This is a genomic window from Pseudomonas sp. Pse1 (genome assembly GCF_024519635.1).
In the GTDB taxonomy this organism is placed as follows: domain Bacteria; phylum Pseudomonadota; class Gammaproteobacteria; order Pseudomonadales; family Pseudomonadaceae; genus Aquipseudomonas.
The window spans coordinates 346,029-461,371 of record NZ_JALJRO010000003.1 but is presented as its reverse complement, the minus strand read 5'-3'; the positions used below and the strand labels follow the sequence as shown (position 1 = coordinate 461,371).

107 protein-coding genes, 1 tRNA gene and 2 pseudogenes (2 of these 110 cut by a window edge) are annotated in these 115,343 nt (G+C 60.2%); 52 read left to right on the top strand and 58 right to left on the bottom strand.

What is annotated here, in order from left to right:
• Both NR126_RS07205 and NR126_RS07200 read left to right on the top strand, forming a co-directional pair.
• A protein-coding gene (locus tag NR126_RS07205) for an alpha/beta hydrolase (RefSeq protein WP_256829952.1) crosses the window boundary here: on the top strand, positions 1-13 show its 3' end. 932 nt of this gene lie to the left of the window's left edge; the window shows 13 of its 945 coding nt (coding positions 933-945); its start codon lies off the left edge, out of view; the stop codon is at positions 11-13.
• 40 nt (positions 14-53) lie between these two features.
• A complete protein-coding gene (locus NR126_RS07200; RefSeq protein WP_018926458.1) occupies positions 54-524 on the top strand; it encodes a MaoC family dehydratase in 471 nt (156 codons plus the stop codon).
• Between the two features lie 23 nt (positions 525-547).
• Here the strand turns inward: NR126_RS07200 and NR126_RS07195 are convergent, their stop codons facing one another.
• From NR126_RS07195 to NR126_RS07185, 3 genes are read right to left on the bottom strand one after another with little or no spacing between them, the layout of a single operon-like run.
• Positions 548-1,411, bottom strand: coding sequence for an HlyD family secretion protein (locus NR126_RS07195; protein ID WP_027619878.1), 864 nt, complete (start codon positions 1,409-1,411; stop codon positions 548-550).
• 10 nt (positions 1,412-1,421) lie between these two features.
• On the bottom strand, positions 1,422-1,628 hold the full coding sequence (locus tag NR126_RS07190; protein WP_027619877.1) for a DUF1656 domain-containing protein: 207 nt from the start codon (positions 1,626-1,628) through the stop codon (positions 1,422-1,424).
• Positions 1,615-3,603 carry an FUSC family protein gene (locus NR126_RS07185; protein WP_256829951.1) on the bottom strand — a complete coding sequence of 663 codons (1,989 nt, stop codon included), beginning with the start codon at positions 3,601-3,603 and terminating at the stop codon, positions 1,615-1,617. Before NR126_RS07185 ends, NR126_RS07190 begins: the two co-directional genes overlap by 14 nt.
• Positions 3,604-3,963: 360 nt before the next feature.
• Here NR126_RS07185 and NR126_RS07180 point away from each other — a divergent pair, with 360 nt between their 5' ends.
• The 3 genes from NR126_RS07180 to NR126_RS07170 are packed head-to-tail and all read left to right on the top strand — an operon-like array spanning position 3,964 to position 8,728.
• Positions 3,964-6,294: a type VI secretion system Vgr family protein gene (locus NR126_RS07180; protein WP_256829950.1), complete on the top strand. Its 2,331-nt coding sequence runs from the start codon at positions 3,964-3,966 to the stop codon at positions 6,292-6,294.
• 3 nt (positions 6,295-6,297) lie between these two features.
• Positions 6,298-7,629: a VRR-NUC domain-containing protein gene (locus NR126_RS07175; RefSeq protein WP_256829949.1), complete on the top strand. Its 1,332-nt coding sequence runs from the start codon at positions 6,298-6,300 to the stop codon at positions 7,627-7,629.
• Positions 7,622-8,728: a type VI immunity family protein gene (locus NR126_RS07170; RefSeq protein ID WP_256829948.1), complete on the top strand. Its 1,107-nt coding sequence runs from the start codon at positions 7,622-7,624 to the stop codon at positions 8,726-8,728. Before NR126_RS07175 ends, NR126_RS07170 begins: the two co-directional genes overlap by 8 nt.
• A gap of 200 nt (positions 8,729-8,928) precedes the next feature.
• Here NR126_RS07170 and NR126_RS07165 read toward each other — a convergent pair whose 3' ends face one another.
• Entirely contained in the window at positions 8,929-9,396 is a 468-nt protein-coding gene (locus NR126_RS07165) for a PA2169 family four-helix-bundle protein (protein ID WP_105753859.1), read from the bottom strand.
• Between the two features lie 204 nt (positions 9,397-9,600).
• Here NR126_RS07165 and NR126_RS07160 point away from each other — a divergent pair, with 204 nt between their 5' ends.
• Both NR126_RS07160 and NR126_RS07155 read left to right on the top strand, forming a co-directional pair.
• Entirely contained in the window at positions 9,601-9,837 is a 237-nt protein-coding gene (locus NR126_RS07160; RefSeq protein ID WP_027619874.1) for a DUF3820 family protein, read from the top strand.
• Positions 9,838-9,861: 24 nt separating this feature from the next.
• Entirely contained in the window at positions 9,862-11,043 is a 1,182-nt protein-coding gene (locus NR126_RS07155) for an aminotransferase class V-fold PLP-dependent enzyme (RefSeq protein WP_256829947.1), read from the top strand.
• Between the two features lie 88 nt (positions 11,044-11,131).
• Here the strand turns inward: NR126_RS07155 and NR126_RS07150 are convergent, their stop codons facing one another.
• From NR126_RS07150 to zwf, 3 genes are read right to left on the bottom strand one after another with little or no spacing between them, the layout of a single operon-like run.
• Positions 11,132-11,797: a bifunctional 4-hydroxy-2-oxoglutarate aldolase/2-dehydro-3-deoxy-phosphogluconate aldolase gene (locus NR126_RS07150; protein ID WP_027619872.1), complete on the bottom strand. Its 666-nt coding sequence runs from the start codon at positions 11,795-11,797 to the stop codon at positions 11,132-11,134.
• 17 nt (positions 11,798-11,814) lie between these two features.
• Positions 11,815-12,528: a 6-phosphogluconolactonase gene (gene pgl, locus NR126_RS07145; protein ID WP_027619871.1), complete on the bottom strand. Its 714-nt coding sequence runs from the start codon at positions 12,526-12,528 to the stop codon at positions 11,815-11,817.
• Positions 12,515-13,984: a glucose-6-phosphate dehydrogenase gene (zwf, locus tag NR126_RS07140; protein ID WP_027619870.1), complete on the bottom strand. Its 1,470-nt coding sequence runs from the start codon at positions 13,982-13,984 to the stop codon at positions 12,515-12,517. Before zwf ends, pgl begins: the two co-directional genes overlap by 14 nt.
• A 227-nt stretch (positions 13,985-14,211) precedes the next feature.
• Here zwf and NR126_RS07135 point away from each other — a divergent pair, with 227 nt between their 5' ends.
• Entirely contained in the window at positions 14,212-15,072 is an 861-nt protein-coding gene (locus tag NR126_RS07135; protein ID WP_177327272.1) for a MurR/RpiR family transcriptional regulator, read from the top strand.
• Positions 15,073-15,222: 150 nt separating this feature from the next.
• On the opposite strand, the gene NR126_RS07130 is transcribed toward NR126_RS07135, so the two are convergent.
• The 11 genes from NR126_RS07130 to edd form a co-directional block, all read right to left on the bottom strand.
• Positions 15,223-16,077 (bottom strand): D-hexose-6-phosphate mutarotase, encoded by an 855-nt coding sequence (locus NR126_RS07130; RefSeq protein WP_105753861.1) that lies wholly within the window; start codon positions 16,075-16,077, stop codon positions 15,223-15,225.
• Positions 16,078-16,196: 119 nt separating this feature from the next.
• Complete coding sequence (locus tag NR126_RS07125; RefSeq protein WP_256829946.1) at positions 16,197-17,543, bottom strand: carbohydrate porin; 1,347 nt, start codon at positions 17,541-17,543, stop codon at positions 16,197-16,199.
• 151 nt (positions 17,544-17,694) lie between these two features.
• Entirely contained in the window at positions 17,695-18,855 is a 1,161-nt protein-coding gene (locus NR126_RS07120; RefSeq protein WP_256829945.1) for an ABC transporter ATP-binding protein, read from the bottom strand.
• A gap of 3 nt (positions 18,856-18,858) precedes the next feature.
• Positions 18,859-19,704, bottom strand: coding sequence for a carbohydrate ABC transporter permease (locus tag NR126_RS07115; RefSeq protein ID WP_027619865.1), 846 nt, complete (start codon positions 19,702-19,704; stop codon positions 18,859-18,861).
• Complete coding sequence (locus NR126_RS07110) at positions 19,697-20,605, bottom strand: carbohydrate ABC transporter permease (protein WP_027619864.1); 909 nt, start codon at positions 20,603-20,605, stop codon at positions 19,697-19,699. Before NR126_RS07110 ends, NR126_RS07115 begins: the two co-directional genes overlap by 8 nt.
• Positions 20,606-20,755: 150 nt before the next feature.
• Entirely contained in the window at positions 20,756-22,048 is a 1,293-nt protein-coding gene (locus tag NR126_RS07105) for an ABC transporter substrate-binding protein (protein ID WP_027619863.1), read from the bottom strand.
• A gap of 116 nt (positions 22,049-22,164) precedes the next feature.
• Entirely contained in the window at positions 22,165-23,388 is a 1,224-nt protein-coding gene (locus tag NR126_RS07100) for an AGE family epimerase/isomerase (protein WP_256829944.1), read from the bottom strand.
• Between the two features lie 106 nt (positions 23,389-23,494).
• Positions 23,495-24,922, bottom strand: coding sequence for an ATP-binding protein (locus tag NR126_RS07095; protein ID WP_372825979.1), 1,428 nt, complete (start codon positions 24,920-24,922; stop codon positions 23,495-23,497).
• A 31-nt stretch (positions 24,923-24,953) separates the two neighbouring features.
• The gene (locus NR126_RS07090) at positions 24,954-25,685 is read right to left on the bottom strand and encodes a response regulator (RefSeq protein WP_027619860.1); all 732 of its coding nucleotides are present in this window, start codon (positions 25,683-25,685) and stop codon (positions 24,954-24,956) included.
• Positions 25,686-25,852: 167 nt separating this feature from the next.
• Positions 25,853-26,803, bottom strand: a complete 951-nt coding sequence (locus NR126_RS07085) for a glucokinase (RefSeq protein ID WP_027619859.1) — start codon at positions 26,801-26,803, stop codon at positions 25,853-25,855.
• On the bottom strand, positions 26,800-28,626 hold the full coding sequence (edd, locus tag NR126_RS07080; protein WP_027619858.1) for a phosphogluconate dehydratase: 1,827 nt from the start codon (positions 28,624-28,626) through the stop codon (positions 26,800-26,802). The genes NR126_RS07085 and edd overlap by 4 nt, the downstream gene beginning before the upstream one ends.
• Positions 28,627-28,848: 222 nt before the next feature.
• On the opposite strand from edd, the gene gap reads away from it, so the two are divergent.
• The 9 genes and pseudogenes from gap (at position 28,849) to NR126_RS28960 (ending at position 38,441) form a co-directional block, all read left to right on the top strand.
• Positions 28,849-29,850, top strand: a complete 1,002-nt coding sequence (gene gap / locus NR126_RS07075; protein ID WP_027619857.1) for a type I glyceraldehyde-3-phosphate dehydrogenase — start codon at positions 28,849-28,851, stop codon at positions 29,848-29,850.
• A gap of 149 nt (positions 29,851-29,999) precedes the next feature.
• Entirely contained in the window at positions 30,000-30,464 is a 465-nt protein-coding gene (locus NR126_RS07070) for a methylglyoxal synthase (protein WP_027619856.1), read from the top strand.
• Positions 30,465-30,542: 78 nt separating this feature from the next.
• Positions 30,543-31,061: an RNA polymerase sigma factor gene (locus NR126_RS07065; RefSeq protein WP_027619855.1), complete on the top strand. Its 519-nt coding sequence runs from the start codon at positions 30,543-30,545 to the stop codon at positions 31,059-31,061.
• Between the two features lie 117 nt (positions 31,062-31,178).
• On the top strand, positions 31,179-32,150 hold the full coding sequence (locus tag NR126_RS07060; RefSeq protein ID WP_256829942.1) for a FecR domain-containing protein: 972 nt from the start codon (positions 31,179-31,181) through the stop codon (positions 32,148-32,150).
• Positions 32,151-32,270: 120 nt separating this feature from the next.
• A complete protein-coding gene (locus NR126_RS07055; protein ID WP_027619853.1) occupies positions 32,271-34,856 on the top strand; it encodes a TonB-dependent receptor in 2,586 nt (861 codons plus the stop codon).
• A gap of 178 nt (positions 34,857-35,034) precedes the next feature.
• Positions 35,035-35,643 (top strand): biliverdin-producing heme oxygenase, encoded by a 609-nt coding sequence (locus tag NR126_RS07050; RefSeq protein ID WP_027619852.1) that lies wholly within the window; start codon positions 35,035-35,037, stop codon positions 35,641-35,643.
• An 87-nt stretch (positions 35,644-35,730) separates the two neighbouring features.
• Positions 35,731-36,126: a YbaN family protein gene (locus NR126_RS07045; protein ID WP_027619851.1), complete on the top strand. Its 396-nt coding sequence runs from the start codon at positions 35,731-35,733 to the stop codon at positions 36,124-36,126.
• Positions 36,127-36,236: 110 nt separating this feature from the next.
• Positions 36,237-37,535: pseudogene (locus NR126_RS28965) on the top strand (chemotaxis protein); the annotation flags it as partial.
• A 150-nt stretch (positions 37,536-37,685) separates the two neighbouring features.
• Positions 37,686-38,441, top strand: a complete 756-nt coding sequence (locus NR126_RS28960) for a methyl-accepting chemotaxis protein (protein WP_372825977.1) — start codon at positions 37,686-37,688, stop codon at positions 38,439-38,441.
• A gap of 9 nt (positions 38,442-38,450) precedes the next feature.
• On the opposite strand, the gene NR126_RS07035 is transcribed toward NR126_RS28960, so the two are convergent.
• Both NR126_RS07035 and arcD (NR126_RS07030) read right to left on the bottom strand, forming a co-directional pair.
• Positions 38,451-39,320, bottom strand: a complete 870-nt coding sequence (locus tag NR126_RS07035; RefSeq protein WP_105753868.1) for a DNA-3-methyladenine glycosylase — start codon at positions 39,318-39,320, stop codon at positions 38,451-38,453.
• Positions 39,317-40,744 (bottom strand): arginine-ornithine antiporter, encoded by a 1,428-nt coding sequence (arcD, locus tag NR126_RS07030; protein ID WP_027619848.1) that lies wholly within the window; start codon positions 40,742-40,744, stop codon positions 39,317-39,319. Before arcD (NR126_RS07030) ends, NR126_RS07035 begins: the two co-directional genes overlap by 4 nt.
• Before the next feature lie 431 nt (positions 40,745-41,175).
• Between arcD (NR126_RS07030) and arcD (NR126_RS07025) the strand changes: the two genes are divergently transcribed.
• From arcD (NR126_RS07025) to NR126_RS06970, 12 genes are all read left to right on the top strand, one after another.
• Positions 41,176-42,603 carry an arginine-ornithine antiporter gene (arcD, locus tag NR126_RS07025; RefSeq protein WP_027619847.1) on the top strand — a complete coding sequence of 476 codons (1,428 nt, stop codon included), beginning with the start codon at positions 41,176-41,178 and terminating at the stop codon, positions 42,601-42,603.
• A gap of 37 nt (positions 42,604-42,640) precedes the next feature.
• Positions 42,641-43,897: an arginine deiminase gene (gene arcA / locus NR126_RS07020; RefSeq protein ID WP_256829940.1), complete on the top strand. Its 1,257-nt coding sequence runs from the start codon at positions 42,641-42,643 to the stop codon at positions 43,895-43,897.
• 68 nt (positions 43,898-43,965) lie between these two features.
• Positions 43,966-44,976 (top strand): ornithine carbamoyltransferase, encoded by a 1,011-nt coding sequence (locus NR126_RS07015; protein WP_027619845.1) that lies wholly within the window; start codon positions 43,966-43,968, stop codon positions 44,974-44,976.
• A gap of 149 nt (positions 44,977-45,125) precedes the next feature.
• Entirely contained in the window at positions 45,126-46,055 is a 930-nt protein-coding gene (arcC, locus tag NR126_RS07010) for a carbamate kinase (RefSeq protein WP_027619844.1), read from the top strand.
• 59 nt (positions 46,056-46,114) lie between these two features.
• Complete coding sequence (locus tag NR126_RS07005) at positions 46,115-46,477, top strand: DUF5064 family protein (RefSeq protein WP_027619843.1); 363 nt, start codon at positions 46,115-46,117, stop codon at positions 46,475-46,477.
• 193 nt (positions 46,478-46,670) lie between these two features.
• Positions 46,671-48,179 carry a sigma-54-dependent transcriptional regulator gene (locus NR126_RS07000; RefSeq protein ID WP_027619842.1) on the top strand — a complete coding sequence of 503 codons (1,509 nt, stop codon included), beginning with the start codon at positions 46,671-46,673 and terminating at the stop codon, positions 48,177-48,179.
• 358 nt (positions 48,180-48,537) lie between these two features.
• Positions 48,538-48,921 (top strand): glycine cleavage system protein GcvH, encoded by a 384-nt coding sequence (gene gcvH / locus NR126_RS06995; RefSeq protein WP_027619841.1) that lies wholly within the window; start codon positions 48,538-48,540, stop codon positions 48,919-48,921.
• A gap of 11 nt (positions 48,922-48,932) precedes the next feature.
• Positions 48,933-51,785, top strand: coding sequence for an aminomethyl-transferring glycine dehydrogenase (gene gcvP / locus NR126_RS06990; protein WP_256829939.1), 2,853 nt, complete (start codon positions 48,933-48,935; stop codon positions 51,783-51,785).
• 149 nt (positions 51,786-51,934) lie between these two features.
• A complete protein-coding gene (locus tag NR126_RS06985; RefSeq protein ID WP_027619839.1) occupies positions 51,935-53,311 on the top strand; it encodes an L-serine ammonia-lyase in 1,377 nt (458 codons plus the stop codon).
• 38 nt (positions 53,312-53,349) lie between these two features.
• Positions 53,350-54,474 (top strand): glycine cleavage system aminomethyltransferase GcvT, encoded by a 1,125-nt coding sequence (gene gcvT / locus NR126_RS06980; RefSeq protein WP_027619838.1) that lies wholly within the window; start codon positions 53,350-53,352, stop codon positions 54,472-54,474.
• A gap of 389 nt (positions 54,475-54,863) precedes the next feature.
• Positions 54,864-55,076, top strand: a complete 213-nt coding sequence (locus NR126_RS06975; protein WP_007977299.1) for a cold-shock protein — start codon at positions 54,864-54,866, stop codon at positions 55,074-55,076.
• Between the two features lie 96 nt (positions 55,077-55,172).
• On the top strand, positions 55,173-55,661 hold the full coding sequence (locus tag NR126_RS06970; RefSeq protein ID WP_027619837.1) for an RDD family protein: 489 nt from the start codon (positions 55,173-55,175) through the stop codon (positions 55,659-55,661).
• Between the two features lie 46 nt (positions 55,662-55,707).
• Here NR126_RS06970 and nadA read toward each other — a convergent pair whose 3' ends face one another.
• The 19 genes from nadA to NR126_RS06875 form a co-directional block, all read right to left on the bottom strand.
• Entirely contained in the window at positions 55,708-56,766 is a 1,059-nt protein-coding gene (nadA, locus tag NR126_RS06965; protein ID WP_027619836.1) for a quinolinate synthase NadA, read from the bottom strand.
• Between the two features lie 273 nt (positions 56,767-57,039).
• Positions 57,040-57,115 (bottom strand) — tRNA-Lys (locus NR126_RS06960).
• A 63-nt stretch (positions 57,116-57,178) separates the two neighbouring features.
• Positions 57,179-57,871: a 7-cyano-7-deazaguanine synthase QueC gene (gene queC, locus NR126_RS06955; RefSeq protein ID WP_027619835.1), complete on the bottom strand. Its 693-nt coding sequence runs from the start codon at positions 57,869-57,871 to the stop codon at positions 57,179-57,181.
• Position 57,872: 1 nt separating this feature from the next.
• A complete protein-coding gene (gene queE, locus NR126_RS06950) occupies positions 57,873-58,520 on the bottom strand; it encodes a 7-carboxy-7-deazaguanine synthase QueE (protein ID WP_027619834.1) in 648 nt (215 codons plus the stop codon).
• 167 nt (positions 58,521-58,687) lie between these two features.
• On the bottom strand, positions 58,688-59,509 hold the full coding sequence (gene ybgF, locus NR126_RS06945) for a tol-pal system protein YbgF (RefSeq protein WP_256829938.1): 822 nt from the start codon (positions 59,507-59,509) through the stop codon (positions 58,688-58,690).
• Positions 59,510-59,515: 6 nt separating this feature from the next.
• Positions 59,516-60,013 (bottom strand): peptidoglycan-associated lipoprotein Pal, encoded by a 498-nt coding sequence (gene pal, locus NR126_RS06940; RefSeq protein WP_003178634.1) that lies wholly within the window; start codon positions 60,011-60,013, stop codon positions 59,516-59,518.
• Positions 60,014-60,065: 52 nt separating this feature from the next.
• Entirely contained in the window at positions 60,066-61,346 is a 1,281-nt protein-coding gene (tolB, locus tag NR126_RS06935; protein ID WP_256829937.1) for a Tol-Pal system beta propeller repeat protein TolB, read from the bottom strand.
• Between the two features lie 17 nt (positions 61,347-61,363).
• Positions 61,364-62,443: a cell envelope integrity protein TolA gene (tolA, locus tag NR126_RS06930; protein WP_027619831.1), complete on the bottom strand. Its 1,080-nt coding sequence runs from the start codon at positions 62,441-62,443 to the stop codon at positions 61,364-61,366.
• The gene (tolR, locus tag NR126_RS06925) at positions 62,443-62,895 is read right to left on the bottom strand and encodes a protein TolR (RefSeq protein ID WP_162530237.1); all 453 of its coding nucleotides are present in this window, start codon (positions 62,893-62,895) and stop codon (positions 62,443-62,445) included. The genes tolA and tolR overlap by 1 nt, the downstream gene beginning before the upstream one ends.
• 23 nt (positions 62,896-62,918) lie before the next feature.
• Complete coding sequence (gene tolQ / locus NR126_RS06920) at positions 62,919-63,614, bottom strand: protein TolQ (protein WP_027619829.1); 696 nt, start codon at positions 63,612-63,614, stop codon at positions 62,919-62,921.
• Positions 63,604-64,071, bottom strand: coding sequence for a tol-pal system-associated acyl-CoA thioesterase (ybgC, locus tag NR126_RS06915; protein WP_027619828.1), 468 nt, complete (start codon positions 64,069-64,071; stop codon positions 63,604-63,606). Before ybgC ends, tolQ begins: the two co-directional genes overlap by 11 nt.
• A gap of 137 nt (positions 64,072-64,208) precedes the next feature.
• The gene (ruvB, locus tag NR126_RS06910; protein ID WP_027619827.1) at positions 64,209-65,270 is read right to left on the bottom strand and encodes a Holliday junction branch migration DNA helicase RuvB; all 1,062 of its coding nucleotides are present in this window, start codon (positions 65,268-65,270) and stop codon (positions 64,209-64,211) included.
• Complete coding sequence (ruvA, locus tag NR126_RS06905) at positions 65,271-65,882, bottom strand: Holliday junction branch migration protein RuvA (protein WP_105753871.1); 612 nt, start codon at positions 65,880-65,882, stop codon at positions 65,271-65,273.
• 105 nt (positions 65,883-65,987) lie between these two features.
• On the bottom strand, positions 65,988-66,512 hold the full coding sequence (gene ruvC / locus NR126_RS06900; RefSeq protein ID WP_027619825.1) for a crossover junction endodeoxyribonuclease RuvC: 525 nt from the start codon (positions 66,510-66,512) through the stop codon (positions 65,988-65,990).
• A 155-nt stretch (positions 66,513-66,667) separates the two neighbouring features.
• Complete coding sequence (locus NR126_RS06895; protein ID WP_027619824.1) at positions 66,668-67,414, bottom strand: YebC/PmpR family DNA-binding transcriptional regulator; 747 nt, start codon at positions 67,412-67,414, stop codon at positions 66,668-66,670.
• Positions 67,415-67,528: 114 nt separating this feature from the next.
• Positions 67,529-69,304 carry an aspartate--tRNA ligase gene (aspS, locus tag NR126_RS06890; protein WP_256829936.1) on the bottom strand — a complete coding sequence of 592 codons (1,776 nt, stop codon included), beginning with the start codon at positions 69,302-69,304 and terminating at the stop codon, positions 67,529-67,531.
• Between the two features lie 107 nt (positions 69,305-69,411).
• A complete protein-coding gene (locus NR126_RS06885; protein ID WP_007977333.1) occupies positions 69,412-69,633 on the bottom strand; it encodes an FmdB family zinc ribbon protein in 222 nt (73 codons plus the stop codon).
• A gap of 145 nt (positions 69,634-69,778) precedes the next feature.
• Positions 69,779-70,114, bottom strand: coding sequence for a ribbon-helix-helix domain-containing protein (locus NR126_RS06880; protein WP_027619822.1), 336 nt, complete (start codon positions 70,112-70,114; stop codon positions 69,779-69,781).
• Between the two features lie 293 nt (positions 70,115-70,407).
• Entirely contained in the window at positions 70,408-70,881 is a 474-nt protein-coding gene (locus NR126_RS06875) for a Dps family protein (RefSeq protein ID WP_027619821.1), read from the bottom strand.
• 369 nt (positions 70,882-71,250) lie between these two features.
• Between NR126_RS06875 and NR126_RS28745 the strand changes: the two genes are divergently transcribed.
• Positions 71,251-71,856 carry a cold-shock protein gene (locus NR126_RS28745; protein ID WP_027619820.1) on the top strand — a complete coding sequence of 202 codons (606 nt, stop codon included), beginning with the start codon at positions 71,251-71,253 and terminating at the stop codon, positions 71,854-71,856.
• Positions 71,857-71,930: 74 nt separating this feature from the next.
• Here the strand turns inward: NR126_RS28745 and NR126_RS06865 are convergent, their stop codons facing one another.
• Positions 71,931-72,137, bottom strand: a complete 207-nt coding sequence (locus NR126_RS06865; protein ID WP_027619819.1) for a SlyX family protein — start codon at positions 72,135-72,137, stop codon at positions 71,931-71,933.
• A 3-nt stretch (positions 72,138-72,140) separates the two neighbouring features.
• Positions 72,141-72,566 (bottom strand): HIT domain-containing protein, encoded by a 426-nt coding sequence (locus NR126_RS06860; RefSeq protein WP_027619818.1) that lies wholly within the window; start codon positions 72,564-72,566, stop codon positions 72,141-72,143.
• 854 nt (positions 72,567-73,420) lie between these two features.
• Between NR126_RS06860 and NR126_RS06855 the strand changes: the two genes are divergently transcribed.
• A complete protein-coding gene (locus tag NR126_RS06855; RefSeq protein WP_027619816.1) occupies positions 73,421-74,719 on the top strand; it encodes an OprD family porin in 1,299 nt (432 codons plus the stop codon).
• Positions 74,720-74,945: 226 nt separating this feature from the next.
• On the opposite strand, the gene NR126_RS06850 is transcribed toward NR126_RS06855, so the two are convergent.
• Both NR126_RS06850 and NR126_RS06845 read right to left on the bottom strand, forming a co-directional pair.
• The gene (locus tag NR126_RS06850; RefSeq protein WP_027619815.1) at positions 74,946-75,782 is read right to left on the bottom strand and encodes a mechanosensitive ion channel family protein; all 837 of its coding nucleotides are present in this window, start codon (positions 75,780-75,782) and stop codon (positions 74,946-74,948) included.
• A 135-nt stretch (positions 75,783-75,917) separates the two neighbouring features.
• Positions 75,918-76,403, bottom strand: a complete 486-nt coding sequence (locus NR126_RS06845; RefSeq protein WP_027619814.1) for a YajQ family cyclic di-GMP-binding protein — start codon at positions 76,401-76,403, stop codon at positions 75,918-75,920.
• Positions 76,404-76,546: 143 nt separating this feature from the next.
• On the opposite strand from NR126_RS06845, the gene NR126_RS06840 reads away from it, so the two are divergent.
• From NR126_RS06840 to NR126_RS06830, 3 genes are read left to right on the top strand one after another with little or no spacing between them, the layout of a single operon-like run.
• Positions 76,547-77,464: a putative 2-dehydropantoate 2-reductase gene (locus NR126_RS06840; RefSeq protein WP_027619813.1), complete on the top strand. Its 918-nt coding sequence runs from the start codon at positions 76,547-76,549 to the stop codon at positions 77,462-77,464.
• A 45-nt stretch (positions 77,465-77,509) separates the two neighbouring features.
• A complete protein-coding gene (locus NR126_RS06835) occupies positions 77,510-79,546 on the top strand; it encodes an ATP-binding protein (protein WP_027619812.1) in 2,037 nt (678 codons plus the stop codon).
• Between the two features lie 2 nt (positions 79,547-79,548).
• Entirely contained in the window at positions 79,549-80,130 is a 582-nt protein-coding gene (locus NR126_RS06830; protein WP_027619811.1) for a cob(I)yrinic acid a,c-diamide adenosyltransferase, read from the top strand.
• Between the two features lie 34 nt (positions 80,131-80,164).
• Here the strand turns inward: NR126_RS06830 and NR126_RS06825 are convergent, their stop codons facing one another.
• The 4 genes from NR126_RS06825 to secA form a co-directional block, all read right to left on the bottom strand.
• Positions 80,165-81,109 carry a Nudix family hydrolase gene (locus tag NR126_RS06825; RefSeq protein WP_256829935.1) on the bottom strand — a complete coding sequence of 315 codons (945 nt, stop codon included), beginning with the start codon at positions 81,107-81,109 and terminating at the stop codon, positions 80,165-80,167.
• Positions 81,106-81,738: a glutathione S-transferase family protein gene (locus NR126_RS06820; RefSeq protein WP_027619809.1), complete on the bottom strand. Its 633-nt coding sequence runs from the start codon at positions 81,736-81,738 to the stop codon at positions 81,106-81,108. The genes NR126_RS06825 and NR126_RS06820 overlap by 4 nt, the downstream gene beginning before the upstream one ends.
• A gap of 114 nt (positions 81,739-81,852) precedes the next feature.
• Positions 81,853-83,070 (bottom strand): bifunctional glutamate N-acetyltransferase/amino-acid acetyltransferase ArgJ, encoded by a 1,218-nt coding sequence (gene argJ / locus NR126_RS06815; protein ID WP_027619808.1) that lies wholly within the window; start codon positions 83,068-83,070, stop codon positions 81,853-81,855.
• Between the two features lie 138 nt (positions 83,071-83,208).
• Positions 83,209-85,944, bottom strand: coding sequence for a preprotein translocase subunit SecA (gene secA, locus NR126_RS06810; RefSeq protein WP_027619807.1), 2,736 nt, complete (start codon positions 85,942-85,944; stop codon positions 83,209-83,211).
• Between the two features lie 306 nt (positions 85,945-86,250).
• Here secA and NR126_RS06805 point away from each other — a divergent pair, with 306 nt between their 5' ends.
• Positions 86,251-86,706, top strand: a complete 456-nt coding sequence (locus tag NR126_RS06805; protein WP_027619806.1) for a DUF721 domain-containing protein — start codon at positions 86,251-86,253, stop codon at positions 86,704-86,706.
• Positions 86,707-86,710: 4 nt separating this feature from the next.
• On the opposite strand, the gene NR126_RS06800 is transcribed toward NR126_RS06805, so the two are convergent.
• A complete protein-coding gene (locus NR126_RS06800; protein WP_105753933.1) occupies positions 86,711-88,198 on the bottom strand; it encodes a helicase HerA-like domain-containing protein in 1,488 nt (495 codons plus the stop codon).
• A gap of 189 nt (positions 88,199-88,387) precedes the next feature.
• On the opposite strand from NR126_RS06800, the pseudogene NR126_RS28955 reads away from it, so the two are divergent.
• Both NR126_RS28955 and NR126_RS28950 read left to right on the top strand, forming a co-directional pair.
• Positions 88,388-89,419, top strand: a pseudogene (locus NR126_RS28955) (cache domain-containing protein); the annotation flags it as partial.
• A 93-nt stretch (positions 89,420-89,512) separates the two neighbouring features.
• Entirely contained in the window at positions 89,513-90,277 is a 765-nt protein-coding gene (locus NR126_RS28950; RefSeq protein WP_371321459.1) for a methyl-accepting chemotaxis protein, read from the top strand.
• Here the strand turns inward: NR126_RS28950 and NR126_RS06790 are convergent.
• Both NR126_RS06790 and purU read right to left on the bottom strand, forming a co-directional pair.
• Positions 90,274-90,459 carry a hypothetical protein gene (locus tag NR126_RS06790; protein WP_027619803.1) on the bottom strand — a complete coding sequence of 62 codons (186 nt, stop codon included), beginning with the start codon at positions 90,457-90,459 and terminating at the stop codon, positions 90,274-90,276. The two genes, NR126_RS28950 and NR126_RS06790, sit on opposite strands and share 4 nt — an antisense overlap.
• 72 nt (positions 90,460-90,531) lie before the next feature.
• Entirely contained in the window at positions 90,532-91,380 is an 849-nt protein-coding gene (purU, locus tag NR126_RS06785; protein ID WP_027619802.1) for a formyltetrahydrofolate deformylase, read from the bottom strand.
• 351 nt (positions 91,381-91,731) lie between these two features.
• On the opposite strand from purU, the gene mvaT reads away from it, so the two are divergent.
• Positions 91,732-92,106: a histone-like nucleoid-structuring protein MvaT gene (gene mvaT / locus NR126_RS06780; protein ID WP_027619801.1), complete on the top strand. Its 375-nt coding sequence runs from the start codon at positions 91,732-91,734 to the stop codon at positions 92,104-92,106.
• Between the two features lie 98 nt (positions 92,107-92,204).
• Here the strand turns inward: mvaT and sbcB are convergent, their stop codons facing one another.
• Positions 92,205-93,632, bottom strand: coding sequence for an exodeoxyribonuclease I (gene sbcB / locus NR126_RS06775; RefSeq protein WP_105753876.1), 1,428 nt, complete (start codon positions 93,630-93,632; stop codon positions 92,205-92,207).
• 183 nt (positions 93,633-93,815) lie between these two features.
• On the opposite strand from sbcB, the gene NR126_RS06770 reads away from it, so the two are divergent.
• Genes NR126_RS06770 through NR126_RS06745 form a run of 6 tightly spaced genes read left to right on the top strand, consistent with a single transcriptional unit; the run spans position 93,816 to position 100,543 of the window.
• Positions 93,816-94,541, top strand: a complete 726-nt coding sequence (locus tag NR126_RS06770) for an RDD family protein (RefSeq protein WP_256829934.1) — start codon at positions 93,816-93,818, stop codon at positions 94,539-94,541.
• Positions 94,538-95,518 (top strand): stage II sporulation protein M, encoded by a 981-nt coding sequence (locus tag NR126_RS06765; protein WP_027619798.1) that lies wholly within the window; start codon positions 94,538-94,540, stop codon positions 95,516-95,518. The genes NR126_RS06770 and NR126_RS06765 overlap by 4 nt, the downstream gene beginning before the upstream one ends.
• Positions 95,505-97,040, top strand: a complete 1,536-nt coding sequence (locus NR126_RS06760) for a DUF4129 domain-containing protein (RefSeq protein WP_256829933.1) — start codon at positions 95,505-95,507, stop codon at positions 97,038-97,040. The genes NR126_RS06765 and NR126_RS06760 overlap by 14 nt, the downstream gene beginning before the upstream one ends.
• Complete coding sequence (locus NR126_RS06755; protein ID WP_256829932.1) at positions 97,037-98,197, top strand: DUF4350 domain-containing protein; 1,161 nt, start codon at positions 97,037-97,039, stop codon at positions 98,195-98,197. Before NR126_RS06760 ends, NR126_RS06755 begins: the two co-directional genes overlap by 4 nt.
• Positions 98,194-99,195, top strand: coding sequence for a MoxR family ATPase (locus tag NR126_RS06750; RefSeq protein WP_256829931.1), 1,002 nt, complete (start codon positions 98,194-98,196; stop codon positions 99,193-99,195). Before NR126_RS06755 ends, NR126_RS06750 begins: the two co-directional genes overlap by 4 nt.
• A 16-nt stretch (positions 99,196-99,211) precedes the next feature.
• Positions 99,212-100,543: a DUF58 domain-containing protein gene (locus NR126_RS06745; protein WP_256829930.1), complete on the top strand. Its 1,332-nt coding sequence runs from the start codon at positions 99,212-99,214 to the stop codon at positions 100,541-100,543.
• Between the two features lie 11 nt (positions 100,544-100,554).
• Here NR126_RS06745 and NR126_RS06740 read toward each other — a convergent pair whose 3' ends face one another.
• The gene (locus NR126_RS06740; protein WP_027619793.1) at positions 100,555-100,914 is read right to left on the bottom strand and encodes a PilZ domain-containing protein; all 360 of its coding nucleotides are present in this window, start codon (positions 100,912-100,914) and stop codon (positions 100,555-100,557) included.
• 232 nt (positions 100,915-101,146) lie between these two features.
• The gene (locus tag NR126_RS06735) at positions 101,147-101,518 is read right to left on the bottom strand and encodes a tetratricopeptide repeat protein (protein ID WP_256829929.1); all 372 of its coding nucleotides are present in this window, start codon (positions 101,516-101,518) and stop codon (positions 101,147-101,149) included.
• A 156-nt stretch (positions 101,519-101,674) separates the two neighbouring features.
• Between NR126_RS06735 and pyk the strand changes: the two genes are divergently transcribed.
• Positions 101,675-103,126 carry a pyruvate kinase gene (pyk, locus tag NR126_RS06730; RefSeq protein ID WP_027619791.1) on the top strand — a complete coding sequence of 484 codons (1,452 nt, stop codon included), beginning with the start codon at positions 101,675-101,677 and terminating at the stop codon, positions 103,124-103,126.
• Between the two features lie 110 nt (positions 103,127-103,236).
• On the opposite strand, the gene NR126_RS06725 is transcribed toward pyk, so the two are convergent.
• Genes NR126_RS06725 through NR126_RS06715 form a run of 3 tightly spaced genes read right to left on the bottom strand, consistent with a single transcriptional unit; the run spans position 103,237 to position 106,049 of the window.
• Positions 103,237-103,986: an enoyl-CoA hydratase gene (locus tag NR126_RS06725; protein ID WP_027619790.1), complete on the bottom strand. Its 750-nt coding sequence runs from the start codon at positions 103,984-103,986 to the stop codon at positions 103,237-103,239.
• Between the two features lie 28 nt (positions 103,987-104,014).
• Positions 104,015-104,950, bottom strand: a complete 936-nt coding sequence (locus NR126_RS06720; protein ID WP_105753884.1) for an iron-sulfur-binding ferredoxin reductase — start codon at positions 104,948-104,950, stop codon at positions 104,015-104,017.
• A complete protein-coding gene (locus tag NR126_RS06715) occupies positions 104,943-106,049 on the bottom strand; it encodes a diguanylate cyclase (RefSeq protein ID WP_027619788.1) in 1,107 nt (368 codons plus the stop codon). The genes NR126_RS06720 and NR126_RS06715 overlap by 8 nt, the downstream gene beginning before the upstream one ends.
• Before the next feature lie 313 nt (positions 106,050-106,362).
• Here NR126_RS06715 and NR126_RS06710 point away from each other — a divergent pair, with 313 nt between their 5' ends.
• From NR126_RS06710 to NR126_RS06685, 6 genes are all read left to right on the top strand, one after another.
• A complete protein-coding gene (locus tag NR126_RS06710) occupies positions 106,363-107,886 on the top strand; it encodes a fumarate hydratase (protein WP_027619787.1) in 1,524 nt (507 codons plus the stop codon).
• Positions 107,887-108,063: 177 nt separating this feature from the next.
• Positions 108,064-109,830: an ATP-binding protein gene (locus tag NR126_RS06705; protein WP_256829928.1), complete on the top strand. Its 1,767-nt coding sequence runs from the start codon at positions 108,064-108,066 to the stop codon at positions 109,828-109,830.
• The gene (locus NR126_RS06700) at positions 109,824-111,152 is read left to right on the top strand and encodes a sigma-54 dependent transcriptional regulator (protein WP_256829927.1); all 1,329 of its coding nucleotides are present in this window, start codon (positions 109,824-109,826) and stop codon (positions 111,150-111,152) included. Before NR126_RS06705 ends, NR126_RS06700 begins: the two co-directional genes overlap by 7 nt.
• Before the next feature lie 171 nt (positions 111,153-111,323).
• The gene (locus NR126_RS06695) at positions 111,324-112,649 is read left to right on the top strand and encodes an MFS transporter (protein WP_027619784.1); all 1,326 of its coding nucleotides are present in this window, start codon (positions 111,324-111,326) and stop codon (positions 112,647-112,649) included.
• 315 nt (positions 112,650-112,964) lie between these two features.
• Positions 112,965-113,375 (top strand): heme utilization protein, encoded by a 411-nt coding sequence (locus NR126_RS06690; RefSeq protein ID WP_256829926.1) that lies wholly within the window; start codon positions 112,965-112,967, stop codon positions 113,373-113,375.
• Positions 113,376-113,501: 126 nt separating this feature from the next.
• The gene (locus NR126_RS06685) at positions 113,502-114,134 is read left to right on the top strand and encodes a flavin reductase family protein (protein WP_256829925.1); all 633 of its coding nucleotides are present in this window, start codon (positions 113,502-113,504) and stop codon (positions 114,132-114,134) included.
• A gap of 9 nt (positions 114,135-114,143) precedes the next feature.
• Here NR126_RS06685 and NR126_RS06680 read toward each other — a convergent pair whose 3' ends face one another.
• Both NR126_RS06680 and NR126_RS06675 read right to left on the bottom strand, forming a co-directional pair.
• Entirely contained in the window at positions 114,144-114,407 is a 264-nt protein-coding gene (locus NR126_RS06680) for a hypothetical protein (protein WP_033866292.1), read from the bottom strand.
• Positions 114,408-114,416: 9 nt separating this feature from the next.
• Positions 114,417-114,782 carry a putative quinol monooxygenase gene (locus NR126_RS06675; RefSeq protein WP_027619781.1) on the bottom strand — a complete coding sequence of 122 codons (366 nt, stop codon included), beginning with the start codon at positions 114,780-114,782 and terminating at the stop codon, positions 114,417-114,419.
• Positions 114,783-115,115: 333 nt separating this feature from the next.
• On the opposite strand from NR126_RS06675, the gene NR126_RS06670 reads away from it, so the two are divergent.
• A protein-coding gene (locus NR126_RS06670) for an AraC family transcriptional regulator (protein WP_027619780.1) crosses the window boundary here: on the top strand, positions 115,116-115,343 show its 5' portion. Its footprint extends 702 nt past the window's final position; the window shows 228 of its 930 coding nt (coding positions 1-228); the start codon lies at positions 115,116-115,118; its stop codon lies beyond the right edge, outside the window.

Below are 115,343 nucleotides of genomic sequence, written 5' to 3'. Positions count from 1 at the left end.
CAGAACCGAATGAGCCTCGGCTCTTTCACTTAACTCGTCACAGGATTCAACCCATGACCCAGGTTACCAACACGCCGTACGAAGCCCTCGAAGTCGGCCAGACCGCCAGCTACAGCAAAACCGTGGAAGAGCGCGACATCCAGCTGTTCGCGGCAATGTCCGGCGACCACAACCCGGTGCACCTGGACGCCGAGTTTGCCGCCGCCAGCATGTTCAAGGAGCGTATCGCCCACGGCATGTTCAGCGGTGCCTTGATCAGCGCCGCCGTAGCGTGCGAGTTGCCTGGGCCCGGCACTATCTACATTGGCCAGACGATGAGCTTCCAGAAGCCGGTGAAAATCGGCGACACCCTGACCGTGCGCCTGGAAATCCTCGAAAAAATGCCGAAATTCCGCGTGCGCATCGCTACCCGCGTATTCAACCAGCGCGATGAATTGGTGGTTGATGGCGAGGCGGAAATCCTCGCCCCGCGCAAACAGCAGACCGTGACCCTGCCAACCCTGCCGGCCATCAGCATCGGCTGATCAGCCGGTCATGCGGCCCGTGCCTATCGGGCCGCTTCCTGCACTTGCACGCTGGCGGTCATCCCTGAACTGAGGTTGACCCCTTCAGGCAACCGGTCGAACTTGATCCGCACCGGAATCCGTTGCGCCAGGCGCACCCAGTTGAACGTCGGCTCGACCTGAGCCAGCAACTGGCCGTCCGGCGTGCTGTTGCGATCATTGATCCCGCGACTGATGCTCTCGACCTGCCCCGGGATCGCTTCCCCCGCACTCATCAGCCAGACTTTGACCGGATCGCCGACCTTGATTCGCGGCAGTTTGGTTTCCTCGAAATACGCCTGCACATAGAACGTCGAGTCATCGACCAGCGCCATCACAGGCTGCCCGGCGTTCACGTAGTTGCCCTGGGCCAGGCGCAGATTGGTCACGTGCCCGCTGCGTGGCGCATGCACCTGGCTGCGGGCCAGATTGATCTCGGCGATCTTGGCGTCGGCCTCGGCCTGGCGCAATTCACCTCGGGCAATGCCGGCGTTGATCTGCGCGTTCTCGCGCAACTCGGCGCTGATCGCCTGTGGGCCGAGGGCGGCGCGGCGACTGGCTTCATGTTCACGCAGGCTGAGTTGTTGCTGGCGGGTCTGCACCACGGCGCGAGCTTTTTCCAAAGCGGCCTGGTAGCGCTCGCGGTCGATGCTCAGCAACAGATCACCGGCCTTGACCGGCTGGTTGTCGACCGCCTTAAGCTCCTCCACCCAGCCGGACACGTCGGGGGCGATGACCACCACGTCGGCGCGAATCCGTGCATCGCGGGTCCAGGGGGTGAGCATGTAGTACTGCCACAAGTGCATGCCGGCAAAAATCGCCACGGCCACCAGGCACAGGGTTACCGCGACACGTACGGAGGTACGCATAGTCAACTCCTTATAAAGGCCCAAGTCCCAGAGTAATCAGGGTCAGGACACAGACATACAGGGCACAATCGAACAGGGCCTCATGCCAGATCCAGCGACCGACCGGGGTCAGGCGCAGCAATAATCGCAGGCCGGCGGTCAGCACCAGGGCCAGCAATACATAAATCAGAAAAGGACTGAGCAACACCCCGCCCAGCGCCCACTCACGCAACCCCATGACTGCCCTCCTGTTGCTGGCACCAGGCGCGCCAGCTGCGTTGCAACTGCAGCACGGCCCCCTGGGAAAGTTTCAGCGCATCACTCTGTGGAAATGCCTGCAGGCTTTGCAGAAAACCGGCTGTAGGCGCCTCCAGAATATCCCCACGATCAGCCGCCGGGCCCTGGCGCAAGGCCGATTCCAGATGTTCGAGATAGTCGCGTTGCTGGGTGCTGACCGGCACTTGGGCCACCGCCAGGCTCAAACGCAAATGCAGCAACTCATCACCGATATCCAGGCCCAGTACACCGTCATCCCAACGACTGCGAGCCTGTTGCGGCAGCTCCGGATAATGCCGCGCCAGCTGTAGCAAGCGATCCGCCATGCGCCCACCGAACCAGCTTTCCGCGCCGCGCAAATTACGTCGAGTCAGACGCGCCAGGTCGTCGAGGGTGGCCGCCAGCAAGCGTCGGCCATGCCAGGCCGGATTGCGCAGGATCAGCAAGTGGAACGCCAACACGGCGGCGCCGACACCGATCATCATCGCCTGGGCACTGTTGAGAAACACGGCGACATCGAACGCCATCTGGTTCAGCGGCGCCACCAGCACGATGAAGTGCAGGCAAAACGAAGTGGCGGTCGCACCGATCTGCGGTTTGGCCATACCCAGCGCACCGAAGAACAGCGGCACGCCCAGGGCCATGCCCAGCAGGGCGAAGCTGCTCCATTGCGGCAACAGGATTTCGCCGACCACAAAGGCCACCGGGATCGCCAGGAAGATCCCGCGCATAAAACTCATGCCGATCTGCGCGCCGTTCTCTCGGCTGGCAAACAGGCTGCAGACCACGCAAGTCAGCAACATGGCGCCTGCTGCCGCGGGCCAGGCGGTGGCCATCCAGAAACTGGCGACGGTCAGAAATGCCAGGGCACTGCGCGCGCCAAATACCAGGGCCAGGGAGAGGTCGCGGTGCGGTGTCAGGGTGGCGGGCGCTTCGATGGGCTCACGACCTTGCTGGACCGCATCCAGCGCCGCCGCAGCCGCCAACGCGGAGTCGAGTAACAGGGTGAAGCGCGCCAGGCAGTAACTCTGCGCGGCACTGATAGAGGTTTCGTGCGAGGCGGCGAGCACGCGCGGACGCAAGCGCTGCATGGCGCCGGTATCGGCGCTCTCCAGCACTTGCTGCACCTGTTCCATCCACGGCTGCAACTGATCGGCTTCGCGCTCGTCGAGCTGACGCCACTGACGGCGGACCGAGCGCGAGATGCGCAACAGCATCAACAGTTTCTGGCTCAAGCCGCTGATCGCCCGCGCCCGCTGCCGCCCCAGGGCTCCCTCGAACCAGGCGTGCTCGCGCTGGGCGTCGACGGCGACAATCCGCCCAAGGATTTCCAGCAGGCCCTTGCGCGCCTGACGGTCGCCGACCAAGGTGGCCCGCGCCGTCTGCAGGCCGCTGAGCCAGGCCGCCTGCGCCTGACTCGCCAATTGTTGCTCGACCCGCAGCGGCCAGATCAAGGCGCTACTGGCGGTGGCGCAGAGAATGCCCAGGGAGATTTCCGTGCAACGCGCCACCGCCTGATCGAACACGGTCAGCGGGTGACTCAAGGCCGGCAGCGCGATAATCGCCACGGTGTAGCCGGCCAGCACAAAGGAATAGGACCAGGCGCTGCGCAGCAGGGTCGAGCTGGCGGTACACAACCCCAGCCACAAGGCCAGGGCGAACAAAAACAGCCAGGGCGTCTGCGCGAACAGGCCGACGAAGACCACCGCCATCACGGTTCCCACTACCGTGCCCAGCAACCGCGCCATGCCCTTGTGCACCACCATCCCCGACAACGGCTGGGCGACGATAAAGGCGGTCATCAAGGCCCACGCCGGCTGTTCCAGGCCCCAACGCAACGCCAACCATAACGCCAACCCACCGCCCAGCACGGTCTTGAGCGCGAACTGCAGGGCGCGACGATCGGGAGCCAACAAGGCTTGAAGAGTAATGGGCACAAAAACAACTCTGGGAGGGAATAAAACAACCATAGTCGTGATCGCTGACGAACGACGACGAGCAAATTATTAGCTAGCTATCTATATTCGTCCAGCGCTAATTCCAATGCCACTCCTCCAAAGCTTTTAAAGCTGGCCGCGATGGGCAGGCGATAGCGATTGCACCATCCCCCCTGCAAACACAGTCAATTCTGACAGCGGATTACTCCAGCATTGTAGGACCGCTCTTGATTTCACCCACCCTATAGATGAACCAAACCTTGAGTGCCTAGAGTTGAGCCCGAATTGAAATGGCGGATGGCGCCCTGACGCCCCTCCTCCTTTTCTTCGCGCGAAAAACTCGAACAACAAGGAGGTTCCATGCCCCGCCAAAGCGACCTGCGTTTCACCTTCACACCGCTGCGGGGCGATGCCTTCGACGTGGTCTCGTTCACCCTCGATGAAGGCCTGTCCCACCCCTTCAAGCTCACCCTTGAGCTGGCCAGTCACAACGCCGCCATCGACTTCAATCGCGTGCTCGACCTGGCGGGGCTGTTCACGATTTGGCGGGGCGACACGCCGGTTCGGCATGTCCACGGTCTGGTCAGTCTGTTCACCCAAGGCGACACCGGTTTTCGCCGCACCCGCTACAGTGCCATCGTCGAACCGACCCTGGCGCGCTTCGACCTGCGCTCCAACTGGCGAATTTTCCAGAGCCTGACCGTACCCGAGATCATCACCCGCGTACTCGCCGACCACCAGTTGACCGACATCCGCAGCGAAATCTGTTTCGACCACCAGCCCCGCGAATACTGCGTGCAGGCCGGCGAAACCGACCTCGATTTCATCGCCCGCCTCGCCGCCGAAGAAGGCCTGCTCTACAGCTTCGAACACCGCATCGACGGCCACACCTTGATCCTCACCGACCGCGTCGGCGGCCTCGGCACCATCGGCACCCACACCGATTGCCCGGTGATCTACCAGCCAATGGCCGGCGGCGATTCTATGGAACCGGCACTAACCCGCTTCCACTACACCGAACAAGTGCGCACCGCCGCGCAGGTGCAGCGCGATTACCGCTTTACCCATCCGCGCTACAACCAACAGCACACCGCCACCGGCAATCAGGACCTGAACCACCAGCACAAGGACTACGAGCGCTACGACTACCCCGGCCGCTACAAGCGCGACATCGCCGGCAAACCCTTCACCAAAACCCGCCTGACCGCCCTGCGCAACGACGCCAAATTGGCCCACCTGAGCGGCGACGATGCGCGTCTGCAACCGGGCCTGGCCTTCGACCTCAACGAGCACCCGCGCGAAGACTTCAACGACCGCTGGCGCACCATCGCCGTCAAGCACCAAGGCAAACAATACACCAGCCTCGAAGAAGAAGCCTTCGGCAGCGACAGCAGCACTTCCTATGAAATGTCCGCCAGCGCCATACGCTGGACCTCCGACTGGAAAGCCCCACTACGCGCCAAACCCTGCATCGACGGCCCACAGATCGCCAGCGTAGTCGGTCCGCCAGGCGAAGAGATTTATTGCGATGAATGGGGCCGGGTCAAAGTGCAGTTCCCTTGGGATCGCACGGACAAAAACAACGACCAGAGTTCCTGCTGGATTCGCGTAGCGCAAGGCTGGGCCGGCGCAACCTGGGGCGCCATGGCCATCCCACGGGTCGGCCAGGAACTGATCATCAGCTACCTCGATGGCGACCCCGACCAACCCATCGCCACCGGCCGCGCCTACCGCGAGACCAACCTACCGCCCTACGAACTGCCCAAGCACAAGACGCGGATGACCATCAAAAGCCGGACCCATAAGGGCAGTGGATTTAATGAACTGCGGTTTGAGGATGAGTTGGGGCAGCAGGAGGTTTTCATCCATGCCGAAAAGGACAAGAACGTCCACGTCAAACATGACAACACAACGTTTGTGGGGAATGACCGCAGTGAGAAGGTTGAGCGAGATGAAAAAATAGAGATTGGTCATGATCGCGCAGAAAACGTTGCCAATGACGAGACGGTAAACATTGGCCGTGATCAGCGCCATGCCGTTGCCAGGGATCGATTTCACTACATCGGTCATGATCATGAAATCACCATCGACAACAACCGCATCGAATGTGTGGGCAACGAGCGTCACGATAAAACCGGAACTAACCATCACATCCAAACCGGTGGAAACGTTGACCACAAAGTACAGAGTGATTATCGGCTTTCAGCGGGTCGGTCCATCGAACAAAAAACCACTTGCTTCGAGGTCAAGGCAGGACAACGCATTGTCCTCAAGGCTCCCGGCGGGACTCTCATCCTTGACGAGAGCGGCATCACCCTTGACGGCCTATTGATCAATATCAAAGGTCTGGTTGAGTCGGCGAATGGTGCCAACGCCAATAACAGTTGGTGGGGTCAAGGCAGCCCTCAAACAGGCAACTTACAGGAGTTTTTTATCCTGCGTGAAGCCGACACCGGTGAGCCGTTACCTGATCATCCTTATGAAATCGTTCGCGGCAGTGGCCACATTCTTCGCGCTAGAACCGACGCGCAAGGCAAAACCCAAATCGTCAATTCAAGCGATGCCGAAACGCTGGTGATTCAAGCGCTGGCTGATGAAAAGGATCTTGTGAAACTCAGTGCCGGCTACTGGGATGACTACGGCGTCATGGACATTGACTTCACCCGCACTCCAACTCCAGACGAGAACTAAACCATGAGTGAGCCAGCAAAACAGCGAACCGCAAGTCGAGCGCCGGGCGGCAAGTTGCGCAGCGTGACGAAACCCACGGCCAGCGGTGTGGTACTGCCGGTTACCGATCCTCTCGACTTATGGTACCTGTGTGAAAAAGCCTCATACGCTAAGTTGACCCCCTATAAGAGGGCAAAAGACGGCCATCCCATGTACCAACGCACCGTCTCTCAGTTAGTACGTTGCGATAACGAAGCGTTCAGATATCACTTCCCTTATTGCGGTGAAGTGGGATTTGACATGAGCAAAAGCCCACCCCAACCGATCATGAGCAAACGCGAACCTCATCGCCCCAGCAGCTTCCCACTGTCTCAATACCAGCAATTGCGCAACCGCCACTTCGAAAAACTGGCAAGTATGCGAGTGGAAACCGATCTGCTGAGCAAGACAGACCTTGAACACATGCTCTCACCCACGCCATCCACCAAGGATGGTGCACTGTGGGTGGATGGACAAAAAACTCCTCGTGGGTTGTTGCGTATACCTGATGTACTTCGCCTCAGAGCATTTGGCAATCCAGGTAAGCCGCAGTACAGCCAGGGTAATTTGGTGTCGGTGATTGAGATGAAGTTTCCGGGGGATAGGCTAGCGCCTGCGCAACAAAAAGCATATCAGGATATCGCGGGAGACTATCGGAAGCTGAGGCTACTTGAGACTAAAAATTGCGACTCAAGTGATAAGCAAAAGTGGCGCGAATGGGTCCGCTCCTCGGAAAGTGAGCCGGTATACAAACCGGTTGGACAAGTCCTCAGTTTGGCGTCCCGAGCCTCAGCGCTCAGGCATAAACTTTTGGTAGGTAACATAGATGCCGAGCATGCAGCGGCCCGACTCAGGCTGCAAACCCAGTTTGTGGACCCCGGTATGCCAGTGATGACTGCAGCACCGGATGACAGAGCGATACAGGCGCAAAATCGGCGCGCTGTTGCCAGCATTGAAATGACACTGGCAGCCCCCTTTGTCGCGATCGGCGCGGCAATGGCTTCCATGGCCGCAGCACCCAGTTTTGCCACTGCCGAAGCGACTGCTCTGGTCGCTAATGCCGGCGGGCATACGATTCGTTTCGAGCCTTTCATCGCTGCCGTCAAACGCGTACTGGCAGGTGGCGCATTAGGGACCGGCGCCGCCATGCCTGCCTTTGCTCAATCCAACACCGCATTTGTCCACTCAACGCTATCCGCCGAAGAGCAGGAAACCCGAGCTCGTTGGGCCGATTGGAACAAACTCCAGCAGCACCAACAGACCACCGTCCAGAACTATGTGTTCTGGGACGATGTACCGGAGACAAGCCATGAATGAAGAACAGTTTTTCAACGACTTCGATGTTAATCGCTGGGACTTCACCATTATCGATGAGCAAGATGAAGACCATCCGGTCTTACAAATCGGGTTAGTAGCAACTTTTTACCTGGTTGATGGTTACTTGCCAGTTCGCAGACAGCATATTGCGGAAGCCTTTGAGCTTTATTGCAAGCACTTCGGTGAAAAATTGGTATGGGGCTACACGGGTGGCGAGGAAATGATTGAAAAATCGTTCAGTGAACACGCCATGCTCGACTGCATCGCCTATATAAAATCTGATGGTTACGATGAGCCTGCAGCCATTATGTGGTCCTCTCTAACTGGCTTTGAGCACGTTGGCTCCTACATGTTCGAGGTGTACTCTCCTGCTGGATGGTACGAGAATGTCCATGGTTCCATGACAACAGTAAGACTCTACCTTCCAGTTGATGAACTGAAAGGCGCAAGGAAACAACATTTTGAAAGCCTGATTTTTTCGCTGTGCAATATTTTACGTCCACTGCACGGTGCTGCGGGGCTAGGTATTCAGCACAGCTACGAATGGGAAAATTACCAGCATGTTGAATACGAACTCATACAAGAGTACCGGGGTGTAGACCTATGTATTCCCAGTGGCAATAAAAAATGGCGCACCGGCTACACCAACCTCAACTGGTACACCTACCTGGCTCACCACTGGGTCAGCAAGTTAGGCACAACCGAGGATCTACTTACCCAACTTGATGACGTACGCATAGGCGTCCTACCTTACGAGTGGGGCACGATTTTTCGTGCCGGAAACTGGCCAGCTTTAGGCAAAGCCACTATCGATCCACGTCCGGAGTTGTATGTGATGGTCAATGAAGTACTCAAACCATTGCGCGTCAACAATATCGGCTCACTGCATTACGGCTCGATTGCCGGTGAAATACGGCTCAACGAGCGTACCAGCAACCAATGGATGCGCCGCTTCGACCTCCCCAAAGGCAGCCCAAAGCCCAAGCCTTCACCGTTCTTCCGCCGTATATCGGTGGAGGAACAGCAGCGGTTAGATGCCAGCAAGCAGATGTTTGATGCATTTCTCAACCGAAACTCTGGCGACAAATCCAATAGCTGATCGAGTCATGCCGAGTCCCATTACTCGGAATATGCAACGTTGGAATATCGTCTGATATAGCCCTGTAGCAACCCCGTGACCAAACTATCCGTACCAACCACCTCCCACTCATAGAAACCAAAAAGTCCGAAACAACCGTAGTTTCCGCAAAGAACAAAAAAACGCCAGGCAAGCTGGCGTTTTTGACAGGCTTTTGACCCTTACGAGCGGGCACGCGCCTGATTGCGCAAGGCTTTGACCTGGTCGTGATTGCGTTGCACACCGTGGTACTGGCGCTCAACCAGATCACGAATGCCCATCAGATTATGTTTGTTGATTTTCTCGATGGCTTCACGATAGGCCTTCAGCGCATGGTCTTCACCACGCTCGGCTTCGTTGAGCACCGCCTCTTCGTCTTTGCCAGTGATCATCGACTTGAGGTCGACCCAGCGGCGGTGCAGATCACCGCTGACGCTGGTGGAGGTTTCCGGATCACCGCCCAGTTGGCGCACGGCGCTTTGCAGTTCGGCAGCGGCGGTGGCACAGTCGGCCGAGCGCTTGACGAACAGCGCCTTGAGTTCTGGATGCTTGATATCTTCAGCACAGGTCTTGAACCCTTCCTGGCCGTCCTTGCTGGTTTCGATCAGGTCGTTGAGGACGGAGATGGCTTCTTTATTCATGTCGGTCATTTTTTAATTCCTTCCAGGTTGTGGGAACGTGGAGAGAACATTGCAGCTCGTGTGCCAGCTTTCTAATCGTCTATTTTTCCTTTAATTTCAAACAGTTATATTTGATTGCGAAAACTGTATCCTCGTTATTTGCATGATCTGTCAATTGGCCTGCATGCAGAATGCCTGTATTTTCCATAGGGTCAGATTAAAGAAGACCCCTCGATGAATCCCGAGAAGCTCGAACTGCTGGTCACCCGCGAAATGCCCTTTGGCAAATACAAGGGCCGGATCATCGCCGACCTGCCCGGCCCCTACCTGAACTGGTTCGCCCGCGAGGGTTTTCCTCACGGTGAGCTGGGCGGTTTACTGGCACTGATGCAGGAAATCGACCACAACGGCTTGTCCGACTTGCTGGACCCGCTACGGGCCAAACACGGCAAGCCCAAGCCCCGCCACTGAACGTTGCCCAAGAGCGAATCACCCATGCCCGACAACACCCTACGTGCCCGTGATGAAGCTTTCTGGCAAACCTTTGCTGACCGCTACGATGTCCAGCCCGGCCCGATCAATCTGGAAAACGGTTACTTCGGGCGCATGTCGCGCACGGTCATCGACGAATACCAACGCAACATCGAGTTGATCAACCGCAGCAACTCGGTGTACGTGCGCCAGCGCTTCGAGCAGATCGACAGCGTCAGGATCCGCGAGCAATTGGCCGATCTGCTGAAGGTGCCTGCCGAGGCTGTCGCCTTCACTCGCTGTGCGTCGGACGGCCTGCAATCGCTGATTCGCAACTACAACGGCCTGCAGCCGGGCGATCAGGTGCTGCTGTGTGATCTGGACTACGACACGGTCAAGGGCGCCATGCGCTGGTTGGGCCAGCACCGTGGCGTCGAAGTGATCGAAATCCAGCACGACCATCCCGCCAGCTTCGACAGCCTGCTGGCGAGTTATCGCGCCGCCTTCGAACAGCACCCGCGTCTCAAACTGATGGCGCTGACTCACGTCACCCACCGCACCGGTTTGGTGATGCCGGTCCAGGCAATTGCCGCGCTGGCTCGCGAGTACGGGGTCGAGGTGATCCTGGATGGCGCCCACGCCTTGGGCCAGATCGAATTCAACCTGCAAGACCTGGGCATTGTGTTTGCCGGCTATAACCTGCACAAATGGATCGGCGCGCCGCTGACCCTGGGCTTTATCTACATTGCCCCCCAACGCCTGGCCGAGATTGATCCGGACATGGGCGAGTTCCACTTCCCGGTCACCGACATCCGCTCGCGCACGCCCTACAGCACCCAGAACATCCCGGCCCTGCTGACCTTGCCGCTGGTGCTGGAAGAACATTGGGCAATGGGCGGAGCGGCAGCCAAGGGCGCGCGTCTCAACTACTTGCGCAACCTTTGGGTCAGCGCCGTGCGCAATGTGCCAGGTATTGAGGTCACGACCCCGGACGATCCGCGCCTGTACTGCGCAATCACCTCCATGCGCTTCACCCGGCATGCCAATCAGCAGACCATGGTCGATCGCCTGCTCAGCGACTACAACCTGTTCACCGTGACCCGCAGTGGCGCGGCCTGTGGTCCGTGCATTCGGATTACTCCGGGGCTGACCAGCACTGCACAGGACATGCAGCGCGTGGCACAGGCGTTGATCGAACTGAGCTGAGCGGACTTTTCTTCAGGCAAAAAAAAGGCGCACCGACCAAGTGCGCCGAAAAGCCGTAGAACACACAACGAAGTGTCTGGTGAAGCAATCAGTCGAGCAGTGCCAGCGCCTCGGCGGTGCACTCCTGGATACGCGCCCAGTCGCCGTTCTTGATCCACTCCGGATCGAGCATCCAGCTACCACCGACGCACATCACGTTTTTCAACGCCATATAGCTCTTGATGTTGGCCGGGCCGACGCCGCCAGTCGGGCAGAATTTCACTTCGCCGAACGGGCCGCCCAGCGCCTTGATCGCCGCCACGCCGCCACTGACTTCGGCCGGGAACAACTTGAAGCGGCGATAGCCCAGGGCATAACCCTCCATGATCCCGGAAGCGTTGCTGATACCTGGCAACAGTGGGATCGGGCTGGCAACGCTGGCCTCCAGCAGCTCACGGGTGATACCCGGCGTCACGATAAATTGCGAACCGGCAGCTTCGGCGGCTGCCAGGGTGGTGCGATCAAGCACCGTACCGGCACCGGTCATCAACTCCGGGCGCTGCTCGCGCAGGATCTGGATCGCCTTGAGGCCGTGCTCCGAACGCAGGGTCACTTCCAGCGCCGTCAGGCCACCGGCAGCCAGGGCATCCGCCAGCGGCAGAACGTCCTGCTCGCGGGCAATGGTAATCACCGGCAGAATCCGCGCCTTGGCGCAAAGGCTGTCAATCAGGGCAACTTTGTCCGCCATGGAAACGGTCGGGGATGGGTTTTTCATAGCGGCTGATCCTTGGCTCATGGGCACCAGTAAATCTCTAACGTGGGTTGCAGAAATGCACGAATCGGCATGGCGGCGACATCGTCACCGGACAGTGCAGCCTTCAGGGTGGTCAGCTTGGACTGACCGGAAATCGACAATGCGGTGTACCGTGCCGAAGCCAGCAACGCGCGACTCATGGTCAGGCGCTGATGCGGTACGGTTGGCGCCAGCATCGGCCAGCAACGGCGGCTGCCATCGGCCTGCAAGGCTTGCGCGAGGTTCGGGCTGTTGGGGAATAGCGACGCGGTATGGCCGTCGTCGCCCATGCCGAGAATCAGCACATCAATCCTCGGCAGTTCCGCCAGCAGGCGGTCAGCCTGTTCAGCGGCCTGTTCGAGGTTGGCGCTGGCGCTGTACAGGCTGAGGAACTGCGCACTGGCCGCAGGCCCCTGCAACAGGTAGCGCTTGAGCAGGCCGGCGTTGCTGTCGGCGTGCTCGACCGGGACCCAGCGTTCGTCAGCCAGGCTGACCACCACCTTCGACCACTCCAGCTTCTGCTTGGCCAGATGCTGGAAAAACGCCACCGGGCTGCGTCCGCCGGATACCACCAGGGTCGCACTGCCCTGGGTATCGATAGCGTCGCTCAGTTGTTTGGCAACGGCCAGGGCCAGTCCTTCAGCCAACAGCACCGGGCTTTTGTACGCATGTGCGCTGACGCCTTGCGGCAGCTGCAATTCAGATATCGCCATACCACGACCTCCCATCCCGCGTGATCAGTGCAATGGAGCTCATCGGCCCCCAGGACCCGGCCGCGTACGGCTTGGGCGCATCACCGGATTTTTTCCAGCCGGCGATCAACTGGTCGCACCACTTCCACGCGGCTTCGATTTCATCTTTACGGACAAACAGGTTCTGATTGCCGTGCATCACTTCCAGCAACAGCCGCTCATAGGCATCGGGAATCCGTGCGCTGCGATAGGTGTCGGAGAAATTCAGTTGCAGCGGTCCGCTGCGCAGTTGCATGCCCTTGTCCAGGCCCTGCTCCTTGGTCATCACGCGCAAGGAAATACCTTCGTCCGGCTGCAGGCGGATGATCAGTTTGTTGCTGATCTGCAAGCGCTGCTCGGGGGCAAAGATGTAGTGCGACGGTTCCTTGAAATGGATGACGATCTGCGACAGCTTGTCCGGCATGCGTTTGCCGGTACGCAGGTAAAACGGCACGCCAGCCCAGCGCCAGTTGCGAATATCGGCGCGCAGGGCGACGAAAGTTTCGGTGTCACTCTGGGTGTTGGAGTTTTCTTCTTCCAGATAACCCGGAACCGGCTTGCCAGCGCTGTAGCCGGCGATGTACTGGCCGCGTACCACTTGGGTGGTCAGGCCTTCCGGACTGATCGGCGCCAGGGCCTTGAGCACCTTGACCTTTTCGTCGCGGATGCTGTCAGCCGAGAGGTCCGCAGGCGGGTCCATGGCGATCAGGCAGAGCAGCTGCAACAGGTGGTTCTGGATCATGTCGCGAAGCTGCCCGGCCTTGTCGAAATAGCCCCAGCGCCCTTCGATCCCGACTTTTTCGGCGACAGTAATTTCCACATGGGAAATGTAATTCTGGTTCCACTGGGTCTCGAACAGGCTGTTGGCGAAACGCAGGGCGATCAGGTTCTGCACCGTCTCCTTGCCCAGGTAGTGGTCGATGCGATAGGTGCGGTTCTCCGGGAAGAAACGCGCCACGGCGTCGTTGACCTTGCGCGAGGATTCCAGGTCCGAACCAATGGGCTTTTCCAGCACCACCCGAGTGTTCTCGGCCAGGCCAACCTGCGCGAGGTTCTCGCAGATCGCGCCGTACACCGCTGCCGGTGTGGCGAAGTAGGCAATCATGCGCTGCGTGGTCCCGGCCAGTTCAGCCAGGGCCAGGTAATCGTCAGCCTTGAGGAAGTCGACGTGCAGGTACGTCAGGCGCGCCAGAAACCGCTCGACCACCCCCTCATCGATATCCTTGGGTTCGACAAAGCGCCGCAGTTCACGGGCGATGAACGCCAGATGATCCTCGGCGCTGCCCGGCTCACGGGCCAGTGCGATAATACGCGTGTCTTCATGCAGCAGATCGGCGCCATCCAGTTGGTACAAGGCAGGAAACAGCTTGCGCAACGCCAGATCGCCAAGGGCGCCGAACAGGGAAAAAGTGCACGGTTCAACCGTAATCGAGGGCATGATGTTTGTTCTTTTATCAAGTTAAGCTACAAATACCTTTTTTCAAGGCATCGCTCAAGGAAAAATGTAGTAATAACCACAACATTTTTCCAAAATACAGATTCCGAGTGGTGGTCAGTCGGAGCCATCAGTAGGATAGGCCACCGTTATGGGACCACTCAAAGTCTCAATTGGCCTAGCCAAGCCCCTATTTGCAACGCTGAACCAAGGAAATTTATATGGACCGCGTGCGAAATTTACTGGAACAGATCCAGAATCGCCTTGAGGACCTGAACAAGGCCGAACGCAAGGTCGCCGAAGTGATCCTGCTCAACCCACAGCAGGCCACCCGCTTCAGTATCGCCGCCCTCGCCCAGGCCGCATCGGTCAGCGAACCGACGGTCAACCGTTTCTGCCGCTCGTTCGGTGTCAGCGGCTACCCGGAACTCAAACTGCAACTGGCCCAGAGCCTGGCCAGCGGTGCCGCCTACGTCAGTCGCGCGGTGGAGGCCGATGACAATCCGCAGGCCTACACCCAGAAAATCTTTGGCAGCGCCATTGCATCCCTGGACAGCGCCTGCCAGGCCCTGGACCCGAACCTGATCAGCCGTGCCGTGGACTTGTTGATCCAGGCCCGGCAGATCCACTTCTTCGGCCTCGGCGCCTCAGCCCCGGTGGCTTTGGATGCCCAGCACAAGTTCTTCCGTTTCAACTTGGCCGTCACGGCCCATGCCGACGTGCTGATGCAACGAATGATTGCCTCGGTGGCCCATACCGGGGAGTTGTTCGTGATCATTTCCTACACCGGCCGTACTCGCGAACTGGTGGAAGTGGCGCGGATCGCCCGGGAGAACGGCGCCTCGGTGCTCGGCCTGACCGCCGAGAACTCGCCACTGGCCAAGGCCAGTACCCTGAGCCTGAACATCCCGCTGCCGGAAGACACCGACATCTACATGCCGATGACCTCGCGGATCATTCAGTTGACTGTGCTCGACGTGCTCGCCACCGGCATGACCTTGCGTCGCGGTGTCGACTTCCAGCCGCACCTGCGCAAGATCAAGGAAAGCCTGAATGCCAGCCGGTATCCGGTGGGGGATGAGTTCAATTAATCCAGGCTTTGGGCTGACTGGTCCGGCCCCTTCGCGACGGTGCGACGACTCGACAGGCTCGCTCCCACATTATTTTGTGTTCAACGCAAATCCCCTGTGGGAGCGGGCTTGCCCGCGATGAAGCCGGCAGCCACCCAACAAATCCCTGAACTACCCCCCCACCCGCGCCTGCAAACTCAAATGCGCCCGCTCTCCAGGCTTCAGGCACAGACTGTCGGTGCCGCCACTCGCCGCTTCGACACAGACGAATTCCGACACCTCATTCCAGCTCACCCCCAGCAGCGGCCGTGAGCCGGGATGCCAGACCACTGTGTCAGCCGTATCGCCGGTATCGATGTACAACGCCCGATCCCAGGCATGGTCCTTGAGCTGTAATTCGCCGTCATGCTGGAACACCCGCTGGCAACCGCCATCAACGCGCAACTCGCCCTCTTGCTGGCAATTTTCGCGCTTGAGCTGGTCGTAACCCTGAGCGCCTTCGAGCCCAGACAGCGCTACCTCACCGACATCACCAATACGCCAGTAAGCGTGCAAAGCATGGCTCAACTGGCACGGCAGGCTGTCCTGGTGCTCGGTGCTCAGGCGCAGGTCCATGCGCTCGCCCAGATGGGCATGCAGGTCCACCTGCCAGTCGCACAGCTGCAACTGCCAGTGCAGGCGCACACCCTCATCGTCGCTATGGCTGTTGATCAGTTTCCAGTCGAGCAGCCGCGCCCAGCCATGGGACGGCCAGGCATTTTCGCTGGGGTGACGGCCGTACCACGGCCAGCACACCGGCACGCCACCGCGAATGGCGCCAACCTGCGGCCACTTGGCCGCGCACCACAGCCAAGGCTTGTGCCCCGCCGGCTGAAAATGCAGCAGCTGCGCGCCCTGGCGGCTGAACACCGCTTGGCACAGCGGATGGTCGATCACCAGCACGTCGCGCTTCTGATAGCGCTCCCAGGCGAACACCGGGCGCTCGCGCATGGATTTGAAGAAACGTTGCAGCGGATGCTCTGGCATGTGCCAAGGTCCCGAATTCATTGTTGTCGTTGCGAGCTCATGTCCGGCACAAAAAAAAGCGGACAGCCACGGCCGTCCGCAAAAAATGCGCACATTGAGAGGAGCTTATCGCAACCGCGTCAGAACACCGACTGAATTTTCAGACCAGCGACCAGCGCGTTGTCGACTTCATCCACACCACCTGGATGAGTGATGTATTGCAGGTTGGGGCGCACGGTCAGCCAGTTGGTGACGTGGATGCCGTAGTTCAGCTCGTAGTTGTACTCGGTGCTGCGCAGCGGCGCGAACAACGGGTCGTTGTAGTTGCTGACACCGTTGGCGTCATTGGTCAGTTCGGCGTTTTTCTTCACATCATCGTTGACGTGGATCCGCGCGAAACCGATGCCAATGTCATCCTTTGGACGCGCATCGAACGGGCCTTTGTAGACGAACATCAACGACTGGTAGTTGTCCACGACGTTGGTGTCCTTGTCGTGGAAGGTCGCGTTGGCCGCGACGTTCAAGCCGCGCGAGGCATCGCCGTTGTGGCTGGTGAGTTGCTGCTGGGCAACGAACCAGTAGCCGTGCTTGCTGTTGTGTACGCGGTAGCCGTCGCCGGTGGTCGCGGCATCCTGGCCGTTGTCGTCTTCGCGCACGTCGTTGGCATCAGCGGTGCTCTTGTAGTAACCGACGCGGTATTCGCCTGGCAGGTTGTTGACCTTCGGCGACCAGACCAACTCCACCGGCAACACCGTGCCTGCAGTGCCACTGCCGCTCAGTTTGAAGCCGTTGCCGTGCTCGAGCTGGGACGGGTTCTGGTTGTACGCGCCGATCTGCGCATAGAACTCCGGCGTGATGTTGTACTTCACGCGAATGGCCGCCTGGCTGACCGGCCAGTTGTACCAGATGTTGGTCGCCCAGTTACCCACCTGGGAGCCGCAGAACGCCAGGTTCTGGAACTCGCAGGGGAAGGTGTTGAAGTCTTCGCCTTCGCCGAAGTAACCGGCCTTGACGTCCAGGGTGTTGTCGAGGAACTGATGCTGGATCCACAACTGGGTCAGGCGGACCATATGGCCGCGACCGTAGACTTCCTGAGACGAGCTGAGGGTCCCGGCGCGCGGGTCGCCGATACGGTCGTTGGAGATGTTTTCGCCGTTACGGTTGGTCAGCTGGATTTTGGCCTGGGTGTTGTCCCACCCAAACAGCTTCTCCAGGTCCAGCGCCGCGCCCAGGCCGAACTGGTCGGCATAACGCGCGGTCTTGTCGCCGTTGTATCCGCCATGCAGGTTGCCACCGACTTCACCGACATAGTCCATCTTGATGTCGATGCCCTGCTCGATCAGCTTGGTGCGCTCGCCGCCCCAGTCGCCGGTCATCCACTTCGAGTCGGCGCTGAAGGCGTCATCGGCCATCGCATTGCCGGCGAGCACCAGGGCTGCGGCGGCGGTGACCTGGCAGATCAAACGGGCGTTGTTCTTCGATTTCATCCCTACTTCCTCGTTTATTGTTATTGGATTGCGTAGCCCCTTGTAGGAACGAGCGCACGCTTGCGGCTTGCTCGCGAAGGTGTGTCAGCTGCATTGATGTCGACTGACACACCATCGCGAGCAGGCTCGCTCCTACAGTTGTTGAAGATTTTCAGCGGCCTTTGAATTGGGTGACGTTGGCGGCTCGGATTTCGGTTTGTGACACGCCGGCAACGCCCAATCGCTCCCCCGTCTTGGCATCGAACAGCAGCACCTTGGCCGGATCGAACTGCAGGTTCAGGGTCTCGCCCACCTGCGGTGCAACGTCTGGCGCAAGGCGGCAGCAGACTTTGGTGTCGTTCAAGTTGACGAACACCAGGGTGTCCGGACCGGTCGGTTCAGTGACCTGGACTTCGGCACGGATGCTCGGCAGGCCATTGGCTTCGGCGCTGGCCAGGACGATCTGCTCCGGACGCATGCCGAGGATCACTTCGCGGTCTTCCAGGCCGGCGTCCTGCATGCCCAGCGGCAGCTCGCAACGCGCCTGACCACTGTCCAGTAGCGCCAGCAGACGACCGTCCTTGCGCTGCAGACGCAGGGGGATGAAGTTCATCGGCGGCGAACCGATGAAGCTCGCCACGAACAGGTTGGCCGGGTCGTTGTAGATCTGTTTCGGCGTACCGAACTGCTGGATGATCCCGTCCTTCATCACCGCGACTTTGTCACCAAGGGTCATGGCCTCGATCTGGTCGTGGGTTACGTAGACAGTGGTGGTCTTCAGGCGTTGGTGCATCAGCTTCATTTCGGTGCGCATCTCGACCCGCAGCTTGGCGTCGAGGTTGGACAGCGGCTCGTCGAACAGATAAATCTTCGGCCGCCGCGCCAGTGCCCGGCCCATCGCCACGCGTTGCTGCTGGCCACCGGACAACTGGCCCGGCTTGCGGCTGAGCAGGTGTTCGATCTGCAGCAGCTTGGACACCCGCGCCACTTCCGCATCGATCTCGGCGGCGGGCATCTTGCGGATCTTCAAGCCGAAGGCAATGTTCTCGCGCACGCTCATGGTCGGGTACAGCGCATAGGACTGGAACACCATGGCGATGTCACGATCCTTGGGGCTCATGCCGCTGATGTCGGCGTCGTCCACCAGGATCGCCCCGCCACTGATGTTCTCGAGACCGGCGATGCAGTTCATCAGGGTCGATTTGCCGCACCCGGACGGGCCGACCAGGATCAGGAACTCACCGTCGTCGATCTTCAGCTCGATGTTTTTCAGGGTGTCCGGCAAGCCGGCGCCGTAGGTTTTGTTGACGTTACGTAATTCGAGAGTTGCCATGTTTCACCCCTTGACCGCGCCGGCCGTGAGCCCACGCAGGAAATACTTGCCAGCGAATATGTAGACCAGCAGTGTCGGCAGCCCGGCGATCATCGCGGCGGCCATATCAACGTTGTATTCCTTGGCCCCGGTGCTGGTGTTGACCAGGTTGTTCAGGGCCACGGTGATCGGTTGCGCATCGCCACTGGCGAACACCACGCCAAACAGGAAGTCGTTCCAGATCTGGGTGAATTGCCAGATCAGGCAGACCATCACGATCGGAATCGACATCGGCAGCAGGATCTTGCCGAAGATGGTGAAGAAGCCCGCGCCGTCCAGGCGTGCCGCCTTGACCAGGGCATCGGGGATGCTCACGTAGTAGTTGCGGAAGAACAGCGTGGTGAACGCCAGACCGTAGACGATGTGCACCAGCACCAGCCCGGTGGTGGTGTTGGCCAGGCCGAGTTTGCCGATGGTGAACGAGGCTGGCAGCAGCACGGTCTGGAACGGCAGGAAGCAGCCGAACAACAGCAGGCCGAAAAACAGCTGCGAACCACGGAAGCGCCACATCGACAGTACGTAACCGTTCATGGCGCCGATCAGGGTCGAGATCAGCACCGCTGGCACGGTGATTTTCACCGAGTTCCAGAAGTAGCCGCCGACCACGTCCCATGCCTTGATCCAGCCGATGCCGTCGATCACGGTGGGCCAACTCAGGAGGTTGCCGGTGCGGATATCTTCCGGCGACTTGAAGCTGGTCAGAAGCATCACCACCAGCGGCACCAGATACACCGCCGCAGCCAGCAGCAACGTGGCATAGATGGCAATGCGACTGAAGTTCAGGGTTGGTTTTGCCAGCGAGTTACTCATGACGCTTGCCCCGCAATTCGGAGTACAGGTACGGCACCAGAATCGCCAGGATCGCGCCGAGCATCATCATTGCGCTGGCCGAACCGATGCCCATCTGGCCACGGCTGAAGGTGAACGAATACATGAACATCGCCGGCAGGTCGGAGGAGTAGCCTGGGCCACCGGCGGTCATCGCCGCCACCAGGTCGAAGCTCTTGATCGCGATGTGCGCGAGGATCATGAAGGCGCTGAAGAACACCGGGCGCAGGCTCGGCAGGACGATCTTCAGGTAGATGGTCGGCAGGCTCGCACCGTCGACCTGGGCAGCACGGATGATCGATTGATCGACGCCACGCAGGCCGGCCAGGAACATCGCCATGACAAACCCCGAGGCTTGCCACACGGCGGCGATCACCAGGCAATAGACCACGCGATCCTGATCCACCAGCCAATCCAGGCGAAAGCCTTCCCAGCCCCAGTCGCGCAGCATCTTGTCCAGGCCCAGGCCGGGATTGAGCAGCCATTTCCAGGCGGTACCGGTGACGATCATCGACAGCGCCATCGGGTACAGATAGATGGTGCGGATGAAGCCTTCCTTGCGAATGCGCTGGTCCAGCAGCACCGCGAGGAATACGCCGAGCAGCAGGCTGATGCCGATGAACATGCCGCCAAAGAGCGCGAGGTTCTTGCTCGCGACCCACCAGCGATCATTGTCCATCAGGCGCATGTATTGCTGCAGGCCGACCCACTTGTAGCTCGGCATGAAGCTGGAGTTGGTGAAGGACAGGACGAATGTCCAGATGATGTAACCGTAGAAGCCAACCAGAACGATCAGCATGCTCGGCGCCAAAACCAGTTTCGGCAGCCAGCGTTGCAGTGCGTCGAACGGTGAGGCTTTGCTGAGAACCGCCACAGAGCTCATCGGGATAATCCAGGGTAAAAATTGAAGAGTCACCTGTAGGAGCGAGCCTGCTCGCGATAGCGGTGTATCAGTCGACATTTACATTGAATGTCAGTCGGCTATCGCGAGCAGGCTCGCTCCTACAGGGGGGGGGGGGCTCGGTGTCAGGGATTACTGGGCCGCTTTGACCGCCGACGCCAGTTGCGCGCTGGCCTTGGCCGGGTCGGCATCCTTGTCATTCATGAAGTTGGTCACGACGTCAAAGATCGCGCCCTGCACGGCCAGCGAAGTGGCCATGTTGTGCGCCATGCTTGGCTGCAGGCCGCCGGACTTGTCATCGGCCAGGAAGTCCTTGGCCGAGGCCTGGGCGCAAGCGTCGAAGCCCAGTGCATCCATCTCGTTGAGCATGTCGGTGCGCACCGGGATCGACCCCTTGTTCATGCTGAAGACTTTCTGGAAGTCCTTGCCCAAGGCGACCTTGGCCAGGTCCTGCTGGGCCGCGATATCGCCTTTGCGATCCGCTTTCAACTTGAACACCGCCAGCGAGTCGATGTTGTAGGTGAAGGCTTTTTCAGTGCCGGGGAATGGCACGCACTGGTAGTCCTTGCCAGCGACTTTGTGCGCGGCGGTCCACTCACTCTTCGCCCAGTCACCCATCATCTGCATGCCGGCCTTGCCGTTGATCACGTCAGCGGCGGCGATGTTCCAGTCACGCCCGGCACGATTGGGGTCCATGTAGCCGGTGAGTTTTTTCAGCTCGGTGAACGACTTGACCATCTCCGGGCCGGAGAGGGTTTTCTGATCGAGGTCGACCAGGGCTTTCTTGTAGCCGTCGGCGCCCATCACCGACAGCACCACGTCTTCAAACACGGTGCTGTCCTGCCATGGCTGGCCACCGTGGGCCAGGGGGATAAAGCCGGCGGCCTTGAGCTTGTCGGCGGCGGCGTAAAATTCTTCGAGGGTAGTCGGGGCCTTGTCGATCCCGGCCTTCTTGAATACTTCGGGGTTGATCCACAGCCAGTTGACCCGGTGAATGTTCACCGGCACGGCGACATAGTCACCTTCGAACTTCACGGTGTCGGAGACCTTTTTCGACAGCAGGCCATCCCAGTTTTCCGCCTTGGCCACGTCTTTCAGGGCGTCGGTGCTGAGCAGGCCAGTGCTACCCCATTCCTGAATGTCCGGGCCTTTGATCTGCGCCACGCCAGGTGGGTTACCGGCTACCGCACGGCTCTTGAGCACGGTCATGGCCGTTGCACCGCCACCACCGGCAACAGCGCCGTCCTTCCAGGTAAAGCCGTCTTTTTCGACCTGTGCCTTGAGCACATCCACCGCTGCTTTTTCACCGCCGGAGGTCCACCAATGCACGACTTCCACGGAACCTTTCGGGTCAGCGGCCAGGGCGTTGAGGGGGAACAGTGAGGCGAGAGAAATGACAGTGGCGAGGCGAGAAATCGCATTCATCTGAAGTACCTTTCTTGTTGTTATGCATGCAAGTCTGGTGCTTGCGCTGCAAACGAGTTTAAACAGGCTGATCCGTGGCGCAGGTAACGAAGCGACGGGGAAATGTCACCACATGGTTACACAACCCTTGAGTCAGAGCCTTGGGCCAATGCCGTGGCGAGGCTCGGTGCCAACGGCAAACGTGGGATCAGCACGGCCTGCCAGGCGTGATACAGGTCTGGCTTGCCGCCCCAGATCTGGCTGCTCGGGCGGTTATGCACATCGAGTTCGTGGTGCCAGCTGCCGTCGACGCGGTCGATCAGGTGACGCTCGCTGTAGTCCCATAAACGCCGATACCAGGTGGCGTATTCACCTTCCCCGGTGCGCTGCAGCAAGGCGCTGGCCGCGGCACTGGCCTCGCAGTGCACCCAATGCAGGCGCTGGCGCACCAGTGGACGCTGCTGCCAGTCGAGGGTGTAGACCAGGCCCGGCGCGCCATCGACTTGCCAGGCGTACCGGCAGTTATTGGCAAATAGCTGTCGGGCATCGCTGAGTAGCCAGTCGGGGGTGACCAGACCGGCCCGAATCCGCGCGGCTTCCAGGTGCAGCAACAGCCGCGCCCACTCGAAACCATGACCCGGCGTCGTGCCGAACGGGCGAAAACCGTCGGCCGGGTTGGCCTGGTTGTAGTCACGCAGCGGTCGCCAGTGCCGATCGAAATGTTCGATAACCAGGTGCTCATTGGCCGCGCCATGCTGGTGAATCACTCGCTCGACAATCCGCAGCGCACGCTCAAGCCAACGACTGTCGCCAGTGACGTCGGCCAAGGCGAGAAAGGCTTCGGTGGCGTGCATGTTGCTGTTGGCACCGCGATAGGCTTCTTCGACGCTCCAGTCGCGGTTGAAGGACTCGCGCAACGCGCCCTCCTCCTCGCTCCAGAAATACCTGTCGATGATGTCAATTGCCTCGCTGAGCAAGGCCTGAGCGCCTGGCCGCCGGGCGACGACCGCAGAACTCGCCGCCAGCGCGACAAAGGCGTGCAAGTAGGCGGCCTTGTCGCTGTCACCCGCGTCGGGCGAGGCGAACCAGCCACCGAAATCGGCGTCGCGCAGCGGTCCCATGAGCGCATCGATACCGTGATCCACCAGATGGGCAAATCCCGGCAAACCCTGGATGTGGGCCAGGGCGAAGCTGTGGGTCATGCGTGCGGTGTTCATGGTCTGGGCCGTGGCATCGGCAGGGAGCCGGCCCTTCTGATCGAGGTTGCCAAAGCCTGCGGGCAGGCGTGAGGCCTTGGCAAACGTCAGCAGGCGCAGGCCCTCATCGGCCAGCCATTGGTGATGGGCGGGAACGGGATTCATGGCGTACCTTTCTTGTTGTTATGACTGCAACGGAGTCTAAACAAGGGGTCAGGACGCGCAGGTAACGAAGGCGGTGGGTTATGTCACCGACTGGTGACAATCAGTATCAATCCACTGAGCGCGGCAACTGCAACGTCACCCGCAACCCGCCTTCGCGCAGGTTCTGCAGGCTGACCTCGCCGCCATGGCTGTGGGCGATGTTGCGCGCTATACCGAGCCCCAGGCCATAACCCTGCTGCTGTCCAGCCAAACGGAAATGCGGCTCGAACACTTGCTCCAGGCGTTGCTCGGGAACACCGGGACCTTCGTCATCGACGTGCAGGGTGAAGGCCCCATCGTCGTCTTCGATATGCAGATGGGCGTTCTGCCCATATTTGAGGGCGTTGTCGATCAGGTTGCCGATGCAGCGCTTGAGCGCCAGCGGTTTCCCCGGATAAGGCGCCAGCGCACGCCCCAGTTGAGTCACCCGGCCATTGCCGTTGGGCGCCAGGTAGGGCTCGACCAGGCAATCGAGCACCAGATTGAGATCCACCGGTTCGATGTTCTCGTGGATATCGGTGTCCTTGACGCATTGCAGGGCGCCCTTGACCAACAGTTCCAACTCATCCAGGTCGCGGCCGAACTTGTATTGCAGTTGCTCATCTTCCAGCAGTTCGACCCGCAGGCGCAGGCGGGTGATGGGGGTGCGCAGGTCATGGGAAATGGCGCTGAACAGCTGGCTGCGCTCGGTCAGGTAGCGGCTGATCCGTTCGCGCATGGCGTTAAACGCACGCCCTACTTCAACCACTTCGCTACCACCCCCCTCGGCCACCGGCCGCACATCAGCTCCCAGCGACATGTCACGCGCAGCCCGCGCCAGGCGCTTGAGCGGCCGGCTTTGCCAATGCACCAACACGCCAATGAACAACAGCAGGAAGCCGCTGGTGAGCAGGATGAACCACACCTGTTGCGCCGGCAGGCCCTGCTCTTCGAGGCTGGTGTAGGGCTCCGGCAGCAGCGAGGCGATGTATAGCCACTCGCCCTGGGCCAGCTTGATCTGGGTCACCAGCACCGGCGGGTTGACCGGTTCCAGGGTCAGGGCGTAGTGCGCCCAGGAGCGCGGCAATTCATCGAGCTTCAGCCCACCATTGAAAATCCGCAGGTCATCCGGGCTGACGAATTGCACGGAGATATCAGTGTCCGCTCCCAGGGATTTGCGCAGCACTTCATCCACCGCCGCCAGTACCGCCTGCTTGCGCGGGGTCGGCGGCAGCAGTTGCATGTCCAGCGGTTTGTCGTTGAGGGTCACCACGAAGCGAGTACCGCCCATGCTGCGCAACTGGTCGAGAACCAGCGGACGATAGGCCACCGGCAATGAGCGAAAGTAACTGACGCTGGCGGTCATCGAGTGAGCCAGGCTGCGCGCAGCGGTGACCAGGCCCTCCAGTTGCGTGGCACGCAGTTGCGAGACCCAGATCACGCTCGACAACGCTTGGGCAAACAGCACCGCCAGCAGAGTGAGCAGCAGCATCCGCCCAAGCAGCGAACGCGGCACGGGCACTCGACGCAGCAGGCGGCGCAGCACCTCAGTGGCCATTGCCGGCAACCACATTGGCCGCCAGTTGATAGCCGCTGCCGCGTACGGTACGGATCAGTCGCGCCGGTTTTTCGGTGTCGCGCAAACGCTGGCGCAAGCGGCTGACGGCCATGTCGACGATCCGATCAAGGGGCATCAATTCGCGACCGCGGGTGGCGTTGCCGATGGTGTCGCGGTCGAGGATTTGCTGCGGGTGATCGAGGAACAGTTTCAGCAGGGCAAAATCGGCGCCGGAAAGAATCACTTCTTCGCCGTCGGTGTGAAACAGCCGATGGCTGACCATGTCCAGCCGCCACTCATCGAAGGCCAGCACTTCTCCACCGGAGCGCTCCTGGCCGAACTGCGCACGACGCAACAGAGCCTTGATTCGCGCCTGCAGTTCACGAGGGCTGAAGGGTTTGCCGAGGTAATCGTCGGCGCCCAGTTCCAGGCCAATCACCCGGTCGGCTTCGTCGGAGCTGGCGGTGAGCATGATGATCGGCACATGCGCCTGGCGTGGATGCTGGCGCACCCAACGGCACAAACTGAAGCCGTCTTCGTCGGGCAGCATCACATCGAGGATCACCAGATCGCTCGGCGCCTCGTTCAGTGCCTGGCGAAAGCCGGCGCCATCGGGCGTGGTACGCACCTGGAAGCCGGCGCGGCTCAGGTAGGTTTCCAGCAACTCGCGGATTTCCTGGTCGTCATCGACCAACAAAATCGATTTGTTGACTGAGCTCACGGGCGGCGTCCTTGTTGTTGGAATTGGAGGCGGATTATGGCCGATTGGGTGTGGACCCTGGTTGTGCGAAATCTCCTGTTCGCTGGCAAGCCAGCTCCTACAGACGGTGCAATTTTGTGGGATCTGGCGCCCGCTTGCGGCTTGCCAGCGATGCAGGCGCCGTAGCCTCAGGATTGCTCCAACGCCACCCCAGCCCCCATCAGGCCGGAATACGGCGCTGTCACCAGCCACACCGGAATGCCTTTGAAATACTCGCTCATGCAGCCCTTGTCGGCAAAGCAACGAGCAAAACCGCTTTCCAGGAAGAAATCGGCAAACCGCGGGATCACTCCACCGACGATGTACACACCGCCGCGCGCGCCGGTGGTCAGCACGTTGTTGCCGGCGACACGGCCCAGCCAGCAGCAGAACTGTTCCAGCACTTCGAGGGCAATCGGATCACCCGCCAGGCCGGCAGCGGTGATTTCCTGCGGGGTATTGAGCACGGGTTCATGCCCGTCCACCGCGCAGATCGCCCGATAGACCCGAGGCAAGCCACCGCCACTGAGGGCAGTTTCGGCGCTGACGTGACCGATCTCGCTATGGATTTGCTGCCACAACTGGGTTTCTCGCGGGCTGCTCAACGGCAAGTCGACATGCCCACCTTCACCCGGTAACGCCGCCCAACGACCCTCGCCGCAATCGAGCAGGGTGCCAACGCCCAGCCCTGTGCCGGGACCGATCACTACCGCCGGACGCAACGGCTGTGGCGTGCCCTCGCAGACCACGCGAAACTCGCCCGGCTGCAGGCGAGTCATGCCGAGGGCCATCGCCGAAAAGTCGTTGACCAGCAACAATTGCTCGACCTGCAGGGTCTGGCAGAACGCTTGGCGACTCAGGCGCCAGTGATTATTGGTGAACTTGAATTCATCACCACTCACCGGGCCCGCGACCGACAGGCACACCGAGCCGATCGCCCCCGGCGCCAGGCCGAGGCCCTTCAAGTAGACGCCAATGGCGTCTTCCGGGCAGGCGAAGTCGGCGGTTGCCAGCACCTCGACCGAGGCCAATTGCTGGTCTTTCCACAACGCAAAACGTGCATTGGTCCCACCAATGTCACCGACCAGCGCTAGCTTCACTTAAGTGTCTCCAGGGCAGAGGTAAAGGCGCTGGCGCCCTGCTCTGCCGAGCTGAAAGCCATGCGCATGAAGCCGAACAGTTCACGTCCGCAGCCAATGCCGTTGTCCAGCAGGCCGGTGGCGGGGGTACGCGCGGCAAATTCATCGGCATCCACCAGCACCTGCAAGGTGCCTTCGACGCCATCGACGCGGATCATATCGCCCTCTTGCACGCGGGCCAAAGCACCGCCGACAAAAGCTTCCGGGCTGACGTGGATCGCCGCCGGGATTTTCCCCGAGGCACCGGACATGCGCCCGTCGGTGACCAACGCCACTTTGAAGCCGCGGTCCTGCAACACACCGAGGAACGGCGTCATCTTGTGCAGTTCCGGCATGCCGTTGGAGCGCGGGCCCTGGAAGCGCATCACCGCGACAAAATCTTTTTCCAGCAAGCCAGCCTGGAATGCATCGGCCAGGTCTTGTTGATCCTGGAACACCATGGCCGGTGCTTCGACCACCTGGTGCTCCGGCGCCACCGCCGAGACCTTCATCACGCCGCGCCCGAGGTTACCTTCCATCACCCGCAGGCCACCTTCCGGCGAGAATGCCCGAGCTACCGGACGCAGGATATTTTCGTCGAGGCTGTCGGTCGGGCCTTCGCGCCAGACCAGCTTGCCGTCTTCCAGGAAAGGCTCCTGGGTGTAGCGACTGAGGCCGTGACCGGCCACGGTGTTGACGTTTTCATGCAGCAGCCCGGCGCCGAGCAACTCGCGAATCAGGAACGACATGCCGCCCGCCGCCTGGAAGTGGTTGATGTCGGCTTTACCGTTCGGGTAGACGTGGCTGAGTGTCGGCACCACTTCGGAGAGGTCGGCCATGTCCTGCCAGGTCAGTTGGATCCCGGCGGCCATGGCAATCGCCGGCATGTGCAGGGTGTGGTTGGTCGAACCGCCGGTGGCGTGCAGGGCAACGATCGAGTTGACCAGCGCACGCTCGTCGACGATTTCGCCGATCGGCATGAAGTTGCCGCTTTGCTTGGTCATGCGGGTGATCTGGTACGCCGCTTCGCGGGTCAGGGCATCGCGCAAGGGTGTGTTCGGGTTGACAAACGAAGCGCCCGGCAAGTGCAGGCCCATGACTTCCATCAACAACTGGTTGGTGTTGGCAGTGCCGTAGAAGGTGCAAGTGCCAGGGCTGTGGTACGACTTCATCTCCGACTCCAGCAGCTCCTCGCGGCTGGCCTTGCCTTCGGCGTAACGTTGGCGCACGTCGGCTTTTTCCTTGTTGGAAATCCCCGAGACCATCGGCCCGCCCGGGACGAAGATGGTCGGCAGATGACCAAAACGCAGCGAGCCCATCATCAGGCCCGGCACGATCTTGTCGCAGATGCCGAGCATCATCGCCGCGTCGAACATGTTGTGGGACAGCGCCACGGCGGTCGACATCGCGATCACTTCGCGGCTGGCAATGCCCAGCTCCATGCCCGGCTCGCCCTGGGTCACGCCATCACACATCGCCGGGACGCCACCGGCGAACTGGCCGACCGAACCGATCTCGCGCAGGGCCTGTTTAATTTGTTCCGGGTAGGTCTCGTAAGGCTGATGCGCCGAGAGCATGTCGTTATATGACGAAACAATTGCCACGTTGGCAGCATTCATCATCCGCAGGTTCTGCTTGTCGTCCGCGCCGCATCCGGCCACGCCATGGGCGAAGTTGGCGCATTGCAGCTTGCCGCGCATCGGGCCATCACTGGCGGCGCCGCGAATCAATGCAAGGTAGGCCTCACGGGTAGCGCGGCTACGGGTGATAAGCCGTTCGGTGACCTCAAGTACGCGGGGATGCATGTGTAGAACTCCAGGCTAACGGATGTGGCGACCTGTTCGTGTCTATGCTGGTCAAGAGGCGGCTCAGCTGGCTTTTGCCGATTATTCCTGACCATTTGGACCAGTTGATTCAGGTCACTCGTTGTAGATTGAACAAAATATTGCCACCAAAAAGGCTTGTTTTCTATTTTTTTGCGAATAATCTTGTAATTCCAACAACAAAACGAAGGCGGCGCTGCTCAAATGACTCTTCGAATCGCAATCAATGGTTTTGGCCGCATCGGCCGCAACGTCCTTCGCGCACTGTATACCCAAGGCTATCGTCAGGATCTGCAGATCGTCGCCATCAATGATCTTGGCGACAGCTCGATGAACGCCCACCTGCTCAAGTACGACACCGTGCATGGCACTTTCGATGCCGACGTCCAGCACGATCAGGAAAGCTTGACGGTCAACGGTGACCGGATCGCGGTCAGCGCCATTCGCAACCCGGCTGACTTGCCATGGGCTGCAGAGAAAATCGACGTGGTGTTCGAATGCACCGGTCTGTTCACCGACCGCGCCAAAGCCGCCGCGCATATTAGCGCCGGCGCGCGCAAAGTCATCATCTCGGCACCGGCCAAGGGCGCCGATGCCACGGTGGTGTACGGGGTCAACCACGACATCCTGCGCCAGTCGCACCAGATCATTTCCAACGCGTCGTGCACCACCAATTGCCTGGCGCCGGTTGCCCAGGTGCTGCATCGCGAACTGGGTATCGAAAGCGGCCTGATGACCACCATCCACGCCTACACCAACGACCAGAACCTGACCGACGTCTACCACACCGACCCGTACCGCGCGCGCTCGGCCACGCAGAACATGATCCCGAGCAAGACCGGCGCCGCCGAAGCGGTGGGCCTGGTGCTGCCGGAACTGGCCGGCAAGTTGACCGGGATGGCCGTGCGCGTGCCGGTGATCAATGTGTCGCTGGTGGATCTGACCGTGCAACTGAAGCATGAAGCCAGCGCTGAGCAGGTCAATGCTCTGCTCAAGGAAGCCAGCCAGCACTCGAAGATCCTCGGCTACAACACCCTGCCGCTGGTTTCCAGTGACTTCAACCACAACCCGCTGTCGTCGATTTTCGACGCTAATCACACCAAGGTCAGCGGCAAGTTGCTTAAAGTACTCGCCTGGTACGACAACGAGTGGGGGTTCTCCAACCGCATGCTGGATAACTGCCTGGCGCTGTGTAACGCGGAGTAATTTGGCGTCTGCACTAGCGCCTTCGCTGCGATGCGGCGGCCCGACAAGCCAGCTCCTACAGGTTTCATATGCACCGCGACCCTGTAGGAGCCAGCTTGCTGGCGATTAGGCCGGTACAGTCATCACTGCAACCCCAGCGGAATCCCCCCATGATCGGCATCACCTTCACCGAAAAAACCATCCCCGCACGCAAGCGCATTGCCCTGGTCGCCCACGACCACTGCAAGGCCTTCCTGCTCGATTGGACCGAACGACAGAAACACCGCCTCAGCCAGCACGATCTGGTCGCCACCGGCACCACCGGCATGCTGCTGAGCAAACGCTTGGACCTGCCCGTTGAAAGCATGATCAGCGGCCCGCTGGGCGGCGACCAGCAGTTGGGCGCGCAAATCGCCGAGCAGCGCGTCGACCTGCTGATATTTTTCTGGGATCCCTTCGAACCCCAGCCACACGACCCGGACATCAAGGCGCTGCTGCGGGTCGCGGCGGTGTGGAACATTCCCGTGGCCTGCAATGAATGCAGCGCCGACTACCTGATCAGCAGCCCGTTGATCGACCAGCCACACAGCCACCGGATCCCCGACTATCCGGCCTATTTGCAAGGCCGCCGATAATTCCGACAGAAACTTGCGCTTGACCTTTCATACAGATGATAAGCATTATCATTCACTTGAAATGGAGCAGGTCCCACCGTGAGTCAAGCGCAGTTCAATCACGTCTTCCTCGCTCAGCGCGTGTCGCTGCTGCGCACTTTGGAGCGGATGGTCAATAACCACAGCACCGCCGAGGACCTGTTGCAGGAGACCTACCTGCGCGTGACTCGGGCCTTGAGCGAACGGCCGATCGACCATCTCGAACCCTTTGTTTTCCAGACCGCGCGCAACCTCGCGCTGGACCACCTGCGCGCCCGACGAATCCAGTCGCGCACCCTGCTCGAGGACGTGCCGCTGGACGTCGTGCAAAGCGTCGCAGCGCCGCTGAGCAGCGCCGAGGATGCCGCCCATGCCGAACAGATGCTCGAACGCTTGAACATCAGCCTGAATCAACTGACCCCGCGCCAGCAGCAGATTTTCATCCTCAATCGCCTGCACGGCCATAGCTATCTGGAGATCGCCGACAAACTCGATGTGTCCCTGAGCACTGTGCAAAAAGACTTGAAGTTGATCATGGCGATTTGTGTTGGGGTGGCTGATCGCCTCAACGCCGATTGATCCCGTCCGACAACTATTTGCGCGACTGCATCAGAGCCCGGGCTTTGTTACCCTAGGCGCAACCTGCATCACTTTTATCAGAAGCCAGCCGCGCGCAGACGTGGTCGAGGAACACCCGTGACGGACATCCCCAACTCCGACCCGCCTCCTTCGGCGCGGGATTCAGCCAGCAGCAGCGCGATGGACCAGGCGCTGGACTGGCTGATCGTGCTGGAATGTCCGAGCGCCGAACAAAGCCGCGACTTTCAGGCCTGGCTGACCGCCGATCCGCGCAACGGCGAAGCTTTCGCCAAGGCCCAAGCCATCTGGGATGGACCACAAGTCGCGCAGTGCGCACAGACCCTGGGCAGCCGCAAACCCAAGGTCAGCGTGCTGGGTCGCCTGCGCCCGCATTGGAAGCCCCTGGCCACCGCCGCCGTGCTGATTCTCGGCCTGTTCAGTTTCAGCAATCTGCCGATGCGCCTGCAGGCCGATCACCTGACCGTGGTTGGCGAACGCCAGCGCCTGCAACTCGAAGATGGTTCAAAAGTCCTGCTCAACACCAACTCGGCCTTCTCCAGCACCATCAACGAGCAAAAGCGCGTGGCCCGGCTGTATCAGGGCGAAGCCTTTTTCGAAGTGGCCGCCGAGCGCGGCCTGCCGCTGGAGATCGATGCCGGGCCGGTCACCGCCAGCGTGCGTGATACCTCGTTTGCCGTACGCTATCTCGACGGCATCGCCCAGGTCCGAGTGCAACGCGGCGACGTCGATTTGCGCAGCGCCCACAGCGATGCGCGTATCCGCTTGAGCGCCGGTGAAAGCATCCGCATCGGCCCTAACGGATTCGATCAACCGGCCCGTCTTGATCCGGCCATCGACCTGGCCTGGATCCAGGGTCGCCTGGTGTTCGAGAACTGCCCGCTGAGCCAGGTCCTGGCCGAATTGCGCCGCTACTATCCGGGCTGGATCATCAACAACAACGAACAGTTGGCCAACGTGTCGGTGACCGGCAATTACCGTCTCGACCAGCCACTGGACGTGGTGCGCTCACTGGCACACATCACCTCGGCCAAGCTCCAGGAGTACCCGGCGCTGGTGATTTTGAACTGAATGAGAATTATTTTTACTCGATAGCTATTCCCCGTACGTCTCGTTATAGCCAATGCAATTGATTCGCATCATTGATGCCAATCTGCACCTATAAGATTCGTGCGACACGGAGCGCTATCGATGTCCCCTCGCCTTACCCGCCGGTCCTCTTCACCTTCTCGCGTGCACCATTGCACGCTGTCCCTGCTGACTGCTGCCATCCTGATGGCCGGCGTGCAGGCCGCACCTGTGCTGGCCGCGACCCAGGCCCAGCCGCCAAGCCGCAACATGGGCGACTACCGCTTCGCGATTGCCCAGCAGCCGCTGGTGTCGGCCCTCAATGCCTTCACCGCCGTCACCGGCTGGCAGGTCGGCTTGCCGGCGGAACTCGGCGAAGGCGTGGCCTCGCCGGGTGTACATGGCGCACTGAGCCCGGAAAAAGCCCTGGATCGCCTGTTGGTGGGGACCAACCTGAGCTATCGCAAATTGGGCGCGAACAACATCGTCCTGGAAAAACGCGCGGCCGGCGGTACCCTGGCCCTGCAGCAAATGACCATCAGCGCCACGCGTCAGGAACAGAGCATCGACAGCGTGCCGGCCACGGTCAGCGCACAGACCCGCGAAGAGCTCGATCGCAACAACGTCAACAGCATCAAGGACCTGGTGCGCTATGAACCGGGCGTTTCGGTCGGTGGCACCGGTACACGCGGAGGCATCAGCGGCTACAACATCCGCGGGATTGACGGCGACCGGATTCTGACCCAGGTCGACGGCGTGGAAATCCCCAACGGCTTCTTCAACGGTCCGTACGCCAAGACCCAACGCAACTACGTCGACCCGGAAATCATCAAGCGCGTAGAAATTCTCCGCGGCCCGGCTTCGGCCCTTTACGGCAGCAGCGCCATCGGCGGTGCGGTGAGCTACTTCACTCTCGACCCGGATGACATCATCAAGCCCGGCCAGGACGTCGGTGCCCGCCTGAAAACCGGCTACAGCTCGGCCGATGACAGCTGGCTGAAATCCGCCACCGTCGCCGGCCGCGTCGAGCAGTTCGACGGTTTGCTGCACTTCAGCCAGCGCGACGGTCACGAGACCGAATCCTACGATCACTACAACGGCACTGGCCTGGATCGCACCGCCGCCAACCCGGAAGACGTGCGCACCACCAACGTACTGGCCAAGGCTGGCTGGGACTACGCCGACGACGCGCGCCTGGGCCTGACCTACGAGAAGTACAAGGACGACAACGACAGCAATCAGAAAAGCGCGGTCGGCGGCCCGTTCAACGGTGGCCAACCGCTGGGCATGTACCGCTCGCGCACCGGTAACGACACCATCAGCCGTGAGCGTTTCGGCCTGCAGCACACCTTCGCCCTCGACTCGCTGCTGGCCGACAACGTCAAGTGGAGCCTCAACCACCAGATCGCCAAGACCGACCAGAGCACCCTGGAAAACTACTTCCCGTTCACCCGCAACGTGATGCGCTCGCGGGAAACCCTGTACGAAGAAAAGCAGTGGGTGTTCGACGCGCAACTGGACAAGTCGTTTGTCATCGGTGAAACCGAGCACCTGCTGACCTACGGCACCAGCATCAAGCAGGAAAAGGTCACCGGTTCGCGCAGCGGCAGCGGTACTTGCCTGGCTGTGGGTCGCGGCTGCACCGCCATCGGTGCAATCAGCCCGTCCGACGTGCTGAAAAAATCCAGCGACTTCCCGGACCCGACCATCAACACCTATGCCTTGTTCGTGCAGGATTCGATCGCCTGGAACCAGTGGACCTTCATGCCGGGCCTGCGCTACGACTACACCGAACTCAAGCCGCACATCACCCAGGAATTCCTCAACACCGTCTCCCCTGATGGCCTGGGGACTGTCAGTGACGAGAACAAGAACTGGCACCGCGTCTCGCCCAACTTCGGCCTGACCTACGCCTTCAACGACAACTACAAATGGTACGGCAAGTACGCCGAAGGCTTCCGCACCCCGACGGCCAAGGCGTTGTACGGACGCTTCGAAAACACTAACCCTGGTTACAGCGTCGAGCCGAATCCGGACCTCGAGCCGGAAAAGAGCAAGAGCTACGAGACCGGCCTGCGCGGTAACTTCGAGTCGGGCAACTTCGATGTGGCGGTGTTCTATAACAAGTACCGCGATTTCATCAACGAAGACGCCGTCACCCCTGGCTACAACGAGCTGACGTTCCAGAGCAACAACATCAAGCACGCCACCATCAAGGGCTTTGAGGTCAAGGGTCGCTTGAACCTCGATACCTTCGGCGCGCCACAGGGCCTGTACACCCAGGGCGCGATTGCCTACGCCCACGGTGAAAACAACGACACTGGTGAGCCAATCAACGCAGTCAACCCGATGACCGGCGTGTTCGGCCTGGGCTATGACCAGGACCGCTACGGTGGCTTGCTCAGCTGGACCCTGGTGCAGAAGAAAAACCTGGTGGACGACAGCAACTTCTATTCGCCGGACGGCACCAGCGGCCAGTTCAAGACCCCAGGCTACGGCGTACTCGACCTCTCCGGTTTCTACAAAGTCACCGACGACGTCACCCTCAACGCCGGGATCTACAACCTGGGCGACAAGAAATACTGGCAGTGGGACAACGTGCGCGGCTACGACAGCGTGGGTGAAGCCGCGGTACTCAGCCCGGCCAACCTCGACCGCCTGACGGAGCCAGGCCGCAACTTTGCGATCAACCTGATCTGGGATATCTGATTGCACGGTGGGGGGGCCCAACTTTGCCCCCCCTCCCCTGTAGGAGCGAGCAGGCTCGCTCCTACACGGATTTGCAGCGCCGCATGCCCTGGGCAGGCACATCCCAATCAATTTTTACTCTACTGCCCCACTTGGTTCGTCTAGTTACCAAGCGCCTCTTTCTCTCAAGGACTTCTTCATGACCGCTGCCGACTCTACCCAACGCCCGAGCCTGCGTTCGCAACGCCTGAATCAGATCACCAACGAGCCGCATGCCAAGCTCGACGCGCTGGTCAAGGCCCATGCGCCCTTTGAAACCCAGGCCAACTTCGCCCGTTTCGTGGTGGCCCAGTACCTGTTCCAGTCGGAACTGGTCGCGCTGTACAACGATGCGGAACTGATCGCCATTGTCCCCGACCTCGCCGAGCGCTGCCGTGCCGAGGCCGCCAAGGCTGACCTGGCCGACCTCGACACCGAAGTGCCGGCGCCGGTCGCCGGTGCCGTGAGCAACCCGAGCAAAGCCGAAGCCCTGGGCTGGATCTTCGTTTCCGAAGGTTCGAAACTCGGTGCCGCGTTCTTGATCAAGCGCGCCGTGGGCCTGGGCCTGAGCGAAACTTTCGGTGCCCGTCACCTCGGTGAGCCGGCCGGTGGTCGCGCCGAAGGCTGGAAAAGCTTTATCAAGACCCTCGACGGCCTGACCTTCAGCGCTGAAGAAGAAGCAGCGGTGGAGAAAGGCGCCATCGATGCCTTCAACCGCTTCACCGTGCTGCTGGAACAGGCTTACGCCAGCGCGCCTGAGTTGGCTTGAGGCCCCTTCTGTTGGAGCGGGTTCGCCCGCTCCGGCAACAACCTGGCAAGCTCTCCCCTTCCGATCAAGCGCAGTCAGTCAACGCCCATGCCTCGCCTCGCCACCTCCAAACTTGCCCGCATTCTTTTTGCTCTCCTGGCTTACGTCAGCCTGGCAATCGGCCTCGTCGCGATCGTCATTCCCGGGTTGCCCACCACCGAGTTCATCCTGCTGGCCGCCTGGGCCGCAACCAAAAGCTCGCCGCGCCTGAGTGCCTGGCTGGAAAACCACCGGCTGTTTGGCCCGATCCTGAGCAACTGGCGCAATGGCCGAATCATTGCCCGCAGGGCCAAGGTCAGCGCTACCGCCAGCATGTTGCTGTGCGCGGGCTTGATGCTGGTAATGCTCGACCACGGCTGGCCCATTTACATGGCGATCGCCGGGATGAGCCTGGGTAATGCGTGGATCTGGTCGCGACCGGAATCGGTTCCCAGCCCATCCTGAACCGTTGCGATCCTGCCAAACTTGCAGGTATTAAGGACAACTCATCAACCGTTCATCGGTTGCCCCTCATGCCCTGCCTTTATAAGCCGATGTCTCGCACATGGCGCTGAATGGATTTGGCGAACCGGTCGCTCAAGACCCACCGCCAATCCGACACCCATTCGCGAGATCGCCCCATGTTCGACTCTCTTTCCATCCGCCTGAAAATCGTGCTGTTGTCTGGACTGTGCCTCTTGGGCGTGGTCGGGCTGATTGTCGGGATGAACATCTACCAGACCAACCAGAACGACGAGTTGGTCAGCAGTTCCAGCACGCGCATGCTCACCGCCAGCGTCGAGAACTTGCTGCAGGCCAAAGCCGCCGAGCAGGCGGTGCGGGTGCAGAAGACTTTTGGTGAAAGCCTGCTGGTGGTCACCGCCCTCGCCGACCAGGTTGCCGACCTGCGTACCATGGCCGCCAAACGCTCACTCGAGGCCGGCGTGTTGCGTGAAGAGTTGAACCAGAGCCTGAAAACCGCCTTCGAACGCAACCCCCGGGTACTGGGTATCTGGCTGGCCTACGAACCCAACGGCCTGGATGGCAAGGACAGCGAGTTCGTCAATGACGTCGCCCGTCGCTCCAACGAAGTTGGACGTTTCGCCAGCTACTGGAGCCGCGCCGCCGGCAGCGCAGAAAACACCATCATGACTGAAGAGGACATGACCAAGACCACCCTCAACCTCAGCGGCACGCCGTACAACAGCTGGTACACCTGCCCACGCGACAGCAAGCGTACCTGCCTGCTGGATCCCTACGCCGATACCGTCGGCGGCAAAGATATGCTGATGACCAGCATCGCGGTGCCACTGCTGGTCAATGGCAAGGCCATTGGCGTGGTGGGTATCGATATCTCCCTGGATGCCCTGCAAGCCGCCGCACTGAGCTCCCAACGCGAGTTGTTCGACGGTGCCGGGCACATGCTGATCGTCTCCGGCAGCGGCGTACTGGCCGGTTACAGCACTGACGCCAGCCAGTTGGGCAAGAACATCGTCGACACCCTCGGCAGCGACGGCAAGGACGTGCTGCAACTGCTCACTGGCGGCACGCCGAAAGTGTTGAAACAAGGTGAACTGATCCGCGCCGTGTACCCGGTCAACCCGGTGCCCGAGACCAAGGCCTGGGCCGTGGTCATCGACCTTCCGCAACAGGTTCTGCTGGCCGACTCGGCGAAACTCCAGACAGTGCTGGACGACGCGCGGAACAGCGGCACCCTCAAGACTCTGCTGGTGGCTATTGGCGCCGGCGTCCTTGGTCTGCTGCTGATGTGGCTTACGGCCTCGGGCGTGACCCGGCCGATCAACAGCGTGGCAAACATGCTCAAGGCGATTGCCAGCGGTGACGGTGACCTGACCCAGCGCCTGAACTACACCAAGCAAGATGAGTTGGGCGAACTGGTGAGCTGGTTCAACCGCTTCCTCGACAAGTTGCAACCGACCATCTCCCAGATCAAACAGAGCATCAGCGATGCCCGCGGCACCGCTGACCAGTCTTCGGCCATTGCCCGCCAGACCAGCGAAGGCATGCAGGTGCAGTTCCGCGAGATCGACCAGGTCGCCACTGCGTCCAACGAGATGAGCGCCACCGCCCACGACGTCGCCAACAGTGCCTCGAATGCCGCCAGCGCCGCCAAGGGCGCCGATCAGTCGGCCCGCGATGGCATGGCGATCATCGAGCGCAGCACCCGCGACATCAGCCAACTTGCCGAAGAAGTCAGCAAGGCGGTCACCGAGGTCGAAGCCCTGGCCGTCAACAGCGAGCAGATCGGCTCGGTGCTGGAAGTAATCCGCAGCATTGCCGAGCAGACCAACCTGCTGGCCCTGAACGCCGCCATCGAAGCCGCACGCGCCGGAGAAAGCGGTCGTGGCTTTGCGGTGGTAGCCGATGAGGTGCGCAACTTGGCCAAGCGCACCCAGGATTCGGTGGAAGAGATTCGTCTGGTGATCGAGCGGATTCAAACCGGCACCCGTGGCGTGGTCGCCACCATGCACTCGAGCCAGACCCAGGCCCACAGCAACGCCGGGCAGATCCAGCAGGCGGTACAGGCCCTGGGCAAGATCAGCGAAGCGGTCACGGTGATCAGCGACATGAACCTGCAGATCGCCAGCGCCGCCGAACAGCAGAGCGCGGTGGCCGAAGAGGTCAATCGCAACGTCTCGGCGATCCGCACCGTCACCGAAACCCTCACCGAGCAGGCCACCGAGTCGGCGCAGATCAGCAGTCAGCTCAATTCACTGGCGACCCAGCAGATGAAATTGATGGATCAGTTCCGGGTTTAAGCCACGGTATCAATCGGCGCGACTCAAGAAAGTCCAGAGCAGTTGCGCCCCATAGCCCCGGTAGGGGCGCCAGGGCTCGGCGCGGGCGAGTAACTCGACTGCCGTCACAGGCCGCTCCTCGAGGGCGGTCAGTGCGTTGAGTAGCCCGACATCCGCCACCGGAAGCGCATCCGCGTGGCGCATCTGCCTCAGCGCTATGTACTGCGCCGTCCACTCGCCCACGCCCCACAGCGCCAGCAATGGTGTGACGCTGGTACGCAAGTTGGGGCCAGGCTCAAAAATCTGTGGATTATCCAGCAGCGCCTGCGCCACCCCTGACAAGGTTCGGCCGCGGCTACGGGGCATGCCGAGGGTTGCCAGGTCGGCGTGTGCCAATACCGCAGCCTCGGGAAACAGGTGGCTCAAACCGGGCGCAGGTGATGCCACCCGAGCGCCATAGCGTTCAACCAATTTGCCCGCCAGTTTGATTGCCGCAACCACTGTGATCTGTTGTCCCAGTACCGCGCGTATCGCCAACTCAAGACCGTCCCAGGCGCCGGGCACCTTCACTCCCGGGCGCGCAGCAATTAACGGCGCCAACAGCGGATCCGCCGCCAGGTGCCGATGGATCGGCAGCAGATCGACGTCCAGGTCAAACATCCGCCGCACCCGGGCGACGACTTCAGGCACGAGCGCGGGTGTTACCTCAAACAGGGTCAACTCCAGCCAGTCACCCGCGCCCGCACTGACCGAGAATCTGCCGTGCTCGCCGTGCAGGCTGAAGTTGCGCGAGTACACACCGTCGTTGACCGTCTCCAGCCCGCTGATTGCTCGCGTTGCGAAAAAGCCGAGCATCGCCGGCCAGTCATAGGGTGGCTGATAGTCGAGCCGTAGTTTCACAAGCTGAGGAAACCGTCGTACAGCCCATAGGCCGCCACCAGTGCGCCCAGTACCACGCCGGCAAAAATGCCTTTTTCGATGTGGGTGAACAGCGGCTGCCCCTGCTCATGCTTGGCCTTGGCAAACAGGATCACCCCCGGCGCATACAGCAGCGCCGACAAAAGCAGGTATTTAACCCCGCCGGCATACAGCAACCACACCGCATAGACCAGGGCGATACCACCGATCAGCAGGTCCTTGCGGCGCTCGGCGGAGGCGTTCTCGTAGGTTTCACCGCGTCCGCTCAACAGCACTGCATAGGCCGCCGACCACAGGTACGGCACCAAAATCATCGAGGACGCGAGGTAGATCAGACTGGTGTAGGTACCGGCGGAAAACAGGGTGATTAGCAGGAAAATCTGGATCATTACGTTGGTCAGCCACAGGGCATTGACCGGTACATGATTGGCGTTCTCCTTTTTCAGGAACGCCGGCATGGTCTTGTCTCGCGCCGTGGCAAAGAGAATTTCGGCGCACAGCAGCGCCCACGACAGCAACGCACCCAGCAGCGAAATCGCCAGGCCGATACTGATCAGCAATGCGCCCCACGGTCCGACAATGTGCTCCAGCACCGCCGCCAGCGAAGGGTTCTGCAACTCGGCGAGCTCCGGCTGGCTCATGATCCCCAGGGACAACACGTTGACCAGCACCAGCAGCGCCAGTACCCCGATAAAACCGATGACCGTCGCCCGGCCCACATCCGAGCGCTTTTCGGCACGGGCGGAATAGACGCTGGCGCCTTCGATGCCGATGAACACGAACACCGTGACCAGCATCATGTTGCGCACCTGATCCATCACGCTGCCGAAATTCGGATTGCTGCGGCCCCAGATATCACGGGTGAAGATGTCGGCTTTGAACGCCACGGCGGCGATCACGATGAACATCACCAGCGGCACGATCTTCGCCACGGTGGTCAGCTGATTGATGAACGCGGCTTCCTTGATCCCGCGCATCACCAGGAAATGCACGCCCCACAGCAGAGCAGAGGCGCAGGCAATGGCAATTGGCGTGTTGCCTTGGCCGAAGACCGGGAAGAAGTAACCGAGGGTGCTGAACAGCAGGACGAAGTAGCCGACGTTTCCCAGCCAGGCGCTGATCCAGTAGCCCCAGGCCGAGGAAAAGCCCATGTAATCGCCGAAACCGGCCTTGGCATAGGCATAGACCCCGGAGTCCAGTTCGGGCTTGCGGTTGGCCAGGGTCTGGAACACAAAGGCCAGGGTCAGCATGCCTACCGCGGTGATGCCCCAGCCGATCAGTACGGCGCCGGCGTCGGCACGGGCGGCCATGTTCTGCGGCAAGGAGAAAATCCCCCCGCCGATCATCGAGCCGACGACCAGCGCGATCAATGCGTTAAGTCTCAGCTTTTGCGCCGGTTGCGACATCGTTACCTCTCACGTCAACTGATTGTCATAGAAAAAGAGCATAACAGTGTGCTCTTCAGTAAATATCAAGTTTGGCATTTCGTTTATCAGGTAACGCTAAAAATAAACCATTTTTTAGAATTTTCTCGTCTAAAACAACAGAAGACGGAGGTCATTTTCCGGCGACTTTGAAAAAGTTCAATCATCGCCTGAAATTGCCGTAAAAATTTGCACATTCCTGAAAACCAACTAATTTCTAATCCTTGAGCAATAGGATCCATTCCTGCTCAACATCCTACACGCCTCTAGAATAGGCACTCTTGGCCGTTACCGAAGCTTTAATTCGTCTATGACAAGCAATGGAATGTATCAATGGACTGATCTAGATCAGGTGTTCTAAGCGCAAGCAGATTTATTCTGAAGCCTCTCTTCTCCTGCAACGGAGTCATACAATGTCAGAAGCTCCCGGAAAACTACGACTAGGTGCCTTAGTCGCGCTGGTGGTCGGCTCGATGATTGGTGGCGGGATCTTCTCCCTGCCCCAAAACATGGCGGCAAGTGCCGATGTGGGTGCAGTTTTAATTGGTTGGGCAATCACCGCCGTGGGTATGTTGACCCTGGCTTTTGTGTTCCAGACCCTGGCCAACCGTAAACCGGATCTCGACGGCGGGGTGTACGCTTACGCCAAGGCCGGTTTCGGCGATTACATGGGTTTCTCTTCGGCCTGGGGCTATTGGATCAGTGCCTGGCTGGGCAACGTCGGCTACTTCGTCTTGCTGTTCAGCACCCTGGGTTACTTCTTCCCGATTTTCGGTGAGGGCAATACCGTCGCCGCCATCATCGGCGCCTCGGTGCTGCTGTGGGCCGTGCATTTCCTGGTCCTGCGCGGGATCAAGGAAGCCGCGTTCATTAACCTGGTGACCACGGTCGCCAAAGTTGTGCCGCTGCTGCTGTTTGTCCTGATCGCCTTGTTCGCCTTCAAACTGGACATCTTCACTGCTGACATCTGGGGCATCAAGAACCCTGATCTGGGCAGCGTGATGGATCAGGTGCGCAACATGATGCTGGTCACCGTGTGGGTGTTCATCGGTATCGAGGGGGCGAGCATCTTCTCGTCCCGTGCCGAAAAACGCTCGGACGTGGGTAAGGCCACCGTAATCGGCTTCATCACTGTGCTGCTGTTCCTGGTGCTGGTGAACGTGCTGTCGCTGGGCATCATGACTCAACCGGAACTGGCCAAACTGCAGAACCCTTCCATGGCAGCCGTGCTTGAGCACGTGGTGGGCCACTGGGGCGCGGTGCTGATCAGCGTCGGTCTGATCATCTCGCTGCTGGGTGCCTTGCTGTCGTGGGTGCTGCTGTGTGCGGAAATCATGTTCGCCGCCGCCAAGGACCACACCATGCCGGAGTTCCTGCGCAAGGAAAACGCCAACCACGTACCGGTCAATGCCCTGTGGCTGACCAACGCGATGGTGCAGATTTTCCTCGTCATCACTCTGTTCTCGGCCAGTACTTACCTGTCGCTGATCTACCTCGCCACCTCGATGATCCTGGTGCCTTACCTGTGGTCGGCGGCCTACGCCCTGCTCCTGGCAGTGCGCGGTGAGTCTTACGAGAACGCCATCGCCGAACGCAAGAAAGACCTGTTCATCGGCGCGATTGCCCTGATCTACGCGGTCTGGCTGATCTACGCCGGCGGCCTGAAATACCTGCTGCTGTCCGCCCTGCTGTATGCCCCTGGCGTGATTCTGTTCGCCAAGGCCAAGCGCGAGTTGGGCAAACCTGTCTTCACCAACGTCGAGAAGCTGATTTTTGCTGTAGTAGTCATAGGCGCCCTGTTTGCGGCCTATGGGCTCTATGACGGCTTCCTGACTCTGTAATACCCAAGTTTATTTTGTCATCTGGAGGATCACTGTAATGACCACGGAAAAAGTTAAGTACGGCGTCCATTCTGAAGCCGGAAAACTGCGTAAAGTCATGGTTTGCTCCCCGGGCCTGGCCCACCAGCGGCTGACCCCGAACAACTGCGACGAACTGCTGTTCGACGACGTGCTGTGGGTTGCCCAAGCCAAGCGCGACCACTTCGACTTCGTCACCAAGATGCGCGAGCGCGGCATCGACGTGCTGGAAATGCACAACCTGTTGACCGACATCGTTGCCATCCCTGAAGCACTGGACTGGATTCTCGACCACAAGGTCACCGCAGACTCGGTGGGCCTGGGCCTGATCAACGAAGTCAAATCCTGGCTGAAAAGCCTGGAGCCACGACACATCGCCGAATTCCTGATTGGCGGCGTGTCCGCCGATGATCTGCCGGACAGTTTCGGCGGCAAAACCATCCAGATGTTCCGCGACTTCCTCGGCCACTCCAGCTTCATCCTGCCGCCGCTGCCCAACACCCAGTTCACCCGCGACACCACCTGCTGGATCTATGGCGGCGTGACACTGAACCCGATGTACTGGCCGGCGCGACGTCAGGAAACCTTGCTGACCACCGCCATCTATAAATTCCACCCGCAGTTCACCAATGCCGAATTCGAGATCTGGTACGGCGACCCGGAAAAGGATCACGGCAGTTCGACCCTGGAAGGCGGCGACGTGATGCCAATCGGCAACGGTGTCGTGCTGATTGGCATGGGCGAACGCACCTCCCGCCAAGCCATTGGCCAACTGGCGCTGAACCTGTTCAAGAACAAAGCCGTCGAGAAAGTGATTGTCGCCGGCCTGCCAAAATCCCGCGCCGCCATGCACCTGGACACCGTGTTCAGCTTCTGCGATCGCGACCTGGTGACGATCTTCCCGGAAGTGGTAAACCAGATCGTTGCCTTCACCCTGCGTCCTGACGACAGCAAACACGGCGGCATTGATATCCGCCGCGAGGAAGGCACTTTCCTCGACGTGGTCGCCAAGGCCCTCAACCTCAAGGCCCTGCGCGTGGTGGAAACCGGTGGCAACAGCTTCGCCGCCGAACGCGAGCAGTGGGACGACGGCAACAACGTGGTGGCGGTAGAGCCAGGCGTGGTGATCGGTTACGACCGCAACACTTACACCAATACCCTGCTGCGCAAGGCCGGGGTCGAGGTCATCACCATCAGCGCCGGCGAGCTTGGCCGTGGTCGTGGCGGCGGTCACTGCATGACCTGCCCAATCGTCCGCGACCCAATCGACTACTAACCAATTAACCCTGGCCGCCACTTATCCAGTGCGGCCAGGGGGATAACCGAAATCCAAGGAGATCCAAAATGGCTTTTAACATTCACAACCGCAATCTGCTGAGCCTGGAACACCACACCCCTCGCGAATTGCGTTATCTGCTCGATCTGTCCCGCGACCTGAAACGCGCCAAGTACACCGGTACCGAGCAGCAGCACCTCAAAGGCAACAACATCGCGCTGATCTTCGAAAAAACCTCGACCCGCACCCGCTGTGCGTTCGAAGTGGCAGCTTATGACCAGGGCGCGAACGTCACCTACATCGACCCGAACTCGTCGCAGATCGGCCATAAAGAAAGCATGAAGGACACCGCCCGCGTTCTGGGGCGCATGTACGACGCCATCGAGTACCGTGGCTTCAAGCAGGAAATCGTTGAAGAACTGGCCAAGTTCGCCGGTGTTCCCGTGTTCAACGGCCTGACCGACGAATACCACCCAACGCAAATGATCGCCGACGTGCTGACCATGCGTGAGCACGCCGACAAGCCGATCCACGAAATCAGCTACGTCTACCTGGGCGACGCCCGCAACAACATGGGTAACTCGCTGCTGCTGATCGGCGCCAAGCTGGGCATGGACGTGCGTATCTGCGCACCGAAAGCCCTGTGGCCGCATGACGATCTGGTGGAACGTTGCAACAAGTACGCCGAAGAAAGCGGCGCGCGCATCACCCTGACCGAAGACCCGAAAGCCGCGGTCAAGGGCGTGGACTTCATCCACACCGACGTCTGGGTATCGATGGGTGAGCCGGTTGAAGCCTGGGCCGAGCGTATCCAGCAACTGCTGCCGTACCAGGTCAACGCCGAGCTGATGAAAGCCACCGGCAACCCACGCACCAAGTTCATGCACTGCCTGCCGGCGTTCCACAACAGCGACACCAAGGTCGGCAAACAGATCGCCGAGCAGTATCCACATCTGTCCAACGGCATCGAAGTGACTGACGACGTGTTCGAGTCCCCTGCCTGCATCGCCTTCGAGCAAGCGGAAAACCGCATGCACACCATCAAGGCGATCCTGGTGTCGACCCTGGCCGACCTGTAAGCCTTCGCTCCCCCTGTAGGAGCGAGCCTGCTCGCGATAGCGCCGTACCGGTCGACAACAATATCGACTGCCAGGCCCCCATCGCGAGCAGGCTCGCTCCTACAAATGACCGGATCGACTGTACATTCCCTTTCAGAAGGACCAGCACCATGCGTATCGTCGTAGCTCTGGGCGGTAACGCCCTTCTTCGTCGTGGCGAGCCCATGACCGCGGACAATCAACGCGCCAACATCCGCATCGCCACCGAACAAATCGCCAAGATTCATCCGGGCAACCAACTGGTTATCGCCCACGGCAACGGCCCGCAAGTCGGCCTGCTGTCATTACAGGCGGCCGCCTACACCTCAGTCGCCGCTTACCCGCTGGACGTGCTCGGCGCAGAAACCGAAGGCATGATCGGCTACATCATCGAACAGGAATTGGGCAACCTGCTGGACTTCGAAGTGCCTTTCGCCACCCTCCTGACCCAGGTTGAAGTGGACGCCAAAGACCCGGCATTCCAGAACCCGACCAAACCGATCGGCCCGGTCTACTCCAAGGCCGAAGCCGAAGCCCTGGCCGCGGAAAAAGGCTGGGCAATTGCCCCCGATGGCGACAAGTTCCGCCGCGTGGTCGCCAGCCCGAAACCCAAGCGCATCTTTGAGATCCGTCCGATCAAATGGCTGCTGGACAAGGGCAGCATCGTGATCTGCGCCGGCGGTGGCGGCATCCCGACCATGTATGACGAAAACGGCAAGCTCAAAGGCATTGAAGCGGTGATTGACAAGGACCTGTGCTCGGCGTTGCTGGCGGAGCAACTGGAGGGGGATCTGCTGGTCATCGCCACCGACGTCAACGCGGCCTACATCGATTATGGCAAGCCGACCCAGAAAGCTATCGGCCAGGCTCACCCCGACGAAATGGAAAAACTCGGCTTTGCCGCCGGTTCCATGGGCCCGAAAGTCCAGGCTGCCTGCGACTTCGCGCGCAACACTGGCAAAGTCGCGGTGATCGGTTCACTCTCGGATATCGAAGCGATCGTCCAGGGCAAGGCCGGTACCCGCATCAGCACCGCCAAGCCTGGCATCACCTACCTATAATGTAAAAAGGGGCAGGCCAGGCGCCTGCCCCGACATCATGCCTTGAGAAGGAGACGCCTATGGCCCAGTTCGAACCTGGTCACCTGCACATCGAACGACATGCACTGAACGATAAGGATGTCAGCTACGACATCAAGCTTGAATACAAGGTTGAACAGGATCCGAGTAAAGGCAAAGGCATGCTGTTCAGAATGCATGGCTCGATTCAGGGCAAACCTGTTGATGAACCCTTCTTCCTACCCAAGGAAGAGGCGTATAACTTCGCCAGCAACGTGACAAAGATTGCCGAGAAATATGGCATTCCCAAGTCAATGAGTAGCATCGGCTCCGTTCATAAGCACTACGACCTGATGTTCGAGGACGTGCGCGTGCAACTGAACATGAAGTCCGGTGAACCGGTCGACCTGAAAAGTTTCGAGTAACCAGATCCCACTGTAGGAGCGAGCCTGCTCGCGAAAGCGATCCCACATTCAACTTCGATGTTGTCTGACACACCGCTTTCGCGAGCAGGCTCGTTCCCACATTGGAACCCTCAACACCACCAACCGATTTCACCTTACCCCCGCACCAAGGCATACTTGCCACCCTCCGCACCGTAGACCCTGAAACCGCCCCATGCGTATCCACGTCAGCTTCATCGACCGCGTCGGCATCACCCAGGAGGTCCTGGCCTTGCTCGGTGGGCGCAATCTCAATCTGGATGCGGTGGAAATGGTTCCACCGAACGTCTACATCGACGCCCCGACCTTGAGTCCACAGGTGCTCGAAGAACTGCGCGATGCGCTGTTCAATGTGCAGGGCGTGCAAGCGGTGACCGTGGTCGACATCCTTCCCGGGCAACGCCGGCACCTGCAACTCGACGCCCTGTTGGCGGCGATGACCGACCCGGTGCTGGCTCTGGACAGTGCGGGTACGATTCTGTTGGCCAACCCGGCCCTGATCGCCCTTTACGGTCGCGAGCCAGCCGGGGAAAACGTCGGCGCATTGTTTGCCGATCCGGCCCTGCTAGGCACCCTGCTCGAACATGGCTTTCGTCTGCCGCTGCGCGAGATCACCGTCAACGGCCAGACCCTGCTGCTGGACGCGACGCCGATCACCGATGCCGGCGCCCTGCTGACCCTCTATCAAGCCAACCGGATCGGCGAGCAACTGTCGGCCCTGCACCACGATCACGCCGAAGGCTTCGATGCGTTGCTCGGCGAATCCCCCGTCATTCGTACCCTCAAGGCCCGGGCCCAACGAGTCGCAGCGCTGGATGCACCCTTGCTGATCCAGGGCGAAACCGGCACTGGCAAGGAACTGGTGGCGCGCGCTTGCCATGCCAACAGTAGCCGCCACAGTGCGCCCTTTCTGGCGTTGAACTGCGCGGCATTGCCGGAAAACCTCGCCGAAAGCGAACTGTTCGGCTATGCCCCCGGCGCCTTCACCGGCGCCCAGCGCGGCGGTAAACCGGGGCTGATGGAACTGGCCAACCAGGGTACGGTGTTTCTCGATGAGATCGGCGAGATGTCGCCCTACCTGCAGGCCAAGCTCCTGCGCTTTCTCAATGACGGCAGCTTTCGCCGGGTGGGCGGCGATCGCGAAGTCAAGGTCAATGTGCGGATCCTCAGCGCGACCCACCGTGATCTGGAAAAAATGGTCAGCGAAGGGACCTTCCGCGAAGACCTGTTCTATCGCCTGAACGTGCTCAACGTCGAAGTGCCGCCACTGCGCGACCGTGGCCAGGACATCCTGCTGCTGGCGCGTTACTTCATGCAGCAGGCCTGCGCACAAATCCAGCGTCCGGTCTGCCGCCTGGCCCCCGGCACCTACCCGGCCCTGCTGGGCAATCGCTGGCCGGGCAACGTGCGGCAACTGCAGAACGTGATCTTCCGCGCCGCCGCCATCTGCGAGAGCAGCCTGGTGGACATCGGCGACCTGGACATCGCCGGCACCTCGGTCGCCCGCCAAAGCGACAGCGAAGTCGACAGCCTGGAACAGGCGATGGAAGACTTCGAACGCTCGCTGCTGGAAAAACTCTACGTCAGCTACCCCTCGACCCGCCAACTGGCCAGCCGCCTGCAAACCTCGCACACGGCGATCGCCCATCGTTTGCGCAAGTACGGTATTCCAAATAAGCCTTGATCCCTGTAGGAGCAGCCCGGCCGGCTCCTACAGGGTCTGCGATAGTCACAAAATCATCGCCAAAAACGACCTCCACCTGTACTGAAAGCGCTACAGCGGAACGATATCGCTACACCCTCCTTCCAGCGCCTCCACGCAAGGCTTTGATCCCCATAGGCTTTTTTCTCCGCACCGGACTGTAGCGATTTCGCTACACCTGCTTATCTCGCCGCAACCGAAATAACTCGCAAGCACTTGTTTTGTAACGACTTTTCAAGATTGGCAACGTTTTTGCTTTGTAACCCCTCATTAATCAAGGGCATTACGCCCACGCTTTCCACCGCGTCCACCAGACGAGTCTGGCCCCTGAGGAGTTTCCATGAGCGAGTTGCGTTTTACTGAAGATCACGAATGGCTGCGCACCGAAGCCGACGGCAGTGTCACTGTCGGCATCACCGCCTTCGCGCAGAACGCCCTGGGCGACGTGGTGTTCGTGCAACTGCCTGAATTGCAGGCTTACGACAAGGGCGCGGAAGCCGCCACCGTGGAATCGGTCAAGGCCGCCAGCGGCGTGTACATGCCCCTGGACGGCGAAGTGCTGGCAACCAACCCGGCGCTGGAGGACAGCCCGGAACTGGTCAACGAAGACCCGCTGGGCGAAGGCTGGTTTTTCCGCTTTCAGCCTGCCGATGCATCAGCCGTCGCCAAGTTGCTGGATCAGGACGCCTATGACCGTCTGATCAAAGCCAACGCGCAAGCTTGAGGAGCACCGACATGACTGAAGTCAACCTGAGCACCGCCAACGAATTCATCGCCCGTCACATCGGCCCGCGTGCCGGCGACGAGCAAGCCATGCTCAACAGCCTCGGTTTCGACTCCCTGGAAGCCCTGAGCGCCAGCGTCATCCCCGACAGCATCAAGGGCACCAGCGTACTGGGTCTTGAAGACGGTCTGAGCGAAGCCCAGGCCCTGGCCGCGATCAAGGCCATCGCCGGCAAGAACCAGCTGTTCAAGACCTACATCGGCCAGGGCTACTACAACTGCCACACACCATCGCCGATCCTGCGCAACCTCCTGGAAAACCCGGCCTGGTACACCGCCTACACCCCGTACCAGCCAGAAATTTCCCAGGGCCGCCTGGAAGCGCTGCTGAATTTCCAGACCCTGATCAGCGACCTGTCCGGCCTGCCGATCGCCAACGCCTCGTTGCTCGACGAAGCCACCGCTGCTGCCGAAGCCATGACCTTCTGCAAACGCCTGAGCAAGAACAAGGGCAGCCACGCCTTCTTTGCCTCCGTGCATTGCCACCCGCAGACCCTCGACGTGCTGCGCACCCGGGCCGAACCACTGGGCATCGAGGTGGTAGTCGCCGATGAGCGTGAGCTGAGCGATCTCAGCCCGTTCTTCGGTGCCCTGCTGCAATACCCAGCCGCCAACGGCGACCTGTTCGACTACCGCGAGCTGACCGAACGCTTCCACGCCGCCAACGCCCTGGTGGCCGTGGCCGCCGACCTGCTGGCCCTGACGGTCCTCACCCCGCCAGGCGAGTTCGGCGCAGACGTGGCCATCGGCAGCGCGCAGCGTTTCGGCGTGCCGCTGGGCTTTGGCGGTCCGCACGCGGCGTACTTCGCCACCAAAGATGCGTTCAAACGCGATATGCCGGGGCGCCTGGTCGGTGTCTCCGTCGATCGTTTCGGCAAACCGGCGCTGCGCCTGGCCATGCAGACCCGCGAGCAACACATCCGTCGCGAGAAGGCGACCAGCAACATCTGCACCGCCCAAGTCCTGCTGGCCAACATCGCCAGCATGTATGCGGTGTATCACGGCCCCAAAGGCCTGACCCAGATCGCCCTGCGCATCCATCACCTGACCGCAATCCTCGCCAAGGGCCTGGATGCACTGGGAGTGAAGGTCGAACAAGCGCACTTCTTCGACACCCTGACCCTGGCCACCGGTGCCAACACCGCCACCCTGCATGATCAGGCACGCGCCCAGCGTATCAACCTGCGGGTGATCGATGCCGAGCGTCTGGGCCTGTCCCTCGACGAAACCACTGCCCAGGCGGACATCGAGACCTTGTGGAGCGTATTCGCCGGCGGTCAAGCGCTGCCGGAGTTCGCCGCGCTTGCCGCTGCCGTACAAGGCACCCTGCCAGCGGCCCTGGTTCGCCAGTCGGCCATCCTTAGCCACCCGGTGTTCAACCGCTATCACTCGGAAACCGAGCTGATGCGCTACCTGCGCAAGCTTGCCGACAAGGATCTGGCCCTGGATCGCACCATGATCCCGCTGGGTTCGTGCACCATGAAACTTAACGCCGCCAGCGAAATGATCCCGGTGACCTGGGCCGAATTCGGCGCCCTGCACCCGTTCGCTCCGGCCGAGCAGAGTGCCGGCTATCAGCAATTGACTGATGAGCTGGAAGCAATGCTCTGCGCCGCCACCGGTTACGACGCCGTGTCGCTGCAACCGAACGCCGGTTCCCAGGGCGAGTACGCTGGCCTGCTGGCCATTCGCGCCTACCACCAGAGCCGTGGCGATGACCGCCGCGACATCTGCCTGATCCCGTCATCCGCCCACGGCACCAACCCGGCCACCGCCCACATGGCCGGCATGCGCGTGGTGGTGACGGCCTGCGATGCCCGTGGCAACGTCGACATCGAAGACCTGCGTGCCAAGGCCATCGAGCACCGCGAACACCTCGCGGCCCTGATGATCACCTACCCGTCGACCCATGGCGTGTTCGAGGAAGGCATCCGCGAAATCTGCGGGATCATCCACGACAACGGCGGCCAGGTGTACATCGACGGCGCCAACATGAACGCCATGGTCGGCCTCTGCGCACCGGGCAAGTTCGGCGGCGACGTATCGCACCTGAACCTGCACAAGACGTTCTGCATCCCTCACGGCGGTGGCGGCCCGGGTGTCGGGCCGATCGGCGTGAAGTCGCACCTGATCCCGTTCCTGCCCGGTCACGCGGCCATGGAGCGCAAGGAAGGCGCGGTGTGCGCGGCACCGTTCGGCAGCGCCAGCATCCTGCCCATCACCTGGATGTACATCCGCATGATGGGCGGCGCCGGCCTCAAGCGCGCTTCGCAGCTGGCGATCCTCAACGCCAACTACATCTCTCGTCGCCTGGAAGAGCACTACCCGGTGCTGTACACCGGCAGCAACGGTCTGGTGGCCCACGAGTGCATCCTCGACCTGCGCCCGCTGAAGGACAGCAGCGGCATCAGCGTCGATGACGTGGCAAAGCGCCTGATCGACTTCGGCTTCCACGCCCCGACTATGTCGTTCCCGGTCGCCGGGACCCTGATGATCGAGCCGACCGAAAGCGAATCCAAGGAAGAGCTGGACCGCTTCTGCGACGCGATGATCCGCATCCGCGAGGAAATCCGTGCAGTCGAGAATGGCACCCTGGACAAGGACGACAATCCGCTGAAAAACGCCCCGCACACTGCGGCGGAAATCGTTGGCGAGTGGTCGCACTCTTACAGCCGCGAACAGGCGGTGTACCCGGTGGCGTCGTTGATCGAAAGCAAGTACTGGCCGCCGGTCGGTCGCGTCGACAATGTGTTCGGCGACCGCAACCTGATCTGCGCCTGCCCGTCGATCGAAAGCTACGCTTAAGCGAATGAGGGGGCGGACTGATCCGCCCCCGATTTCAACAACACCACAGTCCTCTGTAGGAGCGAGCCGGCTCCGGGCGGCTCGCTCCTACAGAGGGCTGTGTCAGACTCGGCTTGCCAATCCCCATAACAAGAAACCGGAGAACAACCATGTCGTTAAGCGTGTTCGACCTGTTCAAGATTGGCATCGGCCCTTCCAGTTCCCACACTGTCGGCCCGATGCGGGCGGCTGCGCGCTTCGTCGAGGGCCTGCGCCGCGACGACCTGCTCAAGGCCACCACCAGCGTCAAGGTTGAGCTGTACGGTTCGCTCGGCGCCACCGGCAAAGGCCACGGCAGTGACAAGGCCGTGCTGCTGGGCCTGGAAGGCGAACACCCGGACACCGTGGATACCGAGACCATCGCCGCCCGCCTGCTGGAAATTCGCAGCAGCGGCCGGATCAACCTGCTCGGCGAACACCCCATCGATTTCAACGAAAAACTCCACCTGGCGATGATCCGCAAGCCGTTGGACTATCACCCCAATGGCATGATCTTTCGTGCCTTCGACGCCGCCAGCCTGCAGATTCGCAGTCGCGAGTACTACTCGGTGGGTGGCGGTTTTGTCGTCGACGAAGATGCCGCCGGTGCCGATCGCATCGTCGAGGACGCCACACCGCTGACCTTTGCGTTCAAAAGCGCCAAGGACCTGCTTGGGCATTGCAGCACTTACGGGATGCCTATCAGCCAGGTGATGCTGACCAACGAAAGCGCCTGGCGCCCAGAGGCGCAAACCCGTGCCGGCCTGCTGAATATCTGGCAGGTGATGCAGGACTGCGTCGACGCTGGCTGTCGCAATGAGGGAATTCTGCCTGGCGGACTCAAGGTCAAGCGGCGAGCCGCGGCCTTGCACCGGCAACTGTGCAAGAACCCGGAATCGTCCCTCCGCGACCCACTGTCGGTACTGGATTGGGTCAACCTGTACGCCCTGGCAGTCAACGAAGAAAACGCCAACGGCGGCCGTGTGGTGACCGCACCTACCAACGGCGCCGCCGGGATCATTCCCGCCGTTCTGCACTACTACATGCGCTTCATCCCCGGCGCGAACGAGGATGGCGTGGTGCGTTTTCTGCTCACTGCCGCGGCGATCGGCATCCTGTACAAGGAAAACGCCTCGATCTCGGGTGCCGAAGTGGGCTGCCAAGGCGAAGTGGGCGTGGCCTGCTCAATGGCGGCCGGGGCGCTGTGCGAAGTCCTCGGTGGCAGCGTCCAGCAGGTCGAGAACGCCGCCGAAATCGGCATGGAACACAACCTCGGACTGACCTGCGACCCGATTGGCGGCCTGGTGCAAGTCCCCTGCATCGAGCGCAACGCCATGGGTTCGGTCAAGGCCATCAACGCGGTGCGCATGGCCTTGCGCGGCGACGGTCAGCACTTCGTCTCCCTCGACAAGGTGATCCGCACCATGCGCCAGACCGGCGCCGACATGAAAAGCAAATACAAGGAAACCGCCCGAGGCGGTTTGGCCGTCAACATTATCGAGTGCTGATGCGAGCGCATCCCCACCCGTTTTTCCAGGAGCTGAATATGTCCACCGAGCACTTGCTGAAAACCCCGCTGCACAAATTGCACATCGAACTGGGCGCACGCATGGTGCCGTTCGCTGGCTACGACATGCCGGTGCAATACCCGCTGGGCGTGATGAAAGAGCACCAGCACAGCCGTGATCAGGCCGGGCTGTTCGATGTTTCGCACATGGGCCAGATCCGCCTGACCGGCGCCAATGCCGCCAGCGCACTGGAAACCCTGGTGCCAGTGGACATCATCGACTTGCCGGTAGGCATGCAGCGCTATGCCATGTTTACCAATGAACAAGGCGGTATCCTCGACGACCTGATGGTGGCCAACCTCGGAAACGACGAGCTGTTCCTGGTGGTCAACGCCGCGTGCAAGGACCAGGACCTGGCGCACTTGCGCGCGCATATCGGCGATCAATGCCAGATCGAGCCGCTGTTCGAGGAGCGCGCCCTGCTCGCACTGCAAGGCCCGGCTGCGGTTACAGCGCTGGCGCGCCTGGTGCCGGAGGTGGCAAAGATGACCTTCATGCAATTCATTCGGGTGAATCTGCAGGGCGTGGAGTGTTTTGTGAGCCGCTCGGGCTACACCGGTGAAGATGGCTTCGAAATCTCCGTACCGTCTCTCCACGCCGAAGCCCTGGCACGCACCCTGCTGGCTGAACCCGAGGTCGCCGCCATCGGCCTTGGTGCCCGCGACTCGTTGCGTCTGGAGGCGGGTCTGTGCCTCTACGGCCATGACATGAACACCCAGACCACGCCGATCGAAGCCAGCCTGCTGTGGGCCATTTCCAAGCCACGGCGTGCCGATGGTGCGCGTGCCGGCGGCTTCCCCGGTGCCGAACAGATTTTTGCCCAGCAGCAAAACGGTGTACTACGCAAACGGGTCGGCCTGTTGCCTCAGGAGCGGACGCCGGTGCGTGAAGGCGCAGAAATCGTCAATGAAGCGGGCGAGATCATCGGCAGCGTCTGCAGCGGTGGTTTCGGTCCAACCTTGGGCGCCCCGCTGGCGATGGGATATCTCGACAGCGCCTACACCGCACTCGACACTCAGGTCTGGGCCATTGTCCGTGGCAAAAAAGTGCCACTGCGTGTAAGCAAAATGCCATTTGTTCCGCAACGCTACTATCGTGGCTGAGTAGCTGTTCCGATAAGTAACGCGACTGCGTAACAGTGCACTAAACTGTAACGCAGTCGCCATAAAACAGTGCATTGCTTGGTTATAAGCTTCGTTTATGAACTCGGCTTATAACATTCGAAAACAATTGAACAACTCTATCGAATAAGCCACGCAAACAGCCCCAAGCCTAGCAATACAAGGCTTTCACGGGGGCTTGTTTTTCCTGTGGTAGTTGGCGTAGAGTTTGTTCACTGTGTTTGCATGGGTCGCTTGGAATCGTGACCTGGGCAGTAGCCAACAAGTTTGCTACACCCGTTCTACGTCTTTCTTCCTTCCTGCAACCAGCCCCAGTACTCTTTCATGAGAAAGAGGCTGTCATTAATTTTTTGCGTCAAAGGAAATAAGAAATGTCCCAACGTCAGAGCGGCACCGTCAAGTGGTTTAACGACGAAAAAGGTTTTGGTTTTATCACTCCAGAAAGCGGCCCGGATCTGTTCGTGCATTTCCGTGCCATCCAGGGCAACGGCTTCAAGAGCCTGAAAGAAGGCCAGAAAGTGACCTTCATCGCTGTGCAGGGCCAAAAAGGCATGCAGGCTGACGAAGTTCAAGCAGAAGCTTAATCTTCTGTAACGAAAAAGCCCCTGATGCTGACATCAGGGGCTTTTTTGTGCGCGTAAATCCGTAAAATGGCTTCCTTTTTCCGCCGAGAGCCTGCCATGTCGAAACACCTGCTTACTCCCCAGGGCGAATTTCCTGTCGCTGGCCTGGGTCGTCGTCTGGCAGCGATGTTCTATGACTTTCTGCTGTGCACCGCCTTGATGATCGTCACGGGGGGCATCTACAAGATGGTACAGATGGCAATCATCGGTGAAGAGCGGATGCGCGCCCTGACCGATGCTGGCGCCCTGGATGGCGATCCCCTGCTGTCTACCGTGCTGCTGTTCGTACTGTTCGCCTTCTTCGCCAAATTCTGGACCTATTCCGGGCAGACCCTGGGCATGCAAGTCTGGTGCATCCGCGTGCAGAACGCCGATGGCTCGGCCATCAGCCTGTGGCAGGCACTGTTGCGCTTCGTGGTCTCGATTGCCTCGCTGCTGTGCGTCGGCCTCGGCTTTTTCTGGAGCCTGTTCGACAAGCAGCACCGCAGCTGGCACGACATGTACTCCAATAGCCAGTTGGTGCGGATTCCGAAGAAGAAAAAGTGATCGGCCAGATACGAAAAAGCCCCGAATGATCGGGGCTTTTTTTTGCTCAGGCGTTACCCGCAAGCTTCATCCGCGCTGCGGCGGTGAAGTCGAGCATGCGCTTGAGTGGGCGAATCGCCTGGGGGATCAGCGATGGCTCGACGAAGATTTCTCCAGAGCCCTCACGCAGGCACTGCAGCGTGCGCTCGAGGGTATTCATCGCCATCCACGGGCAATGCGCGCAACTGCGGCACGCCGCGCCGTTACCGGCCGTTGGCGCCTCGATGAAGACCTTGTCCGGGCACAACTGCTGCATCTTGTAGAAGATGCCGCGATCGGTGGCAACGATCAGGGTCTTGTGGGGCAGGCTTTGCGCCGCAGCGATCAATTGACTGGTGGAGCCCACGGCATCCGCCAGCTCGATGACTGCCGTCGGCGACTCCGGGTGGACCAGGATCGCGGCATCCGGGTACAAGGCCTTCATGTCTTCCAGCTGTTTGGCCTTGAACTCCTCGTGGACGATGCACGCACCGTCCCACAGCAGCATGTCGGCACCGGTCTTGCGCTGGATGTAGGTGCCCAGGTGCTTGTCCGGCCCCCAGATGATCGTCTCGCCGTTATCCATCAGGCTTTCGACGATCTCCAGCGCACAACTGGAGGTCACTACCCAATCCGCCCGCGCCTTAACCGCTGCCGAGGTGTTGGCATAGACCACCACCGTGCGCTCCGGGTGCTGGTCACAGAACGCCGAAAACTCGTCGACCGGGCAACCCAGGTCCAGCGAGCAGGTCGCTTCCAGCGTCGGCATCAGCACGCGCTTTTCCGGGTTGAGGATCTTCGCCGTCTCGCCCATGAACTTCACGCCGGCGACGACCACGGTCTTGGCCGGATGCGCATTGCCGAAGCGGGCCATTTCCAGGGAGTCGGAAACACAGCCACCGGTTTCCTCGGCCAGGGCCTGGATGATCGGATCGCAATAGAAGTGTGCAACCAGCACCGCGTCCTGAGCCTTGAGCTCGGCGGCGATGGCGGCGCGGTAGTGAGCCTCCTCGGCGGGCGTCAGCGGCTTGGGCTGCTTGGCATCGAGGTGGGCTTGAACCAGAAGGCGTTCGGAAATTTGCGTCATGTTCGCAAGACCTGCGGGCGCATATGCGCGAAAGTCGAGTATACACCCGGCTCCGGACCCATCAGGGTACCGCCGGGAAAGTGAGTATTCATCAGGCACGGACGCCGTTGAAGCTGCGCAAGGCTACAGAATATCCCAGAGTTGCAAAAGACCATTCTGCGCCGATCACGCGGTGCAGCAGCCCTTGATTGCATAAGGCCTGAATCGCGGGCAAAAAAAAACCCGGAAATCCTCACTTTCGTGGGCCTTCCGGATTTTCTAAACCGCCAAATATGGTGGGTCGTGTGGGATTCGAACCTACGACCAATTGGTTAAAAGCCAACTGCTCTACCAACTGAGCTAACGACCCGCTGCGTTGTGGTGCGTATAATACTGATTTTTAAGGACTATTCAACACCTATGTGCAAATAAATCAAAAATAATTGGTAGGGTCGCTGAATCCCGCCGCTTTGAAGCCTTCAGCACGCAGGCGGCAGCTGTCGCATTTGCCACAGGCAGCACCGTTATCGTCCGCCTGATAGCAGGAAACAGTCAGTGCATAGTCGACGCCCAGTTTCACGCCAGCCTGGACAATCTGCGCCTTACTGAGGTTTTGCAGCGGCGCCTGGATACGGAAGCCATTGCCCTCGACCCCAGCCTTGGTCGCCAGGTTGGCCATGCGCTCAAAGGCTTCGACGAACTCGGGACGGCAATCCGGGTAACCGGAGTAGTCCACGGCGTTAACGCCGATGAAGATGTCCCGCGCTCCCAATACTTCTGCCCAGCCGAGGGCCAACGACAGGAACACCGTATTGCGGGCCGGCACGTAGGTGACCGGAATGCCTTCGCCCAGCTCTTCAGGCACATCGATGGAGCTGTCGGTCAACGCCGAACCGCCAATACCGTTCAGGTTCAGGCCGATGACCTTGTGCTCGACCACGCCCAGGTCGCGGGCAACGCGCTCGGCAGCCTGCAACTCGGAACGATGGCGCTGGCCGTAATCGAAGCTCATGGTGTAGCAACGGTAGCCTTCGGCCTTGGCCATGGCGACAACCGTCGCCGAATCCAGGCCACCGGACAGCAGGATCACCGCTCGTTTTTCTACTGCATTCAGTTGTTCAGTCATTTCAGCGCCCCGGCTCGTCATTCCAAAGATATTTGTGCAACTGCAATTGCAGGCGCACCGGCAGGTTGTCCGCCACGACCCAGTCAGCCAGGTCGCGCGCATTCAGGTCATGGTGGCTCGGCGAGAACAGCACTTCGCCCGCTCGCTCAGCCAGACCGTACTGGATCAGCTTGGAGACTGCCCAGTCATAGTCCTCGCGCGAACAGATCACGAATTTGACCTGATCATTGGCAGTGAGCAGTTCAATGTTTTCGTAGCGATTGCGATGGGCTTCTTTCGAGCCCGGTGTCTTGAGGTCGACGACGCGACTGACCCGAGTATCGACTGCCGATATATCGATGGAGCCACTGGTTTCCAGGGACACCTCGTAACCGGCGTCGCACAGGCGCTCGAGCAACGGAATGGCGTTGGGCTGGGCCAGGGGCTCGCCACCGGTGACACAGACATAACGCGGACGAAAACCGGCAACCTGCTCGAGGATGTCGTCGAGCGATCGAACGGTGCCGCCGGTGAAGGCGTAGGCGCTGTCGCAGTACTGGCAACGCAATGGGCAACCGGTCAGACGCACAAAAACAGTGGGCAGCCCGGCAGTCCGCGTTTCACCCTGCAACGAGTAAAAAACTTCGGTAATTCTCAATGTGTCTTGCATAGTCGCCACGGGCGTAACAGCTAAACAGGCTGTCCGCCTCCGTCAGGCACTTGATGGAACCCCGCCAACGCGCAGATCCCAAAAAGCGGTGTTTCGAAAAAGGGCGTGAATTCTAACGAAAAAACCCGCGATAAGCGCGGGTTTCTTGATACACGGGTCAAACAGCCTTACATGCGCTGCAGATCGCGTTGTGCCAGCTGTGCGGCGGAGGTGCCAGGATACTGGCTGACCACCTGTTGCAGAATGCCCTTTACCTTGTCGGTATGACCCAGGCGACGCTCTACATCAGCGAGCTTGTACAGCGAATCCGGCACCTTGTTGTGCTTGGGATAGAGCTGCGAAACCTTGGCGAATGCCTGGCCGGCACCTTGCAGGTCGCCCTTGGCCAGGTTCACTTCGCCCAACCAGTACTGGGCGTTGCCCGCATACTGGCTGTTCGGGTATTTGCGCAGGAAGGCGGCGAACGCCAGGCTGGCCTTGTCGAAATCCTTGGCCTTGATCAGGTCGAAGGCTGCGTCGTAATACAGCTTTTCCTTCGCCGGATCACCCGGTTCGCTGCTCGCAGCGGGAGCGGCGGCTGCCGCACCTGCTGCTGCACCGGCGGCAGCATTGCCACCGGCTGGAGAATTTTCAGGAGCCGCAGCGGGTGCACCGCCGGTTCCTATGCGCCGATCAAGATCCTGGTATCGCTCCAGGCTTTCCTGCTTCATGCGCGCAACATCATTTTGCAGAACCTCGATCACGCCTTGTTGGCGCGCGATCTGCTCCTGCATCTGTTGCAGTTGGTTGAACAGCTCGCCCTGTGCCGAGACAGGGGCCGAAACCCCTCCCCCGGCATAGGCGCCGTTCGTACCGTAACCCGCAGGCGGATAACTGCTCCCGCTATTGTTATAACCGGAATCGTTATCGACCACAGGAACCGCAGCCCACGCCGCAAGCGGCGCGAGACTGAGAGCCAAGACAGTTACAGCACGACGGCACGTTCGCATGACGAATTACTTACGCAGTTCGACGCGACGGTTTTGAGCCCAGGACTGCTCGTCGTTGCCGGTAGCAACTGGACGCTCTTCGCCGTAGGAAACCAGTTCCAGCTGAGCTGGGGAAACACCTTGCAGTACCAGGTAGCGTTGAACGGCTTTCGCACGACGCTCGCCCAGTGCCATGTTGTACTCACGAGTACCACGTTCGTCGGTGTTGCCTTCCAGAACAACGCGAGCGCCGTTCGCTTTCAGGTCTTTGGCGTGAACGTCCAGAGCGCGCATGGCTTCTGGCTTCAGGTCCGAGCTGTCGTATTCGAAGTAGAAGGTGGTGATTGCGCGCAGAGCAGCTTCTTCGCTCAGGGAACCGTCAACTGCACCAGTGTTTGCGCCGTAACCAGCGTTTGGATCAACAGCACCTTCACCGGCGTTGTCGCCGCCTTTGGACGAGCAACCTACAGCTACAGCCATGGCCAGAGCCAGCGCAGCAAACTTACCAAACTTCAGCATTTCCATCGTGAAACTCCTAATGAACCCCAATGTGTTAAGTACAACGTATAGCGCCGCGTCAGTTCAGGTAAGGGGACCAGGAAGGTTCTCTGACTTCGCCTTGAGCGGTAGGAAGCGGGAGCCTTACGCGTCCGTTGATGGACACGAGCATCAAGACTCCCCGGCCCTGCTGGCGGGTGGCGTAGATTACCATGGTGCCGTTGGGCGCAACAGTAGGCGACTCGTCCAGAGTGCTATCAGTGAGGATTTTTACGCTACCGCGCTGCAAATCCTGAGCCGCCACTTTGAAATTGGTGAAACCTTCCTGGCGATGGATCATTACCAGAGTCTTTTCATCAGCCGACAGCTTCGGGTTGGCGTTGTAGTTGCCGACGAAAGTCACACGCTCAGCACCGCCGCCACCCGCACTGGTCTTATAGATCTGCGGCTTGCCGCCACGGTCGGAGGTGAAGTAGATGGTCGAACCATCCTTACCCCAGAACGGCTCGGTGTTGATGCCAGGACCAGCAGTCACACGGGTGATCTGGCGCGAACCGAGGTTCATCACGTAGATGTCCGGGTTACCGTCCTTGGACAGCACGAATGCCAGGCGCTGACCGTCCGGCGACCAGGCTGGAGCACCGTTCAAGCCTTCAAAATTGGTGATTTGCTCACGGCGACCGGTGTCGATGTTCTGCATGAAAATACGCGGACGCTTCTGCTCGAACGAGACATAGGCGATGCGCTTGCCATCCGGTGCGAAACGCGGCGACAGGATAGGCTCGCGCGATTGCAGCAGGGTCACCGCACGGGCACCGTCATAGTCCGAACGCTGCAGGGTGTAGCGCGTGTTCTTCTCGGAGAAGCGCTCGGCCGTCACGTATAGCAGGCGAGTCGAGAAGGCACCCTTGATCCCGGTGAGCTTCTCGAACGACTGATCGGAGATGTAGTGCGCCATGTCACGCAACTGGTCGACACCGCCGGAAACACTGCCGGTCAGCACTTGCTGCTCGGTGTTGACGTTGAACAGCGCGTATTGCACCTGCAGGCGACCGCCCGCCGGAACAATGCTGCCGACCATGATGTACTGGGCGCCCAACGCCTTCCAGTCGCGGTAGATGACTTCGCTGGCCTGGGTCGGCTGGCTGATCATGTTCTGCTTCGGAATCGGCGAGTAATAACCCGAGTTGCGCAAATCGTTACCAATGATTTCTGCCATGTCATCCGGCAGGACGCTTCCGCCCTGCCAGCCGAATGGAACGACCGCAATCGGCGTCGCCCGATCACTGCCGCTGGTAACCAGAATGTTTTTTTCATCTGCCGCCGCTATCCCTGCCATACAGCAAATAACGACGAGCATTCCTCGCAGAAGGTTTCTCACAAGGCTAAATCCTCAGGTGTGAATGTCATCTTGAACGAACGATACGGAGCGAAATCGCTCGGCTTCATTCCCTGCATCTCTGTCAAACGACCAATGTTCTTGACCGCCGCCACCGCCGAGCTATCGAACGGACCGTCGCCGCTGGACTTGGCCACGGACACCGAAGTCACCGTGCCATCGGGCAACATGCCAATTTGCAGCACGACCGTCATGTTCTTGCGTGCCGAAGGAGGACGCGCCCAACCTTCCGCTGCTCGCGCACGAATCAGATCGTCGAAACTACCCGCGACTTCGTCACCACGTTCATCGGCCAGGGCCTGCTGACGCTGCGGCGTGTCGGAAAGCAAATCTGCCAGGGCCTGGGCCTTTTTCTCTTCGGCGGATTTACGTGCCGCTTCCTGCGATTTTTTCTTCGCAGCATCGGCAGCAGCTTTCTTCTTCGCATCCTCGGCGACTTTCTTCTTCGCCTCGTCCGCTTCAGCTTTCTTCTTGGCGTCTTCCGCGGCTTTCTTCTTCGCGTCTTCGACTATCTTTTTCTTCGCTTCTTCAGCGGCCGCTTTCTTAGCCTCTTCTTCAGCCTTTTTCTTGGCTTCTTCTTCGGCTTTCTTCTTGGCTATATCAGCCAATTGTTTCTCTTCTGCCTTCTTGGCTTCGGCGGTCTTCTTCGCTTCATCGGCTTTTTTGGCTTCATCAGCCTTTTTCGCCTCTTCCGCCTTCTTCGACTCGTCGGCCTTCTTGGCTTCCTCGGCCTTTTGAGCCGCCTCTTCTTTCTTTTGTTCCGCAGCCTTCACCGCTTCCTGCTCGACCTTCTTCTGTTCCATCTGTTCGACTTCGGTCTGGCGCGCAGCGGATTTCTTCGCTTCACCCGCAATCTTCTGATTGGTCTGGGTGGTCGCCTGACTTTTCGATTTCAACTGGTACAGGGTCGCCTGGACAATCGGCTTGGCCGGCGGCAACTCCGGGGTAAAGGCAAAGCTGACGAACAGCATGCCGAACACCAGCACGTGCAGGCCGATTGCCCAGACGCTAGGCCAGAAGTAGCTTTCCGAGGCTGTTGGCTCTCGCTGTTGCTGCATCAGGGTGCCTCGGTAATCAAGCCAACATTACCGACTCCGGCCTTCTGCAAACCACCCATCGCACCCATGACGGCGCCGTAGTCGACGGTCTTGTCACCGCGAATGAATACCTGGGTGTGTTTGCCGCCTTCATTGCCGGCGCGAATGATCTTGGTCACCGCATCCGTCATCTGCGGCAGGGTCATGGCGCGATCCTGCTGCTTTTCGGTGTCGACTTCGCTGCCAAGGTTCCAGTAATAGGTCTTGTCAGCCTTGATCGAAATGGTCAGGACCTGAGTGTTGTTGTCTTGCGGCAAGGCTTCGCTGGAAACCTTGGGCAAATCAACCTTCACGCCCTGATTGAGCATCGGCGCGGTCACCATGAAGATGACCAGCAGCACCAGCATCACGTCGATGTAGGGCACTACGTTCATCTCGGCGACCGGCTTGCGCTTTTTGCGAGCTCGAGCGATTAAAGCCATTGGGAAATACCTGCTTATTCTTCGCTGGTGTGCACTTTACGGTGCAGGATCGCCTGGAATTCGTCGGCGAAGGTGTAGTAACGGCTGATCAGGGTTTCGCTGCGTGCAGAGAAACGGTTGTAAGCGATAACAGCCGGGATTGCAGCGAACAGACCAATAGCAGTGGCGATCAGTGCCTCGGCGATACCCGGGGCCACGGTGGCCAGGGTCGCTTGCTGGGCAGTGGCCAGGCCGCGGAAGGAGTTCATGATGCCCCACACGGTACCGAACAGACCGATGTACGGGCTGACCGAACCGACGGTGGCGAGGAATGGCAGGCTCTGCTCGAGTTTTTCTTCCTCACGGGAGATGGCGACGCGCATCGCACGCGCTACACCTTCCATGACCGCTTCAGGATCCACACCCGGTTGCTGGCGCAGACGGGAGAATTCCTTGAAGCCGGCGCGGAAAATCTGCTCGACGCCGGAATCGGGATCCGGATTGCTGCCCGCCTGGCGGTACAACTTGGACAGGTCGATACCCGACCAGAAGCGCTCCTCGAAGCTCTCCAGGGCGCGTCGACCGGCACGCAGCAGATTGCTGCGCTGAAAGATCATGATCCATGAGGTCACCGATGCGGCCACCAGGGTCAGCATTACCAGTTGCACCACGATACTGGCATTGCTGACCAGGCTCCACATGGAGGAATGGTCGACGACGTTAGCTTCCACGCTTTATCTCCTGCTTTGAGTGTGTACCCGCGCCGCTCACGTCGGCAAAGGCCGCACGTAGAGCTTCGGGAATGGCCCGGGGTTTCAAACTATGGGTGCGCACACAGGCCACCAAAAACTGCCCTTCGCAGAGCAGTGCATTATCCGTGGCTCGCCTGACCTGCTGTTTGAAGCGCAGGCTGACACGGTTCAATTCGATTACTTCAGCACTCACCACAAGTTCGTCGTCCAGTCGCGCCGGCGCGTGGTAGCGCGCTTCGCTGGAATGCACGACGAACAACAGGTCCTCGCCTGCCAGCTGCGATTGGGCAAAGCCCAGCTCACGTAGCCGCTCGGTTCGAGCCCGTTCCATAAACTTGAGGTAATTAACGTAATACACGATGCCGCCCGCATCGGTGTCCTCGTAATAAACGCGACAGCGATGTGCGAACGACTCTAGCCCGTTTTGCGCGCGCATACTCTAGTGCTTACTCCTCACATTGCCAATCCGCTCAGGCAACTGTTTTTCGTTGTTCTGCGCCTTTGTTCGCAAACAAGGCATCGCCAGCCATCTGAGACCGCGAAAAACCGGTTTGGATCGGCGCAGATCCACCATTATTCGTCCACTGCGTCGAGAAACTCGTCTACCACAGGCATTTCGCCCATGCGCGATGGAATATTCAAGCCGAAATGCAGATACGCGTGTCGTGTTACCACCCGCCCCCGCGGGGTACGCATGATATAGCCCTGCTGGATCAGGTAGGGTTCCAGCACGTCCTCAATGGTGTGTCGCTCTTCACTGATGGCCGCCGCGAGACTGTCGACTCCGACGGGGCCACCATCGAACTTCTCGATCATGGTCAACAGTAAACGCCGATCCTGGTGATCGAAGCCACGCTCGTCGACGTCCAACAGGTTGAGTGCCAGGTCAGCGATGGGCTTGGTGATATGGCCCTTGCCGCGAACTTCGGCAAAGTCTCGCACCCGCCGCAACAAGCGGTTGGCGATGCGTGGCGTGCCGCGTGCGCGGCGGGCGATTTCAAACGAACCTTCCGGCTCCATGGGCAAGCCGAGGATGCCGGCCGATCGGCTGACGATGGTCGACAGATCGGCGGTGCTATAGAACTCCAGACGCTGGACAATCCCGAAACGGTCGCGCAACGGGTTGGTCAGCATGCCGGCGCGAGTGGTCGCGCCGACCAGGGTGAAGGGTGGCAGGTCGAGCTTGATCGAGCGCGCTGCCGGACCTTCGCCGATCATGATGTCGAGCTGAAAATCTTCCATGGCCGGGTACAGTACTTCCTCGACGATCGGCGACAAGCGATGGATTTCGTCAATGAATAGCACATCATGGGGTTCAAGATTAGTCAGCAGTGCCGCCAGGTCACCCGGGCGCTCCAGAACCGGACCCGAGGTGCTCTTGATCGACACGCCCATTTCCTGGGCAATGATGTTGGCGAGGGTGGTCTTGCCCAGGCCCGGCGGGCCGAAGATCAGGGTGTGATCCAGGGATTCGTTGCGTCCACGCGCGGCCTGGATGAACAGTTCCATCTGCTCGCGCACGGTCGGTTGACCAATGTAGTCAGCCAGGCTGACCGGACGAATCGCCCGGTCCTGGACTTCTTCGCGCTCTCGCGGGCCACCGGTGGCGGCAATCAGACGGTCAGCTTCAATCACTTAGATCATTCCCTTCAGGGCACGTCGAATCAGGTCTTCACTGCTCAAGCCTTTCTCCTTGATCGCGGAAATCGCCTTGCTGGCCTCCTGCGGCTTGTAGCCCAGGGAAATCAGCGCACTCACCGCATCGTTCTCCGCCGAGGCCACCGGCTGGGCCGGGCCGTCCGGCTGGTTCGGCACCAGGGCAAACATGCTTGGCACGGTTTCCCAGGCCTTGAAGCGATCCTTGAGTTCCACCAGCAAACGCTCGGCGGTCTTCTTGCCCACGCCCGGCACCTTGGTCAGCGCCGAAGTGTCCTGCGCCTGCACGCAGCGCACCAGTTCATCGACCTCCAGACTCGACATCAATGCCAGCGCCAATTTGGGGCCGACGCCATTGAGACGGATCAGCTCGCGAAAAAAATCACGCTCGCGCTTGCCAATGAAACCATAGAGCAACTGCGCGTCCTCGCGCACCACCAAATGGGTGTGCAAGGTGATCGGCTCACCGACCGATGGCAGTCGATACAGGGTAGTCATCGGCACTTCCAGCTCATAGCCCAGGCCGTTTACATCGAGAATCAGGTGCGGTGGCTGTTTCTCAGCCAGAGTGCCGCGCAAACGTCCAATCACGTTTCAAATCCTTAACTGGCTTTCTAGCAGCAAAGTGAGCGTGTTCGCCGACAGCACAGGCACGAAACGCTCAACGGATAAAACAAGTGGGCTGATGCTATCAGATCACAAGCGAAGACGACCGCCGCGCGCGCGCGCCGCGCCCAGGCCATGGGGCAACAGGCTGGAGCGAGTGTGGGCATGGCAAATGGCAATCGCCAAGGCGTCCGAGGCGTCGATTTGCGGCTTGGCCACCAGCTTGAGCATGTGCATGACCATCATCTGCACCTGCTCCTTATTCGCCGCGCCGGTGCCGGTCACGGCCTGCTTGACCTGGGTCGCGGTGTACTCCGCGATCTCCAGCCCCTCCTCGGCCCCCGCGACAATCGCCGCGCCCCGCGCCTGGCCAAGCTTCAGCGCCGAGTCGGCATTACGTGCCATAAACACCTTTTCGATGCCCATGGTTACCGGACCGTAAGTCTGGATAACCTCACGGACGCCGCGATAAACAATTTGCAACCGTTCATGTAATTCGCCGCTGCCGGTGCGAATACACCCGGACGCCACGTACACACACCCTCGGCCGGTATCGCGTACGACGCCATAACCGGTGATGCGTGAACCGGGGTCGATACCTAGGATTAAAGTCATAGCGCCTGCAGGAAATGTGAACTGATGATTTTCAATACAACACAATACAAATGTGGGAGCGAGCCTGCTCGCGAAGCGATCTCATATCAAGCAGGCCTGTCGCTCGAATAGTCGCATTCGGCACCGCCCCCCCACACATCAGGTACCGCCTGCCCTCAACCGAGTTGCGCGGCCACGTCTTCCGGGATATCCGCGTTGGAGTAAACGTTCTGCACGTCGTCCAGGTCTTCAAGCATGTCGATCAGCCTGAGGATTTTCTCTGCACCTTCCAGGTCCAACTCGGCGCTGGTGGTCGGCTGCATGACAATTTCCGCGTCATCCCCCTTGAACCCCGCCGCTTCCAGGGCGTTGCGCACCGCATAAAAGCTGGTGAACGAGGTGAAGACGTCGATCGAGCCGTCTTCGTGAGTGACGATGTCATCGGCGTCGGCTTCCAGCGCCGCTTCGGTCAGCGCGTCTTCGTCAACACCTGGCGCGAAAGAGATCTGCCCCTTGCGTTCGAACAGGTAGGCCACCGAGCCATCGGTGCCGAGGTTGCCGCCGCACTTGCTGAACGCATGGCGTACCGCCGCGGCCGTACGGTTGCGGTTATCGGTCATGCACTCGACCATCACCGCCACGCCGCCCGGACCATAACCCTCATAGGTCAGCTCGACCATGTCGTCGGTGTCGGCAGCACCCGCGCCACGGGCAACCGCGCGATCAATGATGTCGCGGCTCATGTTGGCGCCCAGAGCCTTGTCCAGCGCCAGGCGCAACCGTGGGTTGGAGCCTGGATCGCCACCGCCCTGCCGGGCAGCAACGGTCAGCTCACGAATCCACTTGGTGAAAATCTTGCCCTTTTTGGCATCCTGACGTTCTTTGCGGTGCTTGATGTTTGCCCACTTGGAATGACCCGCCATAACTTGCTCCGAATTCTCATTAAAACAATGCCCGCGCACCCTTGAAGGCGAGCGGGCAACGACATCGGGTTCTGACAACAAGGCGCGTCATCGGACACGCCTTACAGGCCAGCCTTACTCAGCCTTTGGCTGTTCGCGCAGACGAATATGCAGCTCACGCAGCGCCTTGGCATCCACCACGCCCGGTGCTTGCGTCATGACGTCGGCAGCACTCTGGGTTTTCGGGAAGGCAATCACTTCGCGGATCGATTGGGCGCCAGTCATCAGCATCACCAGACGGTCCAGGCCGAAGGCCAGGCCACCGTGCGGCGGAGCACCGTACTTCAGTGCGTCGAGCAGGAAGCCGAACTTCTCTTCCTGTTCCGCTTCATTGATACCCAACAGGCGGAAGACCGACTGCTGCATTTCCTTGCGGTGGATACGGATCGAACCGCCACCCAGCTCGGTGCCGTTAAGCACCATGTCATACGCACGGGACAGCGCGCCGGCCGGATTGGCTTCCAGCTCTTGCGTCGTGCACTTCGGTGCGGTGAACGGGTGGTGCAGTGCAGAGAAGCTGCCGTCGTCGTTTTCTTCGAACATCGGGAAGTCGACGACCCACATCGGCGCCCACTTGCAGGTCAGCAGATCAAGGTCGTGACCGAGCTTGATACGCAGCGCGCCCAGGGCCTCGCTGACGATCTTGGCCTTGTCGGCGCCGAAGAACACGATGTCGCCGTCGACCGCACCCACGCGATCGAGGATCACGTTGAGCTTGTCTTCAGGGATGTTCTTGACGATAGGCGACTGCAGGCCTTCCACGCCCTTGGCGCGTTCGTTGACCTTGATGTATGCCAGGCCCTTGGCACCGTAGATGCCGACAAACTTGGTGTAGTCATCGATCTGCTTGCGCGGCATGCTCGCCCCGCCTGGAACGCGCAGCGCTGCGATACGGCATTTCGGGTCGTTGGCCGGGCCGCTGAATACTTTGAAGTCGACTTCCTTGAGCTGGTCGGCAACGTCCACCAGTTCCAGCGGGTTGCGCAGGTCCGGCTTGTCGGAACCGTAGCGGCGCATGGCCTCTTCGAAGGTCATGTGCGGGAACTCACCGAATTCCAGATCCAGCACTTCCTTGAACAGGTTGCGGATCATGCCTTCGGTCAGGCCCATGATGTCTTTTTCATCGAGGAAGCTGGTCTCGATGTCGATCTGGGTGAATTCCGGCTGGCGGTCGGCACGCAGGTCTTCGTCACGGAAGCACTTGGCGATCTGGTAGTAACGGTCGAAACCGGCCACCATCAGCAGTTGCTTGAACAGCTGTGGCGACTGCGGCAAGGCGAAGAACGAACCAGCGTGGGTACGGCTCGGCACCAGGTAGTCACGTGCGCCTTCCGGAGTGGCACGCGTCAGGATTGGCGTCTCGACGTCGAGGAAGCCGTTCTCGTCCAGGTAGCGACGGATGCTGGTGGTCATGCGCGAGCGCAGGCGCAGCTTCTCGGCCATTTCCGGACGACGCAGATCGAGGAAGCGATAGCGCAGGCGGGTTTCTTCGCCAACGTCGGAGAACTCGTTCAGCGGGAACGGCGGGGTTTCCGCTTCGTTCAGCACTTCCAGTTCGTAACCCAGCACTTCGATCATGCCCGACGCCATGTTGGCGTTGGTGGCACCGGCCGGACGCAGGCGCACCTTGCCGGTGATCTTCACGACGTATTCGCTGCGCACACGATCGGCGGCGGCAAAGCTTTCAGCGCGGTCCGGATCGAACACTACCTGGGCCAGACCATCACGATCACGGATATCGAGGAAAATCACCCCGCCGTGGTCACGACGACGATGGACCCATCCGCAAAGGGTAATTTCCTGACCTTCCAGGCTTTCGTTCAGTTGGCCGCAATAATGGCTGCGCATCATGGTAGTGGTTTCACTTCTCGTAATTCGAAATTCGATGGGAGGTCTTGCTGCACCGCCGCACTTGAATGAAGTGCCAGATAATGCAAGAGCCCGGTGTGTCGTTCAACTCAGTCAGCTTTGTCGCCACCGGCCAGATTTTTCTTCGAACCGGTCTTGAAGTCGGTTTCGTACCATCCGGTACCGCTCAGGCGAAAGCCCGGCATCGACAGCATTTTTTTCAGTTCGGGTGCCTGGCAGGCTGGGCAGTCGACCAACGGTGCGTCGCTGATCTTCTGGATGGCTTCCAACTGATGACCACAGGAAGCACATTGATAGTCGTACATCGGCATGGGATTGTCTCGGCGACCAGATTGATCCCGCGCAAACAGTGGGTTTGGCGGCAAAGAGCGGGATTATATCGATTAAATCGTGCCTGTGCAGCCGTAACGCTGCACGGGCAACACCGAGCACGCCTCCACACCCGGAACAAGCGCGTCACTCAATAGAGGCGGCGCTATCGCTCAGGCTGTGGACTACACACATGACCCGCACCAGGCCACTGAAATTCTTCACGCCGCCGTGACGCAGATGCACCTCTCTATCCACGTGAGACAGTAAAGCGCTGACCGAACAACAATTGCGTTTCGCCATGCGCGCCAGGATATCCCAGTAGACCTGCTCCAGCCGCAAGCAGGTCGCAAAGCCATTCAAGCGAACCGACCTTGAGAGAGGACGGGCGAGCTCCATGTCAAATTCATGACTGAAAGGATCAACCCTAATATCCTGACGACGTGAGGTTTTATAAACTTCCGACCCTGAAACCTTAACCATCTGACTGACACTCCTTTGTCGCTGAACTTATAAAACAACAACTCCTATCGACATATAAACGCAAGCAGATACATATTTCCAGACGGCTTTATAACCAGCCACGTAGGACAAGCCATCAGTCAAGGCAAGACCTTTAACTTTGTCCGACACACTTCGAACAATCAGAACTTCCACGTAGGAATAATCAAAAATACCAGGCGCCAATTTGAAATCAGCGTGGGAAAAGACACTCGAAGCAAGGCAAGCGAATAGCGGGCGGCACCTTCAGCGTGCCGCCCGTTGCCAGGGATGGGTTACTGTTCGTCCAGCAGTGAACGCAGCATCCACGCGGTCTTCTCGTGCACCTGCATGCGCTGAGTCAGCAAGTCTGCGGTAGGTTCATCGCTGACCTTATCCAGCAAGGGGAATATGCCCCGAGCCGTACGCGTAACCGCCTCCTGTCCCTGGACCAACTGCCTGATCATATCTTCGGCACTGGGCACTCCTTCTTCCTCCTTGATCGAAGAAAGTCGTGCGTAAATTGAATAAGCACCCGGCGCGGGAAAGCCCAGTGCGCGAATACGCTCGGCAATCAAATCCACCGCCAGTGCCAATTCATTATATTGCTCCTCGAACATCAAGTGCAGCGTACGAAACATTGGCCCCGTCACATTCCAGTGAAAGTTATGGGTTTTCAGGTAAAGCACGTAAGTGTCTGATAGCAAGCGTGAAAGTCCATCGACGATGGACTTTCGATCTGCTTCGCTGATACCGATATCAATAGCCATGCTTTTCCCCTTTCGGTGATGAAATCCACTTCACGCCTGGGCATTTACTGTAGCAACACTCCCCGCACCTCGCCGGACGGGGTTGATGTCCAGCAGGGTTGCAGTTGAACGCGCCTGACACTAACCCTCGCCAGACGTTTGTGGCGCGCCATCGGTCGACCGCCCATGGCGCGGGCCTGCGCCTCGTCTGCGCTCATTTGAGAAGGTACGGCCTTTGCTGTTAAATAGACGCCGTGTGACTGCCGCTATTATTCCGCGAGCCGAACACAGGCTTTTACCTGGTACGTGTCCAACGCCTCCTATTGTTCAGAAGCGAACCGTACTCATTCAGTTCTTCCTTGTGATCCGTCTAAATGTGAGTTCATCAAAATGTTGAAAATCGTCCACCTGCTAACGGGCGCAGCAGCTTTGCTGCTGTCCTTTATCCCCAGCCTGCAAAGTGAAGCTGTGCCTTACCTGCAAAATCCCGACGCGCTGTACCTGGCGTTCCTGGGCTTGCTCAATCTGATCCTTGCGCCAGTGATTCCCTACTGGAACAAAGGCCCTCGCCATCAACTGCAGAACCTGGTCAGCGCCTTGCTGGTACTGGCCGTTGTCCTGCAAACCCTGACACTGCTGGCACCCATGCCGGAAATCGGCAGTCATCCATCCGTCCTGTTCAGCCTCGCTGTCGTGCTGGTCGCGGTGTTGCTGCATCTGGCCGTAAGCTTTTACAAGTCCTCGCCTGCCGCAGCCGCCCCGCAAAACTACGATATGACCAACCGCGATACCGGTACGGTCAAGTGGTTCAACACCTCGAAAGGCTTCGGCTTTATTTCCCGCGATTCAGGGGATGATATTTTCGTGCACTTTCGCGCCATTCGCGGTGAAGGCCACCGCGTCCTGGTGGAAGGACAGCGAGTGGAGTTCTCGGTGATGAACCGGGATAAGGGCCTGCAAGCTGAAGATGTGATTGCGGCCTTGCCGCGGCGCTGATTTTCTCAGGCTGAAAAAAACCGCGATGCAGCCAGGCTGCTCGCGGTTTTTTTTGGCGTATCGCGTGCGGGCAATCAGTAGTGCGGAGGCGGCGCCTCCTCCTCGAATGATTCGAATTGCCCAACCATTTCCTCCTGGCGCTTGAGCAAGGCAGCCATTTGCAACTGCAGGCGCTCGACCACTCGTTGCTGTGCCACCAGCACATCATTCATTGCCTCGATAGCGTCATCCTGAAACGCCAGACGACTTTCCAGGTCCATGACGCGCTCTTCCAGGTTCATTTCTCAGCCCTCCAGAAACGTGAAGTCATCGGTCAGCACCACCCGCAGACGCTCGCGAATCGCCGCCACCTGTTCCGCGCTGTAGGGACGGGCCGGATGCTTGCCCCAAACGGGCGCGGGCCATGCGGCGTCGTCACGCTTGCGCACGATGACATGCATGTGCAATTGACTGACAACGTTACCCAGGGTCGCCACATTGATCTTGTCCGCGTCGAACGAGTCCTTGAGCATTTCAGCCAGTTGCGTTGTTTCGTGCCACAGCTGTTGCTGATCCACAGGATCCAGTTGAAACAGCTCGCTGATATCCGCCTTGCGCGGCACCAGGATAAACCAGGGGTAGTTCGAATCGTTGGATAACAGTAACCGACTGAGCGCGAAGTCTCCGATTGGCAAAGTGTCCTGTTGAAGTCGTGAATCCAAAGCAAACACCGCGCGCACTCCTGCAAAGTCCTTGATATGGGCGACGCGTCGAGCCTGAAGAGCTGCACGCCGGCCCTGTCTGCACAGCATACCCGCGAACGGCACCGGGTTCACGGCGAAAAGCCCCTGGCCCCGCAACGCGCCATCTACGAGCCGGACGCACCATTGCAAGGCATCCATTGCGCGAGCCATGGCGATCTACCGGACTTCAGTCCATAAAAGCGTGACATCCATAGAAAAAGTAAGAAATTTTTCTGCAGAGATGAAAACCGGGTCTACGCTGATATCTCCGAACATCCGCCATTTACACACCCATAAGTGTGAACCGGTAACAATTTATGCTCCGCCCCGTGCACAGGCATGGTGCAACACCAGAAGCAAAAGGGAGTCAAGCGCAAACAATTCGGCGCCAAAAGGCCCGTGTTTATTCAGTTTCGCGATCTGAAACAGCGCATTGCAAAAAATCCAAGGCGAAAAATCCGGTTTGTGCACACTTGTTGCATTGATTCCCACATCGTCTATAGGGCAGCTGCTGGAAGCGCGCGCCCTTGGACCCATAAGAACCGCGGCAAGGTAGCCCACGGAGATTCAAGTGCAGCACATGGACTCTTTTTTCTGACGCGGACGCTGTGTATAAACAGCGCTGAAGTTGTCGGTCCGAATGCACATTTTTTGCAAAAATACGACCTCGAGCACGCATTTTGCGACAGGGCCGTAAAGAAGCTGAAAGGATGAAAGCGCAAGTATCGCCAACATTGTCGGCGTGATATAAGTTTGCGCCGACACAAAAAGAAAGAGCCGCCCAGATAATAAATCAGGTGGGACGGCAGAACTCTTCAAAAAAACCAAAGGAGCAAATCACGATGCGCGTGATGAAGTGGAGCATGATCGCCCTGGCTGTTTCAGCAGGCACCTCGCAGTTCGCAATCGCGTCCTCCCAGGACGATTCCAAAGGCTTTATTGAAGACCAAAGCCTGACAGCCAAGACTCGTATCGAGTACATGAACCGCGACTTCCGCAACGGCGCAGGCAACATTGCCAAGCCAGGCGGCGGCTTCAAGAGCGGCTATCGTCAGGACACTGGTATCAGCGAGCTGATCACCTACGAATCCGGCTTCACCCAAGGGACCATCGGTGTTGGCGTTGACGCTCTGCTGGGCGCTACCGCCAAGCTGGACGGCGGTGCCGGTCGCGCCGGTAACGGCCTGTTTGCCCGCGACAGCGATGGCAACCCGGAAGACACCCAATCCAAAGGCGGCGCGGCTGTTAAATTCCGCCTGTCCGACACCACTCTGAAATACGGCCGTCAATTCGTTGCCAGCCCGGTTTTCGCCACTGACGACAGCCGCCTGCTGCCAGAAGTTGCTGAAGGTACCTACATCTCCAGCAAGGAAATCAAAGGCCTGGAAGTCAACCTGGGTCGCTTCACTGCCCTGAGTTCGCAAACCGGCATGGGCAAGGACAGCATCAACGGTGCGCACACTCCTGGCCTGACCAGCGCCAACATCGGTGGTGCTACCTACCAGTTCACCGATAACTTCGTAGCCGGTTTTGCTGCTTCCGACGTAGACGACTACTTCAAGAAGCAATACATCAACGCCAACTACACCCTGCCGATCAACGACGAACAGTCGCTGAACTTCGACCTGAACGCGTACAAGACCAAAGACCAGGGCGCTGCCCTGTACGGTCCTCTGGACAACAAACTGTGGAGCTTGGCAGCTGCCTACAGCCTGGGCGCACACAAGTTCACCCTGGGCTACCAGCAGTCCTCGGGCGACACCAACTACCTGTACGGTGTTGATGGTAACGGCACGATCTTCGTAGCCAACTCCATCCAGATCTCCGACTTCATCGGTCAGGAAGAGAAGTCGTACCAAGCTCGCTACGACCTGAACATGGCCACCTACGGTGTGCCTGGCTTGAGCTTCATGAGCCGTTATGTTTACGGTAACAACATCGAAACCACGTCCGGCTCCGAAGGTAAGGAACACGAGTTCAACTTCGAAACCAAATACGTGTTCCAGGAAGGTCCGGCCAAGGATCTGTCCCTGCGTCTGCGTAGCGCGATCTACCGCGCCAACAACGCTTACAACGCTGATTACACTGCAGACAACAACGACGTACGTATCATCGTTGAATACCCGCTGCACATCTTGTAATTCGCGGTACTTGCTAGTGACTTGAGCCTGGCTCAAAGCAAAAGCCCCTCACCCTTGAACAGGTGAGGGGCTTTTTTTTATGTCAGTGGGATGACAATCAAACTCTAACTATTGAATAGCCTACTAATAATAAGCAGAGACTTAATTACTTCCCTACACATAAAAAACCCGGGCGATTTATTGGTCGCCCGGGTTTCATTTACCTACTTGACCGAAAAGACAGGTATCAAGCGGTTTCCTGAACTACGCGAATGACGCGCTGTGGAAACGGGATATCAATGCCGGCCTCTTTCAAGCGATCACGGGCGTGTTCGTTGAAATGAAACATCACATCCCAGTAGTCCGACGTTTTCGTCCAGACCCGCAACGACAGGGTAATCGAGCTGTCGCCCAGCACCGAAACCACCGCCACCGGCGCAGGATCGGTCAATACGCGTGCGTCGTTAGCCAGCTCGAGCAAGACGGCACGGGCCTTTTGCAGGTCAGCTTCGTAATCAACGCCGACATCAAACACCACTTTGCGCGTCGGTTGGCGGTTGGTGTTGGTGATGATGCCGTTGGAAAGCACGCCGTTAGGCACGATCACAGTCTTGTTGTCGCCGGTACGGATGATGGTGTGAAAGATCTGAATGCTGTCGACAGTACCCGCGGTACCCTGGGCTTCGATGAAGTCACCAATGCGGAACGGACGGAACAGCAGGATCAGTACCCCGCCAGCGAAGTTTGCCAGGCTGCCTTGCAACGCCAGGCCAATGGCCAGGCCGGCGGCACCGATGGCCGCGACAAAGGAGGTGGTTTCCACGCCGATCATCGACGCAACGCTGACCACCAGCAAAACCTTGAGAATGATGTTCGCCAGGCTGCTGATGAAGCCCTGCAACGCCAGGTCGGCATTGCGCAGTGCCAGCAGACGCCCGACCTTGTGAGTCAGCTTGTTGATCAACCACCAGCCGATGGCCAGGGTCACCACTGCCAACAGCACACGGCTGCCATACTCCATGATCATCGGGATCCAGGCCTGGGAAGCCTTCACCAAGTTGTCCACTTCAGCATTCAAATCCATCTCTCTCTCCTGATTCCCGGCTACCCGGCACATAAAACCAAGCAGCAGAAAGACCAAACCCTTGCAGGCTCAATCATTTCTGCTGTTGCTTGGGCCTCGGACGACAATAACGCCGAGAGGTTCCCTGCTGACTGATCAGTCGCGGAAGTTGTTGAACTGCAGCGGCATGCCAAATTCCTTGGCACGCAGGGCAGCGATTGCTTCCTGCAGGTCATCACGCTTCTTGCCGGTGACCCGCACCTGCTCGCCCTGGATGGCGGCCTGGACCTTGAGCTTGGCGTCTTTGATATGTCCGACGATCTTCTTCGCCAGCTCCTTGTCGATGCCTTCCTTGAGCACGGCGTCCTGCTTCATCAGTTTGCCCGATGCATAGGCATCCTTGACTTCAAGGCACTGCACGTCGATCTTGCGCTTGACCAGTGCCAGCTTGAGGATCTCGATCATTGCTTCGAGCTGGAAATCGGCCTCGGCGGTCAGGTTGACGGTCAGGTCCTTTTCCTTGAACTCGAAGCTGCCCTTGCCTTTCAAGTCATAACGACGATCGAGTTCCTTGACGGCGTTCTCGACCGCGTTGGTGAGTTCGTGTTTGTCCAGTTCGGATACCACGTCGAACGACGGCATGTAATCTCTCCAATAAAAAACGGCGCGCACAATAAAGATGGGGCACGCCTGGCTTGCGGTTAAAATCCGCGCTGATTATAACGGGTCTTTCCCATCCGCAGCGGCGAGCCTCACATGCACCTGCCAATCCGAGCGAAAATCTGATGTCGACCACCTGGCACATTCTGGGCGCGGGCAGCCTGGGTACCCTTTGGGCAACTCGCCTGGCGCGCGCGGGCCTGCCAGTGAAGCTGGTTCTGCGCGACGCGACGCGCCTGCAAGCCTATCTGGACGCAGGCGGCCTGACCCTGGTCGAGCAAGGGCAGCCACAGTGTTACGCGGTGCCGGCAGAAACCGTCGACGACGATGGGCCGATCGAGCGCCTGCTGGTCGCCTGCAAGGCTTACGATGCCGAAGCCGCAGTGGCGCAGGTGGCCCATCGCCTGAGCGACAACGCTGAACTGATCCTGCTGCAGAACGGCCTTGGCAGCCAGGATGCGGTGGCCGCACGCCTGCCCCACGCCCGCTGCATCTGCGCCTCCAGTACCGAAGGCGCGTTTCGTGATGGAGATTGGCGTGTAGTGTTCGCCGGTCATGGCTACACCTGGCTGGGCGACACACTCCAGCCGGTAGCACCGATCTGGCTGGAGGATCTGGACGCGGCGGGCATTCCCCACGCCTGGAGCGTGGACATCCTGACCCGGTTGTGGCGAAAGCTCGCACTCAACTGTGCGATCAATCCGCTGACCGTCCTCCATGATTGCCGTAACGGCGGCTTGCAGGTGCATCACTGCGAAGTCGCCACCCTGTGTCTGGAACTGACCGAGTTGCTCGAACGCTGTGGCCAGCCCGCCGCCGCAGAGGATCTGCAACAGGAAGTCGAACGAGTGATCCTGGCCACTGCGGCCAACTTTTCGTCCATGTACCAGGACGTCGCCAATCAGCGCCGGACCGAAATCAGCTACCTGCTGGGACATGCCTGCGCGGTCGCGGCACGCCACCAACTGGTATTGCCGCACCTGACGCAATTGCAGCAGCGCCTGATCACCCACCTGCAAACTCGCGGATTGCCCAGCGACTGAGCAGCGGCTACGCTGGCCTCCTGTTCTTCTTTAGCGACGACCCCGATGCCATTGCGCCAGCGCCTCGAAAACCTGCCGGTCGGCCAGAAATTGCTGGCCGCCCTGTTGGTGCTGTTGATCACCGTCCTGCTGGTGGCCAACCTGACCTTTATCAGCGCCGCCTATTGGATCTCCCAGGAAAGCATGGCCCCCCAGGCCCTGCAGACCATCGGCCGCCTGGTGTCCAATCCGTCCATTGCCGCGCAGGCACTCAACTCACCGCAGGACGCGGAAAAACTTCTGAATGAACTCAACAGCTATACGCCGTTGCGTGCTGCAGCACTGTATGACGGCAGAGGACAGCTCTTGGCGCAGGTTCAGCATGGCGACCACCTCGAACTGCCCAAGCGCTATCGCCATATCGAAGCGTGGCAGGCCACCGAATTTCGCAGCAATCAATTGATCACCCTTGCGCAGCCCGGTGCAGCGCCCGGGCACTTGCTGTTGGTGGCGAGCAGCGAGTTGCCAGTGGCGTTCTACACCGGAACGCTGACTGCCAGCCTGGGCATCCTGATCTTCAGCATCCTGCTTTGGCTTTTGATTGCCCAACAGATCAAGCGCCTGATAACCCAGCCTATCCATCAACTGGAAGTACTGTCACGCCAGGTCACCCGAGAAGAAAACTACGCGTTACGTGCCTCACGCGGTAACCACGATGAAATTGGCAGCCTGGCGGAAGCCTTCAACACCATGCTGTCGCGCATCGAGGCTCGGGAACAACAACTCAAGCGCGCCCGGGACGACTCCCAGGCCGCCTATGACCAGGCCCAGGGTCTCGCCGAAGAAACCCGTCACACCAACCGCAAGCTGGAGCTGGAAGTCCAGGTGCGGAGCAAGATCGAGAAAAAACTCACGGGCTTCCAGAACTACCTCAACAGCATCATCGACTCCATGCCCTCGGCGCTGATCGCCCTCGACGAGCAGCTCTACGTGACTCAATGGAACCAGGAAGCCAGCGCTCTCTCCGGCACGCGCCTGGACGAAGCCTTGAACCAGCCGATTTTCCTCGCCTTCGAACCGCTCAAGCCGTTCTTGCCGCAACTCAAGGAAACCGTCGAACAACATAGCGTGGTCAAGATTGATCGGGTCACCTGGTTCAAGGAAGACGAGCCCAAACACTATGCACTGACCTTTTACCCGTTGATGGGCGGTGCCGGTCGAGGGGTGGTGATCCGCATTGATGACATTACCCAGCGCCTGTCCCTGGAAGAAATGATGGTGCAGTCCGAGAAAATGCTCTCGGTGGGGGGCCTTGCGGCCGGCATGGCCCACGAGATCAACAACCCCTTGGGCGCGATCCTGCACAACGTGCAGAACATTCGACGCCGGCTATCCACCGAGCTGCCGAAGAACCTTGAAGCGGCAGAACAGCTCGGTGTGGAGCTGGACAACATCAATCAATACCTGCAAAGCCGCGAAGTCCCACAACTGCTCGACGGCATTCAACAAGCCGGGGCCCGCGCGGCGAAAATCGTCACTCACATGCTCAGCTTCAGCCGGCGCAGCAACCGGCAGATGGCGCCTTGTGATCTTCCGGCGCTGATCGATCAGGCCGTGGAGATCGCCGGCAATGATTTCGACCTGGCAATCGGCTTCGACTTCAAGGGCCAGGCCATCATTCGCCAGTTCGACCCTCAGCTTGGACCAGTGCCCGGTACGGCCAACGAACTGGAGCAAGTGCTGCTCAACCTGTTGAAAAACGCAGCCCAGGCCATTCATCAACGGGAAGACGACAGCGAGCCCGGCCGCATCATCCTGCGCACCCGACTCAATCCACCATGGGCGGAAATCCAGGTCGAGGACAACGGCATCGGCATGACCGAAAGCGTGCGCAAACGCACCTTCGAGCCGTTCTTCACCACCAAGGAAATCGGCCAGGGCACCGGTCTGGGACTGTCCGTTTCGTATTTCATCATTACCAATAACCACAAGGGGCAGATGGAGGTGCAGTCAACCCTCGGCCAGGGCACGTGTTTCACCCTGCGCCTGCCATTGACCGGCTTCCCGCTCGCCCCTCACGAACTCAAACCACTGGAGCACTAGGCATGGGTTTTCGCCTGTCAAAGATCTACACCCGCACCGGCGACAAAGGTGAAACCGGCCTGGGCGACGGTCGCCGGGTGCCCAAGGATCACCCGCGCATCGAGGCTATCGGCGAAGTCGATACATTGAATAGTCAGGTGGGGGTGCTGTTGGCCGGCTTGGCCGAGCACAGCGGTCACTGCGCCGGGTTGACTGAAGTGATCGAAGTCCTGGCGCCTTGCCAGCATCGACTGTTCGATCTCGGCGGTGAGTTGGCGATGCCGGAGTATCAAGCGCTGAACGCACAGGAGATCGAGCGCCTGGAGGCGGCGATTGACGTGTGGAATGACGAGCTGGGGCCGCTGGAGAATTTCATCTTGCCCGGTGGCTCGAGCTTGATTGCCCAGGCCCATGTCTGCCGCAGCCTGGCCCGCAGCGCCGAACGCCGTTGCCAGCAATTGAACGCCATCGAGCCCTTGGCGGGGGTCGGCCTGGCCTATATCAATCGGTTGTCGGACTTGCTGTTTGTCGCCGCCCGGCTGATTGCCAAACGCCAGGGTGTCAGCGAGATTCTCTGGCAAGCGGCGAAAAAACCCGAGGTCTGACGCCCCTGGGGTTTTTCACCTGCACTCGCCAGAATCAGGCTTGGGGCCAGAACGCCCGGATCCCGGCCACACCCTGCGCACCCGCCTCCCACGCTTGCTGACGCTCGGCAGGGCCGACACCGCCGAGCAGGAACACGGGTTTGCTGAAACCAGCAATCAGTTGTCGGGCCTGCTCCCAACCCAGGGGCACCGCATCGGGATGAGTTTGGGTCGGCTGGACCGGCGACAACGTGACAAAATCGACGCCCATCTGTTCAGCCAGGCTAAGCTCTTCGGCGTTGTGGCACGAAGCCGCGAGCCAGCGCGAGGCCGGCAACGGACGACCGGCGCTGGCGTACTTGCGCAACTGCGCGCCGGTGATGTGCCAGCCGGCGGAAGGAAAATCCCCCAGCCATTCGAACGGCCCCTTGAGCATCAACTGCGCCTTGCCCGCACACAGGCCCACGGCATCCACCGCCAGGTCGCGGTATTTCGGGTCGTAGCCGTTGGGGGCGCGCAATTGAACCAGCTTGATGCCGCCTGCAATGGCTTTCTGAATGCCACGCAGCAGTTCAGGGGTTTCCAGGCCCTCAGGCGTAATCAGGTATTCAGCCGGCAATCGCGCGGCAGCGACGATCGACAGATTGGCGGCTGGAAACTCGTAATTGCCCAACTCACGCGCGGTCACCCAGGCCAGTGGCTGGCCTTCGGCGCCATGGGGCTCGCCGGTAAATGCCGAAACCTCCCAGACATCCAGCAACACCTGCTTGTCCGGATAGTCATGCTGGACCTTGATCAAGGGACGCGCGGCGCTCACCACGATCCCCAACTCTTCGTGCAGTTCGCGGGCAAGCGCGGCCGGCACCGCCTCGCCCTCTTCGACCTTGCCTCCGGGAAATTCCCACAGACCGCCCTGGTGCTGGGTATCGGCGCGGCGCGCAATCAGGATCTTGCCGCTGGCATCACGAATGACTGCTGCCGCTACATGGACTCGTTTCACCGCACCACTTCCTCTAAACCGGCTTTCTGCCAAGCCTGGAAGGCTGGCCATTGATAAATCGCTTGAACGTAGGCTTCGGCATCGGCCGGCAATTTGACCTGATAGGTGCGCAGGCGCACGGCTATCGGGGCGAAAAACGCATCAGCCAGGCTCACGCTGCCAAACAGGAACGGACCGCTTTCGGCCGACGCCGCACGGCACTCGGTCCACAGCGCCAGCATGCGCTCAATCTCCGCTTGCACATCGGCAGGCATCGGCACCAGCGGCGCGTCCCGGCTCAGGTCGAACGGCATGTTGCTGCGGATCGCAAAGAACCCGCTGTGCATCTGCGCGCAGGCGGAGCGGGCCTGGGCACGGGCGGCGATGTCTAGTGGCCAGAGTTGCACCTCGGGGAAGCGTTCAACCAGGTACTCGGCGATGGCCAGCGAATCGGCGATGGTGCCATGCTCAGTCTTGAGCAACGGGACCTTGGCCGTCGGCGAATGCTTAAGCAATCGCTCGCGGGTATCGGGCTGGTTGAGCTTGATGATTTCTTCGGAATAGGTCGCACCCGCCAGATTCAGTGCCAGGGCACCGCGCAGGGACCAGGAGGAATAGAGTTTGTCGCCAATGATCAGGTGGTAGCTCATATACGCATCCTTGGGATGAGGGGGTACAGGCCAGAAATCGCTCGCGTGTGGCAGGTGCCACTCCCCCAGGGCTGCTGTGGGAGTGGGCTTGCCCGCGATCAGATCGACAGGATCTTACGTACGGTACTCAGCGTTGATTTTCACGTATTCGTGGGACAGATCAGTGGTCCAGATGGTTTCGCTGCAGTCGCCGCGCCCCAACTCGATACGGATGGTGATCTCTTCACGTTGCATCACCGCCGAGCCCTGGGCTTCGGTGTAGGTAGCGGCGCGAGCACCACGGCTGGCGATGCACACTTCGCCGAGGAATACGTCGATCTTGCTTACGTCGAGGTCCGGTACGCCTGCACGGCCGACGGCTGCCAGGATACGACCCCAGTTTGGATCGGAAGCGAACAATGCGGTTTTGATCAGGGGCGAGTGCGCCACGGTATAGCCAACGTCCAGGCATTCCTGGTGATTGCCGCCACCGTTGACTTCGACGGTGACGAATTTGGTCGCACCCTCGCCATCACGGACGATGGCCTGCGCCACCTCCATGCACACCTCGAACACCGCCTGCTTCAACGCCGCGAACAATGGACCACTGGCCTCGGTGATTTCCGGCAGTGCAGCCTTACCGGTGGCAATCAGCATGCAGCAGTCGTTGGTCGAGGTATCGCCATCGATGGTGATGCGGTTGAACGACTTGTTGGCGCCGTCGAGCATCAGGTTTTGCAGGACTTCACGGGACACTTTGGCGTCGGTCGCAATGTAGCCGAGCATGGTCGCCATGTTCGGGCGAATCATCCCGGCGCCCTTGCTGATGCCGGTCACGGTGATGGTCACGCCGTCGTGTTGGAACTGCCGGCTCGCGCCCTTGGGCAGGGTGTCGGTGGTCATGATCCCGGTGGCCGCGGCCTCCCAGTTATTTTCCGACAGGTCGTCGAGGGCGGCTTGCAGTGCGCCCTCGATCTTCTCGACCGGCAGCGGCTCGCCAATCACACCCGTGGAGTATGGCAGCACCAGGCTAGCATCCACGCCAGTCAGCTCAGCCAGCTTGGCGCAGGTGCGCTCGGCAGCCGCCAGGCCCGGCTCACCGGTACCGGCGTTGGCATTGCCGGTGTTAGTCAGCAGGTAACGCACCGGACCCTGGACGCGCTGCTTGGCGAGGATCACCGGCGCCGCGCAAAAGGCGTTCAAGGTGAAGACACCGGCAACGGTCGACCCTTCAGCACAGCGCATGACCACCACATCCTTGCGCCCAGGGCGCTTGATGCCAGCCGAAGCGATACCGAGTTCAAAACCGGCAACCGGGTGCAACGTTGGCAAAGGACCAAGACCAACAGCCATGAATGCGCTCCTCTAAATAGGTGATATCTGCAGCGTCGACGCAGGTGGGGATTAACCCGGGTCGATGACCTGAATGGAAAAACGCCGCGACGGCAGGAGCCGGTCGCGGCGCGGGTATTTCAGCGATTGAAACGGGTTTTACTGGATCTGCCCATGGCAATGCTTGAACTTCTTGCCCGAACCGCAGTAGCACAGTTCGTTGCGGCCCAGCTTCTGCTCGTTGCGTACCGGTGCGGTAGCGAGGGCCACGTCGACCTCTTCGCCGATCTGCTCCGGCTGCTCCAGGCCTGGGGCTTCTTCATGCAGGAACTGCATGCGGGCCGCCAGTGCCTCGGCTTCTTGACGCAGGCGCGCTTCTTCTTCGGCCGGATCTTCGCGGCGAACCTGAACGTGCGACAGTACACGGATGGAGTCGCGCTTGATCGAATCGAGCAGCTCGGAGAACAGGGTGAACGACTCGCGCTTATATTCCTGCTTCGGGTTCTTCTGCGCATAACCGCGCAGGTGGATACCGTGACGCAGGTGGTCCATGGTCGAAAGGTGGTCTTTCCATAGATCGTCGAGGACGCGCAGGACGATTTGCTTCTCGAACGTGCGCAGGGCTTCGGCGCCGGCCTGGTCTTCTTTCTCGTTGTACGCGGCGATCAGCTCTTGCATCAGCTTCTCGCGCAGGGTTTCTTCGTACAGGTGATCGTCTTCGTCGAGCCACTGCTGGATCGGCAGCTTCACCCCGAAATCGCTTTCCAGCGCGGCTTCCAGACCGGCAACGTCCCACTGCTCAGGCAGCGACTGCGGCGGAATATGCGCCGATACGGTGGCGTTGAGCACATCCTGACGGAAATCAGCGATGGTTTCACCGATGTTGTCGGCGGCCAGCAACGTGTTACGCATGTGATAGATCACTTTACGCTGTTCGTTGTTGACGTCGTCGAACTCGAGCAATTGCTTACGGATGTCGAAGTTGCGCCCTTCAACCTTGCGCTGGGCCTTTTCGATGGCGTTGGTCACCATGCGGTGCTCGATCGCTTCACCAGGCTGCATGCCCAGGGCCTTCATGAAGTTCTTCACCCGGTCAGAGGCGAAGATACGCATCAGGCTGTCTTCCAGCGACAGGTAGAAGCGGCTCGAACCGGCGTCACCCTGACGACCGGCACGACCACGCAACTGGTTGTCGATACGGCGCGATTCGTGACGCTCGGAAGCAATTACCTGCAAGCCACCCGACTCCAGCACTTGCTGGTGACGCTTCTGCCAGTCGGCCTTGATCTGGGCAATCTGCTCGGGGGTCGGGTTTTCCAGGGAGGCGACTTCCACTTCCCAGTTACCGCCCAACAGGATGTCGGTACCACGACCGGCCATGTTGGTGGCGATGGTCAGCGCTCCCGGGCGACCGGCCTGGGCAATGATCTCGGCTTCCTTCTCGTGGAACTTGGCGTTCAGGACCTTGTGTTCGATACCTTCCTTCTCGAGCAGGCGGGACATGTGCTCGGAGGTTTCGATGGTCGCTGTACCTACCAGGACCGGACGGCCAGCGGCCATGCTTTCCTTGATGTCGGCGACGATGGCGGCGTACTTCTCGTCCGCGGTGAGGAACACCAGGTCGTTGTAGTCTTTACGCGCCAGCGGTTTGTTCGGTGGAATGACCATGACCTGCAGGCCATAGATCTGGTGGAATTCGAACGCTTCGGTGTCGGCTGTACCGGTCATGCCGGACAGTTTGTTGTACAGACGGAAGTAGTTCTGGAAGGTGGTCGAAGCCAGGGTCTGGCTTTCAGCCTGGATGTTCAGGTTTTCCTTGGCCTCGATGGCCTGGTGCAGACCTTCGGACAAACGACGGCCCGGCATGGTCCGGCCGGTGTGTTCGTCGACCAGTACGACCTGGCCATCCTGCACGATGTATTCGATGTTGCGATGGAACAGCTTGTGCGCACGCAGACCGGCATACACGTGGGTCAGCAGGCCCAGGTTATGCGCCGAGTACAGGCTCTCGCCCTCAGCCAGCAGACCGATGCGGGTCAGCACTTCTTCGATGTACTGGTGACCGGCTTCGTTGAGTTCGACCTGACGGGTCTTCTCGTCAACGGTGTAATGGCCAGCCTGGGTGACTTCGCCCTCGACTTCTTCGACGTGCAGCTTCAACTGCGGGATCAGTTTATTGATCTCGATGTAGAGCTTGGAGCTGTCTTCGGCCTGGCCGGAGATGATCAGCGGGGTACGGGCTTCGTCGATGAGAATCGAGTCGACTTCGTCGATCACGGCAAAATTGAGTTCGCGCTGGAATTTCTCTTCCATGCTGAACGCCATGTTGTCGCGCAGGTAGTCGAAACCGAATTCGTTGTTGGTGCCGTAGGTGATGTCGCAGGCGTAGGCCGAACGCTTTTCTTCCGGCGGCTGGAACGGCGTCACGACGCCGACGGTCAGGCCGAGGAACTCATAGAGCGGACGCATCCAGTTGGCGTCTCGACGCGCCAGGTAGTCGTTCACGGTTACAACGTGGACGCCCTTACCGGACAGTGCGTTGAGGTATACGCCCAGTGTTGCCACCAGAGTCTTGCCTTCACCGGTACGCATTTCGGCAATCATGCCTTCGTGCAAGGTCATGCCACCGATCAACTGAACGTCGAAGTGGCGCATGCCCATGATGCGTTTACCGGCTTCACGGGCAACCGCGAAGGCTTCTGGTAACAACTTGTCGAGGGTCTCCCCTTTGGCGAAGCGAGCTTTGAACTCAGCGGTCTTGGCACGCAATTGATCGTCCGAAAGGGCCACCATTCGCTCTTCGAAGGCATTGACGAGTTGCACCGTCTTGAGCATGCGTTTGACTTCACGCTCGTTCTTGCTTCCAAAAAGTTTTTTTAACAAAGGCGCAAACATATCGGCAGGATCTTCCACACTAAAGGGATGGAGGGCGGCCCCGTGAGTCGCCCGAGCAGCCCTCATGGCCGCACGCGAACGAGCATTCTACCCGGAAACGGTGGTCAGGAAAGTAGGGATATTCCACGATGCTGGCACAGCGTTATGACGGGGCTCACTTAAAATAAGGGCTTTTTGCTGAACTTCAAGCCATACACGGCAGAAGTTACTTGTTGATTTAATGGGTAAAGCGCGAACAAAGCAATGGGCGGGTGCTACGGGCGCTTTCTGCTACCATAGCCGCTCTGTTACTTCAGGTGTCCGATCATGGCATTTCGCCCTCTTACGGCCAGAGCACCCGCCGTTCTACTACGCGAAGCCAAACCGTTAAAGGCCATTCTCGGCCATGCACAACGCCTGGGTCATTTACAGCGCCTGCTCGAAAGCCAATTGCAGCCGGCGGCTCGTGAACACTGTCACGTCGCCTCCTGGCGCGAAGGCAGCCTGCTGCTGATCGTCACCGACGGCCACTGGGCGACCCGCTTGCGCTATCAGCAAAAACGCCTGCAGCGCCAATTGCAGGCGTTCGATGAGTTCGCCCGCCTGACCCGCATTCTGTTCAAGGTACAACCGCCGACCGTGCAGCAAGGCGCGGCCGGCCACACCATGGACTTGTCATGCGACGCGGCAGCCACCATCCAGGCGACGGCCGACGGGATCAGCGATCCCAATCTGCGCGCCGCCCTCGAGCGCCTGGCCGCCCATGCCAGGCCTAAAAGCTGAGCACCTAGCGCCGCTTGCTGCCCCCCAGCAAGGAGCCCATCAGACCGCGAACCAGCTGCCGCCCCAGTTGATTGGCGGCCTGGCGCATGGCCGATTTCAGCGCCTGCCCGGCAGCAGTGCCGAGAAACTCACCGGCTTTGTCGGTAAAGCTTGGCTCCTCCGTTGCAGGCTTGATCGGAGCATCCTGTGCTTCGGGGGCCAGCCCCTTGCGCCCCATCAACACTTCATAGGCCGACTCACGGTCGATGGGCTTGTCATAACGGCCGACCAACGGCGAACTGGCAATCAGCGCGGCGCGCTCGGCCTCGCTCAACGGCCCGATGCGCGATTGCGGCGGCGCCACCAGCACCCGCTGGACCATCTCTGGCGTACCTTTTTCCTGCAGGGTCCCGACCAGTGCCTCGCCAATCCCCAACTCGGTCAACACGTCGAGGGTGCTGAAGGCCGGGTTCGGTCGGAAGCCATCAGCCACTGCCTTCAGGGATTTTTGCTCTTTGGCGGTAAAGGCGCGCAACCCGTGCTGAATGCGCAGCCCCAGTTGAGCCAGCACATCATCAGGCAGGTCACCCGGCGACTGGGTGACGAAATACACGCCCACACCTTTAGAACGAATCAGCCGCACCACTTGCTCCAGGCGATCCTGCAACGCTTTCGGGGTGCCAGAGAACAGCAGGTGCGCCTCATCGAAAAACAATGCCAACAACGGTTTCTCGGCATCGCCGCGCTCAGGCAACTGCTCGAACAGCTCTGCCAATAGCCACAGCAGGAAAGTCGCGTAGACCTTCGGTGCTTCGTGCACCAGGCGGCTGGCATCCAGCAGGTGAATGCGCCCGCGGCCATCACTGGCAGGAGCGAGGATGTCCTGCAACTGCAACGCCGGCTCGCCAAACAAGGCTTCGGCGCCCTGCTGTTCCAAGGTGGCCAGGCGCCGCAACAGGGCCTGACTGGAACCGGTGGTCATCAATGCAGCGTCATCGCCGAGCAACTCGGGATGTTCCTTGAGGTGATTGAGCAGGGCCTTGAGGTCCTTCAGATCAAGCAGCAACAAACCTTCTCGGTCGGCCACCTTGAACGCCGCATAAAGTGCCGACTGCTGGCTGTCGGTCAACTCAAGCAGGCTGCCCAACAGCAATGGTCCCATTTCACTCAGCGTGGTGCGCAATGGATGACCTGATTGGCCGTGGATATCCCACAACGTCACCGGATACGCCTTCGCCTGATAGTTGAGCCAAGGCATGCCGGCGATACGTTCGGCCACCTTGCCCTGCGGGTTGCCCGCAGCACCCAGTCCACACAGATCACCCTTGACGTCCGCTGCAAACACCGCAACACCGGCATCGCTGAACGCCTCAGCCAGGCGTTGCAAGGTGACGGTCTTGCCGGTCCCGGTGGCGCCGGCCACCAGTCCGTGACGGTTTGCCAGGCGCATAGCCTGGGCAATCGGCTGAGCTTTCAGATCTGCACCAATAACGAGTTGCAATGAATCAGGCATTTTTTCACCCATGGTTAAGCTTTGGTCCTACACAGCCGATAGATAGAAGCGAGAGACCTAACTGAGAATCGGGTCGGATAATTCCCTAAGGAAAGACGGAAATATCAGCTTCTGTGTAATAGCGCCTACTTTGCGCGCTTTTTGTAGCAACACGCCCTACACAATAAGACCTTAGCGGACATACAAGCCATGAACAAAAATCTGCGCTTCAGCCACAAAATCCTGCTTGCCGCCGCCCTTATCGTCATTGCTGCGTTCACCACGTTTACGCTGTACAACGACTATTTGCAGCGCAACGCCATTCGCCAGGACCTCGACAATTATCTGACTGAAATGGGCGACGTCACCGCACGCAACATTCAGACCTGGCTGACCGGGCGCATTCTGCTGGTGGACAACCTGGCTCAGAACATTGCCATCAACGCCGACGACAGCCACGTTGCCGACTTGCTTGAACAGAAAGCGCTGACGTCAACCTTCATGGCCTCCTACCTGGGTAACGCGGGCGGCAGCTTCACTATCCGCCCGGATGTGAAAATGCCCGACGGTTTCGACCCACGTTCCCGGCCCTGGTACAAAGGCGCCGAACATAGCGCCAGCGCCACGTTGACCGAACCCTACATCGACGCCGCCACCGGCCAGACCATCATTTCCATCGCCAGCGCCTCGAAAAAAGCCGGACAAAGTGTCGGCGTGGTCGGCGGTGACCTGAGCCTGCAAACCCTGATCGACAACCTCAAGGCCGTGGACTTTGGTGGCATGGGCTATGCGTTTCTGGTCAGCGCCGACGGCAAAATCCTGGTGCACCCGGACAAATCGCTGGTCATGAAGCCCCTCAGCGAGGCCTATCCGCAAAACACCCCGCGCATCGGCAGCGAGTTCACTGAAGTCGAAGTGGACGGCAACACGCGGATTTTCACCTTTAGCCAGATCAAGGGCCTGCCTTCGGTCAACTGGTACATCGGTCTGTCCGTAGATAAGGACAAGGCCTACGCGATGCTCAGCGAATTCCGCGCCTCAGCCATCATCGCCACCATTATCGCCGTGGCAGTGATCATTGCCCTGCTGGGCATGTTGATCCGCCTGCTGATCCAGCCGTTGCACGTCATGACCCGGGCCATGCAGGACATCGCCGATGGCGAAGGCGACCTGACCCGCCGCCTGGCCATCCAGAACCATGATGAATTCGGCACCCTGGGCATTGCCTTCAACCACTTCGTCGAGCGTATCCATGGCTCGATTCGCGAAGTCTCTTCGGCCACCGAGCATGTCAACGAAGTTGCCCTGCGGGTGGTCAGCGCCTCCAATTCATCGATGCTTAACAGTGACGAACAGGCAAGTCGCACCAACAGTGTTGCCGCAGCGATCAATCAACTGGGAGCCGCCGCCCAGGAAATCGCCCGCAATGCCGCGCAAGCCTCGCACCAGGCCAGCGATGCGCGCAGCCTGGCCCAGGACGGCCAGCAAGTGGTTGATCGCAGCATTGCCGCGATGAATCAACTGTCGGCCATGCTCAGCACCTCCAGCAGCAATATCGAGTCGCTGAACAGCAAGACCGTGAACATCGGGCAAATCCTCGAAGTCATCACCAGCATCTCCCAGCAAACCAACTTGCTGGCGCTCAATGCGGCCATCGAGGCGGCGCGCGCGGGTGAGGCTGGACGCGGCTTCGCCGTGGTCGCAGATGAAGTGCGCAACCTGGCACACCGCACCCAGGAGTCGGCACAACAGGTGCAGACCATGATTGAGGAGCTGCAAGTCGGTGCCCGCGAATCGGTCAGCACCATGGGCGACAGCCAGCGTCACAGCCAGGACAGTGTGGAGATTGCCAACCTCGCCGGCGAGCGTCTGAACAGCGTGACCGTGCGCATTGGCGAGATTGACGGCATGAACCAGTCAGTCGCGACCGCCACCGAGGAACAGACCGCCGTGGTGGAGTCGATCAACATGGACATCACCGAAATCAACACCCTGAATCAGGAAGGCGTGGAAAACCTGCAGTCGACCTTGCGCGCCTGCTCAGACCTGGAGCAGCAAGCGTCGCGACTCAAGCAACTGGTGGGCAGTTTCCGCATCTAGGGCTTTTTCGGTTCAGGGGCGTCCGGCTTGGCCGCCTCCTGCAATTGCTGCCAAAGTTCGGCCGCTCCGGGGAAGTCGGTGCCATCGTCACCGCTCAGGTCGTCGGGATCGTAACGGCTCAGGCAGCCCTCCCCCAAGGTAGCCGGGGCCTTCGAGGTGGCTTTATCCAGTGGATCGTTCATGGTCTACGCCTTGAAACGAAAAAGGGCCTCAAGCGTACAACGCTTGAGGCCCTTTGGCATGTCAGCGACGACTCAGAACACCACGGTCTTGTTGCCATGCACCAGGACGCGGTCTTCCAGGTGATAACGCAGGCCACGGGCCAGTACCATTTTCTCGACGTCACGACCGAAGCGCACCATGTCTTCGATGCTATCGCTATGGCTGACGCGGACCACGTCCTGCTCGATGATCGGGCCGGCATCCAGCTCTTCAGTGACGTAGTGGCAGGTTGCGCCAATCAGCTTCACGCCGCGCATCGAGGCCTGGTGGTAAGGCTTGGCGCCGACGAACGACGGCAGGAAGCTGTGGTGAATGTTGATCACCTTGTGTGCGTACTCGGTGCACAGTTCCGGTGGCAGGATCTGCATATAACGCGCAAGCACCACGACTTCGGCATCATGTTGCTTGACCAGGCGGGAGACCTCGGCAAATGCCGGTTCTTTATTCTGCGGATCGACCGGCACGTGGTAGTAAGGAATACCGTGCCACTCGACCATGCTGCGCAGGTCGTTGTGGTTGGAGATCACACAGGAGATATCGCAGTCCAGTTCATCACTGTGCCAGCGGTGTAGCAAATCCGCCAGGCAATGGGATTCACGGCTGGCCATCAAAACCACGCGTTTTTTCTGCGCGGTGTCGGTGATGCGCCAGTTCATCGAGAACTCTTCAGCGATAGGCGCAAACGCCTCACGAAACGCTTCAAGACCGAACGGCAACGAGTCGGCACGAATTTCGTGACGCATGAAAAACCAGCCACTTTGGGTGTCCGAGTGATGGCTAGCTTCAGTGATCCAGCCATTGTGTGATGCCAGAAAGTTACTGACCTTGGCAACGATGCCAACGCCGTCCGGGCAAGCAATCACTAGGCGAAAAGTGCGCATGGGGGGAGAACTCCAGAACTTCACAAAGGCGGCCATTCTAGCGATTACGCAGCGAAACTGCAGTATCCCTGAGCAATCAACACCGTCGCCCCTCCATGGCTACGCCCTGTGCCCGGGGTTAATTCCGAGTCAATCATCGAAATTATCAAGCAAACGCTATTGAAAAAATGTCAGCTAGCGATCTGTAAATAACTGTGATGAACTGTGCAATATTTAAACTACCCGCCTATTTTCAGCTGTTTGACTCTAGATGATTAAATAAAACACGGTTTAATGTTTACTTGATGAAACACCCTGACTATTATTGCGCCACTGTCCCCTGCCACCCAGCGCCCACATAAGGTAGTCCTCATGTCCCTGATCAACGAATACCGCGCCACCGAAGAAGCTATCAAAGAGCTGCAAGCCCGTTTGAAGAACCTGTCCCAAGACGACAAACTGCAAACCGAGCTGGAATTCGAAGGCAAACTGCGCACCCTGATGGGTGAATACTCCAAATCCCTGCGTGACATCATCGCGCTGCTGGATCCGGAAGCCAAAGTTAAAGCACCACGTGGCGCTGTGAAAACTACCGGCACCAAGCGTGCGCGCAAGGTTAAACAATACAAAAACCCACACAACGGCGAAGTCATCGAAACCAAAGGTGGCAACCACAAGACTCTGAAAGAGTGGAAAGCCAAGTGGGGCGGTGACGTGGTTGAAGGCTGGGCAACCCTGCTGGGCTAAGCCGTAACGCGACTCGCAGCTTCACTTGCGAACAAAAAACGCCAGCGATCGCTGGCGTTTTTTGTTAGGTTTAATTCAACATATTTCGTCCGTGTATTTCACAATCCCAGACGATTGCGCACTCCCTCCACGTATTCGCGCCATTCATTCAATACTCCAAGTCCCTGCTCCGTCGCATTAATCGAACACTCAGCGGCGGCCTCATCAAAGTCCTGCAGGGTATTCGGAGCGCCCCACTGAGCGTCTGTCAGGCGCTGTTGGCAGAACAGTGTCCAGCGCGCATTCTCCTCATCACTCAGGGTCTCGGGAAAGTTGCGTGCTCGATATCGAAATAACAGTTCCGGCAATCGCTCATCATCGAACGGCCATTGTTCTCGCACCAATTGCATCGGTTCAGCCGTTCTCACTTGCTCGCATAAACGCCGATCACGATCGCCAATGAACCCGTCGTATAACTGTTGCTCAGGATCGTCACTCGGGACGAATTCTTCCGCGGCATAAATCGCCTGGACTTTCGCTTGCCAGACTTGTTGTGCGTCACTAAGCCGCAGCGCCCGCGCCTGATACAGCGGCATATCCAACTTCAGGCGCTGCTGATCTTCCCCGCGCAACACCGATAAAGGTGCCACCACCGGGCAGCGATTGATATGAATCAGTTTGAGCGGCACCGGCAACTCGCCTTGCGTCAGGTTTTCATGGCGGGTGTACAGGCGCTGACGTAGCGTTGCGGCATCTTCTTCAAGCAACCCCTGGGGATCCAGGTGCAGATCACAGACAATCAGCGCGTTACGATTGCGCGGGTGCCAGGCCAGCGGCAGTACGACGCCGACGTAGTGGCGAGCCGCGGAGAAACGACCGGATATATGCACCAGCGGCTGCAACAAACGAATCTGATCCATGACTTTCTGTTTGCTGCGCAAGGCGAACAACCAGTCATAGAGTTTGCGCTGCTTCTCGCGGATCAGTCGCGCCAGGGCAATGGTGGCACGCACATCGGACAACGCATCGTGGGCCTGTCCATGGTCAAGCCCGTTGGCAGCCGTCAGGCGTTCGAGCTTCAAGGTCACCCGGCCGTCATCCTCGGGCCAGACGATACCGTCGGGCCGTAGCGCGTAAGCGGCACGCACCACATCAATCAGATCCCAGCGACTGTTACCGCCCTGCCACTCTCGTGCATAGGGGTCGAAAAAGTTGCGGTACAGGCTGTAGCGGGTCATCTCATCATCAAAACGCAAAGTGTTGTAACCGGCGCCGCAGGTCCCGGGCGCGGCCAGTTGCGCATGCACCCGGGTCATGAAATCCGCTTCGCACAGGCCCTTTTCGGCCAGGCGCGTCGGGGTGATCCCGGTGATCACGCAGGCGGCCGGATGCGGCAGGATGTCGTCACTGGGTCGACAGTAGAGATTGACCGGGGCCTCGATCTCGTTAAGTTCGAGGTCAGTGCGAATGCCGGCCATTTGCAGCGGTCGGTCGCAACGCGGGCTGATACCGGTGGTTTCGTAGTCGTACCAGAAAATGGAAGTCACGGGCTGTTCCTGAACTTGAGACCGGCGAAGTCTAGGCGCTCACACCGGGTGCCGACCAGTCATGCTGTTATTCAAGCACCGATGGTTGTTACCGGGTGCTACATAGATATGTCGTTCCCCGGAACGAAGACTGCTAGCATCGGCCCTACGTAAGTGACCATCAGGCCCCTCACCAGGCAGCCAATGACTCAGACTTCAGCACCGCCAAGGAACGCACCGCTGCCCCCGCCACTGGATACCCGCTACCAGGTCGAAACGCCCGAAGGCATCGACCTGCCATTGCGTCCGGCGGGGTTGTTGCCGCGTGCCCTGGCATTTGCCATCGACCTGGGACTACGCGCCCTGATCCTGGGGCTGCTGTTCGTGACCCTGGCGTTTTTTGGCAAGGTCGGCGTGGGCCTCGGCTCGCTGCTGCTGTTTGTTCTCAGTTGGTGGTACATGGTGTTGTTCGAGGTCCTCAATCAGGGCCGCTCGCCGGGCAAACAGTGGATGGGACTGCGGGTCGTGCAGGACGACGGCACCCCCATTGGCTGGTCGGCTTCGCTGATCCGCAATCTGCTGCGCTTCGTCGATATGCTGCCCTTCGGCTACAGCCTCGGCGCCATCAGTTGCCTGCAGCACCCGGCCTTCAAACGCCTGGGCGACATTGCCGCCGGCACCCTGGTGATCTATCGCGAACAAGCCGTAATGCGCCCGCCGCTACCGGCTGCAATGCCCCTACGGGCACCTTTCAATCTGAGCCTGGCTGAACAGCGCGCCGTATCGGAATTCGCCGAACGCCAGTCCCAGCTTTCCGCTGAGCGGGTGCAGGAACTCGCCGCATTGCTGGCCGAGCCGTTGAAGGTCAGCCCACCGCGTGCGGTTGCCGAACTCAACGGTATTGCCCTGGGCTTGCGAGGACCGGTATGAAACAGAGCCAGTTCGAGAGCCTCCATCAGCCGCAGTGGGACGCGTATCGCCAAGATCTCGATCTGCTGGAGCGCGGCAAGGCCAGCGCCGAGCACGCCCGCTCATTCCCCAGGGACTATCGGCGCCTGTGCCAGCACCTGGCCTTGGCACAGGAGCGCGGGTACAGCACTTGCCTGATCGATCCCTTGCAGCAACTTGCACTGCGTGGACACCAGTTGCTCTACCGCCATCGCAGCAGCGTGCGGGCTCAACTGCTGGCGTTTGTCCTCGCCGACTTCCCACGTTTGGTGCGTGAGTCATGGCCCTTCGTACTGGTGGCGGGACTGTTGTTCTTCGGCTCACTGCTGGGCATTGCGCTGTTGGTCTACCTGTTTCCCGACCTGATCTACAGCCTGTTACCGGTCGAGCAGGTGGGCGAAATGCAAAGCATGTACGACCCCGCCGCCGGGCACCTGGGCCGCGATATGGAGCGTGCGGCGAGTGATGACTGGATGATGTTCGGCTACTACATCATGCACAACATCGGTATTGCCTTTCAGACCTTCGCCAGCGGCCTGCTACTTGGGCTTGGCAGCGTGTTTTTCCTGGTGTTCAACGGCCTGCTGATTGGAGCCATCGCCGGCCATCTGACCCGCATCGGCTTCGGCGAAAACTTCTGGTCGTTCGTCATCGGCCATGGCGCCTTTGAACTCAGCGCCATTGCCATAGCCGGCGCGGCCGGCCTGCAACTGGGGTGGTCGTTGATTGCTCCCGGTCGCCTCACACGCGGCGAGGCCTTGCGCCTGGCTGCGCGCAAAAGCGTCCTATTGATGTGCGGCGTGATGCTGTTGCTGTTGATCGCCGCCTTCATCGAAGCCTACTGGTCATCGCGCACCGCCACGCCCCCTCTCGCCAAATATCTGGTGGGGGCCACCCTGTGGGCACTGGTCGCGCTCTATCTGATTACTGTCGGACGGACACGCCATGCGCCTGAATGAGGCCAGCGTCGTCATCCGTCCGCGCTCGAGTTGGGAGGCCATGGACCTGGGCGTATTGCTCAGCCAGCGTCACCGACGACTGTTGATGGTCAGTTGGGCACTGATCACGTTGCCGGTATTCGCCCTGCTGACCTGCCTGTTCTGGAACTCCCCAGGCATCGCCCTGCTGATCTTCTGGTGGTTGAAACCTGCGTTCGAACGCCTGCCGTTGTACATTCTGTCCGAAGCCTTGTTCGGCCAGGCGCCCAGCGTGAAACAGGCATTGCGCCAATGGCCGCGACTGCTCAAACCGCAACTGCTCGCCAGCCTGACCTGGCGCCGCCTGAGCCTGAGCCGGAGTTTCTGCCTGCCGGTGGCTCAGCTCGAAGGTCTCGCCGGGCAGCCACGCCAGCAACGTCTGGCGGTCCTGCAACAACGCGATGGCGAGGCCGGGCGTTGGTTGACCCTCCTCGGCGCACTGCTGGAATCCAGCCTGTGGTTGGGCTGCATGGCCCTGTTCTACCTGTTCCTGCCCATGCAAATCGAACTGGATTGGGACTGGCAAACGCTAATCGACGCCAGCGAACAGGACTGGCTATGGCTCGAGCACCTGATCAACGGCCTCTATGCGCTGGTCCTGATCATCTGGGGACCGATCTACGTCGCCTGCGGATTCAGCCTGTACCTGAACCGCCGGACCGTACTGGAAGCCTGGGACATCGAACTGCAATTTCGCCGCCTGCGCCAGCGTCTCAGCGGCTTGGGCATCGCGCTGCTGGCGCTCGGCCTGCTGTGGCTGCCGATGCCGCAGGCGGTGTATGCCGACGAGCCTGACGCCCCAAGCGCCCCGCGCCTGCTCCAGCAGCCCCTGACCAGCCAGGCCGCCAGCCGTGACATCAACGCATTGCTTCAGGCGCCACCTTTCAAGAATTCGCAGACGATTACCCGCTATCGCTTCGGCGAAGAAGCCGCTGATCCAGTCGAAGACGCTCAGCCCCCGGCATGGCTCAAGGCACTCTTGGAATGGTTCGACAGCCAGCGCTTCAAAGGGCTGGCCCAAGTCATCGAGGTGCTGCTATGGACCACGCTCGCGGGCTCGATTGCCTTGCTGGTCTGGCACTACCGCGACTGGCTGCAGACCTTCGTCAGCCGCCGCAAGCCTCTTCACGCTCCGGGTACTTCGCCCTCACCCACTTTATTGTTTGGTCTCGATCTCGATCCCGAGTCACTTGCGCAAGACATCGCCAGCCAGGTCGAATCGTTGTGGCTGGAGCATCCCCGCGAAGCGCTCGGACTGCTCTATCGGGCTTTGCTCAGTCGCCTGCTGCACGACTTCGGTCTCCCCCTGAAAAGTGCCGACACCGAAGCCGAGGTCCTGGCGCGGGTCCAGCAGTTGCAGGACCCGGAGTTGCAGAACTACAGCCAAAGCCTGACGCTGCACTGGCAGAACATCGCCTATGGTCATCGTGTGCCGCCTGCGGCGCTGCAACAGCAACTCTGCCAGGGCTGGCGCGCATTATTTGACCCGCGAGCACAGCGATGAGTCGACGTCTGGCGGCTCTCGGCGTACTGATCGGCGCATTGCTCTGTGCAGTGGCAACGTACCTGTACCTGCACGCCACGCCCTATCAAGAAAGCATCGACCACGGTCCCTCCCCCGAAGCCCAGAACAATCCCTACTTGGCAGCCGAACGTTTTCTGCGCAAGCAAGGATTGAGCGTGCATCACGTCAATAGCCTGGACAGCCTGCCCACCCTGCAACCACGCCAGCACAGCCTGTTGCTGCTGGGCGAACGCGCCAACATGACCCCGGCCCAGGTCGATCAGGTGCTGGACTGGGCGCGAGATGGCGGGCGACTGCTGTTTGTCGCCCAGGCCTTGTGGAATGAGCAGACCGGCAACAGTCAGGACCTGCTGCTGGACCGGGTGCACGTGCAGCAGTTCATGAGCAAAGACCTCAAGGATGTGCCTGCCGAGGCAGCGAAGGACCGCTATCCGAACCTGACCAAACTTTATCTGGAAAACGAGGAGGCACCGGCCTATGCCGGCTTCGACCCGCAGTTCCACCTCGAAGACCCGCAAGACCTGGCACAGGCATGGGCCAACAGCGCCAAGGCCACACACCTGATGCAGTTGCCCTGGGGTGAGGGTTCGATCACCGTGGTGACCGATGCCGAATTGTGGAAGAACAGCGCGATCGGCCAATACGACAACGCCTGGCTGCTGTGGTACTTGTTCGCCGACACCGACGTCACGCTGTTATTCGACATTGACCACGACAACTTGCTGAGCTTGCTGTGGCGTTATTTCCCCCAGGCCTTGGTGGCGCTGCTCGCGTTGATCGCTTTAGGGCTCTGGCACGCAGGCTGGCGCCACGGACCGGTGCAGCCCGCAGCACCCAAGGCCCGCCGCCAGTTGCAGGAACATCTGCGCGCCAGTGCCGATTTTCTCGTCCGTCGCGCCGGGCAACAGAGCCTGTTGCAGGGCTTGCAGCACGATGTGCTGCGACGTGCCAGGCAACGTCAGCCAGGCATCGATCAACTCGACACGCCCGAACAGTGGCAAGTGCTCGCCCGCTTGACCGGGCACTCGCCCGAGAGCATTGCCCAGGCCATCGGCCCGCCCCGTAAACGAAGGCTATCGAGCAGCGAATTCAGCCGCCAGGTGGCCCACTTGCAGAACCTCAGGAATGCCTTATGAGCGAACCTTCCGTACCTCCGAGCCCGTCCCATGCCGCGCAGCAACGGCGCCGGGCCAGTCAACTGGCGCAAGCCGTGCGCCTTGAGCTGAACAAGGCAGTGATTGGCCAGAGCAGCGTTATCGACGATGTGCTGAGTGCCTTGATTGCCGGCGGCCATGTGCTGCTCGAAGGCGTACCGGGTCTGGGCAAGACCTTGCTGGTGCGCGCCCTCGCCCGCTGCTTCGGCGGCGAGTTCGCACGTATTCAGTTCACGCCCGACCTGATGCCCAGTGATGTCACAGGGCATGCGGTTTACGACCTGCAGACCGAGCAGTTCAAGCTGCGCAAGGGCCCGCTGTTCACCCACCTGCTGCTGGCCGATGAAATCAACCGGGCACCGGCCAAGACCCAGGCCGCCTTACTCGAAGCCATGCAGGAGCGTCAGGTGACCCTGGAAGGCCGAGCCTTGCCCATCGCCCAACCGTTCATGGTCCTGGCCACCCAGAACCCGATCGAACAGGAAGGCACTTACCCGTTGCCGGAAGCCGAGCTCGATCGTTTCATGCTCAAAGTGCGCATGGATTACCCGGATGCCGGCCAGGAGCTGGACATGGTGCGCCAGGTCAGCCGCTCGACCCGTGCCGACATGCTCGACGTGCAGCCATTGCGCACGTTGCTGCAAGCCAAGGACGTCATCGCCCTGCAGCGTATCGCCAGCGAACTGCCGCTGGATGAGCAGGTGCTCGACTACGCCGTGCGCCTGGCCCGCACCACGCGCACCTGGCCCGGCCTGACCCTCGGCGCCGGTCCGCGAGCCTCCATTGCCCTGGTGCGTGTGGCACGGGCTCGGGCGCTGTTGCGCGGTGGCGAATTCGTCATCCCCGACGATCTCAAGGGCTGTGCCCTGGCGGTGCTGCGTCATCGGGTGCGGATTGGCCCGGAGCTGGATATCGAGGGCCTCGACGTCGACCAGGTACTCAGGCAGATGCTCGACCAGGTTCCGGCACCCAGACTGTGAGCGGGAGCCCTGAATCATGAAGCCCACGCGCCTATTGCTGATCTGGCTGGCCACGCTGCTCGGCCTGAGTGTTGTGCAGGGAGCGCTCAGCGCCTTGGGCATCGACCTGGGGCCGAACCTGCAAGCGATCAATTGGGCGCTGCTGCTGGCGCTCCTGGTACTGGCGTTGCTTGATGCCGCGCGTCTGCTGCGTCGTCCTTCGCCGAGCATCCAGCGTCGACTGTCCGGCAGCCTGGCGCTAGGACGCTGGGCTGAGGTGCAGGTCAGCGTACAGCACGACTACCGGCAACCGCTGACCATCGAGCTGTTCGACCACGTGCCCGACGGCCTTGTGTTCGAGCAACTGCCACATGCGCTGGAGTTACAGCCGGACCAAATCAGTCAATTCAGCTATCGGCTACGGCCCTTGCGTCGTGGGCACTTCAGCTTTCTGCAGTGCGAAGTCAATGTGCCGGGCCACCTCGGTTTGTGGAGCGCCCGCCGCTATCTGCACGTCATTGACAGCACCCGTGTGTACCCGGACTTCGCTCATCTGTACGGCGCGCAGTTACTGGCGGTCGACAGTTGGATCAACCAGTTGGGGGTGCGCCAGCGCCAGCGACGTGGCCAGGGCCTTGAGTTCCACCAGCTAAGGGAGTTTCGCGAGGGCGACAGCCTGCGACAGATCGACTGGAAAGCCACCGCCCGGCAACGCACACCGATTGCCCGCGAGTATCAGGACGAACGCGACCAACAAATCATTTTCATGCTCGATTGCGGGCGGCGCATGCGCAGTCAGGACGGCGAGCTGTCGCACTTCGACCACGCCCTCAACGCCTGCCTGCTGCTCAGTTACATCGCCCTGCGTCAGGGCGATGCTGTTGGTCTGATGACCTTCGCTGGCGATCAATCGCGCTACCTGCATCCGGTCAAGGGCAGCGGGCAGTTGAACGTACTGCTCAACAGTCTGTACGACCTGGACAGTAGCCAGAGACCCGCAGACTACCAGGCCGCAGCCAGTCAATTACTGGCCCGGCAGAAGCGCCGGTCGCTGGTAGTGGTCATCAGCAATCTGCGAGACGAAGACGACGAAAGCCTGCTCGGCGCCGTCAAGCGCCTGAGCAAGCAGCATCGGGTGCTGGTGGCCAGCCTGCGCGAAGCGGTACTCGACCAGATACGCCAGACGCCTGTACACACCCTGTCTGAGGCGCTGGCGTATAGCGGCACCCTGGACTACCTGAACGCGCGCGCCGAACACCATGAGCACCTGGCGGCACAGGGTATACCCCTGCTGGACTGCCGCCCCGCTGACCTGGGTAGCCAGTTGGTCAGCCGTTACCTGAGCTGGAAAAAGGCCGGAGTCTTGTAGTGACCCGTTGGCTAAGCTGACGCCGACGCCGGATAAAAGCTGAAGTATTGCTGCAAAGCGCTTACCAACTGCGCGTATTCCGGCGGCGCATCAAGCAGAATGAATCCGGCATCGTAATGATGGGGCGTGGCGTCTTCATGGCACCACTGGCAGCAGGCGCGCAGGTCGATCACTTGTGACACGTAATCGCTGGCGGGAATTTTCAGGCGCAGGTCAAAGACTGCGCCCACCATCATCGGCAAGTTGCTGATGAGCATCAAGCCGTCTTCGGAGACGTTGCCAATAAAGCCGATGGGTTTGTCCGTGACGCTGTTGAAGACTTTGAGAAAATACGGCAACTGGTGCCGCTCGATCCGGCGTTCTGTGAACATGTCGAATTTCGCTTTGCCAAGGCCCTTGAGCAGGGTCGCACTAATGCTTCGCAACGCACCGGCAGGGCCGGTTCGCTGTCCCCGATCACGGTGCGGACGTCCTGGAATTGCGCTCGCTTTGAAGCTGCCGGTCACGGGTAACGATAGCGCCTCAGGATCCACTCACTGAAACGCCACAGTCGAATGTTAGCTTATGTCTGCAACCCGGCCAGTTATCAAATGATAACCAACATCACAACGACGCCGGGGTGCTCCTGGCGCTGCGCGGCGGATACCAGCCCAGCGACTGCAAGGTTTCCAGGCGGGCGCGGGCACGGTAGGCGTACTCGTTGTTCGGGTATTGGGCCATGATGAACTGGTAGGTCTGGGCCGCATCGACGTAGAGTTTCTGGCGCTCCAGGCACTGGCCGCGCAACATCGACACTTCCGGCTGAATATAGCGGCGCGAACGGCTGGTGCGATCGACCTGGGACAATTCGAGCATTACCCGCTCGCAGTTACCGGCGTCGTAGGCCCGATAGGCGGTATTCAGGTGATGGTCCATCGACCAACGGGTGCAGCCCACGACACTCAGGGCCAGGGCAGCTAAAAGCACGAATCGCATGAGGGTTCTCCTGTCTTGAAAGCTGTATCGACCCGTGGGCAAAAATCTTCAGTGCGGCGTGTTCAATAAAGAAACCAATAAGTAGTGCAAACGAACAATGACTACAACTGCGCAGCATAGTAGCCTCACTCAGCGCTTGAACTCAGGAGTCTTTGCATGTCCGTCCGTCGTACCAAAATCGTCGCTACCCTTGGCCCGGCCAGTAACTCGCCGGAAGTTCTCGAACAGCTGATTCTGGCTGGCCTGGACGTCGCCCGCCTGAACTTCTCCCACGGCACCCCTGATGAGCACAAGGCTCGCGCCAAGCTGGTCCGCGACCTCGCCGCCAAGCACGGCCGCTTCGTCGCCCTGCTGGGTGACCTGCAAGGCCCGAAAATCCGTATCGCCAAATTCGCCAACAAAAAGATCGAGCTGAAGATCGGTGATCAGTTCACCTTCTCCACCAGCCATCCGCTGACCGAAGGCAACCAGCAAGTGGTCGGCATCGACTACCCGGACCTGGTGAAAGACTGCGGCGTCGGCGACGAACTGCTGCTCGATGACGGCCGCGTGGTGATGCGTGTCGACACCGCCACCGCCACCGAACTGCACTGCACCGTAACCATCGGCGGCCCGCTGTCGGACCACAAAGGCATTAACCGTCGCGGTGGCGGCCTGACCGCTCCGGCCCTGACTGAAAAAGACAAGGCCGACATCAAGCTCGCCGCTGAAATGGAAGTCGACTACCTCGCCGTGTCCTTCCCGCGCGATGCTGCCGACATGGAATATGCCCGCAAACTGCGCGACGAAGCCGGCGGCACCGCCTGGCTGGTGGCGAAGATCGAACGCGCCGAAGCCGTGGCCGACGACGAAACCCTCGACGGCCTGATCAAGGCGTCCGACGCGGTGATGGTTGCCCGTGGTGACCTCGGTGTGGAAATCGGCGACGCCGAGCTCGTGGGCATCCAGAAGAAAATCATTCTGCACGCACGCCGCCACAACAAGGCCGTGATCGTTGCGACCCAGATGATGGAGTCGATGATCCAGAATCCGATGCCAACCCGCGCCGAAGTGTCCGACGTAGCCAACGCCGTGCTCGACTACACCGACGCCGTGATGCTCTCGGCCGAATCTGCTGCCGGCCAGTACCCACTGGAAGCCGTGCAGGCCATGGCGCGAATCTGCGTTGGCGCGGAAAAGCACCCGACCAGCAAGACCTCCAGCCACCGTATTGGCAAAGAGTTCGAGCGCTGCGACGAAAGCATCGCGCTGGCCACCATGTACACCGCCAACCACTTCCCGGGCGTGAAAGCGATCATCGCCTTGACCGAAAGTGGCTACACCCCGCTGATCATGTCGCGTATCCGCTCCTCGGTGCCGATCTACGCGTTCACCCCGCACCGCGAAGCCCAGGCTCGTGCTGCGATGTTCCGTGGCGTGTACACCGTACCGTTCGACCCGGCTTCCCTTGCACCGAACGAAGTCAGCCAGAAGGCCATCGACGAACTGGTCAAGCGTGGCGTCGTGGAAAAAGGCGACTGGGTCATCCTGACCAAGGGCGACAGCTTCCACACCACCGGCGGCACCAACGGCATGAAGATCCTGCACGTGGGTGATCCGCAGGTCTGAGTGATCGGTTGCTGAAAATCAAAAGCCCCGGCATGTGAGTGCCGGGGCTTTTTGCTATCTGATCCGTAAATCAGGTTGTCCGCGAAGAGGCCGCTCGAGGCACTGTAAATTCAGTGCCTTTTGATAAACCCGGTCAACGCCGCAATGGCCTCCGGAGACCGCAGGCGCTGGGTGAACAGCTTGCCCTCCTCCTCGACCACTTTACGCAGCAATGCCTGGTCCGGCGCTTTCATCAACTGCTTGCTGATGCGCACGGCTTCCGGGGCCAGGGTTTCGAAACGCAGCGCCACTTCACGGGCTTTGGCCAGGGCTGCCTCGCCACTCTCCAGGGCTCGGGTTGCAATACCCCAGGCGGCTGCCTGCTCGCCAGTGAAAGCCTCGCCCAGCAGCAACAGTTCAGCCGCCTTGGCCTGCCCCAATAGACGCGGAAGGATCAGGCTGGAGCCGAACTCCGGGCACAGCCCGAGATTGACGAATGGCATACGCAATTTTGCATCGGCACTGATATAGACCAGGTCGCAATGCAGCAGCAGCGTTGTGCCAATGCCCACGGCCGCACCCGCCACACCGGCGATCACCGGTTTGCGGCACTCCAGCAGACTGCGCATGAATCGGAACACCGGGCTGTCGAGATCGCTCGGCGGTTCCTGGATGAAGTCGGCGATGTCGTTGCCGGCGGTGAAACATTCGGCACTGCCGGTGATCAGGATCGCGTTGATCTCGGGGTCATTGTCAGCCTGCTGCAGGGCCTCGCCCAGTTGGCTGTACATGGCGCGGGTCAGGGCGTTTTTCTTGTCCGGGCGGTTCAGGCGCAAGGTCAGCAGCCCGCGTTCGCGCTCCAGCAGTATGGCGTCGGTCATGGTGAGTCTCTTCAGAGAAAGTCAGCGTTCAACCACGGGGCAGGAACACGTCGGCCAGCAGTTGGTTGCGCGGCAACCCCGCCAGATACAAGCGCCGGGCAAAGGCATCGACACTGTCAGGGTGGCCGCAGAGTAAGGCCAGGGTTTGCCGGGAAACAAGGCGCAATTGCGCCAAAGCCGCCGCCAGCTCGGCCGCCGTCAGCAGTTCGACTGTCAGGTTGGGGCGATTGCCGGCCAGCGCCGCCAGCGGCTTGGCCAGATAGTGTTCGGTGCTGTCATGGGCCAGGTGCATCACCCGGATCGGCCCCTGGTGATCCTGGCGCAACGCCTCACGCAATACCCCGAACAACGGCGCCAGGCCCGTGCCCGAGGCGAGCAACCACAACGGCCGCTGCTGCCAGTCGGGATCGTAATGCAAGGCGCCGCCACGCAGCTCGCCAAGACGGATCGGATCACCGATCTTCAACTGGCGTGCGGCATCACTGAATGCACCCGGCAAGCGACAATCGAGGTGGAACTCAAGAAAACGGTCTTCCTCCGGCAGGCTCGCCAGCGAATAAGGGCGTGCCACCTGCCCCGCCCATAGCACCAGGTGCTGGCCAGCCTGATAGCGCAGCGGCCGTTCCGGCTGCAGACGCAGGCGCAGCACCGATGAGCTCAGCCAGTCCGCGGCCTCGACCACTGCGGGTGCGCCATCATGCAACGGATCGAACACCGCCACTTGCAGGTCGTCCACCACCTCGCACTGACACGCCAGGCGCCAGCCTTGTTGGCGCTGTTCAGCACTCAGGGCATCCGGTCGACGGTCAATGACCTCTCCGCGCAAGCATTGCACCAGGCACGCGTGACAACTGCCCGCCCGACAGCTGTACGGCACGTTCAGGCCATTGCGGTTCAGGGCATCGAGCAGGTTGCCGCCGACCGCTTCGGTCCAGCGCCGCTCACCGACAATCAGTTCAGGCATCGACGTTTTCCCAGGCGGCGGCGCAACGATTACGGCCGTCACGCTTGGCGCGGTACAGCGCCTGGTCAGCTCGATGCAAGGCGTGATCCAGGTCATCACCTTCACTGAGCAGGGTCATGCCCGCCGACAGGCTCAGGTCGCGAACCCGCAGGCCAATCAGCTCGACATCGACAAAGGCCAGGCGCAGACGCTCGCAGCAAGCCGTCAGGCGCTCGGCATCACAATCAGGTAGTAGCAACACAAACTCCTCACCGCCGTAGCGGGCCAACACGTCGCCCTCACGCAAACAGGCGCTGGCGACGCCCGCAAAGGCTTGCAGCACCTGGTCTCCAGCGGCGTGGCCGTGGACATCATTGATGCGTTTGAAATGGTCCAGATCGATCAGCGCCAGGCCATGGACCACGCCTGCGTCCAGGCTCTGCAATTCACGGGAGGCGAGGCGCAGGAAGTGCCGGCGGTTGAACAATCCGGTCAACTCATCGGTCGCCACCAGGTCTTCAAGTTGCCGCATCATCCCGCGCAATGTGTCCTGATGAGCCTGCAACGCAAACCGGCGCTGACGCATGCGCAAACGCGAAGCCTGCACGTAACTGGCATACAACGCCAGCCAGACAAGCACAATGAACAACACGCACACCTGCAGGACTGCCAGCCCCGGGTCGGCCAGTTGAAAGTGGTAGCCCTCCCAAAGGTTGAGCGCGGCAAAGCTGAAAAGCACCAGGGCCGCACTACGGATAAACGCGCGGCGCGGCAAATGAAACAGGCCGAACAACAGGATCAGCACGTAAAACACCAGGAAAGCGCCACGGGCCGAATCGAGGTGGGCAATCAGCCAGGTTTGCCAGCCTATCCCCAGCAGCACCTGGAGTTGGGTCAGGCTGGGATCGGCGAAGCGCAGGTTGCAACCGGTAAAGAAGATCGCAAATAACACCGACTGGCTGAGCATCACCAGCGCGGTGCCGACCATTGCGCTGCTGACCGAACCCTGGAAATGGCCCGTAAAAATCGCCAGCCATAGCAGCAGGATCGCCAGCGCATAAGTGCCTGTCGCCAGAATAAAGCGCTTGAGCAATAGACTCTGGATCGCGTTATGGGTCAATCGATGACTCACCGTGCAGAGAGGGGGCTGACAAGAGTTTCCTACCCTAGAGGCCTTATGCCACTTTAGTGTTGCTGCTCGAAAATCACCATTCAAATTTTGTGGGGTTGCTAAAAGCTGCCCCGGTCCGGATATGCGACCTTCGTTTGACTGCCGGCGGATGTGCCCGGCGGCGAGGCGAGGTATACTGCCGCGCCTTTTTAGCGTCGCGCCAGCAACCCCGGCGTGCCTTGAAAGGTGTTTGCAGCCGACCGATGCACCCCACTGCAGACACCTTTATTAAATGTTCCCGTCTTTTAGAGGAGCGCGACTCATGACCGTGATCAAGCAAGACGACCTGATTCAGAGCGTTGCTGACGCCCTGCAGTTCATTTCCTACTACCACCCCGTGGATTTCATCCAGGCGATGCACGAGGCCTACCTGCGCGAAGAGTCGCCGGCAGCCCGCGATTCGATCGCCCAGATCCTGATCAACTCGCGCATGTGTGCCACCGGCCACCGCCCGATCTGCCAGGACACCGGCATCGTCACCGTGTTCGTGCGGGTGGGCATGGACGTGCGCTGGGATGGCGCGACCATGAGCCTGGACGACATGATCAACGAGGGCGTGCGGCGCGCCTACAACCTGCCGGAAAACGTCCTGCGTGCTTCCATCCTCGCCGACCCGGCGGGTGCTCGCAAGAACACCAAGGACAACACCCCGGCCGTCATCCACTACTCGATCGTCCCGGGCAACACCGTGGAAGTCGACGTGGCAGCCAAGGGCGGCGGTTCCGAGAACAAGTCGAAAATGGCCATGCTCAACCCGTCCGACTCGATCGTTGACTGGGTGCTCAAGACCGTTCCGACCATGGGCGCTGGCTGGTGCCCGCCGGGCATGCTCGGCATTGGCATCGGCGGCACCGCCGAGAAAGCCGCAGTGATGGCCAAGGAAGTGTTGATGGAGTCCATCGACATCCACGAACTCAAGGCGCGCGGCCCGCAGAACCGTATCGAAGAGATCCGCCTGGAGCTGTTCGACAAGGTCAACCAACTGGGCATCGGCGCCCAGGGCCTGGGTGGCCTGACCACCGTGCTCGACGTCAAGATCATGGATTACCCGACCCACGCCGCCTCCCTGCCGGTGTGTATGATCCCGAACTGCGCCGCCACTCGTCACGCGCACTTCGTGCTCGACGGCTCCGGCCCGGCCGAACTGGAAGCGCCGTCGCTGGACGCCTACCCGGAAATCGTCTGGGAAGCTGGCCCGTCGGCCCGTCGCGTCAACCTCGACACCCTGACCCCGGAAGAAGTGCAGAGCTGGCAGCCAGGCGAAACCGTCCTGCTCAACGGCAAAATGCTCACCGGTCGCGACGCGGCGCACAAGCGCATGGTCGAGATGCTGAACAAGGGCGAAACCCTGCCGGTGGACCTCAAGGGTCGCTTCATCTACTACGTCGGCCCGGTTGATCCGGTGCGCGAAGAAGTGGTTGGCCCTGCTGGCCCGACTACCGCGACGCGGATGGACAAGTTCACCCGCCAGATCCTCGAGCAAACCGGCCTGCTGGGCATGATCGGCAAGTCCGAGCGTGGCCCGACCGCGATCGACGCGATCAAGGACCACAAGGCGGTCTACCTGATGGCAGTCGGCGGTGCGGCGTACCTGGTGGCGCAAGCCATCAAGAAGTCGCGTGTGGTGGCCTTCGCCGAACTGGGCATGGAAGCGATCTACGAGTTCGACGTCAAGGACATGCCGGTCACCGTTGCGGTGGACAGCAAGGGCGAGTCGGTGCACATCACCGGCCCGGCCATCTGGCAGCAGAAAATCAGTGAAAGCCTGGCGGTAGAAGTGCAGTAAGCGCTTCAACCCGTGGCACCGAAGCCGCGCTGTCTACCCGGACAGCGCGGCTTTTTTGTGCCGGATCGATTGCTCGGGACAAAGGTTACCGAATGGTTCAGGACTGCCGTGGAACAGGCTTTCATAAGGCCCTGCATGCTATGGTGCGCACCCTGACTTGCAGCCCGTGCCCACCGCATGCCGACCCTTTCTCGTTTCCTGCGCCTGTCGCTGTCTGTCCTGCTGATCGTGGCCGGAGCGGTGCTGGTGGCCATCCTCGCCATGCGCCATGCCGAACGTCAGGCACAGGAAGACGATGCCGAGCGCGCCAATCAGCAACTGGCGCTGTACGCCAACTCGTTGCACACCCTGATCGAACGCTACCGCGCCTTGCCGGCCGTCCTGGCCCTGGACCCGGAGTTGCGTTCGGCGTTGGCCGGCCCCGTGAGCCCGCCACAGCAAGACTCGCTGAACGGCAAGCTGGAAAAGATCAACGGGGCGGCCGAGTCCTCCACCCTGGAACTGCTCGACCGCACAGGCCTGGCGGTTGCTGCCAGCAACTGGCGCCTGCCCAGCAGTTACGTCGGCCATAACTACGGCTTTCGCCCCTATTTCAATCAGACCCGCAGCCAGGGCAACGGACGCTTTTATGCCGTGGGCGTTACCAGCGGCATCCCCGGTTACTTTCTGTCCAGCGCCGTCCTTGGCGACAACGGCGAGTTTCTCGGGGCGATGGTGGTGAAGCTCGAGTTCCCGCAACTGGAGCGCGAATGGCGGCAGGGCAGCGATACCCTGCTGGTCAGCGATGCCCGGGGCATTGTGTTCATCGCCAATCAGCCCGGCTGGCGCTATCGTCTGTTACAAAGTCTATCGGATACCGACCGTGCCGAACTCGCCGCCACCCGCCAGTACGACAAACAAACGCTCACGCCTTTGAACCATGAGCTGATCCGACGGTTCGACGCCAACAGCTACCTGGCCCAGGTCGACGGCCCGGAAGGCGCGATGCCCTACCTGTGGGAATCGCTGCCGCTGGGCTCCGAAGGCTGGACCCTGCACCTGCTGCGCCGGCCCCAGGTGGCCTTCGAGGACCTGCGCAATGCCGGGCTGGCGGCCGCGGGCCTGTGGCTGACCCTGGTGTTTCTGTTGTTGTTCCTCAGCCAGCGCTGGCGCCTCGCCAAGTTACGTCAGCGCAGTCGCGAAGAACTGGAGCGCCTGGTCGAGGAGCGAACTCGGGATCTGCGCACCGCCCAGGACGGCCTGGTGCAGTCCGCCAAACTGGCGGCGCTGGGGCAGATGTCGGCAGCGCTGGCCCATGAGATCAACCAGCCGCTCACCGCACAGCGTATGCAACTGGCGACCTTGCGCCTGCTACTCGAGCATGGCCGGGTCGACGACGCGTATAAGGCATTGAAACCGGTGGATGACATGCTGACACGCATGGCCGCCCTCACCGGCCACCTGAAAACCTTCGCCCGCAAAAGCCCCAGCGGCCTGCGCGAACCGCTGGACCTGGCGGCGGTGGTCGATCAATCCCTGTTGCTGCTTCAGGCGCGCCTGCGTGATGAACAGATTGAAACCACCGTCTACCTGAGCCGTCCGGCCTGGGTGCGTGGCGATGCCATTCGTCTCGAGCAAGTGCTGATCAACCTGCTGCGCAACGCCCTCGACGCCATGCACGACAAACCGCTCAAGCGCCTGCAGATTCGCCTGGAGGCCGACCAGCAACTGTGGCGTCTGGAAGTCAGCGACAGTGGCGGCGGCATCAGCGAACAGGACCTGCCGAACGTGTTCGATCCCTTCTTCACCACCAAGCCGGTGGGTGATGGGCTAGGGTTGGGACTGGCCGTATCCTTTGCCATCGTCCACGAACTCGGTGGACGCCTGAATGCTGAAAATCGCGGTGACGGTGCCTGCTTCAGCGTCACGCTGCCCATCGACCTGGAGGCCCGGATTCAATGTTGAACTCAGTGATGGTGGTCGATGACGAGCGCAGCATTCGTGACGCTGTCGAGCAATGGCTGAGCCTGTCCGGGTTCTCGGTGCAACTCTTCAGTCGCGCCGAGGAATGCCTGGCGCAATTGCCGGAGAATTTCCCCGGGGTCATCCTCAGCGATGTGCGCATGCCAGGTCTTGGCGGCCTGGAGTTGCTGGCCAGGGTGCGAAAGCAGGATGCCGATCTTCCGGTGATCCTGTTGACCGGACACGGTGATGTGCCGATGGCGGTGGAGGCCATGCGCGACGGGGCCTATGACTTCCTCGAAAAACCCTTCAGCCCCGAGACCCTGCTCAACAGCCTGCGCCGGGCGCTGGACAAGCGCCGGCTGGTCCTGGAAAACCGCGCCCTGCATGAGCAGGCCGACAACCGCAACAGACTCGAGGCCAGCCTGCTCGGCGTATCCCCGGGTCTGCAGACCCTGCGCCGGCAAGTCCTGGACCTTGCCGCGCTACCGGTCAACGTGCTGATCCGCGGTGAGACCGGCAGCGGCAAGGAGTTGGTTGCGCGCTGCCTGCACGACTTCGGGCCTCGGGCCGACAAGCCCTTCGTGGCCTTGAACTGTGCGGCGATACCCGAGCAACTGTTTGAGGCCGAGCTGTTCGGCCACGAAAGCGGCGCCTTCACCGGCGCCCAGGGCAAGCGCATCGGCAAACTGGAGTACGCCGACGGCGGCACCCTGTTCCTCGACGAAATCGAGAGCATGCCGCTGGCGCAACAGGTGAAACTGCTGCGGGTGCTGCAGGAACAGAAACTCGAACGCCTGGGGGCCAATCAGAGCATCACCGTGGACTTGCGGATCATTGCCGCGACCAAGCCCGACCTGCTGGACGAAGCCCGCGCCGGACGCTTTCGCGAAGACCTGGCGTACCGCCTGAACGTCGCGCAATTACGTTTGCCGCCGTTGCGCGAGCGCCGCGAAGACATTCCCCTGCTCTACGCCCACTTCGCCCAGACCGCGGCGCAACGCTTGGGGCGCAACGTCGAGCCCTTGGGCGGGGCGCAATTGAGCCGGCTGTTGAGCCACGACTGGCCGGGCAACGTACGCGAACTGGCCAACGTTGCCGAGCGACAGGTACTTGGCCTGGGTGAACCGGAACCCGACGGCATCGCTCCCGGCCAATCCCTCGCCGCCCAACAAGAGGCGTTCGAAGCGCAATGCCTGCGTGCGGCATTGACCCGGCACAAGGGCGATGTGAAAGCGGTGCTCGAAGAACTGCAACTGCCACGCCGGACCTTCAATGAAAAGATGCAGCGGCATGGCCTGACACGCGAGATGTTCCTCAGCTGATTGATCGGCGGATTTCCGCTCATGCCCAAGTCGCCAACAAGCGGATTTCCGCTCACAGAAACACCTTAACCCCTCTAAACCGGCCTTCTTAGAGTTGGCACAACTCCTGCTATAGCCCCTGCAGGCTGCGCTTCTGCGCGCTCCACAAAAACAATGACACGAAGGATCCTCATGGATAACTCACAAACCCTGTCTGGCGGGGCTGCCGCTGCCACTGCGTCTGCCAAACCAAGAACCACCGCCAGCCGCATCAAATCGATCTTCAGCGGATCGGTGGGCAACATGGTCGAGTGGTACGACTGGTACGTCTACGCTGCCTTCTCCCTGTACTTCGCAAAAACCTTCTTCCCTGCCGGTTCGACCACCGCCCAGTTGATGAACACTGCGGCGATCTTCGCCGTTGGCTTTCTGATGCGCCCGATCGGTGGCTGGCTGATGGGCCTGTACGCCGACAAAGTCGGACGCAAGAAGGCCTTGATGGCCTCGGTCTATCTGATGTGCTTCGGCTCCCTGCTGATCGCCTTGAGCCCGGGCTATGAAACCATCGGCATCGGTGCGCCGATCCTGCTGATCTTCGCGCGCTTGCTGCAAGGCCTGTCGGTCGGCGGCGAGTATGGCACCTCGGCCACCTACCTCAGCGAGATGGCGACCAAGGAACGTCGCGGCTTTTTCTCCAGCTTCCAGTACGTGACCCTGATCTCCGGCCAGCTCATCGCGCTGGGCGTGCTGATCCTGCTGCAGAACGTCCTGACCACCGAGCAGTTGTATGCCTGGGGCTGGCGTATCCCGTTCGCCATCGGCGCGCTGTGTGCGGTCGTGGCGCTCTACCTGCGTCGTGGCATGGAAGAAACCGAGTCGTTCACCAAAAAGGAAAAATCCAAGGAAAGCGCGATGCGCACCTTGATGCGTCACCCCAAGGAACTGCTGACCGTCGTCGGTCTGACCATGGGCGGCACCCTGGCGTTCTACACCTACACCACCTATATGCAGAAGTACCTGGTGAACACGGTGGGCATGAGCATCAGCGATTCGACCACCATTTCGGCGGCCACGCTGTTCCTGTTCATGTGCCTGCAGCCGATCATCGGCGGCCTGTCGGACAAGATCGGCCGTCGTCCGATCCTGATCGCCTTCGGTGTCCTGGGGACCCTGTTCACCGTGCCGATCCTGATGACCCTGCACACCATTCAGACCTGGTGGGGCGCGTTCTTCCTGATCATGGCCGCGCTGATCATCGTCAGCGGCTACACCTCGATCAACGCCGTGGTCAAGGCCGAACTGTTCCCGACCGAAATCCGCGCCCTGGGTGTCGGCCTGCCGTACGCACTGACCGTTTCCCTGTTCGGCGGTACCGCTGAATACATCGCCCTGTGGTTCAAGAGCATCGGCATGGAAACCGGCTACTACTGGTACGTCACCGCGTGCATCGCCGTGTCGTTGGTGGTCTATGTGACCATGAAGGACACCCGCAAGCACTCGCGTATCGAAACCGACTGATCCCCTTCTCGCCGGCCTGCCGGCGAACCCTGCACGGCGGTGTGTCCGACACACCGCCATCGCAACTTCCCGCCTCCCGCACATCTTCTGCCAACTGCCGCGAGCCGATTAATCGTCCGTTAATTGCGCCTTGGCATTCTGTTGTCATCTGAATCCCTATCGACGTCCTGCTCGCCGCTCGCCTTTCGCGACGACATAGACATCGATTAATTCGATAGATAAAGGCAATTTTTTGCGCTTTTTAATCAAATTCATCCGCGTAGTATGAACTCCATACCCCACGCACAAAACGTCAACGAACCTGGAGCACACACCATGAAAACCAAACTGATCCTTGCCCTGACCCTCTCCGTACTGGCCGCCAACACCTTCGCCGCCGATGGTTTTGACCGCACCGGTTCCGCTATCGCCGCTGATGGTTATGACCGTACGGGTGCCGCCACTGTCGCTGCAGATGGCTTCGACCGCACAGGTTCCGCCACCGTCGCTGAAGATGGCTTCGACCGCACCGGTTCCGCCACTGTCGCTGAAGATGGCTTCGACCGCACCGGTTCCGCCACCGTCGCTGAAGATGGCTTCGACCGCACCGGCTCCGCCACCGTCGCTGAAGATGGCTTCGACCGCACCGGTTCCGCCACCGTCGCTGAAGATGGCTTCGACCGCACCGGTTCCGCCACCGTCGCCCAGGACGGCTTCGATCGCACCGGTTCGGCTTCCATCAGCTGAATCCTGGTTGCGGCATCACAGCCCGGCTTCGGCCGGGCTTAGTCTTTTTGCCCCAAGCCATCCCGCTGGAATTAACCGCTCTAGCCCGGCACTATGGCAGCCCTCGCCCTTCCTGGAACCGACGCCATGCCTGACGACATTCATTTCTACGAGCCCGCCCTGGGTCACGGCCTGCCCCATGACCCGTTCAATGCCATCGTCGGCCCTCGCCCCATCGGCTGGATTTCTTCGCAGGATGCCCAGGGCCAGTTGAATCTGGCGCCCTACAGCTTTTTCAACGCGTTCAACTACATCCCGCCGATCATCGGGTTCTCCAGCGTGGGCCGCAAAGACAGCCTGAACAACATCGAGCAGACCGGTGAGTTCGTCTGGAACCTGACCACTCGCCCCCTCGCCGAACAGATGAACCAGAGCTGTGCGATGGTCCCCGCCGACGTCAACGAATTCGAACTGGCCGGGCTGACCCCGGTGGCGTCGAAAATCATTCAGGTACCGCGCGTCGCCGAAAGTCCGGTGTCCTTCGAATGCAAGGTCACGCAGATCATTCAGTTGCAGCGGGCGGATGGCAACGTGGTGCCGAGCTGGCTGATCCTCGGCGAAGTAGTCGCCGTACATATCGCCAAGTGGCTGCTCAAGGATGGAATCTACGACACCGCCGCGGCAGAACCGATTCTGCGCGGCGGCGGTCCGGCGGATTATTTCCAGCTGGGCCCGGAGGCCCTGTTCAAGATGTACCGTCCGGGGGCTACCAGGGCCTGAACCTGGTTTTTACCAAACCAGCTCGCCGTCTTCGTTGACGTCTTTCAACAGTGCCAGTTGCTGCTCGGCCGCCAGGTCGGCATCAAGGGCGGTCTTGAAGGTCTGGTCGACGAGGACCTTGTTGAAGCGCGGGGCGCCCATGCCACCGAGTGCCTTGACGGCGATGGCGGCGGTGTAACCTGTGTCACCGCGCACAGCGGCGGAAACGGCTTCGAACTGGGCAAACTCTTTACGTGCCATGTTGCGGATCCTGGCCAATGGAAAGTCGGCCATTCTAAACCGTCAACTGGCCCATTGCTGCACGGCCGGTGCATCGGCCAAGCGATAACTGCCACGGGCCTGCTCGGCCGAGACGTCACTGAAGGTGTGTAAGTCCAGGCTATTAACCACCAACTCCTGCACCAACTCACTGAACACCACCATCGCCGGGCTGCTGAAATAGGCAGTCATCGCCGTTTGATCGACCCAAAACCCGGAGACCAGCCACAGCTCGGGATCACACAGCGACTGCTGCAACGCAAAGTGCAGGCAACCCTTGGCCTGGCGCGATGGCTCGATCAGGCTGCTCAGACGCGCGCCCAACTCCAAGGAGCGACCTGCTTGGGCTCGGACAAACGCCATATGGCTGACGGGGATTTGAATGGACATGTTCGACGCTCCCTGGGGTGTATAAGCAGCAGCCTGAGAGAAGCTGCGACAGGAACCGAGATTAAGCGAGTGGCTCAAGGCCCGTTAGTCGATTCCTGCCGGCTTGTTGCACAATCCTGCAGCCACTCACTAAAAGCCCTTCATCCGCTGTCCACCTCCGCATTAACGGCTCAGTAGCGTTTCAAGCAACCTCCACTGCCTGTTACGGCTATTCCATGCAGCAGATCTCTTGTTCCAGCAGAATCAGGCAAGATTGCGACAGGATCTGCCTACCACCCGATCTTGCACAAATTTAAGCTATACCTCTGTCACCTGCCTTGCCGAGGAGCACCCATGTCATCCCAGGAATGCATCCATGCCCCGCTGGACGCCAACATGGAAAAGCAGCGCGAGGAGCTCTCGGCAATTATCCGTCGCAACACCTGCGAGGACGGCAGCTATGCCACCGCCATCAGTTCATTGATCCTTTCGCGCCACAGCCAACCCCACACCTTTGCCCCGGTGCTTGCACAACCAGCGCTGTGCATCATGGCCCAGGGTCGCAAGCAAGTGCGGCTGGTG

Bases quoted from the DNA above. Each gene is read 5' to 3' on its own strand.
- NR126_RS07200 (WP_018926458.1), top strand. From the start codon at position 54: ATGACCCAGGTTACCAACACGCCGTACGAAGCCCTCGAAGTCGGCCAG.
- NR126_RS07195 (WP_027619878.1), bottom strand. From the start codon at position 1,411: ATGCGTACCTCCGTACGTGTCGCGGTAACCCTGTGCCTGGTGGCCGTG.
- NR126_RS07190 (WP_027619877.1), bottom strand. From the start codon at position 1,628: ATGGGGTTGCGTGAGTGGGCGCTGGGCGGGGTGTTGCTCAGTCCTTTT.
- NR126_RS07180 (WP_256829950.1), top strand. From the start codon at position 3,964: ATGCCCCGCCAAAGCGACCTGCGTTTCACCTTCACACCGCTGCGGGGC.
- NR126_RS07175 (WP_256829949.1), top strand. From the start codon at position 6,298: ATGAGTGAGCCAGCAAAACAGCGAACCGCAAGTCGAGCGCCGGGCGGC.
- NR126_RS07170 (WP_256829948.1), top strand. From the start codon at position 7,622: ATGAATGAAGAACAGTTTTTCAACGACTTCGATGTTAATCGCTGGGAC.
- NR126_RS07165 (WP_105753859.1), bottom strand. From the start codon at position 9,396: ATGACCGACATGAATAAAGAAGCCATCTCCGTCCTCAACGACCTGATC.
- NR126_RS07160 (WP_027619874.1), top strand. From the start codon at position 9,601: ATGAATCCCGAGAAGCTCGAACTGCTGGTCACCCGCGAAATGCCCTTT.
- NR126_RS07155 (WP_256829947.1), top strand. From the start codon at position 9,862: ATGCCCGACAACACCCTACGTGCCCGTGATGAAGCTTTCTGGCAAACC.
- NR126_RS07150 (WP_027619872.1), bottom strand. From the start codon at position 11,797: ATGAAAAACCCATCCCCGACCGTTTCCATGGCGGACAAAGTTGCCCTG.
- pgl (WP_027619871.1), bottom strand. From the start codon at position 12,528: ATGGCGATATCTGAATTGCAGCTGCCGCAAGGCGTCAGCGCACATGCG.
- zwf (WP_027619870.1), bottom strand. From the start codon at position 13,984: ATGCCCTCGATTACGGTTGAACCGTGCACTTTTTCCCTGTTCGGCGCC.
- NR126_RS07130 (WP_105753861.1), bottom strand. From the start codon at position 16,077: ATGCCAGAGCATCCGCTGCAACGTTTCTTCAAATCCATGCGCGAGCGC.
- NR126_RS07125 (WP_256829946.1), bottom strand. From the start codon at position 17,543: ATGAAATCGAAGAACAACGCCCGTTTGATCTGCCAGGTCACCGCCGCC.
- NR126_RS07120 (WP_256829945.1), bottom strand. From the start codon at position 18,855: ATGGCAACTCTCGAATTACGTAACGTCAACAAAACCTACGGCGCCGGC.
- NR126_RS07115 (WP_027619865.1), bottom strand. From the start codon at position 19,704: ATGAGTAACTCGCTGGCAAAACCAACCCTGAACTTCAGTCGCATTGCC.
- NR126_RS07110 (WP_027619864.1), bottom strand. From the start codon at position 20,605: ATGAGCTCTGTGGCGGTTCTCAGCAAAGCCTCACCGTTCGACGCACTG.
- NR126_RS07105 (WP_027619863.1), bottom strand. From the start codon at position 22,048: ATGAATGCGATTTCTCGCCTCGCCACTGTCATTTCTCTCGCCTCACTG.
- NR126_RS07100 (WP_256829944.1), bottom strand. From the start codon at position 23,388: ATGAATCCCGTTCCCGCCCATCACCAATGGCTGGCCGATGAGGGCCTG.
- edd (WP_027619858.1), bottom strand. From the start codon at position 28,626: ATGCATCCCCGCGTACTTGAGGTCACCGAACGGCTTATCACCCGTAGC.
- gap (WP_027619857.1), top strand. From the start codon at position 28,849: ATGACTCTTCGAATCGCAATCAATGGTTTTGGCCGCATCGGCCGCAAC.
- NR126_RS07070 (WP_027619856.1), top strand. From the start codon at position 30,000: ATGATCGGCATCACCTTCACCGAAAAAACCATCCCCGCACGCAAGCGC.
- NR126_RS07055 (WP_027619853.1), top strand. From the start codon at position 32,271: ATGTCCCCTCGCCTTACCCGCCGGTCCTCTTCACCTTCTCGCGTGCAC.
- NR126_RS07050 (WP_027619852.1), top strand. From the start codon at position 35,035: ATGACCGCTGCCGACTCTACCCAACGCCCGAGCCTGCGTTCGCAACGC.
- NR126_RS07045 (WP_027619851.1), top strand. From the start codon at position 35,731: ATGCCTCGCCTCGCCACCTCCAAACTTGCCCGCATTCTTTTTGCTCTC.
- NR126_RS28960 (WP_372825977.1), top strand. From the start codon at position 37,686: ATGCAGGTGCAGTTCCGCGAGATCGACCAGGTCGCCACTGCGTCCAAC.
- arcD (WP_027619848.1), bottom strand. From the start codon at position 40,744: ATGTCGCAACCGGCGCAAAAGCTGAGACTTAACGCATTGATCGCGCTG.
- arcD (WP_027619847.1), top strand. From the start codon at position 41,176: ATGTCAGAAGCTCCCGGAAAACTACGACTAGGTGCCTTAGTCGCGCTG.
- arcA (WP_256829940.1), top strand. From the start codon at position 42,641: ATGACCACGGAAAAAGTTAAGTACGGCGTCCATTCTGAAGCCGGAAAA.
- NR126_RS07015 (WP_027619845.1), top strand. From the start codon at position 43,966: ATGGCTTTTAACATTCACAACCGCAATCTGCTGAGCCTGGAACACCAC.
- arcC (WP_027619844.1), top strand. From the start codon at position 45,126: ATGCGTATCGTCGTAGCTCTGGGCGGTAACGCCCTTCTTCGTCGTGGC.
- NR126_RS07005 (WP_027619843.1), top strand. From the start codon at position 46,115: ATGGCCCAGTTCGAACCTGGTCACCTGCACATCGAACGACATGCACTG.
- NR126_RS07000 (WP_027619842.1), top strand. From the start codon at position 46,671: ATGCGTATCCACGTCAGCTTCATCGACCGCGTCGGCATCACCCAGGAG.
- gcvH (WP_027619841.1), top strand. From the start codon at position 48,538: ATGAGCGAGTTGCGTTTTACTGAAGATCACGAATGGCTGCGCACCGAA.
- gcvP (WP_256829939.1), top strand. From the start codon at position 48,933: ATGACTGAAGTCAACCTGAGCACCGCCAACGAATTCATCGCCCGTCAC.
- NR126_RS06985 (WP_027619839.1), top strand. From the start codon at position 51,935: ATGTCGTTAAGCGTGTTCGACCTGTTCAAGATTGGCATCGGCCCTTCC.
- gcvT (WP_027619838.1), top strand. From the start codon at position 53,350: ATGTCCACCGAGCACTTGCTGAAAACCCCGCTGCACAAATTGCACATC.
- NR126_RS06975 (WP_007977299.1), top strand. From the start codon at position 54,864: ATGTCCCAACGTCAGAGCGGCACCGTCAAGTGGTTTAACGACGAAAAA.
- NR126_RS06970 (WP_027619837.1), top strand. From the start codon at position 55,173: ATGTCGAAACACCTGCTTACTCCCCAGGGCGAATTTCCTGTCGCTGGC.
- nadA (WP_027619836.1), bottom strand. From the start codon at position 56,766: ATGACGCAAATTTCCGAACGCCTTCTGGTTCAAGCCCACCTCGATGCC.
- queC (WP_027619835.1), bottom strand. From the start codon at position 57,871: ATGACTGAACAACTGAATGCAGTAGAAAAACGAGCGGTGATCCTGCTG.
- queE (WP_027619834.1), bottom strand. From the start codon at position 58,520: ATGCAAGACACATTGAGAATTACCGAAGTTTTTTACTCGTTGCAGGGT.
- ybgF (WP_256829938.1), bottom strand. From the start codon at position 59,509: ATGCGAACGTGCCGTCGTGCTGTAACTGTCTTGGCTCTCAGTCTCGCG.
- pal (WP_003178634.1), bottom strand. From the start codon at position 60,013: ATGGAAATGCTGAAGTTTGGTAAGTTTGCTGCGCTGGCTCTGGCCATG.
- tolB (WP_256829937.1), bottom strand. From the start codon at position 61,346: ATGCTCGTCGTTATTTGCTGTATGGCAGGGATAGCGGCGGCAGATGAA.
- tolA (WP_027619831.1), bottom strand. From the start codon at position 62,443: ATGCAGCAACAGCGAGAGCCAACAGCCTCGGAAAGCTACTTCTGGCCT.
- ybgC (WP_027619828.1), bottom strand. From the start codon at position 64,071: ATGCGCGCGCAAAACGGGCTAGAGTCGTTCGCACATCGCTGTCGCGTT.
- ruvC (WP_027619825.1), bottom strand. From the start codon at position 66,512: ATGACTTTAATCCTAGGTATCGACCCCGGTTCACGCATCACCGGTTAT.
- NR126_RS06895 (WP_027619824.1), bottom strand. From the start codon at position 67,414: ATGGCGGGTCATTCCAAGTGGGCAAACATCAAGCACCGCAAAGAACGT.
- aspS (WP_256829936.1), bottom strand. From the start codon at position 69,304: ATGATGCGCAGCCATTATTGCGGCCAACTGAACGAAAGCCTGGAAGGT.
- NR126_RS06885 (WP_007977333.1), bottom strand. From the start codon at position 69,633: ATGCCGATGTACGACTATCAATGTGCTTCCTGTGGTCATCAGTTGGAA.
- NR126_RS06880 (WP_027619822.1), bottom strand. From the start codon at position 70,114: ATGGTTAAGGTTTCAGGGTCGGAAGTTTATAAAACCTCACGTCGTCAG.
- NR126_RS06875 (WP_027619821.1), bottom strand. From the start codon at position 70,881: ATGGCTATTGATATCGGTATCAGCGAAGCAGATCGAAAGTCCATCGTC.
- NR126_RS28745 (WP_027619820.1), top strand. From the start codon at position 71,251: ATGTTGAAAATCGTCCACCTGCTAACGGGCGCAGCAGCTTTGCTGCTG.
- NR126_RS06865 (WP_027619819.1), bottom strand. From the start codon at position 72,137: ATGAACCTGGAAGAGCGCGTCATGGACCTGGAAAGTCGTCTGGCGTTT.
- NR126_RS06855 (WP_027619816.1), top strand. From the start codon at position 73,421: ATGCGCGTGATGAAGTGGAGCATGATCGCCCTGGCTGTTTCAGCAGGC.
- NR126_RS06850 (WP_027619815.1), bottom strand. From the start codon at position 75,782: ATGGATTTGAATGCTGAAGTGGACAACTTGGTGAAGGCTTCCCAGGCC.
- NR126_RS06845 (WP_027619814.1), bottom strand. From the start codon at position 76,403: ATGCCGTCGTTCGACGTGGTATCCGAACTGGACAAACACGAACTCACC.
- NR126_RS06840 (WP_027619813.1), top strand. From the start codon at position 76,547: ATGTCGACCACCTGGCACATTCTGGGCGCGGGCAGCCTGGGTACCCTT.
- NR126_RS06835 (WP_027619812.1), top strand. From the start codon at position 77,510: ATGCCATTGCGCCAGCGCCTCGAAAACCTGCCGGTCGGCCAGAAATTG.
- NR126_RS06830 (WP_027619811.1), top strand. From the start codon at position 79,549: ATGGGTTTTCGCCTGTCAAAGATCTACACCCGCACCGGCGACAAAGGT.
- NR126_RS06820 (WP_027619809.1), bottom strand. From the start codon at position 81,738: ATGAGCTACCACCTGATCATTGGCGACAAACTCTATTCCTCCTGGTCC.
- argJ (WP_027619808.1), bottom strand. From the start codon at position 83,070: ATGGCTGTTGGTCTTGGTCCTTTGCCAACGTTGCACCCGGTTGCCGGT.
- secA (WP_027619807.1), bottom strand. From the start codon at position 85,944: ATGTTTGCGCCTTTGTTAAAAAAACTTTTTGGAAGCAAGAACGAGCGT.
- NR126_RS06805 (WP_027619806.1), top strand. From the start codon at position 86,251: ATGGCATTTCGCCCTCTTACGGCCAGAGCACCCGCCGTTCTACTACGC.
- NR126_RS06800 (WP_105753933.1), bottom strand. From the start codon at position 88,198: ATGCCTGATTCATTGCAACTCGTTATTGGTGCAGATCTGAAAGCTCAG.
- NR126_RS28950 (WP_371321459.1), top strand. From the start codon at position 89,513: ATGCTTAACAGTGACGAACAGGCAAGTCGCACCAACAGTGTTGCCGCA.
- NR126_RS06790 (WP_027619803.1), bottom strand. From the start codon at position 90,459: ATGAACGATCCACTGGATAAAGCCACCTCGAAGGCCCCGGCTACCTTG.
- purU (WP_027619802.1), bottom strand. From the start codon at position 91,380: ATGCGCACTTTTCGCCTAGTGATTGCTTGCCCGGACGGCGTTGGCATC.
- mvaT (WP_027619801.1), top strand. From the start codon at position 91,732: ATGTCCCTGATCAACGAATACCGCGCCACCGAAGAAGCTATCAAAGAG.
- NR126_RS06770 (WP_256829934.1), top strand. From the start codon at position 93,816: ATGACTCAGACTTCAGCACCGCCAAGGAACGCACCGCTGCCCCCGCCA.
- NR126_RS06765 (WP_027619798.1), top strand. From the start codon at position 94,538: ATGAAACAGAGCCAGTTCGAGAGCCTCCATCAGCCGCAGTGGGACGCG.
- NR126_RS06760 (WP_256829933.1), top strand. From the start codon at position 95,505: ATGCGCCTGAATGAGGCCAGCGTCGTCATCCGTCCGCGCTCGAGTTGG.
- NR126_RS06755 (WP_256829932.1), top strand. From the start codon at position 97,037: ATGAGTCGACGTCTGGCGGCTCTCGGCGTACTGATCGGCGCATTGCTC.
- NR126_RS06750 (WP_256829931.1), top strand. From the start codon at position 98,194: ATGAGCGAACCTTCCGTACCTCCGAGCCCGTCCCATGCCGCGCAGCAA.
- NR126_RS06745 (WP_256829930.1), top strand. From the start codon at position 99,212: ATGAAGCCCACGCGCCTATTGCTGATCTGGCTGGCCACGCTGCTCGGC.
- NR126_RS06740 (WP_027619793.1), bottom strand. From the start codon at position 100,914: ATGTTCACAGAACGCCGGATCGAGCGGCACCAGTTGCCGTATTTTCTC.
- NR126_RS06735 (WP_256829929.1), bottom strand. From the start codon at position 101,518: ATGCGATTCGTGCTTTTAGCTGCCCTGGCCCTGAGTGTCGTGGGCTGC.
- pyk (WP_027619791.1), top strand. From the start codon at position 101,675: ATGTCCGTCCGTCGTACCAAAATCGTCGCTACCCTTGGCCCGGCCAGT.
- NR126_RS06725 (WP_027619790.1), bottom strand. From the start codon at position 103,986: ATGACCGACGCCATACTGCTGGAGCGCGAACGCGGGCTGCTGACCTTG.
- NR126_RS06720 (WP_105753884.1), bottom strand. From the start codon at position 104,950: ATGCCTGAACTGATTGTCGGTGAGCGGCGCTGGACCGAAGCGGTCGGC.
- NR126_RS06710 (WP_027619787.1), top strand. From the start codon at position 106,363: ATGACCGTGATCAAGCAAGACGACCTGATTCAGAGCGTTGCTGACGCC.
- NR126_RS06705 (WP_256829928.1), top strand. From the start codon at position 108,064: ATGCCGACCCTTTCTCGTTTCCTGCGCCTGTCGCTGTCTGTCCTGCTG.
- NR126_RS06700 (WP_256829927.1), top strand. From the start codon at position 109,824: ATGTTGAACTCAGTGATGGTGGTCGATGACGAGCGCAGCATTCGTGAC.
- NR126_RS06695 (WP_027619784.1), top strand. From the start codon at position 111,324: ATGGATAACTCACAAACCCTGTCTGGCGGGGCTGCCGCTGCCACTGCG.
- NR126_RS06690 (WP_256829926.1), top strand. From the start codon at position 112,965: ATGAAAACCAAACTGATCCTTGCCCTGACCCTCTCCGTACTGGCCGCC.
- NR126_RS06685 (WP_256829925.1), top strand. From the start codon at position 113,502: ATGCCTGACGACATTCATTTCTACGAGCCCGCCCTGGGTCACGGCCTG.
- NR126_RS06680 (WP_033866292.1), bottom strand. From the start codon at position 114,407: ATGGCCGACTTTCCATTGGCCAGGATCCGCAACATGGCACGTAAAGAG.
- NR126_RS06675 (WP_027619781.1), bottom strand. From the start codon at position 114,782: ATGTCCATTCAAATCCCCGTCAGCCATATGGCGTTTGTCCGAGCCCAA.